We start from the raw sequence: 114324 nt of genomic DNA, 5'->3' as shown, positions 1-114324 counted from the left end.
GTGGATCCGCGGCGACGAGGCCCTCGTCCGCTACACGATGCCCGCCCTCCCCGACGACCCGGCCGGCTACGAGCTCTACCCCGGCCTGATCGACTCCTGCTTCCAGTCCATCGCCGTCTTCCTCGTCGACGACGGAGCCGTCGAGGCCCCCTCGCTCGCCATCCCGTTCGCCGCGAAGGAACTCTCCTTCCACGGCCGCCCGCTCACCGAGAACGGCGAGCTGTGGGGCCGGGTGCGCGTCCTGCGCGCCGAACCCCTGCCGAACGACCGGCTGCGCGTCGAGACCGCCGACCTCCACCTGTACGCCAGGAACACGGAGACCGGCGAGGAGCACAGCGTCTTCACCGCCGACGAGTTCCGCATCCGGCACGCCTCCCGCGCCGTCCTGGAGGCCAGCCTCCGCGGCGACGGCCTCGTCCACACCCTGGACTGGGCGCCGCTCCCCGAGACCCCGGAGGCCGGCGGCACGCTCGGCGTCCTGGTCCTCGCGGCCGCCGACGGAGCCCCCGAACTGGTCACCGCGCTGACCGGCGCCGGCCACCGGGCCCTCGTCCACACCGGCGAACTGCCCGCCCACCCCGAGGCCGACCTCGTCCTCGACGCCCGCTGGGCCGCCCCCGGCACCGGCGACGCGGCCGACGCCCTGCACGCGGCCCAGACCCTCGCCGCCGACCTGCGGACCCTCCCGCAGACCCTCCCGTACCTCCTGGCCGTCGACGGCTCCGCCGGACGGGCACCGCTCCGCGAGGCCCTCTTCGGCATGGCGACCGCCCTGGAGGCCGAGCAGGCCGACCGCCGCCTCACCCGGGTCCGGCTCGACGCCGCCCACACGGCCGGCCGCCTCGCGAAGCTGGCGGGCGCCCTGCCCACCGAGACCCGCCTCGCCCTGACCGAGGACGGCGTACGGGCCGCCCGGCTCGTCAAGGTCCCGGCCGAACCGGAAGCCGACCGCCCCGCCGGCGGCGCCCTCGTCACCGGCGGACTCGGAGCCCTCGGCCTCGCCGTCGCCACCTCGCACGCCGCCCGCGGCGGCGACCGGATCACCCTCATGGCCCGGTCCGCGCCCGGCGAGACCGAGCAGGGCGTCATCGACGGACTGCGCGCCTCGGGCGTACGCGTCACCGTCGTCCGCGGCGACGTCACCGACTCCGCCGACTGCGCGGCCGCCGTCGCGGCGGCCACCGCCGACGGACCGCTCGGCACCGTCTACCACCTCGCCGGCATCAACGCCGACGCGGCCTTCGGCTCCCTCACCGACGCCTCGTACGAGAAGGTCTTCCACGCCAAGGCACGCGGCGCGGACGTCCTCGCCGAGGCGATCACCGGCCACGACCCGCAGGCCCTGGTGCTCTTCTCCTCGGTCTCGGCCGTGCTCGGCGCCGCCGGACAGGCCAACTACGCCGCCGCCAACGGCTACCTCGACGGACTCGCCGAGAACCTCCGCGACCGGGGCATCCCCGCCGTCAGCGTCAACTGGGGCCCCTGGGTCCCCGAGGCCAAGGGCGGCATGGCGGCCGCGGCGGCCGTCGAACGCGCCGCGGGACGGCTCGGCATCCGGGCCCTGTCCGACGCGGACGCGGCCGGCCCGCTCGCCTTCGCGACCGACGCCACGCTCGCCCGGCTCGTCGTCGTCGGCCTCGACCCCGCCCGGTACGCCGAGCAGAACGCGGGCCACGCCCGCGCCGCCCTCGTCGCCGAACTCACCGGCCCCGCCCCGGCCGCCGAGCGCGCCGAGACCGGCTCCGCCGAACCCGCCGGCTGGATCACCGACCGGCTGCGCGGCACGGACGAGGAGGAGCGCGAGCACGAACTGCGCGCCGCCGTCCGCTCGCTCGTCGCACGGATGCTCGGCTCCGACGACGGACTCCCCGCCGACGGCTCCGCCGACGCCGAGGGCTTCAACGAGCTCGGCCTCGACTCCATCATGGCGATCGACCTGCGCACCGCCCTCGCCCACGCGATGGGCAGGGACCTCCCGGCCACCGTCGCCATCGACCACCCGAGCGTCCTGTCGATGAGCGAGTTCCTCCTGGCCGAGGTCGCCGGCGTGCCGGCCGCCCTCGCCGCCACCCCCGCACCGGCGACGACGCCGGTGTCCGCCCTGGTGCCCAGCACCGCCGACACCCCGCAGGCCGGGCCGTCGTCCGAGGAGCTCGACGAGCTCTCCCTCGACGATCTGCTCGCTGCCGTCCACGACGACCTCTCCCAGGAGCGGTGAGCAGGCGATGAAGGCGATACCGATACCGACACCCACCACGTACACGGCGACGCACGCGACCGCAGGAGCAGAGTGATGGCGACCGGCCCCGACACCGCAGCACTGCGGCAGGTGATCCAGGACCAGCTGAAGCTGTCCCGCCGTCTGAAGGACCGCGTGGCCGAGCTGGAGGCCCGCACCCACGCCCCCGTGGCCGTGGTCGGCACCGCGATGCGGCTGCCCGGCGGGATCGACACCCCCGAGGCGTACCGGAGCTTCCTTTACGCCCCCGACCCCGACACCCGGGCCCTCGGCCCGATCCCCGAGGACCGCACCGGCCTGCGGTCCGTCTACCACCCGGAGCGCGGCAAGGAAGGCCACTCCTACGTGGACCGCGCCGGCTTCCTCGACGACATCGCCTCCTTCGACGCGGCGTTCTTCGGAATCTCGCAGCGCGAGGCCGAGACGATGGACCCGCAGCAGCGCATGCTGCTCGAAGTGGCCTGGGAGGCCCTGGAGCGCGGCGGCATCGCCGCCCGCCGCCAGGACCGGATGCCGATCGGCGTGTTCGTCGGCGTCATGGCCTCCGAGTACGGCCGCAGGTTCGTCAGCGACGGCGACTACAGCCGCATCGACCCGTACCACAGCACCGGCAGCGGCCACTGCTTCGTCGCCGGCCGGATCAGCTACGCCCTCGGCCTCTCCGGCCCGGCGACCAGCGTCGACACCGCCTGCTCCTCCTCCCTGGTGGCCATCCACCAGGCGGTGCGGGCGCTGCGCGGCGGCGAGTGCGACTACGCGCTCGCCGGCGGCGCCAACCTGATCCTCGGCCCCGACCTCATGGTCTCCCTCTGCCAGGGCGAGGCCCTCTCGCCCGGCGGCAGGTCCCGCAGCTTCCTCGCCGACGCCGACGGCTACGGCCGTGGCGAGGGCGTCGGCATGGTCGCCCTGATGCGGCTCGACGACGCCCTCGCGAAGGGCCACCCGGTCCTCGCCGTCGTCCGGGGCAGCGCCGTCAACCACGACGGGGCCTCCTCCGGCTTCACCGTGCCGAGCGGCCCCGCCCAGCAGGAGGTGATCCGCGCGGCGCTGGCCGACGCCCGGGTCGCCCCCGGCTCGGTCGGCTACGTCGAGGCGCACGGCACCGGCACGGCCCTCGGCGACCCCATCGAGGTCGGCGCCCTGGACGCCGTCCTCGGCACCGGCGCGGGGGAGCGGCGGGCCCCCGTCGCCCTCGGCAGCGTCAAGGCGCGGATCGGGCACCTGGAGGCCGCGGCCGGCATCGCCGGCGTCCTGAAGCTCGTCCTCATGCTCGGCGACGGCACCGTCCCGGCGGGCGCCCAGCCCGGCGACGGCCGGCTCAACCCGCTCATCCCCTGGGACCGGATCGCGCTCACCGTGCCGCGGGAGGCCGGGCCGTGGGCGGGCGCCCCCGAGGAGCGCACCGCGGGCATCAGCGCCTTCGGCCTCTCCGGGACCAACGCCCACGCCGTGCTCTCCTCCTACCGGCCGGCGCCCGCCGCCCCCGCCGACGTACCGGCGGACCACCCGGAGCTGCTCACCCTGTCCGCGAAGGACCCCCGGGCGCTCGCCGAGCTGTCCGAGCGGGTGCAGGAGGCGCTGACGGGCCTCGACGCCGCCGGGGTCGCCTCCCTCTGCCACACCCTGCGCGCCGGCCGCGTCCACTTCGGCCACCGGCTGGCCGTCATCGGCAGCGACGCGGCCGCCCTGGCCGACGCCCTCGCCGACGGGCAGCCGGCGGACGGGGTGCGCTCCGCCGACCGGGTCGTCCTGGAGACCGGCGGCGACACCGCCCTCCTGGACGGCGCGCTCGCCGAACTGGCCCGCCACTTCCCCGGCCTGGCCGAGGCGCTCGGCGCGGAGGGCACGCCCGCAGCACGGCTGCGGTCCGTCCTGACGCTCCTCGGCGTCAAGACGACCCTCGCGGGCGGCGACACGGCCGCCCCGGGCGCCCGGATCACCGCCGGCGGACAGAGCCTGCCCCTCACGGGCGCCGCCCCCGAGGACGCGCCCCGCCTCCTCACCGAGGCACTGGCCGCGCTCTACCGGGGCGGCGCGCCCCTGCGGCTCGACCGGCTCGGCGCGCCCGGCGCCGTGTTCACGAACGCGCCGACCTACCCCTTCCAGCGCAAGCGGTTCTGGATCGAGGAGACGGCGCCCGAGCCCGCGCACCCCGTGGCGGTCGCGGTCACCCCGACCCGGACGGCGCCGCTCGACCGGGCCGAGATCGGCGCCTATCTGACCACCGAGCTCGCCGCCGTGCTCAAGGCGGACTGCGGCCTCGACCCCGACCTGCCGTTCTCCGACGTCGGCGGTGACTCCTTCACCGCGATGCTCCTCACCAAGAGCGTCGAGCAGCAGTACGGGGTGGACCTGCCCACCCTCGACTGCCCGGTGGAGATGCCGGTCGCCGAACTCCTCGACCACCTCAGCGACCAGGTCTGCGTCGCCATGGGGGTGGACAAGTGACCGTCGGCAGAAGCCCGTTCCTCCGGCCCCGGCCGGTCGACGAGCCGACGGTCCGGCTGATCGGCTTCCACCACGCGGGCGGTTCGGCGGCCGTCTACTACCCCTTCGTCCGCCACCTGCCGGCCGACTGGGACCTGCTCCTGCTCGACCTGCCGGGCCGCGGCCGCCGGGCGGCCGCCCCCCAGCTCGACGACATGACCGAGGTGGTGGAGACCGTCGTCGCCGACGTCCTGCCGTGGGCGGACGCCGGGGCGCCGTTCGCCCTGTTCGGCCACAGCATGGGCTCGGTGGTCGCCCTGGAGACCGCCCGGGCCCTGGAGGCCCTGGGCCGGTACCCGGTGTGGACCGGGGTGTCGGGGCGCGTCGCGCCCCTGCACCCCGGCGTCGGGGCCGTACCCCTGCACACCCTCGACGACGCCGCGCTCCTCGACGTGATGCTGGACCTCGGCGGCATGCCCGAAGGGGTCACCGAGGCGAGCGACTTCCTCGACCGGTTCCTGCGGACCGTCCGCGCCGACCTGAAGGCCGTCGACAACTACCGCCCCGCGCCGGGCCGTACGCCGCTGAAATCGCCGCTGACCGTGTTCGGCGGCACCCAGGACGCCTGGGCCCCCGCCTCCGCGATGCACCTGTGGCGCCGCGAGACGGGGGCGAGGTTCAGCCAGAAGTTCTTCCCCGGCGGCCACTTCTACTTCCTGGACTCCGGCTTCCCGGCCCTCACGGACCAGCTGATCGGTCAGGTCGAGACCTTCCTCGACCTGACCGACGACGCACAGGTCGCCTAGGGCGTGTTGCGAAAGTCCCGCCTGCCCGCCCTTCGGGCGGCCGGCGCTACTTTCGCAACACGCCCTGGACACCGGGCCCGGCGGACCACCGCCGGGCCCCGCGCCCGTCCGGCGCACCACGCAGCACAGCAGTCAGACCACACACGTTCGAGATTCAGAGGGAGCACGCGGATGCGCTGGGACAACCTGTACGTCGCCGGACTCGGGGCCTACCTTCCGGAGCAGGTGGAGACCGCCGCCGAGGCCATCGCCGCCGGCCGCTACGACGCGGAGGAGGCGGAGGCCAACGGCTTCCGCGCCGTCCGCGTGGCCCGCGCCGACGAGCCCGGCCCGGTCCAGGCCGCGCACGCCGGACGCCAGGCGGTGGAGCGGGCCGGGATACCGCACGAGCAGTACGACATGGTGCTGCACGGCTGCATGGGCCACCAGGGCCAGGACTTCTGGACCCCCGTCAACTACGTCCAGAAGGAGACCGTCGGCGGCACCGGCATCGCCGTGGAGATCCGGCAGGGCTCCAACGGCGGCCTCGCCGGCCTGGAGCTCGCCGCCTCGCACCTCGCGTGCCGCCCCGCGCCCGCCGCGGCGCTCGTCACCACCGGCGACGCCTTCCGGCTGCCGTACTTCGACCGCTGGGGCTCCGACAGCCAGCAGGCCTACGGCGACGGCGCCGGCGCCGTCGTCCTCTCCAACCAGGGCGGCTTCGCCCGCCTCCGGTCCACCGCGACCTACACGGACTCCTCCCTGGAGCCCGTCTACCGCGGCACGCAGGGCTGGACCGACGGCCCGTTCCTCGACGGCAAGCCGGTCGACCTGCACACCCGCAAGGCCGACTACCTCCTCAAGGAGGAGGGCGCCTACGACCGGGCCATCCAGCAGATGACGAAGAACGCCTCCCAGGTGCTCCAGGAGGCGCTCGACGACGCGGACATCACGCTGTCCGACGCCCGGTTCTTCGTCCACGCGAACATCGCGAAGACGATCGTCCAGTTCTCGTTCTACAACCTGCTCGGCGTGAAGCCGGAGACCACCACGTACGACTGGGGCCTGGACTACGGCCACATGGGCGCCGGCGACCAGCTCATCGGCATGAACCACGTGGCGGAGGCCAGGAACCCGCAGCCCGGCGACTTCCTCGTCACCATGGGCGTCGGCGTCGGCTTCATGTGGACCGTCGCCGTCCTGGAGTTCACCGAGACGCCCGCCTGGTGACCCGTATCACGCCCCCGGGTACTGATTCCAGAGGAACCGCAGCCCCGCGTTGACCAGGAAGATCCCCGCGAACGCCGCCGCCCAGCCCTGCCTCCCCGAGGCGGCGAGGGCGGCGGCGCCGCTTCCGAACCACAGCGCCTCCAGAAGGACCCGGCCGCCGCCGTACACCGGGTAGGTCGCCTTCGGCGAGCCGAACAGCGCCCACACCGCGATCAGGGCGGCCGGCGCGCCGATCGCGAGGAGCGTCTTCAGCCACAGCTTGTCCGTCGTGCTGAGCGCCCACATGATGGACGCGGCGTACACCGAGAGCTCCAGCAGGAACATGACCAGCATGTTGAAGGCCTTGAGGGACGAGAGCATGAGGTACTCCTAGGACGTGCGGGGCGGGGGGTTCCGCGCGGGTGGGCAGATCGGCCCGTCGGACCGGCCCGTCGGACCGGACCTCCGGATCAGACCGTCAGATCGGTACGGGAGGTGAGTCGGGTCAGCCGCGGGTCGGAGCTGAGGATCGCCCGCTGCAGCTCCTGGAGCCGCGGTGAGGGATCCACCCCCAGCTCCTCCACGAGGAAGCCGCGGAGCGTGGTGAACGCCTCCAGCGCCCGCCACTGCTGACCCGACCGGTAGAGCGCCGTCATGTACAGGGCGCAGAGGTTCTCGTGCATCGGGTGGCGGGCCGTCAGCACCGCCAGCTCGCTCAGCAGCGCATGATGCCGGCCGAGCGCCAGATCGGCCTCCACGCGGGACTCCACGACGCACAGGTGGCTCTCCTCCAGCCGGGTGACCTCCACGCCGAGCCGCAGCCCGTGGTGCACGTCGACCAGCGCCCGGCCGCGCCACACCGCGAGCGACTGGCGCAGCAGCCGGGAACCCGTCTCCCGGTCACCGAGGTCGAGCGCGCGCCGCCCGGCGGCCGCGAGCCGCTCGAAGGCGTGGACGTCGACCTCCTCCGGCGTGATGTCGAGGAGATAGCCGCCGTACCGGGTCGCGAGGACGTCCTTCGCGCGCCGCGGCCCGTCCGGCGGCAGCGCCGCCTCGATCCGCTTGCGCAGCTGGAGGATGTACGTCTGCAGCGTGGTCTGCGCGCTCCGCGGCGGCTCCAGGTCCCACAGCTCCTCCATGAGCGTGGGCACCGGGACTATCTGGCCGGCCTGCAGGGCGAGCAGCGCGAGGATCTGGCGGGGCTTCCCCGCGGTCGGCAGGAGCGCGACCCCGTTCTCCGATGCCTCGAAGGACCCCAGGACCTTGATGTCCATGCAGCTTCACCCCTCCACTCGCCAGCTCTCATGGTGGTACCGAGTCTGGCCCGCCGGCCTCGCGAGGCGACAGTGCCCAGGTCACCGGCCTTCCATGAACTCCGAACGTGCCGATCCATGAGAAATGCACGGGTCCGGACGGGGCACCGGGAGCCGCCCGGCCGGAGCGCTGGACGCGAGTGCGAGTGCCGCTCAAGCGCCGCCGTCGACGATCGGTCCGTACCCGTGGGGGGCACAGCACGGCGGCACGCGTGAGGAGACAGCAATGACCACGGTATCCAGCCCGGTGGTGCGTGAAACCCGTAAGTCCCCGCTGGAGACGCTGCGCGCGCTGCGCGGGGACGGCACCCTCGCCGACAACTACCCGTCCGTCGCCCCCCTCCTCGCCGCCATGGTCTCCGGCGGCATGGACTCCGACTTCCGACGGGCCGGCAACCTCCTCGTCCAGCTCGACCGGCAGGCCGTCCTCACGGCCCGCCCCGAGACCGAGACCGCGGTCCTCGCCCTCACCGGACACTCCACCATCGGAGGCGTACGGGCCCCGCTGACCGCCGAGTTCGCCCGCCACGGCGTCCTCGTCGAGAACCGGCTCGGCGACTTCGACGCCTACCTCCGCGACCTGCGCGACCCGACGAGCGCCCTGTACGGCCCGGACGTCGACCTCGCCCTGTGGATCCTCGACCCGCAGACCCTCGTCGACGAGATGGGCACGCCCTGGCAGGCCGACGACCTCGCACGGACCGCCGAGCGCAAGCTCGCCCAGATCGATCAGCTCGCCACCGCCTTCACCGGGAACGCCACCGCCGCACTCGTCCTCAACACCGTGCCGCTGCCCCGGAGCGTCACCCACCAGCTCATCGACCACGAGTCCCGCGCCCGCGCCGGCATCGCCTGGCGCGAGTTCAACAGCGGACTCCTGCGCCTCGCCCTCGGCAACCCGCGGATCCACGTCGTCGACCTCGACCCGCTCGTCGCCTCCGGCGTCCCGCTCGACGAGCCCCGCATGGCCGCCTACGCCAAGGCCAACCTCGGCGACGACCTCCTCGCCCGCTACGCCCGGGAGGTCGCCCACCTCTCCCGCATGCTGTGCGGCCGGACGAAGAAGGTCCTCGTCGTCGACGCGGACAACACCCTCTGGGACGGGATACTCGGCGACGACGGCCCGGACGGCATCGCCGCCGCCACCACCTTCCGCGGCGAGGCCTTCGGCAACTTCCAGCGGGCCGTCCAGCAGATCGGCTCCCAGGGCATCCTGCTCGCGATCAGCAGCAAGAACGACCACGAGCCGGTCGTCCAGGTCCTCAAGGACCACCCCGACATGGTGCTCCGCGAGTGCGACTTCGCCCGCGTCAACGCCAACTGGCAGCCCAAGGACGCCAATCTGCGGGACATCGCCGACAAGCTCAACGTCGGCATCGACAGCTTCGTCTTCGCCGACGACTCGTCCTTCGAGTGCGGCCTCGTCGCCGACAGCCTCCCGCAGGTCGCCGTCGTCCGCCTCGACGAAGAGCCCGCCCTGCACATCGAGAAGCTGCTCGCCGACGGCTGGTTCGACACCGCCCGCCTCACCGACGAGGACCGGGCCCGGGCCGCCCTCTACCGCACCGAGTCCGAGCGCGCCGAACTCCTGGAGAACGCCGGCTCGACGGAGGAGTACCTCCAGGGGCTCGGCGTCCGCGTCCGGCTCGCCGAGGCCGCCGCCGGGGACCTCGACCGCGTCGCCCAGCTCTCGCTGCGCGCCAACCAGTTCAACCTGACGACGGTCCGCCTCGGCGTCGAGGACGTCACCGCCAGGGCCGGCGACCCGGACCACCTGGTCCTCACGATCCGCTCGGGCGACCGCTTCGGCGACAACGGAGTCGTCGGAGCCGTCTTCGCCCGCCGCACCGCCGACGGCACCGAACTCCACGTCGACAACATGCTGCTCTCCTGCCGGGTCTTCGCCCGCGGCATCGAGCAGACCGCCGTCGCGGCACTCCTCGCCCACGCCCGGACCACCGGCGTCCGCACGGTCCACGCGAGCTACCGGCCGACCGCCAAGAACAGGAACGTCCGGGAGTTCTGGCCCTCCATGGGCTTCGCCACCACGTCGACGACGGACGAGGCCCTCCACTTCCGCCACGACCTCGCGGAGCTCCCCGCGGTCCCCGCCCACATCCTGCTCGACTCCTCCCTGGAAGGCACCGCGTCATGACCAAAGAGGACTTCATCCACCTGGTGCGCGACGAGCTCGACCTGCCCCTGGGCGTCGACGACCTCTCCGCGGACTTCGACCACGTCGTGAGCTGGGACTCGATGCACATGCTGCGCCTCGTCACCGCCGTCGAGCGTGAGACCGGCACCCGCGTCCCCGTCGGCCGGCTGCTCGCCGACCGCAGCCTCGCCGCCATATACGAGCGCGTCAGCGCCGCGTGACCCCCCGCACGCACCACCGCGTGACCCCCCGCACGCACCACAACGTGACCCTCCGCGCGCACCGACGCGCGGACCGCCGAGGAACCCAGAAGAAACAGGAGAGAACATGAGTATCGACGCCCGGGAAACCGCTCGGGACACCCGGCTCGCGTCACCCGAGGCGCCGGTCCGGCCGTCCCCCGTCACGCCGAAGGCCCCGGCCGCCGGCAAGCGCGGACTCGTCCTCGCCGTGGTCGCCGTCGCCCAGCTCGTCTGCGTGCTCGACTCGACCATCGCCAACGTGATGCTGCCGCAGCTCCGCGCCGACCTCGGGCTCAGCACCTCGGGTCTGCAGTGGGTGATGAACATCTACATCCTGCTGTTCGGCGGACTGATGCTCCTCGGCGGCCGGCTCACCGACGTCTTCCCCCGCCGCACCATGCTCGTGACGGGCATCGGACTGTTCACCCTCGGCTCCCTCGCCGCGGCCACCGCCGACAGCGGCGGCATGCTGCTGGCCGGCCGCGGCATCCAGGGCATCGGCGCCGCCGTGCTCTCCCCGGCCGCCCTCTCCATCCTCGTCACGACCTACCCGGAGCCCGGCGAGCGCGCCAAGGCCCTCGGCATCTGGGGCACCGTCATGGGCGTCGGCGCCAGCCTCGGCACCCTGCTCGGCGGCGCCATCACCGACATCAACTGGCGCTGGGCCTTCCTCATCAACCTCCCGATCGGCCTGCTGCTGATCGCCGCCGCCTACGCCTACGTCCCGAAGATCGCCCGCACCGGCGGCCGCCCGCCGGCCGACGTCCTCGGCGGCCTCACCGGCACCCTCGGCCTGCTCGCCCTGGTCTTCGGCATCGTCACCGCCGGCGAGGACGGCTGGACCGACCCGATCGCGGGCGGCGCCCTCGCCGCCGCGGTGGTCCTGCTCTCCGTCTTCGTACGCGTCGAGAGCAAGGCCAAGGCCCCGCTGCTGCCCCTCGGCCTGCTGCGCCGCCGCTCCGTCGCCACCGGCACCATCGCCCAGCTGATCACCGCGGGTCTGATGCTGCCGTCCTTCTTCATGCTCCCGCAGTACATGCAGCTCGGCCTCGGCTACAGCCCGATGGAGGTCGGCCTCGCCTACATCCCGACCTGCCTCGCCATGCTCGTGGTCTCCGGAGCCGTCCCGGTCCTCATCGCCAAGTTCGGCCCCCGCGTCCCGTACGTCATCGGCACGGTCCTCCTCGCCGTCATGCTGGTCCTGATGCTCGGCGCCGAGACCACCAGCAGCTACTGGGCGCTCCTGCTCCCCGTCACCGCCCTGCTCGGTGTCGGCCTGGTCCTGTGCGTGATGACCGCCCCGGTCGTCGGCACCGCCGACGCCTCGGACGCGGACGCCGGCACCACCTCGGCCGTCCTCAACGCCTCCTCCGAGATCGGCGGCGCCCTCGCCCTCGCGGTCACCGCCACCGTCGTCGGCTCCCGCCTCACCGAGCTCACCGCCCAGGGCGTCGGTACCGCCCAGGCCTTCACCGAGGCGCTCCAGCGCGGCTTCCTGGTCATGTTCCTCTGGGTCGCCGCCAACGTGGTCATCGGCCTCTTCGGATTCGCCGGCCGCCCGGCCGCCGACGCCACGCCGAAGTCCTGACCCGCGCCGCCGGGCGGCCCCCCACCCGCCCGGCGGCCCACCCTCCTCAGCGGCCCGCCCCCACCGGGCCCGAGGAGATCCCCAGCCCGCTCTCTCCGCGCAGAGAGGCAGACAGATGCTCCAGCAACGCCACCGGTCCGTCGCACGCCACACGGCCACGCACACCACCGCCCCGGCCGCCGCCCCCGCGGCCCCGGACACCACCGGGCCCGCCCCCGCCGCCTCCGCCGGCCCCGTCGCCCTCCTCGTCGGAGCGGCGGCACCCCACCGGCACCCGGGCGAGGCCGCCGCCAACTCCACCCTCCTGGAGGCCTGGTCGAGCGGGGTACGCACCTGGGTCCTCGACCGCGCCGAGCTGCTCGCCGCCCGCGGCCCCGAGGCCCGGACCCTCTCGGACGAGTCGACCGGCCTCTCCGGCGTCCACCCCGACGCCTGCGTGGCCTGGGCCCGCGGCCGGTACGCCGCCGGCCACCGCTTCGACCTCGTCCTCGGACTCCGCGAGGACGTCCAGCTCGCCGTCGCCGACCTCGCTGCCGCACTGCACCTGCCCGGCAACCACCCGGACGCCGTCCGCCGCGTCCAGGACACCGGCGCCCGGCTCGCGGCCCTCGCCGCCGGCGGGTTCCTCGTCGAGGCGGACCCCGACCGGGCCCCGGAGGGCACCGCGCTCACCGCCGTCGGCGCCTTCGTCTCCGGCCGGCCCCACGTCTTCCTCCTCGCCACGCCCACCGAGGACGGCTGGGCCCCCGCCCCCGGACTGCCGCACAGCCCCCAGGCCCTCGCCGCCGAGGCGGCCGCGGCCGTCCTCCACCTCGGACTCTGCTTCGGCGTCTTCCGCGTGGACCTGCGCGTCACCGACCGCGGCATCGCCGTCTCGGACGTCCGCCTCAGCCTCGAAGCCCCCGGCCTCCAGGCCCACCTGGCCCGGACGCTGCCCTGCGTCGAGCTCTTCAACCTCGTGTACGACGACGCCCTGGGCCGCACCGCGGCCCTCCCCTCCCCGCCCCTCGCCCCCGCCGCCCAGCCGCCCGCCCCCTCGACGGTGCCTCCGTTCGTGCTCCTCGCGGGCGAGCCCGAGGGCGCGGCGGAGGAGCCCCACATATGCCGCGGCACCGACTGAGGCCGACCGGAAGCCGGAGACCCCGAATGACCACCGAGCTCGTCCAGCTGCTCACGCCCGAGGGCCGCCGGGTCCACCACCCGGAGTACGCCGTCGACCCGAGCGCGGCGGAACTCCGCGGCCTCCACCGCGACATGGTGCTGGCCCGCCGCCTCGACGCCGAGGCCGTCACCCTGCAGCGCCAGGGCGAACTGGCCCTCTGGCCCTCGCTGCTCGGCCAGGAGGCCGCCCAGATCGGCTCCGCCCGTGCCCTGCGGCCCAAGGACCACGCCTTCCCCAGCTACCGCGAGCACGGCGTGGCCCTGGTCAGGAACCTCGACCCGGCCCACCTCCTGTCGCTCTTCCGCGGCGCGAGCAACGGCAGCTGGGACCCGGCCGAGCACAACTTCCACCTCTACACCCTCGTCATCGGCTCGCAGGCGCTGCACGCCACCGGCTACGCGATGGGCGTCGCCAAGGACGGCGCCGACACCGCCGTCATCGGCTACTTCGGCGACGGCGCCTCCAGCCAGGGCGACGTCGCGGAGGCCTTCACCTTCGGCGCGGTCTACGACGCCCCGATCGTCTTCTTCTGCCAGAACAACCAGTGGGCCATCTCCGAGCCCACCGAACGCCAGATGCGGTCCCCGCTCTACAAGCGCGCCGCCGGCTTCGGCTTCCCCGGCGTCCGGGTCGACGGCAACGACGTCCTCGCGTGCCTGGCCGTCACCCGCGCCGCCCTCGACCACGTACGGACCGGCTCCGGTCCGATGCTCGTCGAGGCGTTCACGTACCGCATGGGCGCCCACACCACCTCCGACGACCCGACCCGCTACCGCGACGAGGCCGAGGTCGAGGAGTGGAAGGCCAAGGACCCGATCCTGCGGCTCCGCCGGCTCCTGGAGCGCGAGGGCCACGCCGACGAGGCCTGGTTCGCCGCCCTCGACGAGGAGGCGGAGACGCTCGGACGGCGGGTCCGCGAGATCGTCCGGACGATGCCCGACCCCGACCCCTCGGCGATGTTCGAGAACGTGTACGCGGACGGGCACGCGCTCGTCGACGAGGAACGTGCCCGGTTCGCCGCCTACCAGGAGTCCTTCGTGGACGCCGGACGGAGCAACTAGTCATGGTCACGAAGAGTCTTCCCCTCGCCAAGGCACTCAACGAGGCCCTCCGCGCCGCCCTGGAGACCGACCCCAAGGTCCTCCTCATGGGCGAGGACATCGGCAAGCTCGGCGGCGTCTTCCGCATCACCGACGGCCTGCAGAAGGACTTCGGCGAGGGCCGCGTCATGGACTCGCCGCTCGCCGAGTCCGGCATCGTCGGCACCGCCATCGGCCTCGCGCTGCGCGGCTACCGCCCGGTCGTGGAGATCCAGTTCGACGGCTTCGTCTTCCCCGCCTACGACCAGATCGTCACGCAGCTCGCGAAGATGCACGCCCGCTCGCAGGGCAAGGTGCGCCTGCCCGTCGTCATCCGCATCCCGTACGGCGGCGGCATCGGCGCCGTCGAGCACCACTCCGAGTCCCCGGAGGCGCTGTTCGCGCACGTCGCGGGCCTGAAGATCGTGTCGCCCTCGACCCCGTCCGACGCGTACTGGATGCTGCGGCAGGCCGTCGAGTCCGACGACCCGGTCATCTTCTTCGAGCCGAAGCGCCGCTACTGGGACAAGGGCGAGGTCACTCTGCCCGACAGCGGCTCCGCCGCGGGCTCGGCCGTCCCGGGCGAGCTGCACAAGGCCCGGGTCGCCCGCGAGGGCACGGACCTCACCCTCGCCGCCTACGGCCCGATGGTGAAGACCTGCCTCCAGGCCGCCGCCGCGGCCGAGGAGGAGGGCCGGTCGGTCGAGGTCGTCGACCTCCGCACGGTCTCCCCGATCGACTTCGACACGGTCCAGGCCTCGGTCGAGAAGACCGGCCGTCTGGTCGTCGTCCACGAGGCCCCCGTCTTCTTCGGCTCGGGCGCGGAGATCGCCGCCCGCATCACCGAGCGCTCCTTCCACCACCTGGAGGCCCCCGTCCTGCGGGTCGGCGGCTACCACGCTCCGTACCCGCCGGCGCGCCTGGAGGAGGAGTACCTCCCGGGCCTCGACCGCGTACTCGACGCCGTCGACCGCTCGCTGGCGTACTAGGAAATCCGGCGTACGAGGAAATAAGGAATCATGGCGATTCGCGAATTCAGGATGCCCGACGTGGGGGAGGGGCTCACCGAGGCCGACATCCTCACCTGGTACGTCAAGCCCGGCGACCCCGTCGTCGACGGGCAGGTCGTGTGCGAGATCGAGACGGCGAAGGCGGCGGTGGAACTCCCCGTCCCCTTCGACGGGGTCGTCCGGGAGATCGGCTTCCCCGAGGGCGCGACGGTAGACGTCGGCGCCGTGATCATCTCGGTCGACACGGCGGACCAGGCCGGCGCGCCGGACCGGGCCGCGGCACCGGTCGCCACGGCCGCACTCCTCGACACCGCCGCCGAAGAACCGTCGCGGCCGGAACGCCGGCCCGTCCTCGTCGGCTACGGCGTCGTGGAGTCCTCCGCGAAGCGCCGCCCCCGCAAGACGGCCAACGGCACGGCCCCCGGAAGCCGGGGGCCCGCCGCCGGACCGCGCCCCCTGGCCAAGCCCCCCGTGCGGAAGCTGGCCAAGGACCTCGGGGTCGACCTGGCGGTCGTCCGCCCCTCCGGTGGGGGAGGCACGATCACGCGTGCCGACGTGCACGCCGCCGCCGTGGTCGACATCGGCACCCGGGAGATCGTGGAACGGCCGGTCCCGGCCCCGGTCCAGGCGTCGGCACCCGTGGCGGCCTCGGCCCCCGCGGTGTCCTCGGACGTGCGGGAGACGCGGGTTCCGATCAAGGGTGTGCGGAAGGCGACGGCGGCGGCGATGGTCGGTTCGGCCTTCACCGCTCCGCATGTCACCGAGTTCGTGACCTTCGACATCACGCGCACGATGAAGCTGGTCGAGGAGCTGAAGTCCGACAAGGACATGGCCGGGCTGCGGGTGAACCCGCTGCTCCTGATCGCCAAGGCCGTGCTGGTCGCGGTGAAGCGGAACCCGGAGATCAATGCGGCCTGGGACGAGGCGGCGCAGGAGATCGTCCTCAAGCACTACGTGAACCTGGGCATCGCCGCGGCCACGCCGCGCGGTCTGATCGTGCCGAACATCAAGGACGCGCACGCCCAGACCCTGCCCGAGCTCTCGAAGTCGCTGAGCGAGCTCGTCGCCACCGCCCGGGAGGGCAAGACGACGCCGGCGGCGATGCAGGGGGGCACCTTCACCATCACCAACGTCGGCGTCTTCGGCGTCGACACCGGTACGCCGATCCTGAACCCCGGCGAGTCCGCGATCCTCGCGGTCGGTGCGATCAAGCTCCAGCCGTGGGTCCACAAGGGCAAGGTGAAGCCGCGTCAGGTCACCACCCTCGCGCTCTCCTTCGACCACCGCCTGGTCGACGGCGAACTCGGCTCCACGTTCCTCGCCGACATCGCCGCGGTCCTGGAACAGCCGAAGCGCCTCATCACCCGGACCTGACCCCCGGCCCGCCGGGGTCCTCGCCCGAGCCGGGGCGAGGTCCCCGGCTCAGGCGAGGACCTCGATCCTCCACTGCGGGTCGCGGTCGTCGGTCCGGGCGTACACGCGCTTGGGGAGCAGCGAGCGGTCCTCGAAGAGGTCCCGGCCGAGTGCGAAGCCGTTCTGGTCGATGGCGTACACCCCGTCCCGGAGGCCGTCGAGGTCGGTGACCGTCGCGACGCCGTCCCCGGTGACCCGCTGGAGGCGCCAGACGGAGGCGGGGGAGTCGTCGGGCCGGACGGCGACCGGGGCGCGCTCGCCGCCCTCCGCGACGACGGTCTCCTCCGTGCCCTTCACGGTGAGCCGGAACCCGTCGCCCTCCGGGGTCACCGCCCATTCCGCGTACCGCTCCGGCCCGTCGAGGAGGCCCACCATCCGTCCGTCCAGGACCCCGACCGGAGCCTCCTTCGCGTACAGCCTGACGACCTTGACGATGTCCGACATCGAGCCTCCTGTGCTGAGTGCGGCAGTTGTCCCGATCCTGCCCGCACCGGGCGGGCGCGGGCCAGCGAACACGCAGGTGCGTCCGAGCGATCCCGGGCCCGCGCACGGCCGTGGTCACCGGGCCGGACGGGCCGGCGGGTGTACGGCTAGGGCATGACGATTCCCGTGAACCAGCTCACCGACCCCGCCGTGCGTGCCTTCGTCAAGGCCCTCAACGCCAACGACGAGACGGCCTTCACCGCGGCCCTGGCCCCCGGCGCGACCATGTCCGACGACGGTTCCGAGCGGAACCTGGCCGAGTGGACCGACAGGGAGGTCTTCTCCTCGCGCGGGCACATGGACGTCGAGTCCGAGTCGGACGGCGGACTCGTCCTCGTCGCCCGCTACCGCAACGACACCTGGGGCGAGATGCGGACCAAGTGGCGCTTCACCGTCGAGGACGGCAAGGTCGCACGCTTCGAGACCGGCCAGGCGTAACCCCCGAGGTGCACCGGCCGGGGGTCAGCCCCGGCCGATGTACGGCATCGTCGTCGCCATCACCGTCGCGAACTGGACGTTCGCCTCCAGCGGCAGCGCCGCCATGTGCACCACCGTCGCCGCCACGTCCACCGCGTCCATCACCGGCTCCGCCGCCAGCTGTCCGTTCGCCTGGAGGATGCCGGTCTGCATGCGGGCCGTCATCTCGGTCGCCGCGTTGCCGATGTCGAGCTGACCGCAGGCGATCCGGTACGGACGCCCGTCGAGCGACAGCGACTTGGTGAGGCCCGTCATGGCGTGCTTGGTCGCGGTGTACGCGATCGAGTGCGGGCGCGGCACGTGCGCGGAGATCGAGCCGTTGTTGATGATGCGGCCGCCCTGCGGCTCCTGCTCCTTCATGGCGCGGAAGGCCGCCTGGGCGCAGAGGAACGCGCCCGTCAGGTTGACGTCGACGACCGCGCGCCAGGTCTCCGGGTCCAGGTCCTCGACGGGGACGCCGCCGCCCGCGAACGTACCGGCGTTGTTGAAGAGCAGGTCGACCCGGCCGTACCGGTCCCGTACCGCGGCGAAGAGCGCCGCGACCGCCTCCGCCGAGGTCACGTCCGTCGGGACGGTCAGGAAGTCACCGGACGGCCACGCGGCGGCCGTCTCCTCCAGGGCGGCGGCCCGGCGGCCGGCCAGGGCCACCGACCAGCCGGCCTCCGCCAGGGCCAGCGCCACGCTCCGGCCGATGCCCGACCCCGCTCCCGTCACCACTGCGATGCTCATGGGCGCGCAGCGTACGCGAGGCGCGTGCCCCATGAACGCATCCGTCCGACACGTGGATGCCCGCTATCCCCGGGCGGCCGTCTCGGAGGGGTAGCGGACGCCGACGCGCTCGCGGACGGCGTCGAGCGTCCGCATGACCGCGAGCGAACCCTCCAGCGGCACGAGCGGCGACTCCGTCGCGCCCGCCCGCAGGCAGCGCATCACCTCGGCGGCCTCGTGCCGGAAGGAGTGCGGGTCGTCGCCCGCCAGGAACTCCTCCGGCTCCCGGCCGTCCCGGTGCAGGGTGAACCGCTCCGGGAAGAAGAAGCCGCGCGGCACCTCGATCCGGCCGAGCGTGCCCGTCACGGCCGCCGTCAGCGGGGTGTCCGCGACGAGCGAGCAGGACAGCAGCGCCGAGGCGCCCGAGTCCCAGCCCAGCAGCATCCCGGTGTTCAGGTCGACGCCCTCCGGAGAGATCAGCGCGTGCGCCTGGACCGAGTCCGGCTCGCCGAGCAGCAGCTGCGCGAACGACACCGGGTACACGCCGAGGTCGAGCAGCGCCCCGCCGCCCACCGCGGGGTCCCGCAGCCGGTGGCCGGCGGGGAAGGGGCCCGCGAGCCCGAAGTCCGCCTGGACGGTCCTGACCTCGCCGACCGCCCCGTCCCGTACGAGCTCCGCGAGCTTCCGGACGAGCGGATTGCAGTACATCCACATGGCCTCCATCAGGAAGAGGCCGCGGTCCCGGGAGAGAGTGACCAACTCCTCCGCCTCACGGGCGTTGAGCGTGAGAGCCTTCTCGCAGAGCACCGCCTTTCCCGCCTCCAGCGCGAGCCCGGCCGCCTCCCGGTGCGCGTGGTGCGGCGTCGCCACGTACACGACGTCGACGTCCTCGTCGGCGAAGAGCCCGGCCCACTGCCCGTACGCGCGCGGGATCCCGAACCGGTCCGCGAAGGCCTTCGCGGACGCCTCCGTGCGGGACGCCACGGCCACGACCTCCGCGCCGTCGAGCGTCAGGAGGTCCGTCGTGAACCGCTCGGCTATGCCACCCGTCGCCAGGATCCCCCAGCGCACCGTTCCACTCATGTTGCCCCACCCGTCCCACAGAGGTCTCGACCATGCCGATCGAGCTGAGAGCATAGGCAAGGATTCAACGAAATGGAGCAGTCGATGCCGGAGAGCGGCCAGAAGACAACACAAGGGCACATAACCGAGAGCACCCCGGTCGCCCCGGCGGGTCCCGTCACCGCCGCCCGGCGCGTGGGGCTGCTCGTCACCCTCGTCCTCGGCGGACTCACCGCCCTGCCCCCGCTCTCCATGGACATGTACCTGCCGGCACTGCCGGAGGTCACCGGCGCGCTCCACGCACCGGCCGCCACCGTCCAGCTCACGCTCACCGCCTGCCTCGCCGGCATGGCCCTCGGCCAGCTCGTCGTCGGCCCCATGAGCGACAAGTGGGGCCGCCGCCGGCCGCTCCTCGCCGGCATGGTCGTGTACGTCCTCGCCACCGCCGTCTGCGCCCTCGCCCCCACCGCCGAACTCCTCATCGGCTTCCGGCTGCTCCAGGGCCTCGCGGGCGCCGCCGGCATCGTCATCGCCCGTGCCGTCGTCCGCGACCTCTACGACGGCGTCGAGATGGCCCGCTTCTTCTCCACCCTCATGCTGATCTCCGGCGTCGCCCCGATCGTCGCGCCCCTCATCGGCGGCCAGATCCTGCGCGTCACCGACTGGCGGGGCGTCTTCCACGTCCTCGCCGTCATCGGCGTCCTGCTCACCCTCGTCGTCTGGCGCTTCCTCGACGAGACGCTGCCGCCCGAGCGGCGCCACCAGGGCGGCGTCGGCCACGCCCTGCGCACCATGCGCGGACTCCTCGCCGACCGCGTCTTCGCCGGCTACACCCTCACCGGCGGCCTCGCCTTCGCGGCCCTCTTCGCGTACATCTCGGCCTCGCCCTACGTCGTCCAGGAGATCTACGGCGCCTCGCCGCAGACCTTCAGCCTGCTCTTCGGCGTCAACTCCGTCGGCCTCGTCCTCGTCGGCCAGGTCAACGGCAAGCTCCTCGTCGGCCGCGTCAGCCTCGACAAGGTCCTCGGCTGGGGCCTCGGAACGATCCTGCTCGCCTCCCTCGCCCTGGTCCTCATGACGACCGGCGTCTTCGGCGAGGTCGGACTCGTGCCGATCGCCGCCGGACTGTTCGTCCTCATGTCCGCGATGGGCCTGGCCCTGCCGAACACCAACGCCCAGGCCCTGATGCGCACCCCGCACGCGGCCGGCTCCGCCTCCGCGCTCCTCGGCACCTCCTCCTTCCTCATCGGCGCGATCGCCTCCCCGCTCGTCGGCATCGCGGGCGAGCACACGGCCGTCCCCATGGCCGTCGTCCAGCTCGGCTGCGCCGCCCTGTCCCTCACCTGCTTCCTCGCCCTGTGCCGCCCCTGGCGCGCCGCCGCCCCCACGCCCTAGTACCGGAGTGGCACCGGGCGCGGGCCCGCCCGCGATGTGACGATCTGCCCCATGTGCCACTACTGCGGATGCCGTGAGATCCCCCTGATCAAGGAGTTCATCGCCGAGCACGCGGCGATCACCGACCTCGCCGGGGACGCGGTCCGCGCGCTCGACGCGGGAGACCGGGAGCGCGCGCGGAGCCTCGTGGAACGGATGGCCGTGCTGCTCCTCGCCCACTGGGCGGGCGAGGAGCGCGGCCTGTTCGCCGTCATGCGCGAGAACGAGGAGTACACCGCGTACGTCGACGCCCTCGCCCGCGAGCACCGGGAGCTCGCCGCCTTCCTGGCCGGCCTCGACCTCGACTCGGCCGAGCGGCGGGCCGAGTTCGTCCGCGCCGTCGACGAACTCCACGACCACATCGCCAAGGAGGAGGACGGCCTCTTCCCCGCCTCCCTGACCGAGCTCACCGGCGAGCAGTGGGACCACGCCTTCGACGCCTGGCGGGCCGTCCACTCTCCCTGACCACCACCCCGGGCCACGCCCCGGGGAGCGGCCGCCCCGACGCCTAGACTGTCTCGGTGAACGTCTCCCCTCCCTCCGCCGAGTCCCTGCGCGCCGCCCTCGCCGGGCTCCTCGACGGGCTGCCGCCCAGCCAGGCGGCCCGCGCCGTCGAGCGGCTGATCGCCAACTACCGGGGCACCACCCCGACGGACGCCCCCGTGCTCCGCGACCGCTCCGACGTCGCCGCGTACGCCGCGTACCGGATGCCGGCGACCTTCGAGGCGGTACGGGGCACCCTCGACGCCCTCCGGGAGGCCGCCCCCGACTGGGCGCCGGCCACGCACACCGACGTCGGCGGCGGCACCGGCGCGGCGAGCTGGGCCGTCGCCGAGGCATGGGGGGAGGCGCCGCCCCGGACCACCGTCCTCGACTGGGCCGAGCCCGCCCTCGCGCTCGGCCGCGAACTGGCGGCCGGCACCCTCGACGCCGAATGGCGCCGCGAGCGGATCGGCGGCGCGCTGCGGCTCGCCGACACGGACCTCGTCACCGTCTCGTACGTCCTCAAGGAGCTCACCGAGGCCGACCGCACGGCCCTCGTCACCGAGGCGGCACGGGCCGCGCGGGCCGTCGTCGTCGTGGAGCCCGGCACCCCCGACGGCTACGAGCGGATCATCGCCGCCCGCACCCTGCTCGTCGACGCCGGATTCACCGTCGCCGCGCCCTGCCCGCACAGCGGGGCCTGCCCCATCGTGCCCGGCACCGACTGGTGCCACTTCTCGGCCCGCGTGAGCCGCTCCTCGCTGCACCGCAAGGTCAAGGGCGGCTCCCTGCCGTACGAGGACGAGAAGTACAGCTACGTCGCCGCCACCCGCTTCCCGGTGACCCCCACGCCCTCCCGCATCACCCGCAGGCCGCAGATCCGCAAGGGCCTGGTCCAGCTCGAACTGTGCGGCCCCGACGGGCTGACCCGGGAGATGGTCACCAAGCGCCACGGGCCCCTGTACAAGCAGGCCCGCGACATCGAGTGGGGCGACTCCTGGCCGCCGGAGCAGGAGGCCTAGGGCGTGTTGCGAAAGTCCCGCCTGCCCGACGGGCGGCCGGCGCTACTTTCGCAACACGCCCTAGGCGCTCCCGCCCCGGCGGGCCGTCGGGGTCAGGGCCTGAGCTCCTGCGTGCAGCACTTCACGCTGCCGCCGCCCTTCAGGAGCTCGCCCAGGTCCATCCCGACCGGCACGAAGCCCCGCTGCCGCAGCGGCTCGAAGAGGCCCACCGCCGCCTGCGGCAGCAGCACGTTCCGGCCGTCGCTCACTGCGTTGAGCCCCAGCGCCGCCGCGTCCTCCTCCGTCGCGACCAGCGCGTCCGGGAACAGCCGGGCCAGCACCGCGCGGCTGCCCGGCGAGAAGGCGGCCGGGTAGTACATGACCTCGTCCCGGGTGTCGTCCAGGACGCACAGCGCCGTGTCCAGGTGGTAGTAGCGCGGGTCCACCAGCTCCAGCCCGATCACGGGCCGGCCGAAGAACTCCTGCGCCTCCCCGTGCGCCAGCGGGCTGGAGCGGAAACCGCGCCCCGCGAGGATCCACGAGGCGGTGACGGCGAAGTCGCCCTCGCCCTCGTTCACGTGCTCCGGGACCCGGACCGCGTCGTCAGGCCAACCGTTCCTGCGGAACCAGGACAGGTGCGCGGCGGCCTCGTCGGTCCGCTCGGCGTGCGCGAACCTCGCGCCGAGGACCCGGCCGCCGACGACCGTGGCGCCGTTCGCCGCGAAGACCATGTCCGGCAGCGCCGGCTCGGGCGTCAGCAGCTCCACGGTGTGGCCCAGCGAGCGGTACCGGTCGCGCAGGTCCTCCCACTGGGCGAGGGCCAGCGGCAGGTCGACCGGTTTCGTGGGGTCCATCCAGGGATTGATCGAATACGTCACCGAGAAGTGCGTGGGTGGGCACATCAGGTAACGGCGGGGCGAGGACGTGCGCGGAGTGGGGCGCAAAGAGGGCTCCTCACGAACGGGCGGACGGAAGAACCGAAGATCGGTGGACCCATGGTCCGCCCTCGGGGCGCCCCGCGCTGTGGACCGTTCGGGTGGTTCCTCGCCCCACCCCCTCCGGCGCGCCCCGCACCCCGTTTCCGCACCCCGCTTTCACACTCCGGTCACCCGGGGCGCAGGATGGTGGGACCATGGGCAGAGCCGAACGGGCGAGCAGGAGCTGTGAGGGGATAGATGGGCGACGGCATCGGCCGCTACCGCGGCACGGAGAGCAAACTCGCACAGTGGCTGCGCAGGCGCCCGAAACGCACCGCGGCCGACCAGGAGAACGACCGCGAGAAGCTGCTCCTGGCCACCGCCGCCGCCGGGCTGCCCCTGGCCCCCGCCGCGTATCCCGTCGGCTACAGCTGTTCCTGTGAGCGGATCGGCTGTCCCACCCCCGCCCGGCACCCCGTCTCCTTCGCGTGGCAGACCCAGTCGACCACCGACCGCGCCCAGATCGAGCGCTGGGCGCGGAACGAGCCCGAGGCGAACTTCGTCACCGCCACCGGAATGGTCCACGACGTCCTCGACGTCCCGCTGGCCGCCGGCCGGGCCGCCCTGGAGCGCCTGCTCGCCGAGGGCGTCGAGGTGGGACCGGTCGCCGAGTCCGCCGATGTCGACACGGTCGGCGGGCGCATGCTCTTCTTCACCGCCACCCGCGGCACCCCCGAGGACGAGGACGAGTGGTGGCCCTGTGAGCTCGACTGCCACCCGGAGACCATGGACGAGCACCCGGGGCTGCGCTGGCACTGCCGCGGCAGCTACGTCCTCGTACCGCCGGCCCGGCTCCCCGGTGACGAGGACGCCCACCCGGTCGTCGCCTGGGTCCGCGGCCCCGAGCACCCGCTGCCGGACCCGCTGAACCTCCTGGAGACCCTCACCGACGCCTGCGCGCGCCACGCGGCCGAGCGGGAGGCCGAGGGCGACGGGGAGCACACCGCCCACGAGATCGCCTGGCCGCTGACCCGCTGACCCGCTGACCCGCTGACCGCCGGGGCGGACGGGGCGGCGGACGCGTTCCTACGAGCCCACCGCGCCGACCACGCCCTGGAGCCGGCCCGCGACCGTGACGCCGTCCCGGTCCCTGCCCGCCGGCTTCACCAGGACCACCTGGTCCGACACCCACTCCTTGGTGACCGTGTTCCGCACCTCGCCGGTCAGCAGCGCCTTGATGTCCGGGCCCACCTTCGGCCGGTAGCCCGCCGCAGCCGTCTGCCGCTCGAAGTACCGGGTCGCGAAGAAGACGAACGCGCCGCCGTCCTTCGTCCGCAGCCCCAGCGGGGCGAAGTCGCCCTGGTCCGCGACGCGGTCGATGTACTGGGTCGCGAGCCCCGGCCGCTTCGCGCTCTTCTGCCGCTCCTCGCGCCACAGTGAGGTGTGCGGGCCCGCCGCGTACGGCCCCGGCTTCCCCTCCTGCAGATACGCCACGTACCCCGCGCCGAGGTCCTCGGGCGCGACGGCCAGGGCGTCGCTGTCCGCGGCGACCGGCACCGCGTACCCCTCCTCCTCGGCGAACTCGGGCACGGCCCGCGCGCCGAGGACCACCAGGTGGGCGACCTCCCACAGCTGATCGGGCCCGTTGCGCACGAAGGCGAGGACCCAGCGCTGGTCGGCGCGGCCCTCGTCGACGTCCCGGTTCGAGTCGGTGTCCGCGACGAACCAGCGCGGCCAGCCGGCCTTGCGGGGCACGACGAACCGCGCGTCGGCCAGTTCGAGCGGCTGGTGGTCCGGGTTGCCGCCGGGGCTCGTGACCGCCCGCGAGCGCAGCCCCGCCTGGTTGATGGCCCCGAGCGGACCGGTCACCCGGCCCGCGTCCAGAGCGGGGTCATGGGCCTTGTCGGCCCGGTTGTAGGCGGCGGTGAAGTCGGCGAGGGCCTGCGCGGCCTCCTCCTGCGTCACCGCCGGAAGCAGCGCCGTCTCGCCGTGGACCGTCACGCAGCCGCTCGCGGTCAGCGCCAGCACGGTCGCCGCCGCGGTGGCCGCCAGCGCCCTCACCGGTCGTGCCGCGAGACGCTCAGCCGCTCGTCCCGGTGCTCGCCTCAGCCTCAGCCTTCTCATCGGTCGCCTTCTGCTTCTCCACCCGCACGGACGGACCCGACCTTATCGGGGCCAGGAACAGGGCGAGCGTCGGGACCAGATACAGCGCCCACACCGTGACCTGAAGGACCGTCGGGTCCGGCTGGAAGTTGAAGACGCCCTTGAGGAGCGTGCCGTACCAGCTGTCCGGCGGGATCGTCGCCGACACGTCGAAGGCCTTGTCCGCGAGGCCGTCGAGGAAGCGCGCCTCCTGGAGGTCGTGCACGCCGTACGCGAGGACGCCCGCCGCCACCACGACCAGCATCCCGCCGGTCCAGGTGAAGAACTTCGCCAGGTTGATCCGCAGCGCGCCCCGGTAGAACAGCCAGCCGAGGAGGACCGCCGTGAGCAGGCCGAGGAGGACGCCGGCCAGTGGCGCGTACGAGCCGTCCGAGGAGGCACGTACCGACGCCCAGACGAAGAGCGCCGTCTCCAGGCCCTCGCGCCCGACCGCGAGGAACGCGGTCGCGACGAGCGCGCCCGTGCCCATGCGGAGGGCCGCGTCCAGCCTGCCGTGCAGCTCCGCCTTCAGGTGCCGGGCCGTGCGCCGCATCCAGAAGACCATCCAGGTCACCAGGACGACCGCGACGATCGACAGCGAACCGCCGAGCAGCTCCTGCGCCTCGAAGGTCAGCTCCTGGGAGCCGAACTCCAGGCCCGCGCCGAAGGCCAGCGCCACACCCACGGCCACGCCGATGCCGATCCAGATCGGCCGCAGCGCGTCCCGGCGCCCGGTCTTCACCAGGTACGCGACGAGGATGCAGACGACGAGGCTCGCTTCGAGGCCCTCGCGCAGGCCGATCAGATAGTTACCGAACACGTCGGTCCTCCTCCTCGATGACGCAGGTCACGAGAACAGCGCCCGGCCCCACCAGTCGTCCTTGTCCCGGACGCCCGGCGGGACCGCGAACAGCGCCGAACCCACGTGCTGGATGTATTCGTTGAGGGCGTCGGCGCGGCCGAGCGAGGTCTGCACCGGGATGAACCCGGTCCGGACGTCCTTCTGGTACGCCAGGAAGAACAGGCCCGCGTCCAGCCGGCCGAGTCCGTCCGTACCGTCGGTGAAGGAGTAGCCGCGCCGCAGGATCGTCGCCCCGCCGTTGGTGTCCGGGTGCGCGAGCCGGACGTGCGAGTCCGGCTTCATCGCCTTCAGGAACGGCTCGTCGTGCTCCTCGGCCTTGCCGACCGGCGCGCCCTCGCGCTTGTCGCGGCCGAAGATGTCCTCCTGCTCGCCGAGCGGAGTACGGTCCCAGGTCTCGACGTTCATCCGGATGCGGCGGGCGACGAGGTACGAACCGCCGTCCATCCACGCGGCCGGACCCTCGGCGTCCCTGCCGGAGACCCACACGTGCTTCGCGAGCCGCTCGGTCTCGGTGCCCGCGATGTTGCGGGTGCCGTCCTTGAAGCCGAAGAGGTTGCGCGGGGTCTGGGCGTCCGGGGTCGTCGAGGACGTCTTGCCGAAGCCCAGCTGCGACCAGCGCACCGCGACCTTGCCGAAGCCGATCCGTGCGAGGTTCCGGATCGCGTGCACGGCGACCTGCGGGTCGTCCGCGCAGGCCTGTACGCAGAGGTCGCCGCCGCTGCGCGCCGGATCCAGGTTGTCGCCCGGGAACCTGGGCAGCTCCACCAAGGCCCCGGGGCGCTTGTCCCTCAGCCCGAAGCGCCCGTCGAAGAGCGTGGGGCCGAAGCCGATCGTGAGGGTGAGGCGGGAGGGCCTGAGGCCGAGGGCCTCGCCGGTGTCGTCCGGCGGCGCCTCCGGCAGCCCGCCGTACGCGCCCTCGCCGACCTCGGCGCCGGCCGTCATCCGCTCGGCGGCGCGCGTCCAGTCCTGCAGGAGCTGGACCAGCTCCGCGCGGTCCTTCGTCTTCACGTCGAAGGCGGCGAAGTGCAGCCGGTCCTGCACGGGCGTGGCGATGCCGGCCTGGTGCGGGCCGTGGAAGGGCACGGCCCCGCCGGTGTCGGCGACGGGCGCGGTGCCCTCGCCCTCCCGGGCCAGCGCCACGGCGCCGCCCGCCGCGGCGGCACCGAGCGCGAGCCCGGCCCCGCCCCAGCCGATGACCGTACGACGGGAGGGCGCGGCCCCCACCGCCGTCCGCTCCTGGCTCTCCTCGGTCATGCTCCGCATCCCCTCTCCCTCGACCGTGCTCTCCGACCGTGCTGTGCCGACCGCTACTCGACGACGGCGGCGGCGAGCTTCGAGAGCGGCTCGGCCAGCGCGTTGACGCCGTCCGAGAGCTCCTTGCGCTCGGGCTTGCCGACCTTCTCGTAGGAGGTGAAGACGTAGCTCGTCTTGTTCGTGCGGTACTTGTCGAGCAGCGCGTTCAGCGCGGCGAACTGCTTGTCCAGCTCGGCGACCAGCTTCGGGTCGTTCTTCGTGGCGACCGGCTTGAGGAGCTCGAAGGACTTCTGCGCGCCCTCGACGTTCGCCTTGAAGTCGACGAGGTCGGTGTGGGAGTAGCGCTCCTCCTCACCCGTGACCTTGCCGGTGGCGACCTCGTCCAGGAGCTCCTTGGCGCCGTTGGCCATCGAGGTCGGGGTGATCTCGGCCTTGCCGACCCGCTTCGCCCAGTCCGCCAGGTCCTTGTCGAGGGTGTCCGCGAGCTGCTTCTCGGCGGTGCCGAGCTTCCTGTCCTTCCAGAGCGCCTTCTCCAGGCGGTGCCAGCCGGTCCAGTCCTTCGCCGGGTCCTGGCCCTCCTCCAGGCCGTCCTCGCGGACGTCGACCTTCGGGTCGATGTCACCGAAGGACTCGGCGACGGGCTCGGTGCGCTCCCAGCCGATGCGGGACTCGGCGTAGGCCTTCTTCGCGGCCTCGACGTCCCCGGCGCGGACGGCGTCGGTGAAGACCTTCGCCTTGGGGAGGGTCGCGTCGGCCTGCGCCTGGACGTACTGGCGGTAGGCGGCGACGGCGGCGTCCATCTCCGGGGAGCGCTTCGCGCTCGCCGCGCCCGCGCCCGTGAGCTTGACCTGCTGGCGGATGCCGTCGCCGACCATGCCGGGCTTGCAGGAGATCGTGTAGTCGCCGGCCTTGATCTCGGCCGTGATGGTGGCCTTGGTGCCGGGGCCGATGTTCTCGCGCTCGGTGACGATCCGGTCGTCCGGGTGGAGGACGTAGACCTCGGTGACCTTGGAGCCGCGGTTCTCGACGGCGAGCTTCACATGGCCCGCCGGGAACTCCTTCTTCGACACCTCGCAGGAGTCGTCCTTGGCGATCACGGTGACCGCGCCGTCCGCCCCCTTGCCGTCGCTCTTCTCGGCGCAGCCCGTGACGGCGGTCAGGGCGGCCGCGGTCGCGGCGGCGGTGACGACGGAGAGGCGGACGGCTCGCATGGGGACTCCAGGAAAGCGGGGACAGGTGGTGAGGCGGACCTAACTTAACCGAGGCTTACCTCAGCCATACCCGCCCGTTCCGTGATTCAGCTCTCAGCTCCGGCGAGCCGGACACGGGTCGGTCACGACCCCTCCATGGGGTCCTCATGGAGGGGTCAAGGACCGGTCAAGGAAGGTGAATCGTCCGATTCGTGACGGCGGGTCGGCATCGGTGGCCCGACCGGTTCCGGCCGCACCGGTACGACGAGGGGAACCCCGGTCCGCGGGTGCGGGAGCACCTCCACCGGCTGCCGGTAGACCCGGCTCAGCACCTCGGCGTCGAACACCTCGGAGGGCGGGCCGGCCGTCTCGATCCGGCCGCCGTGCAGCACCGCGACCCGGTCCGCGTGGGCGGCGGCGAGCCCCAGGTCGTGCAGCACCACCACGACCGCGTCCCCGGCCGCCGCGCGCTCCCGGCAGACCCGGAGCACCAGTTCCTGGTGGCGCAGGTCGAGCGCGGCGGTCGGCTCGTCGAGCAGCAGGAGCCCGGCCCGCTGGGCCAGGACCCGGGCCAGCGCGACCCGGGCCCGCTCGCCGCCCGACAGCGCGGAGAACGGCCGCCCGGCGAAGGCCCCGACCTCGGTCGCCGCCATCGCGCCGGCGACGGCCGCCTCGTCCTCGTCCTCCCGCGCGGTGCCCGCCCAAGGGGCCCGGCCCATCCGGACGACCTCGGCGACGGGGAAGGGGAAGGAGAGCGCGGCGGCCTGCGGCAGCACCGCCCGCCGCAGGGCGAGTTCACCGGCCGTCCAGTCGCCGGCGGGCCGCCCCCCGATCCGCACCTCCCCGGCGTTCGGGGCGAGATCGGCGGCGAGCGCGGCGAGCAGGGTCGACTTCCCGGCGCCGTTGGGCCCCACCAGCGCCAGGACCTCCCCGGCCCGCACCCCGATCCCGACGCCGTCGAGGACCGTCCTGCCGCCGAGCGCGACCCGCAGCCCGACCGCCTCGGCGACGAGTCCGCCGCGGGGGGCGGGGGAGGGGAGGGCCCGGCTGCGCCGGCCCGGGAGCAGCCCCCGGAGCCGTACGGACGCGACGGACGTCCTGGGTGCCATGGATGCCACGGGCGCCGTGGATGCCGTGGGTGTCATGCCCAACCACCTTGTCTGCGACGGGTCCTGCGCAGCAGCCAGAAGAAGAACGGGCTGCCGAGGAGGGCGGTGAGGACGCCCAGGGGGAGTTCGGCCGGGGCCGCGACCGTGCGGGCCGCCAGATCGCCGGCCGCGAGGACGACCGCGCCGCCCAGCGCGCTGCCCGGCACCAGGAAGCGGTGGCCGGGGCCGTTCGCCATCCGCAGCAGGTGCGGGACGAGCAGTCCGACGAAGGTGATGATCCCGGCGACCGCCACCGCCGCCGCGGTGAGCAGCGCCACCACCAGGATCAGCGCGACCCGCAGCCGCTCGACGTCCACGCCCAGGTGCCGGGCGGGCCGTTCGCCGAGCGCGAGCAGGTCGAGCCGGCGGGAGTGGAGGGGGGCGACGGCCAGGCCGAGGAGCGCGCAGGGCAGCACGGCGAGGACCTTGGGCCAGGTGGCCTGGGCGAGCGAGCCGAGCTGCCAGAAGGTGATCTGGGTGATCTGGGCGTTGTCGGCGAAGAAGAGGAAGAGACCGATCAGCGCGCCCGCGAAGGCGTTCACGGCGATGCCGGTGAGGATCAGGGTCACCACCTCGGTGCGGCCGCCGGAGCGGGACATCGCGTACACGAGCAGCACGGTCGCCAGGCCGGCGACGAAGGCGCAGACGGTCACCGTCCAGTTGCCGAGGAAGGTCAGCCCGAGCGCGATGGCGCCGACCGCGCCGACGGCCGCGCCGGCCGAGATGCCGATGACGCCCGGCTCCGCGAGGGGGTTGCCGAACACGCCCTGCATGAGGGCGCCCGCGCAGCCGAGCGAGGCGCCGACGAGGACGGCGAGGACGACCCGGGGGAACCGGATGTTCCACAGGACGCTCTCGGCCGTGCGGTCGAGGGCGTGCCCGCCGAGCCCGGTCCGGTGCCGGACGGAGGCGAGGACGTCACCGAGCGGGATCTCGTACGCGCCGATCCCGGCGGAGAGGAGGGAGAGGAGCAGCAGGGCGGCGAGGAGGGACAGGGCGAGCACGGTGGACCGGCCACGCCGACGGGCGGCCGGCTTCGTGGCCGGGGGCCGGGGTGCGTCCTGGGGCTCAGGTCCGGTCCGGGTCTCAGGTCCGGTCCGGGTGTCCGGCGTGGCCCGGGCGTCCGGTGCGGCCTCGGTCTGCGGAGCGGCCTCGGCCTCCGGTGTGGCGGGCGCCTCCGGTGTGGCGGGCGATTCCGGTGTGGTCCGGGCGTCCGGGAGCGCCGTCACTTCCGCTCCCCGTACAACTGGCCGACCAGGGACTTCAGGACCTGGTCGGTGCGCGGGCCGTAGTTGAGGAGGACGCCGTCGTCGACGCTGACGACCCGCCGGCCGGCGCCCGCCGGGGTCTGGGCGACGCCCGGGAGCTTCACCAGTCCGTCGACCCCGCCGACCGATTCGAGCCCCTTGCGCATGACGAGGATCGCATCGGGCGCGGCCTGTGCGAGGGCCTCGCTGGTGAGGGGGGTGAAGTCCTTGGTCAGGCCGGACTCCTTGCCCGCGTCGACGGCTCCGGCCGCTTCGAGCAGGGAGCTCGCGCCGGAGCCGGCCCCGCCGAGCAGGTAGACGGCGGCGGAGCCGCGGACGTAGAGGAAGGCGACCCGAGGCTTCTCCGGGAGGGCCGGCACGCCGTTCCGCGCGGCGTCGATCCGCTGCTCGGTGCGGTCCTTGAGCGCGGTCCCGGAGTCGCGTACGCCGAGGGCGGCGGCGACCGCGTCGATGCGGGTTCCGACGTCCGCGAGCTCCTTGGCGGGCTTCACCACGACGAGGGGGATGCCCGCGTCCCGGATCTGGGCGACGGCCTCGGCCGGCCCGGTGGTGGACTCGGCGAGGACGACGGTGGGGCGCAGCGAGAGCACGCTCTCGGCGGAGACGTCATGGGCGCGGGTCACCACCGGGAGTCCCGCGGCCTGTTCGAAGGTGGCGGTGATGTCGCGGGCGACGACCTTCCCGCCGAGGCCGAGGGTGAAGACGATCTCGTTGAGGGAGCCGCTGAGCGGGACGATCCGGTCGGTCGAGGCGACGGTGACCGCGCGCCCGTCCGCCGAGGGGACGGTGACGGGCAGTCGGGGCGCGGCCGGGGCGGCGAGCGGCTCGACCCGGTCGGGGGCGGCGGAGGCGGCCTGGGCGGCGGGAGCCCCTCCCGGGGTCGTACCGCCGGTTCCGCTTCCACCTCCGTCACCGCAGCCGGTCGCCGCGAGGGCGAGGGCGAGCACTGCTGTCAGCGCTCCCGCGAGGCGAGTTCTGCGCACCGGACACCGTCCTGTCGTTCGTTCCGTCTGCCGCGTACGGGCCGGAGGGGTTCCGACCGAAGCCGGATTCAGCTTAGGTTAGCCTTACCTCACTTGCTACCCCGCGACGCCCCCCGGAAGGGGTCCCATGCTGCTGTCCAGACCCGCCCGCGCGCTCGCCGCGGGCCTCTTCGCGGCCCTGCTCGCCGCCCTCGTCCCGGCCTCGCCCGCCCACGCGGAGAGCCGCACGGTGCAGGGCGGACGGCTCGACTGGGGCATCAGGTCCTCCTTCCAGAGCTATGTCACCGGCCCCATCGCGCAGGGCAGTTGGGGCCTCACCGGCGGCGCCGCCACGGTCGGCACCGGCCAGTTCCGCTTCCACTCCGCGCAGGGCTCGTACGACCCCGCGACCGGCGCCTTCGAAGCCGCCTTCTCCGGCGGCGTCCGCTTCACGGGCCACCGCAAGCCGGACGGCACGAACGAGCTCGACCTCACCGTCAGCCGCCCCCGGGTCGTCGTCCGGGGCGGCCGCGGAACCCTCTACGCCGACATGGCGAGCAGGGCCAAGGGCAGCGGACGGCTCAGCGTCCGGACCCAGGTGCCGCTGGCCACGCTGAACCTCGGCGGGATCGACATGCGCGGCGGCGGCAGCCCCGTCGCCCTCAGTGGCGTGCCCGCCACGCTCACCGCGCAGGGCGCCACGGCCTTCGCCGGCTACTACCCGGCCGGCACCCCCCTCGACCCCGTCAGCCTCACGGTCGACGTCCGGGCACCGAAGGAGGCCCCGCCGAGCACCGCCCCGACCATCGCGCCGGCCACCGAGCCGACGGCGACGCCCCCCACGGGCCCGTCGTCCACGGCGAATTCCCCCGGCGCACCCGCGAGCACCGCCACCATCAGGACCGCTGCGGTCGACTGGGGCGTCCGCCGGACCTTCCGCGAGTACGTCACCGGGGCCATCGCCCAGGGCGAGTGGACCCTCGCGGGCGGCGCCCAGGACGGCGGCGCGCTCTTCCGCTTCCCGGACGGCAAGGGCGCGTACGACCCGGGGAGGCGGACCCTCGACGCGGCCTTCGCGGGCAGCGTCCGCTTCACCGGCGCCCACCTCGACCTCACGCTCGCCCGGGTCACCGCGAAGGTGACGGACGGCAAGGGCACGCTCAGCGCCGACGTCACCAGCGGTGGGACGACCACGAAGGCCGTGCCCCTCGTCACCTTCACCGCCCCGGACCTCGTCCCGAAGGACGGCCTCGCCGCCGTCACCGAGGCCCCCGCCACCCTCACCGAGGGCGGCGCCAAGGCCTTCGGCGGGATGTACCGGGCGGGCACCGCGATGGACCCCGTGTCGCTCGCCGTCACCGTCGACGCGGCGGCGAAGCTGCCCGCGCTCCCGGACCTCGGCAGCGACGCCACGCCGTCCGCCGCGCCCGCGAAGGGCGCCGCCCCGGCGACCCCCTCCGCCGCCCCCGCCCCGGCGACCTCCACCGGTACGTACGCCGTGATCGGCGCGGGCGTGCTCCTCGCCGCCGCGCTCGCGGTCCTCGTCGCCGTACGCCGCCGCCGTACCGGCACCCCCGAGGCCTGACCCTCCCGCGTACACAGCGCTCCCACCCCCCCCGTAGAGGCCACGCCCCCCCCCGTAACGCCTCCCGCGTCGCACCACCTAGGAGACCCCGACATGGCCACCCCCTTGCGCCGATCCGTCACCCTGGCCGCCGCCGTCGCCACGGCGGCCGCCCTCGGCACGGGCGCCGTCGTCCTGGCCCTGCCCGCCTCGGCGGCGGACGCGGCGCCCCCGACGACGCTCAGCGACGGCACCCTGGACTGGGGTATCAAGCAGTCCTTCCGCAACTACCTGGCGCAGCCCTTCGCCCACGGGAGGACCACACTCGAAGGCGGCGCCCGGCAGGCCGCGAACAACGGCGTCTTCACCTTCGTCGACGGCACCGGCACCTACGACACGACGACGCACGCCACCGCCAACTCCTTCAAGGGAGGCGTCCGTTTCGAGGCTCACTCGGGCGCCCTCGACATCCGCGTCTCCGACGTCAGGCTGACGACCGAGGGCTCGGCCGCGCCGACCGGCGAGATCCTCGCGGACGTCGTCACCAAGGAGAAGGACGGCAGCGTCAGCCGCCGCGACGACATCGCCTTCGCGGCGCTCGACATGAGCCGCGTCCGGCCGTCCCAGGGCGCGGGCGGCACCATGGTGTTCAAGGACATACCGGCGAAGCTGACGAAGGACGGCGCGGCGGCGTTCGCCGGCTTCTACAAGGAGGGCGACGAACTCGACGCGGCCACCCTCACCGTGAAGGCGGGTGCCCGGCCCACGACCGCCCCGCCGACGACCACGCCGCCGACCACCCAGCCCCCGACCACCCCGCCCGTCACGCCGACGACCACGGCCCCGACGACCGCGGCGCCCACCACGACCGCCCCGACGTCCCCCGCGCCCACCACGACGGTCCCGACCACCACGGCCCCCACGACCACGGCTCCCACCACCACCGCCCCCACGGCACCGCGGCCCACCGACCCCGCCGGCGCCGTCGGCGACGGCCGGCTGACCTGGGGCGTCAAGCAGAGCTGGCAGCGGTACGTCGGCGAGATGTGCGGCGGCTCCGTCACCGCCTCCGGCGGCGCCGTGAAGCGGGGCTCCGCCTACGACTTCGGCTTCGTCAAGGCCGACCTGGACGCCGACGCCCGCAAGGTCGAGGCCGCCTTCTCCGGCAGGCTCGCCTTCGTCTGCGCCGCGCACGGCATCGACTGGAGGGTCTCCGACCTGAAGGTCAGGGCGAGCGGCGCCACCGGCACCCTCACCGCCGACGTCACCGGCGCCACCGGCACGAAGGACGACGTGCCCCTGGTCGACCTGGACCTGTCGGGGGCCGACTGGACCGTGGACGAGGGGCTCGTCACCCTCGCAGGCATCCCGACGAAGCTGACGGCGGCCGGCTCCGCCGCCTTCGCCGCCCCCGGCGGCCAGGGCGGGTACCCCGCGGGCACCGAGATGGACCCGGTGACCCTGACCCTCGCCGCCGACGAGGACGCCTCCCTGCCCGGGACCTCCGGCGGCTCGTCCACCACGGGCGGCGCGTCCACCACCGGCGGGTCCGGCACGGCCGGCGGCTCGTCCACCACGGGCGGCGGCGGGACCGTCGGCGGCGCGGGCAGCGTCGGAGGTACGGGCGCGGGCACGGTCGGCGGCTCCGGTACGGCCGGCGGATCCGGAGCCCTCGCCGCCACCGGCTCGGGCGCCCCGACCGGCCTCCTCCTCGCGGCCTCGGGCCTGCTCGCGGCGGGAGGCGCGGCCGCGGTCGTCGCCGTCCGCCGCCGCGCCACGGAGTCCTGAGCACCTGCGCGCCACCACCCGCCCCGAACGTCACGGCCGCACCCGATTCCCGGGTGCGGCCCTGGCCGTCCGGGGCGAGTGGTTGAATTCCGCCATGAACACGACCGCCACTGACATCGACGTCCTGCGGGTCTTCTGTGCCGGCGACGGCCGCGGGGGCAACGCCCTCGGCGTCGTGCGGGACCCCCGCCACCACCCCGACGAGGCCTCCCGGCAGGCGCTCGCCAAGGAGCTCGGCTTCAGCGAGACGGTGTTCGTGGACGACCCGGAGCGCGGGATCGTCGACATCTACACCCCCGGGACGCGGCTGCCCTTCGCCGGGTACCCCCTGGTCGGCGCCGCCTGGCTGCTCGACCTGGAGGTCATCTGCCCGCCGGCGGGCGAGGTGTGGGTGCGCGGGGACGGGGAGTTCACCTGGATCGAGGCGCGTGCCGAGTGGGCGCCGCCGCGGACCCTGCGCCAGTACGGCTCCGCCGCCGAGGTGGACGCCCTGGAGGTACCCGAGCCCGGCGAGTGGATCTACGCCTGGGCCTGGCAGGAGGAGGCCGCGGGCCGGATCAGGGCGCGCGGGTTCCCGGGGCGCGGGGACGGCATCGACGAGGACGAGGCGACGGGCGCGGCGGCGCTGCTCCTGACGGCGGAGCTGGGACGGGCCCTGAACATCACTCAGGGCCGGGGGTCGCAGCTGCTGACCGCCCCCGGCCCCGACGGCATCGTGGAGTTGGGCGGACGCGTCCGCCTGGAGAGGACCTTCACGCTCTGAGCGTGCGGGACCTGCGCGCGCCGAGCGCGGCGGGACCTTCACGCTCTGAGCGCGCCGGGCCCGACGCTCTGAGCGCGCGGCCCGGACGAGCGCTCACGCGCTCAGCGGGAACTCGCACCCCAGCTGGTGGAAGACCGCGCTGTTGAAGGCGAAGGCGCGCTTGCACTCGTCGATGATCCGCTGCTTCTCCAGGTCGTCGGCGTTCACGCCGTCGAGCAGCTCCCGGTAGGCCCGCTTGAACGCGGCCGGGTTGCCGATCTCCTCGAAGACGTAGAAGCGCACGCCGTCGCCCTTGCGTGCGAAGCCCCAGGTCCGCTCCGCCTTGTCGCGGATGATCTGACCGCCCGACAGGTCGCCCAGGTAGCGCGTGTAGTGGTGGGCCACGTACCCCGCGGGCCAGTCACGGGCGCACTCCGCGACCCGCTCCGCGTACGCGGCGGTGGCGGGCAGCGGGGAGACCCCGGCGCGCCAGTCGGGGCCCCGCAGATGGGCGAGGTCCTGCTCCAGGGCGGCCGTGCGGAACAGCTCGGTCTGTATGAACGGCCCGGCGACCGGGTCCTCGCGCAGCGCCTCCGCGCCCTCCTCCAGGGCGCGGTACACGAACCACAGCTGCTCCGTGTAGCGGGCGTAGGCGTCGACGGCCAGGCGTCCGCCCAGGAGGTCGCCCATGAAGGACGAGGTCTCCGCCTCCGTGTGCTGCTCGTGCGAGGCCGTACGGATGAGCGTGGAGAAGGGCGTGTCCAAGGCGTGCCTCCGGGACCGATGGGACGGGAACCAGTGCAGATACTGCCAACTTAGGCTTACCTAAGTCAACTGGTTCCCGACGTCCTGTCGGTAAAAACGTACCCGTTCGAGAGGTCAGGGCAACGTAAGAATCTCGGCCCCGTTCTCGGTCACGACGAGCGTGTGCTCGAACTGCGCGGTCCGCTTGCGGTCCTTGGTCACCACGGTCCAGCCGTCGTCCCACATGTCGTAGTCGTGGGTGCCCAGCGTCAGCATCGGCTCGATCGTGAAGGTCATGCCGGTCTTGATCTCGGTGGTGTGGTGGGGGGAGTCGTAGTGCGGCACGATCAGGCCGGAGTGGAACGACGAGTTGATGCCGTGCCCGGTGAAGTCCCGTACGACCCCGTAGCCGAAGCGCTTGGCGTACGACTCGATGACCCGCCCGATGATGTTGATCTGACGGCCCGGCCGGACGGCCTTGATGGCCCGGTTGAGGGACTCCCGGGTCCGCTCGACGAGCAGCCGCGACTCCTCGTCGACGTCCCCGCAGAGGTAGGTGGCGTTGTTGTCGCCGTGGACGCCGTTGATGTACGCCGTGACGTCCAGGTTCACGATGTCGCCGTCCCGCAGCACCGTGGAGTCCGGGATGCCGTGGCAGATGACCTCGTTGACCGAGGCGCACAGCGACTTCGGGAACCCGCGGTAGCCGAGGGTCGAGGGATAGGCGCCGTGGTCGCACATGTACTCGTGCGCGACCCGGTCGAGCTCGTCGGTGGTGACGCCCGGAGCGATGTGCTTGGCGGCCTCCTCCATCGCCTGCGCGGCGATGCGGCCGGCGATCCGCATGCGCTCGATGGTGTCGGAATCCTGCACCTCGGGCCCGTCGTACGGGGCCGGGGCGGGCTTCCCGACGTACTCGGGGCGGCGGATGGAGCCCGGGACGGAGCGGTGGGGGGAGAGCTCCCCCGGAACGAGAAGCGACTGGCCAGACATGTCAGCGAGTCTAACGACCGCGTCTGGGGCAGCATGGTGTCGGAGGAAGGAGCCGACGACGATGGCCCTGTTCAAGAAGCGCGCCACCGGCAAACCGGGCGAGTGGTACTACTGCCTGGAGCACAAGAAGGTCGAAGAAGGCCCGGAGTGTCCGGCGAAGAACCGATTCGGCCCCTACACCAGCCGTGAGGAGGCCTCCCACGCCATGGAGACCGCCCGCGAGCGGAACCTGGAGTGGGAGACGGACCCGCGCTGGCACGAGGGCAAGAGCCCGGACAAGGACCCCGAGGCGTGACCCCGGGGGCCGGCCGGGACCGGCTCAGACGGTACCGGCCGACCCCTGGGGCTCCTCCTGCCGTGCGACGGCCTCCTGCTGGGCCTTGCGGCGCAGCGAGTCCTCGTCCGTCTCGGAGTCGTACGTGAGCAGCTTCGGCAGCGCCAGGCAGAGCAGCCCCACCGAGGCGACGCAGGCCACACCGCCCGACCAGACGGCCGCCCGGGTGCCGGTCCACCCGGCCATCGCGCCCGCCCGGACCTGCCCCAGCTGCGGGCCCACGCTGTAGGACAGCACCTCGATGCCGGCGAGCCGCCCGCGCAGCTCCTCCGGGATCGTCTGGTTCCAGATCGTGGCCCGGCCGAGACCGCTCAGCATGTCGCCGGCGCCCGCGAAGGCCAGACACAGCAGCACCAGCCAGATGTTCCCGAACCAGCCGGCCGCCGCGATCGCCAGACCCCAGCCGGCCGCGCCCCCGACCACGAGCAGCCCGTGCCGCCGCACCCTCGACGTCCAGCCGCTGGTCAGCCCGAGCACGAGCGAGCCGACCGAGCCGGCCGCGTACATCAGGCCGAGCGACCAGTCGGCGTCCAGCTCGTCCGCGAGGAACGGGAAGATCGTGTTCGGGAAGGCGAAGAACATCGCCGCCAGGTCGACCGCGTACGTGCCGAGCAGCACCGGCCGCGACCAGGCGTACCGCGCGCCCTCCGCGATGCCCTTCAGCGAGGGCTTCTCCGCGTCGTGCGCGGGCGGCGCGGGGGAGAGGCGGCGGCACATCAGCACCGAGGCGGCGAAGCCGACGATCGTCACCGCGTACGCCGGGGCGTGACCCGCGAACGCGACGACGAGCCCCGCGACCGCCGGGCCCGCGATCGAGCCGATCTGCCAGCGAAGCGAGTTGAGCGCCGCGGCGGCGGTCTGGTGCTCGTGCGGCACGATCCGGGCGAGCAGCGAGTCGAGCGCGGGACGCTGGAGCCCCGCGAGGGCGGACACACCGGCCGCGACCACGTACAGCGGCCACAGCATCGGCTCCGGCAGCAGCGCGTTCAGCAGCAGGAGCAGGGCGAGCACGCCCAGCCCCGCCTCCGTCGCCACGATCACCTTCCGCCGGTCCACGGCGTCGGCGAGCGCGCCCCCGTACAGCCCGAAGACGACCAGCGGCACCAGCTCGACCGCGCCCATGGCCCCCACCGCGAGCGGGGAGTTCGTCAGCTCCTTGATCTGGAGCGGCAGGGCGATCATCGCCATCGCGCCGGCGAAGTACGTCACGAGCCCCTGGCTCCACAGGAGCCGGAAGTCACGGGACGTGCGCCAGGGCGCCAGATCGGGCAGCAGGGCGGAGAGCCGGGCGGAGGGCTTGGGCGAGGGCGCGGAGGACACGAGGGGCCATGCTCCGGCCGCAGGGCCCCCGGGGCAACCGAATAAGCCGGCCCACGGGCCGGCCGGGCGGTGCCGTCCCTGCCGCGTCTCCCTCCACCGCGGCCCGCGGACGCCCGCCCCCGTGCCTACCAGCGGGACGGCGGCGGGGCCGTCAGACGGTCGGCCAGGTCCGAGAGCCGGTCCCGGAACCGGCGGCTCCCGCGCGGGGACGGCAGGCTGTTCTCCCCGGCCGCCGCGCTCACCAGGTGCTGCACCGTGTCCAGGTCGACCTCCGCCCCCTCCGCCACCGTCAGCGTCTCGTGGGCGAGCCCCCGCACCTCCGCGTCGCCACCGTCGAGCGACAGCACCGTCGCCCCGGCCCGCCGGGCGTCGTGGACCCGCTGGAGCAGCCCCGCGTCCGGCCGCTCCGGCGTCACCATCAGCAGCGTCGCCCCGCGCCCCGCCGCCTCCAGACGCCCGAGCCCCACCGCCAGGTGCGCCGGATCGCCGGGCCGCACCCGGTGCCGGACGAGCGTGGGCGCCAGCTCCGGCAGCCCCGCCCAGGCCGACTCGTCGACGAGGTGCGCCGCCAGGTGCCAGGGCTCGTACTCCGCCGTGCCGACGAGCAGCAGCCCGCCCCGGTGCGGAACGACCGAGGACCGGAGCGCCCCCGCGAAACGGCGGGCCTCGCCCGGCCACTCCGTCCCGGCGAGCACTTCCCGCAGCAACGCGACCCGTACGGCATCCATGAGGCGGCATCCTGCCCGAGCGGCGCGCCGCACGTGGCCTGTTGTGGCCGGTTCCACCCGTACGGGACGGACCCCCGCGGCCCGACCGCTCGGTAATGTCGGGGCCATGACTTCCTCGACTGCCTCCCCCGACCCCACCGGCTCCACCGCCGCGCCCAAGGCGGCCCCCAAGGACCCGTGGGACCTCCCCGACGTCTCCGGACTCGTCGTCGGCGTCCTCGGCGGCACCGGCGAGCAGGGCCGCGGCCTCGCCCACCGGCTCGCCAAGGCCGGACAGAAGGTGATCCTCGGCTCCCGGGCCGCCGACCGCGCGCAGGCCGTCGCCGAGGAGCTCGGCCACGGCGTCGAGGGCGCCGACAACGCCGAGTGCGCCCGCCGCAGCGACATCGTGATCGTCGCCGTGCCGTGGGACGGACACGCCAAGACCCTGGAGTCCCTGCGCGAGGAGCTCACCGGCAAGCTCGTCGTCGACTGCGTCAACCCGCTCGGCTTCGACAAGAAGGGCGCCTACGCCCTGAAGCCCGAGGAGGGCTCCGCCGCCGAGCAGGCCGCCGCGCTCCTCCCGGACTCCCGGGTCGCGGCCGCCTTCCACCACCTCTCCGCCGTGCTCCTCCAGGACGCGTCCATCGAGGAGATCGACACGGACGTGATGGTCCTCGGCGAGGAGCGCGCCGACGTCGAGCTCGTCCAGGCCCTCGCCGGCCGCATCCCCGGCATGCGCGGGGTCTTCGCCGGCCGGCTGCGCAACGCCCACCAGGTCGAGTCGCTCGTCGCGAACCTGATCTCGGTCAACCGCCGCTACAAGGCCCACGCGGGACTCCGGGTCACCGACGTCTGAGTCCGGGCCGCGGCCCTCGGGAGGGAGCGGCGCCGGGCATGGGGGACACTGGACGGGCACCAGCAGCCGTACCCGGACAGGAGACGTCCCCCATGCCCCGCCTCGCCCTCTACGCCCTCGTGGTCTGCGCCCTGGCCGTCGCCGCGGCCGTCGTCTCCTTCGTCCAGGGCAGCTTCCTGGGCGTGATCTGGGTCCTCCTGGCGGGCCTCTCCTCCAACATGGCCTGGTACTACGTCCGCCGCGCGAAGCTGGAGAAGCAGGCCGAGGCCGCCCAGAGCCAGGCCTGACTGTCAGGTCATGCCGGGCCCGCCCCCGGTCCGGATCAGACCCGGCAGAACTCCGGCGTCTCCTGCCAGAACCGGAACAGCTGCGAACCGCAGTACCGGCTCTCCTCCGCCACCCCGAGGGCCCGCATCAGCGCGTCGATCGCGTCGAAGAAGGCGCCGTTGACCGCCGGCACGAACAGCAGCGCGATCACGACGAAGAAGCCGTACGGTGCGTACGGCTCGATCTGCCGCTTCACCCGGTACGAGAGCCAGGGCTCCACGATCCCGTAACCGTCGAGGCCCGGCACCGGCAGCAGGTTCAGGAGCGCGGCCGTGACCTGGAGGAACGCCAGGAACGCCAGGGCGTACCGGAAGGCCACGGGCACGCCGTCCAGCGCGTCCAGCCAGAACGGCGCCGTGCAGACCAACGCGAACAGGACGTTCGCCAGGGGGCCCGCCGCCGAGATCAGACTGTGCTTCCAGCGCCCCTTGATCCGGCCCTGCTCGATGAAGACCGCCCCGCCCGGCAGACCGATCCCGCCCATGATCACGAACAGCACCGGCAGGATGATGCTCAGCCACGCGTGTGTGTACGCGAGCGGGTTCAGGGTCAGATAGCCCTTGGCCCCGACCGTGACGTCCCCGCCGTGCAGGGCGGTGCGGGCGTGCGCGTACTCGTGGAGGCAGAGCGACACCACCCACGCCGAGGTCACGAAGAGGAACACCGCCAGACCGGGCGAGGCGGCGAAGTCCGTCCACACCGCCCAGCCGGTGACGGCCATGACGGCGAGGATCGCCAGGAAGACGGGACTGATCCGCCGTTCGTGACGCCGGGTGGTGGCCGTGCTCATCGAGGGGACTCCCGAGTGCCGGAGGGCTGGTGTGCGGGAAACGTACCGGGCCCCGGCCGGGTTCCGGGGACTGGGGGGCTCCGGCCCGGGAAGGTTCCGGGCCCGGAGGCCGGCGGCCGGGAGAGGGCCGGGCCGGGAGAGCCGGAGGCCGGGAGGGGCCGGGCCGGGAGGGCGGGAGGACGCCGGGGCCGCCCCGCGCGCCCTGGTACCCGGGCCCGGGGGCCTCTCGCGGAGAATGGGCGGGTGCGTTACTCCCTGCTCGGCCCGACCCTCGCCCGCACCGCCGACGGCACCGACCTGACCGTCGGCGGTCCGCGGGTGCGCGCACTGCTGACCGTCCTCGCCCTGCGGGCCGGGCGGACCGTGCCCGTGCCGGACCTCGTCGACGAGGTCTGGCACGGCGACGAGCCGCCCGCCGACGCCGTCGCCGCGCTCCAGGCCCTCGTCGGACGGCTGCGTCGGGCCCTCGGCCGTACCGCGGTGATCTCCGCCGACGGCGGCTACCGCCTCGACGCCCGACCCGAGGACGTCGACGCCCACCGCTTCGAACGGCTCGCCGCCGAGGGAGTGGCCGCCCTGTCCGCCGGGGACGCCGTCCGGGCCGCCGCGTTCCTCGACGAGGCCCTCGGCCTCTGGCGCGGGCCCGCCCTCGCCGACCTGCCGGACCGGGACGCGGAGGCCGCCCGCTGGGAGGCCCGCCGCCTCGACGCCCGCCGGGCCCGGCTCGGCGCCGCCCTGGCCCTGGGCGAGGCCGCCGCGGTCCTCCCCGAACTGACCGCGCTCAGCGCCGCCCACCAGCTCGACGAACCCCTTCAGGCCCTCCGCATCCGGGCCCTGCGCGACACCGGCCGCGCGGCCGAGGCGCTCGCCGCGTACGAGTCGGTCCGCCGCGCCCTCGCCAACCGCCTCGGCACGGACCCCTCCCCGGCCCTGCGCGCCCTCCACGCCGAACTGCTCGCCCCGGCTCCGCCGCCCGCGCGGACGGCGGAGCCGGGGCCGCCCGTGCGCGGGAACCTCCGGGCCCGGCTCACCAGCTTCGTCGGGCGGGACGGGGACATCGCCGCGCTCCAGGAGTCCCTGCGGACGGCCCGGCTCGTCACCCTGCTCGGGCCCGGCGGCGCCGGGAAGACCCGCCTCTCGCAGGAGGTCGCCGAGCGCGGGGCCGAGGCCTGGCCCGACGGCGTGTGGGTGGCCGAACTCGCCGCCGTCACCGACCCGGAGGCCGTCCCCGAGGCCGTACTCGCGGCCGTCGGCGCCCGGGAGACCGTGCTGCGCGGCGCGGGAGCCGAGGAGCTGCGCGGTGGCAGCGACCCGCTCGCCCGGCTCGTCGAGCACGTCGCCGGGCGGCGGATGCTGCTCCTCCTCGACAACTGCGAGCACCTCGTCGCGTCCGCCGCCGAGCTGGCCGAGACCCTCCTCGCCCGCTGCCCCGGACTGCGGGTCCTGGCGACGAGCCGGGAACCGCTGGGCGTGCCGGGGGAGGTGCTGCGTCCGCTGGGGCCGCTGCCGGCGGAGACGGCGCTGCGTCTCCTCGGGGACCGGGGCGCGGCGGCCCGCCCCGGGTTCCGGACGGACGAGGACCCGGAGGCCGCGGCCGAGATCGTCCGCCGCCTGGACGGGCTGCCGCTGGCGATCGAGCTGGCCGCGGCCCGGCTGCGGATGCTGACCCTGGGCCAGATCGCGGACCGGCTCGACGACCGCTTCCGGCTGCTCACCTCGGGCGCCCGGACCGTCCTGCCCCGCCAGCAGACCCTGCGCGCGGTCGTCGACTGGTCCTGGGACCTCCTCGACGCCGCCGAACGGGCCGTCCTGCGCCGCCTGTCGGTGTTCACCGGCGGCAGCGACCTGGAAGCGGCGGAGTCGGTCTGCGCCGACCCAGGCACCGCCCCCACCCCCCTCGACGCCCCGACCCCTCTCGACGCCTCGACCCCCGGCGCCGCCCCGACCCCAGGCACCGCCCCCACCCCCCTCGACGCCCCCGCCGTCCTCGATGTCCTCGGCTCCCTCGTCGACAAGTCGCTCGTCGTCTCGGCCCCCGGCGACACCGGCATGCGCTACCGGCTCCTGGAGACCGTCGCCGAGTACGCGGGCGAGCGCCTCGACGAGGCCGGCGAACGGGCCGTGACCGAGCGGCGCCACCTCACGTACTACCGCGAGCTCGCCCGCCGGACCGACCCCGAGCTCCGCGGCTCCGGGCAGGTCGCCGCGATCGCCCGGTTCGGGACCGAGTACGGCAACCTCCGCACCGCCCTGCGCCGGGCCGTCGCCGCCCGCGACGAGGACGAGGCGCTCGTCCTCGTCCACTCCCTGCTCTGGTACTGGCAGATGCGCGACCTGCGCACCGACGCCCTGCACTGGGCCCGGTCCGCCGCCGCGCTCGGGCCCGACCCGTTCACACCGCCCGCCGCCCCCGTCGTCCCGCTGCACGAGCCGTGCACGGCCACGCCGCCGCCGCTCTCCGCGGAGCAGCGCTGGGAGGCCCGGCGCGGGGCGCGGCTCGTGGAGCTGCTCAGCATGGACCACGAGACCAGCCGCTGGACCAGCCCCGAAGGGGTGCGGCGGCTCCGCGAGATGACCGCCGTGTACGAGCCCGGCCTGCCGCAGACCTGCCGGCTGCCCGGCTCCTTCGGCGTCTTCGCGGTCCTCCTCACCGGCGAGGCCGACCGGCTCCGGGAGGTCATGGACACGACCGTCGAGGCCTGCCGCCGCAACGGCTACGACTGGGAGCTCGCCAACCTCCTCCAGATGCGCGCCAACATGTACGCCAACCGGGCCGACTGGGCCGTCGAGGCGACCGGGGACGCCGACGAGAGCCTGGAGATCTTCGTCCGCCTCGGCGACGCCTGGGGCGCGGCGGAGGCGCTCTCCTCGCGCGCCGAGGCCCGCGAGCGGCGCCTCGAGTTCGAGGGCGCGGCCGAGGACTTCGCCGCCGCCATCGGCTACGCGGAGCGGATCGGGGCCCAGTCGCAGATGGCCCTGCTGCGCGCCCGGTACGCCGACATCCTCGTCGAGACCGGCCGGCTGGAGGAAGGGGAAGCCATTCTGCGGGAGATCGTGGACGGGAGGCACGGCTGGGGCCAGGAACCGCTGCTCGGCGCCCGGCTCTTCCTCGCGCTCGCGCTCGGCCGCAGCGGACGGATCGCCGAGGCCCGGGAGCACCTGCACGTGCTGCGGCGGGAGTTCGGCTCGGAGACCCTGTCCATCTTCGAGGGCTTCGCCCTCGGCAGCCTGGGCTGGCTGGACGCTCTGGAGGGGCGGTATCGCTCCGCGTTCGACCTCGCCGCGCAGGCGTACACCCGCTCCCTGGACCCCCTGTCGATGATGATCGCCCCGCAGATGCCGGCGTACCACGCCGTCGTCGCGGCCTGGGCGCTCGCCGGCGTCGGCGGCCCGGCGGCACGCGTCGCGGCCACGCTCCTCGGGGCCGCGGCGGGGCTCCTCCCGCCCGGCCACCTGGCGCCGCCGATGGAGCGGGAGAACACGGCCGCGGCCACCGGGCTGGCCCGGTCCGCCCTCGGGGAGGACGTGTTCGCCGCGGCGTACGCCGAAGGCGACGGCCTCTCCCTGGAAGAGACCGCCGCCCTGCTCGGCAGCGCCGCCGACGCGATCAGTGAGCGCGCCGAGTCCTGACCCCCGTGGTCCTGCCCCCGTCGTCCCGGCCCGGACCCGCCTCAGGTCTTCTTGCGGAACTTGGACACCGCGAGCGGCGCCGTGACGACCGTGATCAGCAGCGCCCAGCCGAGCGTCATCCACACCGAGTGGGCGACCGGACCGCCGTTGATCAGGTTGCGGGCGGCGTCGGCGAGGTTCGACAGCGGGTTGTAGTCGGTGAAGGTCTCCAGCCAGCCCGGCATCGAGGTCGTCGGGGCGAAGATCGAGGAGCCGAACTGGAGCGGCATCAGGACGAGCATGGCCATGCCCTGGACGGCCTGGGCCGTCTTGAGGCTGAGCCCGAGCAGGATGAAGATCCACATCAGCGAGGCTCCGAAGACCATCGACAGGCCGATGGCGGCGAAGAGGTGGAAGACGGAGGTGTGGATCTCCAGGCCGAGCAGGAAGCCCATGCCGAGCAGGATCGCGGTGGCGATCAGCATCCGGCCGACCTCGACGACGATCTTGGCGATCAGGACGGAGGACCGGGCGATCGGCATCGTCCGGAACCGGTCCATGACCCCCTTCTTGAAGTCGTCGTTGATGCCCACGCCGACGGCCATGGCGATGTTCATGCCCATCATCGCCATCAGGCCGGGCGTCACGTAGTTGACGTAGACGTCGTTGTTGCCCTTGCCCGCGATGGCGCCGCCGAAGACGTACACGAACAGCAGGATGAAGATGATCGGCATCATCACGGCGTCGAACATCGACTCCGGGTCCTGCTTGATCTGGAGGGCGTTGCGGCGGGCCAGCGCGCCGATGTGGCGGAGGTTGGCCCGGAACCCGATGCGGCCCTCGGCGGTCGGCGCGGGGCGCGCGGGCGGCGTCCTCGGGGCGTCGACGGGGGACTTGGTGACAGTGGTCGTGCTCATGCGGCGGCGACCTCCTCGCTGATCGCGTCGGACTCGGCGGTCTTCTGGCCGGTGATCGCCAGGAACACCTCGTCCAGGCTGGGCAGATGGGTCCCGATGTGCGCGATGCCGAAGCCGCGCGCGCCGAGCAGCGCCACGACGGCGGTCAGCTGCTGGTCGGTGAGGATCGGCACGTACAGCGCGCCCTCGTCGGGCACGACGCTCGAACCGGCGACGCCGTCGAGACCGGTCTCGCGGAGCGCGGCGGCCATGGCGGGCAGCTGGTCCGGGTCGACCGGGCGGATCTTCAGGGTCCGGCCGCCGACCTTCGCCTTGAGCTCGTCGACCCCGCCCTTGGCGATGACCCTGCCCTTGTCGATGACGGTCAGCTCGCTCGCGAGCTGCTCGGCCTCCTCCATGTACTGCGTGGTGAGGAGGACGGTGACGCCCTCGGAGACCATCCGCTGCACCTCGTCCCACACCTCGTTGCGGGTGCGCGGGTCGAGTCCGGTCGTCGGCTCGTCCAGGTAGAGGACGGCGGGCTGCCCGATCATCGAGGCGGCGAGGTCGAGCCGACGGCGCATACCGCCCGAGTAGTTCATCGCGGGGCGCCTGGCCGCGTCGGTGAGCGAGAAGCGCTCCAGCATCTCGTCGGACCGACGGCGGGCGTCGGCGCGGGAGAGGTCGAGCAGCCGCCCGATCATGTAGAGGTTCTCCCAGCCGGAGAGCTTCTCGTCGACCGAGGCGTACTGGCCGGTGAGGCCTATGGTGCGGCGCAGCTGGCGGGGGTGCTTCACCACGTCGTACCCGGCGACGGTGGCGGTCCCGGCGTCCGGGACGAGGAGGGTGGACAGGCAGCGGACGAGGGTGGTCTTCCCGGCGCCGTTCGGTCCGAGGACCCCGAGGACGGTGCCCTCCCGGACGTCCAGGTCGACCCCGTCGAGGGCCTTCGTCGCGCCGAAGTGCTTCACGAGGCCCCGGACCTCGACGGCGTTGGTGTGTGATCGCGTCATGGCAGCCACTAGACCAGCCGCCACCGACAATCCCCCGACAGACGACCGACAGCCCGCCGATGGGGGATGTCGGCGGGCTGTCGGTGTCGTGCCGCGGTGGTCAGTGCGTCCTGTTCACCGGGGTCAGTGGAAGGTGTGCTCCTCGGCGGGGAACGCCCCGCCGGAGACGTCCTCGGCGAAGGCGCGCGCGGCGTCGCCGAGCGTCTCGCGGAGGTTGGCGTACTGCTTGGTGAAGCGCGGGACCTTGCCGCCGGTCAGGCCGGCCATGTCGGTCCAGACGAGGACCTGCGCGTCGGTGCCGGCGCCCGCGCCGATGCCGATGGTCGGGATGTGCAGCGAGCGGGTGACCTCGGCGGCCAGCTCGGCCGGTACGAGTTCGAGGACGACCGCGAAGGCGCCCGCGTCCTGCGCCGCCTTGGCGTCCCTGAGCAGCCGGTGGGCGTCCTCGTCGGTACGGCCCTGCACCCGGTAGCCCATGGTGTTGACGGACTGCGGCGTGAGGCCGAGGTGGGACATGACGGGGATGCCGGCCTGGACGAGGAGCTCGGTCTGGGGCAGGGAGCGCTCGCCGCCCTCCAGCTTGACCGCGTGGACCCCGGCGTCCTTGATCAGCCGGGTGGCGTTGCGCAGGGCCTGGACGGGCCCTTCCTGGTACGAGCCGAAGGGGAGGTCGCCGACGACGAGGGCACGCTGCGTGCCCCGGACGACGGCGGCGGAGAGGAACGTCATCTCGTCCATCGTGACCGGCACGGTGGTCTCGTAGCCGAGGTGACAGTTGCCCATCGAGTCGCCGACGAGGATCACGGGGATGCCGGCCTCGTCGAAGACGGAGGCGGTCATCGCGTCGTAGGCGGTGAGCATGGGCCACTTCTCGCCGCGGGTCTTGGCGGCGGCGATGTCGTGGACGGTGAGGCGGCGCGTGCCCTTGCCGCCGTACAGCGCCTTGCTGCTGTCGGCGGGCGGTTTCTGGGCAGCCTGAAGCGTCATGGGAAACGGCTCCTTCGTCATCTCGAGGCGCCCTGACGGCGTCCCCGGACCACATCCATGGTGGCACTTCGCCGGGCGGGCGGGGAAGTGGGCCGGAGTGGCGCTGTTCACACCCGCGCAACAGGGGGACACGTAAAGCCTCGGTCAGTTTTTTCGATACGAGACGGTCTCGTATCGAAATGGGTCTACGCTGGTCGGCATGTCGCAGCCGTCCCCTGCCTCCGCCCCGGCCCCCGCGCCGCCCCGGGTCCCCGAGGCCGTCCACCGCCGCCGCTGGGCCGTCCTCGGCGTCCTCATGCTCAGCCTGCTGATCGTCGTCCTCGACAACTCGATCCTGAACGTCGCGGTCAGGACCATCGCCGCCCCCGCGCCCACCGGCATCGGCGCCACCCAGAGCGAGCTGGAGTGGTCGATCAACTCCTACACACTCGTCTTCGCCGGCCTCCTCTTCACCTCCGGCCTGCTCGGCGACCGCCTCGGCCGCAAGAAGGTGCTGCTCTTCGGCATCACCGTCTTCGGCATCGGCTCCGCCCTCGCCGCCTTCTCCGGCTCCCCGGGCGAGCTCATCGCCTACCGCGCCGTCATGGGCCTCGGCGCCGCCTTCGTCATGCCCGCGACCCTCGCCGTCCTCATGAACGTCTTCGAGCGCGACGAGCAGCCCAAGGCCATCGGCATCTGGGCCGGCAGCGTCGGCCTCGCCATCGCGATCGGCCCCATCACCGGTGGCGTCCTGCTCGAACACTTCTGGTGGGGATCGATCTTCCTCGTCAACGTGCCCGTGGTGCTCCTCGCCCTCGCCCTCATGATCTGGCTGGTCCCCGACTCCCGGGACCCGAAGCCGGGCCGGATCGACGTACCCGGCGTGCTGCTCTCCGTCCTCGGACTCGTCCTCCTCGTGTACGGGATCATCCGCGGCGGCGAGCTGGCGAGCTTCACCGACCTCACCGTCCTCGCCCCGGCCCTCGGCGGCCTCGCCGTCCTCGTCGGCTTCGTCCTCCACGAGCGGCGCAGCGACCACCCGGCCATCGACATGGCGTACTTCCGGAAGCCCGCCTTCGCCGCGGCCGTCGCCGCCATCGCGCTGGTCTTCTTCGCGCTCATGGGCGTGACCTTCTTCTCCGCCTTCTACCTGCAGAGCGTCCGCGGCTACAGCGCCCTGCAGTCCGGGCTGCTCATCCTGCCGCTCGCCGTCGCCCAGATGGTGTTCGCGCCCCGGGCGCGGCTCGTCGTGGACCGCTTCGGCGCGAAGGCCGTGTGCACCGCCGGCATGCTGCTCGTCGCCGCGGGCCTCGCCGCCTTCGCCCTCTTCGACACCTCGACGCCGGTCTGGGCGATGGAGGTCGTCTTCTTCCTCCAGGGCGCCGGAATGGCGCACATCATGCCGCCGGTCACGGTCGCGGTCATGCAGGCGCTGCCCCGCGAGAAGGCGGGCTCCGGCTCGGCGATCAACAACACCTTCCGGCAGGTCGGCGGCGCGATGGGCGTGGCCGTCCTCGGCTCCGTGCTCTCCTCCACGTACCGCGGGGAGATCGAGGGGCACCTCGGCGGCGTCCCGGCGGCCCTGCGCGACACGGCGGGCGAGTCCATCGAGGCGACGCTCGCGGTCGCCGAGAAGCTCGGCCCGGCCGGCCGGGACCTCGTGGCCCCCGCGTACGACGCCTTCCTCGACGCCATGCACGTCACGGCCGTCGCCTCCGCGGTGATCGCCCTGGTCGGCGCGGCCGTCGTCGCCGCCTTCCTCCCGGGCCGCACGCCGCACCCGACGGAACCGGCCCCGGGCACGGCCCCGGCGGGTGGGGGTGCGGGCGCCGCGGAGGGTGGTCCCGCCCCCGACGGTGCCGCCGGGCGGGCCTCCGTCCCCGCGCCCGGCGCCGAGGCGGGAGAATCGGCCCGTCGATAGGCCGACGGGCCGACAGGCCGCAACAGCCGCCGGCCGTCGACAGCCCGACGGCCGGCCACCGGAGGAGAGGCGGAGCGCACGTGTCGCTGCAGGACGGCGGAGTCCCGGAACCCCACGACGGCGGGACCCGGTCCGCACCCGCCGGTGAGTCCGCGCCGGCACGCCGCGGCCGACCGCGGAGCGAGGCCGCCGAGCAGGCGATCTTCGACGCGGCCATCGAGCTCCTGGAGGGCGGCACCCCGCTCGCCGAGCTGTCCATCGAGAGGCTCGCCCGCACCGCCGGCGTCGGCAAGGCCACCATCTACCGGCGCTGGCCCGGCAAGGAGGAGCTCTTCGTCGACCTCCTCCGCTCCGTGGAGCTCCCGGACCCGGTGCTGCCCGGCACCTCGGTCCGGGACGACTTCGTCACGCTCCTGGAGTCGATCCGGCAGCGCGGCCTCGCCAAGCGGACCTCCGCCCTCCTCCACAACGTGTTCTCGCAGATGCAGCTCTATCCGAAGCTGTGGGAGGCGTACCACCACACCGTGATCGAACCGCGCCGCCGCCTCGGCCTGGACGCGGTGCGGCGCGGGATGGAGCGCGGGGAGATCCGCGACGACCTCGACGTCGAGCTCGTCGGCGACCTCTTCACGGGCCCCCTGCTCATCCGCACCGTCATCCGCCCCGGCGGCACCCTGGAGGAGGGCCTCGCCGAGCGGATCGTCGACTCCGTCCTCGAAGGACTGCGCCCCCGCACCTGATCCCGGCCGGCCCGGCCCGCCCCGCGCCCACCCCGACCCGCACGCACCGGACCCACCTCCCATCTGCACCTGATCCGCACGAATGTGCGCGTTCTGTCACAGGCTCGCCGCCCGCGCCACCTGCAGGAACCCGCCACGCGTCCCCACTCGTCCCTGGGGGAGTACGACGGACCCGGGATCGCCTAGTGTCGGCACCGGGTCACGCAAGACGGCAAGGCAGAGTGAAGGACAGTGCGATGGCGCGGGTGGACATGACGGATACCGAGCACGGCGGCGGCGGGAACGGGCGCCCCGGTTCCGGATCCCGGTTCCGGACCGCCCTCGACGGCCTGCGGCGCGACCGCGGCATCTGGCGCCGGGGCATCCTCATCGCCGGCACGGCGGTGGCGCTGACCCTCCTGATGGTGTTCCACGCCGAGATCCCCAACACCATCGGCAACCTCGGCAGCCTGACCGAGACCTTCCTGCCGTGGCTGGGCCTCTTCGTCCCCCTGCTGCTCGTGCTCGCCCTGCTCCGCCGCTCCGCCACCGCCCTGATCGCCCTGCTCCTCCCGGCGGTCGTCTGGCTCAACCTCTTCGGCGGCCTCGTCGCCGACAAGTCCGCCCCCGGCGGCGACCTCACCGTCGCCACGCACAACGTGAACGCCGACAACCCGGACCCCGAGGGCACCGCCCGCGATCTCGCCGCCTCGGGCGCCGACGTGCTGGCCCTGGAGGAGCTCAAGGGCGACATGGTCCCGACCTACGAGCGCGGCCTCGCGGAGGCGTACCCGCACCATTCGGTCCAGGGCACGGTCGGCCTCTGGAGCAAGATGCCCCTGCGCGCCGCGCAGCCCGTGGACATCGGGATGGGCTGGACCCGCGCCATGCGCGCCGACGTCGTGACCCCCAAGGGCGAGGTCGCGGTGTACGTCGCCCACCTGCCGTCCGTCCGGGTCAAGCTGAACGCCGGCTTCACCGCCAACCAGCGCGACAACAGCGCCAACGCGCTCGGCGAGGCCATCTCCCGTGACCGGCACCGGCGGATCGTCCTCCTCGGCGACCTCAACGGCACCATGAACGACCGCTCGCTCAACGCCGTCACCTCGCAGCTGCGCTCCACCCAGGGAGCGGCGGGCGACGGCTTCGGCTTCAGCTGGCCGGCCTCGTTCCCGATGGCCCGGATCGACCAGATCATGGTGAAGGGCGTCGAGCCCGTCTCGTCCTGGGCGCTGCCGCAGACGGAGAGCGACCACCTCCCGATCGCGGCCCGCGTGAAGCTCTGACCCGCGAAACCTTCCCTTCATCCCGCGGAAGCCATGGGGAAGAGTCCACCTGGCCGTCGCGGCCGGCTGGGGCCGGACCTCCCCGGCCCTCGTGGGCGCGGGCCTCACGGCCGTCGGCCTCGCGATCGCCGCGGTCGCGGGCCTGCTCGACCGCGCCGGTACGGCGAAGGGGGCCCTCCCGCGTCGTGGCGGGAAGCCCCCTGGAGCCCACCGAGGCGGACCGGGCGGTCCCGGAGGTCAGGGGGACGGCGTCTCCCGCCAGCGGTTCGTGATCGGCAGCCGCCGGTCCTTGCCGAAGCCCTTCGCCGAGATCTTGGTGCCCGGCGGGTACTGGCGCCGCTTGTACTCCGCCGCGTCCACCATCCGCAGCGTCCGCGCGACGACCTCCTCGGCGAAGCCCGCCGCCACGATCTCGTCCTTGCCGCGGTCCGCGTCCACGTACAGCGAGAGGATCCCGTCGAGGACGGCGTAGTCCGGCAGCGAGTCCGTGTCGACCTGGCCCGGGCTCAGCTCGGCGCTGGGCGGCTTGCTGATCGAGTTCTCCGGGATCGGCGGGGTCATGCCCCGGTCCTCGGCGGCCTTGTTGCGCCAGCGCGCGAGCCGGAAGACGGTCGACTTGTAGACGTCCTTGATGGGCCCGAACGCGCCGACGGAGTCGCCGTACAGCGTCGAGTAGCCCACCGCCAGCTCGGACTTGTTGCCCGGGGCGAGGACGATGTGCCCCTCCTGGTTGGAGAGGGCCATCAGCATCGTGCCGCGCAGCCGGGACTGCAGGTTCTCCTCGGCGAGGCCGGTGAGCCCCAGCGAGGCCATGTAGGCGTCGAACATCGGCTCGATCGACACCGTGCGGAAGTTGAGGCCGGTGCGGCGGGCCAGTTCGGCGGCGTCGCCGCGCGAGTGGTCGGAGGAGTACTTCGAGGGCATCGACACCCCGTACACGTTCCCCGCGCCGACCGCGTCGCAGGCGATCGACGCGACGAGCGCCGAGTCGATGCCGCCCGAGAGACCGATCAGGACCGAGCGGAAACCGTTCTTCGCGACATAGGCGCGCAGCCCCACGACCAGGGCCGAGTAGATCTCCTCGTCGTCCTCCAGCCGGTGCGCGTACCCGCCCGCGAGCTCCGCCTCGTACGCGGGCAGCGGTTTCTCGGAGAGCACCACCCGGTCGATCCGCAGCCCGTCCGCGACGCTGCCCTCGGGGGCGTCGGCCTCGGCCGCCGGCAGCTCCAGGTCGACGATCACACTGCCCTCGACGAACTGAGGGGCACGCGCGATGACCTCGCCCGCCGCGTCCACGACGATCGAGTCGCCGTCGAAGACCAGCTCGTCCTGACCGCCCGTCGACGCCAGATAGGCGGTGACACAGCCGGCCTCGGCGGCCCGCCTGCGGACCAGTTCGAGCCGGGTGTCGTCCTTGTCCAGCTCGTACGGCGAGGCGTTGACCGACAGCAGCAGCCCGGCCCGCGCGGCGCGCGCCGCCGGGACCCGGCCGCCGTCCTGCCAGAGGTCCTCGCAGATCGCCAGGGCCACGTCGACGCCGTGGACCCGGACGACCGGCAGCGTGTCGCCCTGGACGAAGTAGCGGTACTCGTCGAAGACGCCGTAGTTGGGCAGGTGGTGCTTGGCGAAGCGCAGCGCCACCGCACCGCCGTACAGCACGGCCGCGGCGTTCTCCGGCGACCCGGCGGGCCGGCCGAGCCTCGGCTCGGCCCGCTCCGAGCGGTCGAGGTAGCCGACGACGACCGGCAGCCCGCCGAAGCCCTCGTCCGCGAGCCGCCGGGCGAGGACGCGCAGGGCGTCCCGGGAGGCCTCGACGAAGGAGGGCCGCAGGGCCAGGTCCTCGACGGGGTAGCCGGTCAGGGCCATCTCGGGGAACGCGACGAGATGCGCGCCCTGTCCGGCGGCGTGCCGGGTCCAGTGCACGATCGCCTCGGAGTTCCCGGCGATGTCTCCGACGGTCGAGTCGATCTGATTCAGGGCGAGGCGTAGTTGAGGCACCCGGCCAGTGTAATCGTCACACCGACGCGATGTCCCGGAAAACGCCCCGCCGCATTCCCGGGACCGCAGGCCGAGCCGGGTCCACCGCGACCGCGGGGAACCTTCCCGCGCACCCTGACGTTCGAACGATCATGCCCGGAAACGTGACGAAAGCGGCAGCGGTCCTCCTGGGCCTCGGCGCGCTCGCGTACACCTCCTGGGTCCTCGAAGTCCTCGTCCGGACCGGTCTCGACCCGGTCCGGACATACGTCTCCGAACTCGCCGCCGCCGACCAGCCCCTCGGCGGCCTCTTCCGCGCCACCGACCTGGCCGCCGGCCTCCTCGTCCTCGCGGGCGCCCTCACGGGACTCGCCGCGACCGGGAGACAGGGGCGCTGGGCGCTCGGCGGCTGGATCGCGCTCGCCGTCTTCGGCGCCGCCACCGCAGTCGACTCGCGGCTTCCGCTCAGCTGCGCCCCCACCGCCGACCCGGAGTGCGCGGCGCGGGAGGACGCCGGTCTGGTGCCCGCCACCCATACGGCCCATGCCGTGAGTTCGAGTCTCGCCGTGACCGGAGCCGTCGCCGCGATGATCGCCCTGACCGTGGCCGCCCGCCGGTACGGCCACTGGCGCCCCCTCGCGCGGACGGGCCCCGCCCTCGTCGTCCTGGAGCTCGCCGCCACGGCCTGGACGCTCGCGGCCGTCGCCGCGTTCGAGGCCGGCCGGGGCACCTGGGCGCTCGGCGCGGGCCAGCGGCTCCAGGTCCTCCTGGTGGCCGTCTGGCTCGCCGTGCTCGCCGCCTCCCTCGTCCGGAGGCGGCCGCGATGACCTTCGTACGGATCGGGGGAGTCGCCCACCACGTGACCGTCGACGGCACGGGCCCCGTCTGCGTGCTGAGCGCCGGCCTCGGCCTCGGCTGGTTCGACTGGGACCCGGTCGTCCCGCTGCTCGCCCCGCACCGCACGGTCGTCCGCTTCGACCGCCCGGGCCACGGCCTCTCCGCCCCCGCGACCGCTCCGCCGACGGCGGCGGGCGAGGCGGACAGGATCGCGGCGCTGCTGGACGCGCTGGCCGGGGCACAGGAGGGCGGCGACGATCGGAACCACCCCGCCCCTCGCGGCGGCCGGCCCCACGAGGGCCCCCACCGGCCCTACCGGGCCCCGGTCACCGTCGTCGGCCACTCCATCGCCGGATTCCACGCGGAGGCCTTCGCGCGCCTCCACCCGGCCCGTACCGCCGGGCTCGTCCTCGTCGACTCCTCGGTCGAGGAGCACCCCCGGCCCACCCGTACGGACCTCGTCGCACGGGCCCTCGGCGAGGTGCTCTGCGCCGCCGGGCTCCCGGCCGCGCTCGGCCCCGCCGTCCGCCGGGCGGCCGTACGGAGCGACCCGGCCCCCGCCGACCTGGTCCGCCGCGTCTACCGCACCTCGCGCGTCCTGCGCGGCACGCTCCTGGAGAACGCGCACTACGGCGCCGTCGCCGCCGAGCTCCTCGCCCTCCGGGACCGCTTCCCCCTGCCGCCCGGCCTGCCCGTCACGGTCCTCGCCGCCCCCGGGGGCTCCGCCCGCTGGGAGCGCCGCCAGCGCGCGCTGGCCCGACGGCTCGACGCCGCCTACGAGGGGGTCGAGCGGTCGGGCCACCTGGTCATGCTGGACCGCCCGGACGCGGTGGCCCGGGCGGTACTGAGCGCGAGAGGGACCTGAGAACCGGCCCCGGCACCCGTCGGGACGGGTCAGGAAGCGGCGTACACGCTCGCGCAGAACGCCTTGATCTGCTCGTCCGACAGATGCTGGGCCAGATCGGCCTCGCTGATCATGCCGACGAGCTTCTTGCCCTCGATGACGGGGAGACGACGGATCTGGTGGCTCTGCATCTCCTCCAGGACCGCGCCCACGTCGGCGCCCGCCTCGACCCAGCGAGGCGTGCCCTTCGCCATCTCGCCGCAGGTGACCTTCGCCGGATCGTGGCCCATGGCCACACAGCCGACGACGATGTCGCGGTCCGTGAGGATGCCGCAGAGCCGCTCGTTCTCGTCGGCGATGGGCAGCGCGCCCACGTTGAGGTTGCGCATCATCTGGGCGGCACGGTCGAGCGTCTCGTGTGCGGGGATCCACTGGGCCCCCGGGTGCATGATGTCCTTCGCCGTGGTCATGAGCTGCGTACCTTTCGTCGAACGTCGTCGTACGAACGTCCCCGAGCCCACTCATTCTCGGCGCACGGCACGGCCCCCGCGACCGCAGCTGGTCACGGGGGCCGGAGAGCCTCGCGGGATCAGGCCCCGCGCTTCCTCAGCATGTCGGCCATCAGCAGGATCTCGGACTGCTGGGCCTCGACCATGCCCTGCGCGAGATCGCGCTCGACACCGGGGGCGCACCTGCTGACGCAGCCCTCGGCCATGTGCACCCCGCCCTTGTGGTGCGCGGTCATGAGCTCCAGGTACAGGACCTCGGCCTCCCGGCCGCTCGCCCTGCGCAGGGCGTCCAGCTGCGCGTTGGTCGCCATGCCGGGCATCAGCGCGCCGTCCGAGGGCCCGCTGTCGCCCGAGCCGCCCATGCCCATCCAGGCCATCGGCTCGACGCCGGACTGGAGCTTGGGCAGCCCCCACAGGTCCAGCCAGCCGAGCATCATGCCCCGCTGGTTGGCCTGGGTGTTGGCGATGTCGTACGCGAGACGGCGGACCGACTCGTCCTTCGTCCGGTCCCGGACGATGAACGACATCTCGACGGCCTGCTGGTGGTGGACGGCCATGTCCCGGGCGAAGCCGGCGTCCGCGGAGTCGGTGGCGGGGGTGCGCGGCGCCTCGTCGCGCTCGGCCGAGGCGACCGTGACGGCGCCCCCGGCGAAGAGCAGCGCGAGCGCGACGGCGGTGACCGCCGCCCACCGCGTCCGGGTGCCCCGACGCCGTACGTCGGCCGCGAACTCCGCCTCCTCGCGGGCGGAGGCGTCCTCGACCGGGCCGGTCACTGACCGACCCCGCCGGTGCAGGCGGCGCCCGGCTCGGGGGTCTGCGGGCCCTGGACGTACTTCGTGAAGAAGGCGTCGATGCGCGGGTCGGCGGCGTTGTCCACGGTCACCTGCTTGCCCCAGGCGGACAGCATGATCGCCCCGGTCTGGTCGTCCACGGGGCTCATCAGCGTGTACTTGGTCTTGCCGACCTTCTCGGCCAGCTTCTCCACGTCGGCCTTGTCGGCCTTCTTGTTGTACGTCACCCAGACGGCGCCGTGCTCCAGCGAGTGCACGGCGTTCACGTCGTTGATCGCCTTGTCGTAGACGACGCCGTCGCAGTTCATCCAGACCGGGTGGTGGTCACCGCCGACCGGCGGCTTCATGTCGTACTTCACGGCCGTCTCGACGTGGTTGCGGCCGAGCTTCGCGGCGTCCCAGGTCTGCTCGGACTTGATCGGGGCCTTGGCGGCGGCCTCCTTGGCGTCCTGCTCGTCGGACTTCTTCATCAGCACGAAGGTGCCGAAGCCGACGAGGCCCAGGACGACGACCCCGGAGACGCCGACGGTGATCAGACGGTTGCGGCGCTCGCGGGCCTGCTCGGCGCGGCGCATCTCCTCTATTCGGGCGCGGCGGTCGGCGTTGGCGGAGCGGTTGGCGGCCATGGTGATGTCGTCCTTCTTCAGGGATGGGGGGTGGAGTTCGGTGCGGGACACACGGGTACGGGCGGAGGGCCCGCCACCCCTATGTCCGGAGAACTTGAAGGACGTGCAGGTCCGGCGCGCGCGGCCGGACACCGGAGCGGCGGGCCGGGCCCTCACCCGAGGGCGGGTCGAGGCGCGGGAGCCGGCCCTCCGCGTGGAGCGGGGGGTCGAGCGGAGGAGCGCTGAGCACCGCGGGGGAGAGGGAGGGGACGAGGGAGCAGCCGTCGCGGTCGTACGGGCAGATGTACTCGGCCACGACCGTCGACACCCGCGGGCCCTCGGCCTCCGGCGCCGCCGGGTGATGGGGATCGGTCCCGGGGCCGGGCCCCAGACAGACGAAGAGCGCGGCGAGGAGCGTCGCCACGGCACTCGCCAGTGCCATGGGACGCGCGTGTCGGAACAGGCGTACGAGCCGCGTGGCCCCCATGGGCGGAGATCGTAGTGGGCGCGGACCGTCCGTGGGCCGAACGGGGTACCACCGGCTGCCGCCGAACGCCCGAACATCCCCGGCGCCCTCCCCGCCCCGTTACCTGCGTCACACCCGAGCAGGCACTATGGGTGTGCAACGTGCGCGAAACCATGTGGTGGGATGCTCAGGTGCCCCCCGATGCATCGGAGGCGGTGGGAGCAGGCGGCCTGACCAGCAAGGATGGGTGTGGAAATGGACAAGCAGCAGGAATTCGTGCTCCGTACGCTCGAGGAGCGCGACATCCGCTTCGTACGCCTGTGGTTCACCGATGTGCTGGGCTTCCTGAAGTCGGTGGCCGTGGCTCCGGCCGAGCTGGAGCAGGCCTTCGACGAGGGCATCGGCTTCGACGGCTCGGCGATCGAGGGCTTCGCCCGCGTATACGAGTCGGACATGATCGCCAAGCCGGACCCGGGCACGTTCCAGATCCTGCCCTGGCGCGCCGAGGCGCCCGGCACGGCCCGCATGTTCTGCGACATCCTCATGCCCGACGGCTCGCCGTCCTTCGCCGACCCGCGCTACGTCCTCAAGCGGGCCCTCGCGAAGACCTCCGACCTCGGCTTCACCTTCTACACCCACCCCGAGATCGAGTTCTTCCTCCTGAAGGACAAGCCGCTCGACGGCACGCGGCCCACGCCCGCCGACAACTCGGGCTACTTCGACCACACCCCGCAGAACGTCGGCATGGACTTCCGCCGCCAGGCGATCACGATGCTCGAATCGATGGGCATCTCGGTGGAGTTCTCCCACCACGAGGGCGCGCCGGGCCAGCAGGAGATCGACCTCCGCTACGCGGACGCGCTCTCGACGGCGGACAACATCATGACCTTCCGCCTGGTCATGAAGCAGGTCGCCCTCGAACAGGGCGTCCAGGCCACCTTCATGCCGAAGCCGTTCTCCGAGTACCCCGGTTCGGGCATGCACACCCACCTGTCCCTCTTCGAGGGCGACCGGAACGCCTTCTACGAGTCGGGCGCCGAGTACCAGCTCTCCAAGGTGGGCCGCTCCTTCATCGCGGGCCTCCTGAAGCACGCGGGCGAGATCTCCGCGGTCACCAACCAGTGGGTCAACTCGTACAAGCGCATCTGGGGCGGTTCCTCCCGCACGGCCGGCTCGGGCGGCGAGGCCCCCTCGTACATCTGCTGGGGCCACAACAACCGCTCGGCCCTCATCCGCGTCCCCATGTACAAGCCGGGCAAGACGGGTTCGTCCCGCGTCGAGGTCCGCTCCATCGACTCGGGCGCCAACCCGTACCTGACGTACGCGGTCCTCCTCGCCGCCGGCCTCAAGGGCATCGAAGAGGGCTACGAACTCCCGGCCGGCGCCGACGACGACGTCTGGGCCCTCTCCGACGCGGAACGCCGAGCGATGGGCATCGAACCCCTCCCGCAGAACCTCGGCGAGGCGATCGCCCTGATGGAGAAGAGCGAACTGGTCGCGGAGACCCTCGGCGAGCACGTCTTCGACTTCTTCCTCCGCAACAAGAAGCAGGAGTGGGAGGAGTACCGCAGCGAGGTCACCGCCTTCGAACTCCGCAAGAACCTCCCGGTGCTGTAAGCGCAGGTCAGGTCGACCGACGACGCGGGGCCGCCGGTCACGAACCGTCGGCCCCGCGTCGTTTCATGTCGTGGTGGTACGGACCCGCTGCGTGAAGGCTCCCCGGAGTCCCCGGTACGCGAGGCCGAGGAGGAAGGAGTGGAGCAGCGCGGCGAAAGCCAGCACCGCGACGAAGTACGCGGTCGCCAGGGCCGATTCGCCGCTCACCAGGTCGGGGAAGAGGAGAAGCATGTTGGTGGGCATGGTGAGCAGGAGGAGCCAGATGGCCGCGAAGCTGGGGTCCGCGCTCCACGGGGCCAGCACCACGGGGATCGCCGCCACGGCCACCAGGCCGAGGTAGACCAGCGAGGCGGGGTTCGCGAACGTGAGCCGGACAAGGGTGCGCGGGCGGCTGTCTCGCATGATCGGTTCCTCCTGGATGGATCTGTTCCGCCGTGTCGGCGGTGGTTCCATCGTGCGGCTGGGTCGCATCCCGTCGCCTGAGTAGCGCTACTCAAACCGTCCTGGGGGCCTGCGCGTTGAGTTCAGCGTGGCTGCTCACGGCTGCTGGTCCCGGAATGAAATGCGTTGCCGCGGGGGTGGGCACGGATCAGACTGCGTCGGTGAAGATCAGTTCAGTCGCCACCGAGCGGCTCGTGTTGTATCCGATGACCGTGGACGCCGCCGAGCGTGTCGTCGCCCAGGAGCCCGGGGCCGGGGACGTGTGGGCAGAGGGGTACCCCCGGGACGGGGATGTCCGGGCGCTCACCGGGTTCCTCCGGGGGGTCGCCGAGAGGGGCGACCCGGGGGTGTTCCGGCACTACGAGATACGGCTCGACGGGGTCGTCGTCGGGGGCATCGGCTTCCACGGGCCGCCGGACGAGCTGGGCGTCGCGACCGTCGGGTACGGGCTCGCGCCCGGGGCGCGCGGCAAGGGGTACGCCTCCGAGGCCCTGCGCGCGCTCATCGAGGTGGCCCGGCGGGGCGGGGCCTCCGGGGTCAAGGGGGACGCCGACATCACCAACCCCGACTCCCACCGCGTCATGGAGGCCGCCGGGATGCCCTGCATCGCCGAGGACGACACGCTGCGCCACTTCTACCTGGGGTTCTAGGGCGTGTTGCGAAAGTAGCGCCAGACGCCGTCGGGCAGGCGGGACTTTCGCAACACGCCCTAGAGGCCTCGGCGCCCGGCGGCCTCGGCGATGCAGGGCACAGGCCCTGCCGTCACGGCGCCCGGCGGTCACAGTGCCGCCGGGCCCCGGCCGCGCCGAACCGGCTCAGCGTTCCGACAGTTCCGACGGGGCCTCCTGCGCGACCCAGCCGTTGCCGTCCGGGTCCTCGAAGGTCATGAACGAGTTCCAGGTCCCGCCCTTGCCGTCCTCCCAGCCGGTCGCGCCGACGTGCATCACGGGGGAGACCTCGACGCCCCGGCCGACCAGTTCCTCCCGCGCCGCCTCGATGTCCGTGACACAGAGCTGGAGGCCGTGCAGCGTGCCGGGGGACATCACCTTCGCGCCCGGCATCGTCGGCATGCCGCTCAGCAGGGCGATCGAGCAGCGCGAGCCCGGCGGCGTCGCCTGGATGATCCGTGTGCCGGGCGCCACCTCGTCGTCCAGGTCGATCTTGAAGCCGCACCTGTCGCCGTAGAACTCCTTCGCCCGGTCCATGTCGGTCACGGGGACGGGGACGACCTCCAGTGTCCAGTTCACGACTGCTCCTCCGCACTCCTCAGAAACGCCAGCGGGTCTGGCCGAACGGCTCGCCCTTGGCGAAGCCGAAGACCGTACGAGGCACGACCGCGAACACCAGGGCCGTACCACCGTCGCCCACGAACGCCCCGTCCCGCACGTCGAACCGCCAGTCCGCGCCGTACTTCTCCACGTACGCCTCCGCGAGCGCCCGCAGCCGCTCCTCGTCCTTCACCCGCGCCGCCGCGCCCTCGACCACCAGGTCGACGCCCTCGTCGAGGACACCGGAGCCGGTGGTGAGGACCACCGACGGGTTCTCCGCGAGGTTGCGGGCCTTCCGCTCGTCCGGACCCGTGCAGAAGTGCAGGGCCCCCGCCGACCAGACGGCGATCAGCGGAGTGACGTGCGGGCGCCCGTCCGGGCGGACCGTCGTCAGCCAGAAGACCTCGGCCGCCGCGAGCCGCGCGGCCGCCTCGGACCAGGGCAGCGGGGTCGCCTTCGGGTCGCTGTAGCGGGTGTCGAGCGTGGTCTCCGGGCTCGGTTCCGTGTGCGGGTGCATGGTCGGCCGTCCTCTCTGTGTGGCCCCACGGCAGGGTCCACACAGGAGGGACCGGTCCGGCCCCCGGAACTCATCGGTCGGCCGGCGTCCAGTGCAGCCTGCCGTCCAGACCGATCGCCGCGACCCCGTCCGTCCCCGCGTCCGGCGCCCCCGAGAACAGGAACCGCTCCAGCCGCCAGATCGGCCGCGTCGCGCCGCGGGCCAGCGGCGCCGTCGCCAGGACGCCCGTACGCGAGCGGACCGCGAGCATGCCGTCGCCGCCCACCGAGGCACTGCCCTTCGACCCGCCCACCGAACCGCCGGTGGACCCGCCCATCGCCCCGCTGACCGGGCCGAAGCCCGCCACGCCGCCCGCCAGCTCCCGCATCGGAGACATCAGCCCCACGCCCGTGAAGTCGGCGCTCCGCAGGTCGTTGGAGGCCGGCTTGCGGAACCAGAGCCGTACGCCCTCGCCGCCCGGCGCCGGGCTCGCGCTGAGCGCCAGCGTCGTCGGCGGCAGACCCGTACGCACCGGACCCGTCAGCGGACCGCCGGGGCGCTGGGCCGCCCACGCCAGGACGGTGTTCGGGGTGCTCGCGAAGACGTAGCCGCGGCCCGTCGCGTCGGTCGCCGCCACCGGGTCGCCGTGCACGTCGGCGCCGCCGAGCGTCCGCCACGGACCCCACACGCCGTCCGTGCCCCGCTCGCGCGCCGCGAGCATGTGACCGCTGTCGCGCAGGACCAGGGTCGTCCGGCCGTCGAGGCCCACGGTCACGGCGGGCGCGCTGATGTCGGAGGTGCCCTGGGCGTCGTCCCGCTCGGGCGTGCCGAGCGAGCGCCACGGTCCGAAGCCGCCGCCCGCCGCGTCCTGCTCGGCCGTCACCACCTCGCGCCGGTAGTCCGCCGGGCCGGCGCCCACCGTCGTCCGGGTCCCGAAGACGGCCAGCCGGCCGTCCGGCAGCAGGGCGGAGGTGACCCCGCTGTCCAGGCCGCCGCCGGGCAGCAGCACCGGTCCCCGCCACGCCGCCGCGTCCGTCGCCTTGCGCCAGGTCGCGAGGCGCCCGTCGAGGACGGAGAAGGCGTGCAGCCCGCCGTCCCGGTCGCGCTGCACCCAGGAGGTGGAGGTGCCCCGGGCGTACCGGATCGTCTGCGCCCAGCCCCGGCCGGCGGGCCGCGCGGCGACCTTCAGGTCGCCGCAGCCCGAGATCGTCCCGCAGTCGTTGACGCCGTCCATCCACGCGTACGTCTTCAGCGTCTTCAGCTTCGCGTCCGCGGTCTCGGGGTCGAGGGTGTGCGGCAGGACGCTGGTCGGGTAGCCGAGGTAGTTCTGCACACCGACGTGCGGGTGCCCGGGTATCTCCGCGTACCGGGCGAGCGCGGCCTGCACGAACCGCGCCCCGAACAGGTGGTCCTGGTGGTCCTGGTAGCGGTCGCTGCCGGCGACCTTGCCCGAGGTCGGGTCCTGCATCCGTACGAAGGTGGGCCGGAAACGCTCCAGGATCCCGGTCACCGTCGCGACGACCTGCTCCTTGGTGTACGTGAAGTCCGCCGCGACCGGGGTGCCGGAGGAGCGCTGGGAGCCGAGCGCGGAGATCCGGCCGTGCCACAGGCCGTTGAGGCTCTGGGGGCGGTCGCCGTTGGTCGCCCCGGCCTCGCGCAGCTGCAGCCACACCAGCTTCACGTGCGGCTTCGCCCGCAGGACGTCCAGCTCGGCGGTCGCGCCGCCGGCGGTGGGTATCGCGATCCGGTCCCAGGGGCTGATCCGGCTGCCGGTCGCCATCTCGGCGTACGCGGCGCGGATGCCGTTCTGCCGGGCCTCGGCGTACCCCGCCTTGTCGGGCTGCGCCCCGGCGGCGTCGCGCGGACGCGCGTTCACGCCGTCGGACTCGCCCGAGGTCAGGTAGACGGAGGTCAGCGGGTTGCCGGAGTGGATGGACTGGGACGTGTCCGGGTTCATGAAGAACAGGTCGTCGTCGGGGTGCGCCACGAACTGCACCACGGACGCGCCGTCGACGGCCTTCGGCGCCTCGACGCCGCGGACCTTCACCGGCGCCTCGGCCGGTGCCCGCGAGGGCACCGGAGCCGGAACCGACGGGGCCGCCGAGGAGTCCGGCGCCGTCGTCACCGACAGCAGGCTCGCGAACGTGCCGCCGACCAGGACGGTCGTCACGGCCGTCGTGACGACCCTGCGGCGGGAACTCCCGCGACGGGAGAGGGCGGCGGGGCGGCGGGGGAGACGGACGGGCATCGGTGGCGGCGCACTTTCACAGGAGGGCGGACGGGACGGCCGGAGGGGTGGACGGCGGGGCGGGCATGCGTGCGGGTGCGCACGGACAACAAGACGGACTTTCAAGGAATACGGTTCATCGGGCCCGAAAAGCGACCGATGTGCGAGATGTCACGTGTGATCCGCTTCGATCCGAAGGCCTGGACGCCCGGGCCCCCCGATCCGGATAGGCTCGAACTCCCGGACCCGACCGTGGGAGAACCGGGTTGGACCTTCTTGGAGGGAGCGGTCGGATGACGGTGCCGGGGCGCAGGAGCAGTACATTCTCCCGTCTGCTGCGACACGGATTCACCGACCCCTCGGGAGCCGAGCGCCTCCTCGACGTCCCCGAGCTGTCCGCCCTGCGCGGCGACGCCGTCCTCCTGGACGCCCTCGGCGCCACGGCCGACCCCGACCTCGCCCTCCGCGGCCTGGTCCGGCTCGTCGAGGCCCAGCCCGAGACCGAGCGGCAGACCCTCACCGCCACCCTGCTCTCCGCCAAGCCCTTCCGGGACCGGCTCCTCGGGGTGCTCGGCGCCTCCGAGGCGCTCGCCGACCACCTGGCCCGCCACCCCCGCGACTGGGAGTCCCTCGTCACGTACGAGGCGGCCGACCTGCACCCGGGCGTCGCCGAGTTCGAGCGGGGCCTCGCCGAGGCCACCGACGCCGTCTCGCTGCGGGTCGCCTACCGCCGCTGCCTGCTCGCCATAGCGGCCCGGGACGTGTGCGGCACCACCGACGTCGCCCAGGCGGCCGCCGAGCTCGCCGACCTGGCGACGGCGACCCTGCGCGCCGCGCTCGCCATCGCCCGCACCGCCGAGCCCGCCGACGCCGCCCAGTGCCGGCTCGCCGTGATCGCGATGGGCAAGTGCGGCGGCCACGAGCTCAACTACGTCTCCGACGTGGACGTGATCTTCGTGGGGGAGCCCGTCGAGGGCGCCGACGAGGGCAAGGCCCTCCAGGCCGCCACCCGGCTCGCCTCGCACCTCATGCGGATCTGCTCCGAGACCACCGTCGAGGGCACCATCTGGCCGGTCGACGCCAACCTCCGCCCCGAGGGCCGCAACGGCCCCCTCGTCCGCACCCTCTCCTCCCACCTCGCCTACTACCAGCGCTGGGCGAAGACCTGGGAGTTCCAGGCCCTCCTGAAGGCCCGGGCGGTCGCCGGCGACCCGGACCTCGGCGCCCAGTACATCGACGCCGTCTCCCCGCTCGTCTGGCAGGCCGCCGAGCGCGAGAACTTCGTCCCCGACGTGCAGAAGATGCGCCGCCGGGTCGTCGACAACATCCCCGCCGCCCAGGTCGAGCGCGAGCTCAAGCTCGGCCCCGGCGGCCTCCGCGACGTCGAGTTCGCCGTCCAGCTCCTCCAGCTCGTCCACGGCCGCAGCGACGCCACGCTGCACAGCGGCAAGACCCTGGACGCGCTCGCCGCGCTCGCCTCCGGCGGCTACATCGGGCGGGCGGACGCGGCCCAGCTCGACGAGGCGTACCGCTTCCTGCGGGCCATGGAGCACCGCATCCAGCTGTACCGGCTGCGCCGTACCCACCTCGTCCCCGAGGACGAGGCCGACCTGCGCCGCCTCGGCCGCTCCCTCGGCCTGCGCACCGACCCCGTCGTCGACCTCAACAAGGAGTGGAAGCGGCACGCGTCCGTCGTCCGCCGCCTCCACGAGAAGCTCTTCTACCGGCCGCTCCTCGACGCGGTCGCCCAGCTCGCCCCCGGCGAGATCCGGCTCAGCCCGAAGGCCGCCGGACAGCGCCTCGAAGCCCTCGGCTACCAGGACCCGGCCGCCGCCCTGCGCCACCTGGAGGCGCTCGCCTCCGGCGTGAGCCGCAAGGCCGCGATCCAGCGGACGCTGCTCCCCGTGCTGCTCGGCTGGTTCGCCGACTCCGCCGACCCGGACGCCGGCCTCCTCGGCTTCCGCAAGGTCTCGGACGCCCTCGGCAAGACCCCCTGGTACCTCCGGCTCCTGCGCGACGAGGGCGCCGCCGCCGAGAACCTCGCCCGGGTGCTCTCCGCCGGCCGCCTCGCCCCCGACCTGCTGCTGCGCGCCCCCGAGGCGGTCGCGATCCTCGGCGACCCGGAGGGCCTGAAGCCGCGCGGCCGGGACCACCTGGAGCAGGAGGTCCTGGCGGCGGTGGGCCGCGCGGACGACGCCGAGCAGGCCGTCGCGGCGGCCCGAGGGGTCCGCCGCAGGGAGCTGTTCCGTACCGCGGCGGCCGATCTCATCGGCTCGTACGGCACCGAGGACAACCCCCGCGAGCCCGACCCCGGCGCCCTCGTCGACCGGGTGGGCGAGGCCGTCACCGACCTCAACGCGGCGACGATCGCCGGCGCCCTGCGGGCCGCCGTCCGAGCCGAGTGGGGCGACGAGCTGCCGACCCGCTTCGCGGTCATCGGCATGGGCCGCTTCGGCGGCCACGAGCTGGGCTACGGCTCCGACGCCGACGTGCTGTTCGTGCACGAGCCGCGCGAGGGCGTCGACGAGCAGGAGGCGGCCAAGGCCGCGAACCGGGTGGTCGCCGAGATGCGGAGGCTGCTCCAGCTCCCTACGGCCGACCCGCCTCTGCTCATCGACGCGGACCTGCGGCCCGAGGGCAAGAGCGGCCCGCTGGTCCGCACCCTGAAGTCGTACGAGGCGTACTACCGCCGCTGGTCGCTCGTCTGGGAGAGCCAGGCGCTGCTGCGGGCCGAGCCCATGGCCGGCGACCAGGACCTGGCCGAGCGGTTCGTCGAGCTCGTCGACCCGCTGCGCTACCCCGCCGAGGGCCTCGGCGAGGAGGCGGTCCGCGAGATCCGCCGCCTCAAGGCCCGGATGGAGTCGGAGCGGCTGCCCCGCGGCGCCGACCCGACGCTCCACGCCAAGCTGGGGCGCGGCGGACTGAGCGACGTCGAGTGGACGGTCCAGCTGATCCAGATGCGGCACGGCTGGGTGGAGCCGGGGCTGCGGACGCCCCGGACCCGCGAGGCCCTCCGGGCGGCGCACGCGGCGGGCTTGATCCCCACGGAGGAGGCGCAGACCCTCGACGAGGCCTGGGTCCTCGCCACCCGCGTCCGCAACGCGGTGATGCTGGTCCGCGGCCGCCCCGGCGACACCTTCCCCTCGGACCCGCGCGAGCTCGCCGCGGTCGGCCGGTACCTGGGTTACGAGTCCGGCCACGTCGGCGAGATGGTCGACGACTACCGCCGCATCACGCGCCGCGCCCGGGCCGTCGTCGAGGAGCTCTTCTACGGGGCGTAGGGGCTGCCGCAGGAGACACGGAAGAGCCCTCCCGCGCGTGCGGGAGGGCTCGGTGGACGAACGGCCCGTGAGGGCTAGCCGCGGGTACCGACCGGACGCTCCGCGTCCGCGTCCTCGCCCGCCCCGCGCCCCCCGGGCTCCGCGTCCTGCGCCGCGGGGCGCGGACCGCCCCGGGCCACGGTCACGGCGGGTTCCACCAGCTTGGGCAGGCGGTGCGGCCGGGAGCCGTACCAGAAGTACGAGACCAGGAAGCCGAAGGCCAGGCAGATCACGCCGCCGACCGCGTCCAGCCAGAAGTGGTTGGCGGTCGCGACGATCACGACGAGCGTCACCGTCGGGTAGAGCAGGCCCAGGATCTTCGCCCAGGGCGCCTTGGCCAGGAGGAAGATCGTCACACCGCACCAGAGCGACCAGCCGATGTGCATCGACGGCATGGCCGCGTACTGGTTCGACACGTGCTTCAGGTTGCCCGAGGCCATCGAGCCCCAGGTCTCGTGGACGAGGACCGTGTCGATGAAGCCCTGGCCGGTCATGAGCCGCGGCGGCGCGAGCGGGTACAGGTAGTAACCGACCAGTGCCACACCGGTGGTGGCGAACAGGACCGTGCGGAACGCCGCGTAACGGCCCGGCTGCCATCGGTACAGCCACACGAGCACACCGATGGTCACGACGAAGTGCAGCGTCGCGTAGTAGTAGTTCATCGAGACGATCAGCCACGTCACCGAGTTCACGGCGTGGTTGACGGCGTGCTCGAAGGCGAGGCCGAGGGACTCCTCGGCGCGCAGGATCCAGTCGGCGTTCTGCAGGGCCTGGGCCTTCTGCTCCGGCACCGCGTTGCGGATCAGCGAGTAGACCCAGTAACTCACCGCGATGAGCGCGATCTCGAACCAGATCGTGGGGCGCCGCGGCACGCGGGCACGCAGGCGCGCGAACCTGCCGTCGGCCACGATGGGTGGCGACGGGGTCGTCCGGTCGTCCAAACTCTTCACGGTCGTTTCACCCATAGGCAGAGAGTTTGCCAGATCCCGCCCCCTCGACCGATCATCCCCCGGTCGGGTTCCGGTCGCACCCGGTCCCCCTCAGGAATGACCCCCGGCCGCGGGCCGCCTCCGTCAGGAGGGGGACGGGGCCGAGGCGGTCGATCCGCGAACGACCAGCTCAGGCATGAAGACGAACTCGGAGTGCGGTGCCGGGGTGCCCCCGACCTCTTCGAGCAGCGCGCGGACCGCGGCCTGTCCCATCGCCTGCACGGGCTGGCGGATGGTGGTCAGCGGCGGGTCCGTGAACGCTATGAGCGGGGAGTCGTCGAAACCTACGACGGAGACGTCACGCGGCACGTCCAGCCCCTGCTGCCGGGCCGCCCGGATCGCGCCGAGCGCCATCATGTCGCTCGCGCACACGACCGCGGTGCAGCCCCGGGAGATCAGCGCGCCGGCCGCCGCCTGCCCGCCCTCCAGGGTGTACAGGGAGTGCTGGATCAGCTCCTCGGACTCCTCCGGGGCGAGGCCGAGCCGCTCCTCCATGCCCTTCTGGAAGCCCTCGATCTTGCGCAGCACCGGCACGAACCGCTTGGGACCCACGGCGAGCCCGATCCGGGTGTGGCCGAGCGCGGCCAGGTGCGTCACCGCGAGCCGCATCGCCGCCCGGTCGTCGGGCGACACGAAGGGCGCCTGGACCTTGGGGGAGAAGCCGTTGAGGAGGACGTACGGGACGCCCTTGCCGCGCAGCTGGTCGTAGCGCGTCATGTCGGCGGTGGTGTCGGCGTGCAGTCCGGAGACGAAGATGATGCCGGAGACACCGCGCTCCACCAGCATGTCGGTGAGCTCGTCCTCGGTGGACCCGCCGGGGGTCTGGGTGGCGAGGACCGGCGTGTACCCCTGCCGGGTCAGGGCCTGCCCGATGACCTGCGCGAGCGCGGGGAAGATCGGGTTGTCCAGCTCGGGGGTGATGAGGCCGACGAGCCCGGCACTGCGCTGACGCAGTCGTACGGGCCGCTCGTAGCCGAGCACGTCCAGTGCGGCAAGCACGGACTCGCGGGTGGCGGTGGCCACACCGGGCTTGCCGTTGAGCACGCGGCTGACTGTGGCTTCACTGACCCCCGCCTGGGTTGCGATGTCGGCAAGCCGCGCGGTCATGAGGATGGACTGTACCGGTCACAGCGCGTATTGCCCACCGAACGCCCGTAGGAGCGGATTCGGCAAGCTTCCATGAGATTCCGCTCGTTTTCGCAAGGTCTTGCAGGGCTTGCGAGAGGAACCGGGTGGGGCCAGTGGGTACTCCTGAGGTCGTTCTGTCCGGAAGTGGCCTGCTCCGGCCCCTGTCAACCAGCCCTTCGGACACCTTAGGGACACGCGGATGTAACGATCCCCGGGTCTTGCAGAAATTTCACGCAAGCTCTTTCGGCTCGTTTTCATCCCTGTTACGTTCCTGCCAACCCGGAGCGCCGCGAGGGAGCGGTCGCAATGAGGAAGGTTCCAGCCCCTCGTCTCCCCGGGATCACTGAAGGAGTTCACATGCGGCGTGGCATAGCGGCCACCGCGCTGGTCGCGGCCCTGGGCGTGACCCTGGCGGCGTGCGGTAGTGACAGCGGTTCGAACGGCGGCGGCGGCGCGAAGGGCTCCGGCGAGCTCTCGGGCACCGTGACCTGGTGGGACACGTCCACGGTCGGCTCCGAGGACAAGGTCTTCAAGAAGGTCGCCGAGGACTTCAAGAAGAAGCACCCCAAGGTCACCGTCAAGTATGTGAACGTGCCCTTCGGTGAGGCGCAGAACAAGTTCAAGAACGCCGCCCAGTCCGGCTCCGGCGCGCCCGACGTCATCCGCTCCGAGGTCGCCTGGACCCCCGAGTTCGCGGACCTGGGCTACCTGGCCCCGCTGGACGGCACCACGGCCCTCAAGGACTCCGAGGACTTCCTCAAGCAGGCCGCCGCCTCGACCCAGTACAAGGGCAAGACCTACGGCGTCCCGCAGGTCATCGACTCCATGGGCATCTTCTACAACAAGAAGATCTTCAAGGAGGCCGGCGTCGAGGTCCCCAAGACCATCGACGAGCTGAAGACCGTCTCCGCCAAGATCAAGCAGAAGACCGGCAAGCCCGGCCTCTACCTGCGCGGCGACGACGCCTACTGGTTCCTCTCCTTCCTCTACGGCGAGGGCGGCGACCTCGTCGACGCCGAGAAGAAGACCGTCACCGTCGACAACACCGCCGGCGTGAAGGGCTTCAAGGTCGTCAAGGACCTCGTCGACTCCGGCGCCGCCAAGACCGACGCCACCGACGGCTGGAACAACATGCAGACGGCCTTCAAGGACGGCAAGGTCGCCATGATGATCAACGGCCCGTGGGCCGTCGCCGACACCTACGCCGGCAAGGAGTTCAAGGACAAGGCGAACCTGGGCATCGCCCCGGTCCCGGCCGGCTCCGCCGGTCAGGGCGCCCCGCAGGGCGGCCACAACCTCGCCGTCTACGCCGGCTCCAAGAACCTGGACGCCTCCTACGCCTTCGCCGAGTACATGACCTCGGCCGAGACGCAGGCCACGGTCGCCAAGGAGCTCAGCCTCCTCCCGACCCGCCAGTCCGTCTACATCAAGTCGGACGTCGCGACCAACGAGATGATCACGTTCTTCAAGCCGGTCGTCGACAAGGCCGTCGAGCGCCCCTGGATCCCGGAGACCGGCAGCCTCTTCGCGCCGCTCGTCACCGAGTACACCAAGGTCCTCACCGGCCAGACCTCCCCGGACGCGGGCGCCAAGGCGACGGGTGACGCCTACCGCAAGCTCCTGAAGGACTGGAAGTAGCAGGAAAACGCAGGAAAGACGCAGGAAGAGGAAGGAAGGCAGGCCGGCTGATGGCTGTGGACACCCCCAGCCAGTCGGTGGCGAAGGCCGCGGGCGACAGTGTCGCCCGCGGCCGGAGCCGCGGGACTGGTAAGCCGCGGGGCGCGGCGAAGCGCTCACTCTCCACCCACTGGTACGCCTGGGCGATGGTCGCCCCGGTGATCGTGGTGATCGCCGTGATCATCGGCTACCCGCTGATCCGCGGCATCTACCTGTCGCTGACGGACGCCAACGAGCGGAACGTCGCGCGGTCGATCGGTGTCAACGAGATCCCGGCCACCTACGAGTTCGTCGGCCTGGACAACTACACCGAGGCGCTGACGGGCAGCCAGTTCCTCGCCACCCTCGGCTGGACGCTGGTGTGGACGGTGTCCTGCGTCGCGCTGACCTTCGCCCTCGGTCTCGCCCTCGCCAACATCCTCAACCGCAAGATCGCCGGCCGCTCCGCCTACCGCCTGATGCTGATCCTGCCGTGGGCGGTGCCCGGCTTCGTCTCCGTCTTCGCCTGGCGCTTCCTCTACAACCAGGACAACGGCCTGCTCAACAAGCTCCTCGCGGGCGGCGGCATCGACGCGGTCCCGTGGCTGAACGACCCGACGTGGGCCAAGTTCTCGGTCATCCTCGTCAACGTCTGGCTCGGCGTCCCGTTCATGATGGTCGCCCTCCTCGGCGGGCTCCAGTCCATCCCGAGCGAGATGTACGAGGCCGCCGAGATGGACGGCGCCAACGCCTGGCAGCGCTTCCGGCACATCACGATGCCCGGGCTCCGCTCGGTGTCGACGACGGTGATCCTGCTCTCCACCATCTGGACCTTCAACATGTTCCCGGTGATCTTCCTGCTCACCCGGGGCGGTCCCGGCGAGGCCACCCAGATCCTCGTCACCCAGGCGTACAAGTTCTCCTTCGAGGTCAGCCCGCGGGACTTCGCCCAGTCGTCCACCTGGGGCGTCCTGATCCTGGTGCTCCTGATGCTCTTCGCCGCGGTCTACCGGCGAGTCCTCCGCAAGCAGGGAGAAGTCTGGTGACGACCACGACCACGACCCCCACCGCCCGTGGCACGCACCGCGCCACGCCCCAGGCACCGGTCAACGCCCCGATCCGCGGCCGCCGCTCGCCGCTGGCCTCGGTCGCCCTGCACCTCACGCTGATCACGGCCTCCGTGATCGCGGTCTTCCCGGTGCTGTGGGTGCTCCTGACCTCCCTGAAGCCCGCCGAGTTCGCGATCACGACGGACTTCGTCAAGGAGACGACGCTCGAGAACTACACGAACCTCCTGAAGGACACCCCGTTCCTCACCTGGTTCGGCAACTCGCTGCTCGTCGCCGCCCTCACCACCGTCGTCGGCGTCTTCATCTCCGCCACCACGGGCTACGCCGTCAGCCGCTTCCGCTTCCCCGGCAAGCGCGGACTGATGTGGACCCTGCTCATCACGCAGATGTTCCCGGTCGCCGTCCTCATCGTGCCGATCTACAACATCATGTCGTCGATGGGCCTGCTCAACCAGCCGGTCGGCCTGGTCATCACGTACCTGACCATCGCCGTCCCGTTCTGCGCCTGGATGATGAAGGGCTTCTTCGACACCATCCCGCGCGAGATCGACGAGTCCGGCTACGTCGACGGACTCACCCCGTTCGGCACCTTCTGGCGGCTCATCCTGCCGCTCGCCAAGCCGGGCATCGCGGTGACCGCGTTCTACTCCTTCATCACCGCCTGGGGCGAGGTCGCCTACGCCTCCGCCTTCATGGTCGGCGACGAGAACCTCACGCTCGCCGGCGGACTCCAGAAGTTCGTCAACCAGTACGGCGCCCAGTGGGGCCCGATGGCCGCGGCCTCCGTGCTCATCGCCGTCCCCGCCGCCCTGGTGTTCCTCTTCGCCCAGCGGCACCTCGTGACCGGCATGTCCGCCGGCGCCGTCAAGGGCTGACGGCCCTGAGCACCCCGCCCGAACGCACCTCCTTACCTCCCAGGGAAGACATGACCCAGCATCTCGCCACCCCGGCCGACGCCCCCACCACCGGCACGCACACGGGCTGGTGGAGAGAAGCGGTGATCTACCAGGTCTACCCGCGCAGCTTCGCCGACGGCAACGGCGACGGCATGGGCGACCTGGAGGGTGTCCGCAGCCGGCTGCCGTACCTCAAGGACCTCGGCGTCGACGCCGTCTGGCTCTCCCCGTTCTACGCCTCGCCGCAGGCCGACGCGGGCTACGACGTCGCCGACTACCGCGCCATCGACCCGATGTTCGGCTCCCTCCTCGACGCCGACGCCCTGATCCGCGAGGCCCACGACCTGGGCCTGAGGATCATCGTCGACCTCGTCCCCAACCACTCCTCCGACCAGCACGAGTGGTTCCAGCGGGCGCTGCGCGAGGGCCCGGGGTCGCCGCTCCGCGAGCGCTACCACTTCCGTCCCGGCAAGGGCGAGAACGGGGAACTGCCGCCGAACGACTGGGAGTCCATCTTCGGCGGCCCGGCCTGGACCCGCACCGAGGACGCGGACGGCACCCCGGGGGAGTGGTACCTCCACCTCTTCGCCCCGGAGCAGCCCGACTTCAACTGGGAGCACCCGGCCGTACGCGACGAGTTCCGCTCCATCCTGCGCTTCTGGCTCGACATGGGCGTCGACGGCTTCCGCGTCGACGTCGCCCACGGCCTCGTCAAGGCCGCCGGGCTGCCCGACATCGGCGCCCACGACCAGCTGAAGCTGCTCGGCAACGACGTCATGCCCTTCTTCGACCAGGACGGCGTCCACGAGATCTACCGCAGCTGGCGGCAGATCCTCGCCGAGTACGACGGAGAGCGCGTCCTCGTCGCCGAGGCCTGGACCCCGACCGTCGACCGCACCGCGAACTACGTGCGCCCCGACGAGATGCACCAGGCCTTCAACTTCCAGTACCTGGGCACCCACTGGGACGCGGCGGAGCTCCGTACGGTCATCGACGCCTCGCTCGACGCGATGCGCCCGGTCGGCGCCCCCACCACCTGGGTGCTGTCCAACCACGACGTCACCCGGCACGCCACCCGCTTCGCCAACCCGGCGGGCCTCGGCACCCAGCTCCGCGAGGCCGGCGACCGCGAGCTCGGCCTGCGCCGGGCCCGCGCCGCGACCCTGCTGATGCTGGCGCTGCCCGGCTCGGCCTACGTCTACCAGGGCGAGGAGCTCGGCCTGCCCGACGTCACCGACCTGCCCGACGAGGTCCGCCAGGACCCGTCCTTCTGGCGGGCCAGTGGCCAGGACGGCTTCCGCGACGGCTGCCGCGTGCCGATCCCGTGGACCGCCGAGGGCTCCTCGTACGGCTTCGGCGACGGCGGCTCCTGGCTGCCGCAGCCCACGACCTGGGGCGTGCTGAGCGTCGAGGCGCAGACCGGCGACCCCGGCTCCACCCTGGAGCTCTACCGCAGCGCGCTCGCCGTGCGCCGCGAGCGTCCCGAACTCGGTGCGGGCGAGACCGTCGAGTGGCTGGAGGCACCCGAGGGTGTGCTCTCCTTCCGCCGCGACGGCTTCGTCTGCACCGCCAACACCACCGGCCGGGCCATCTCCGTCCCGCTGCCCGGCCGGTTCCTCCTTGCCAACGAGGAGATCCGAGTCGTCGCCGTCGACGACGAGGACACGGTGGAGATTCCCGCCGACACCACCGTCTGGTGGGCGGTGTGACGATCCCCCTGCCGCGGGGCGCCGGAAACGGCGGCCCGCGGCTCGCGGACATCGCGGCCCAGTCCGGCGTCAGCGAGGCCACCGTCAGCCGCGTCCTCAACGGCAAGGCGGGGGTGGCCGGCGCGACCCGGCACAAGGTGCTCGCCGCGCTCGACGTCCTCGGCTACGAGCGTCCCGTACGGCTCAAACGCCGCAGCGCGGGCCTCGTCGGGCTCGTCGTGCCCGAGCTCACCAACCCGATCTTCCCGGCGTTCGCGCAGGTCGTCGAGCAGGTCCTGGCCGGCCACGGCTACACCCCGGTGCTGTGCACGCAGATGCCCGGCGGCGCCACCGAGGACGAGCTCGTCGACCAGCTCGTGGAGCGCGGGGTCTCCGGCATCGTCTTCCTCTCCGGGCTGCACGCGGACGCCTCCGCCGACCCGGCGCGGTACGCCCGGCTGAGCGACCGGGGCGTGCCGTACGTCCTCATCAACGGCTACAACGAGCACATCGACGCCAACTTCGTCTCCCCGGACGACCGGGCCGCCGCCCGCATGGCCGTGCGGCACCTGGTCGAGCTGGGCCACGAGCGGATCGGGCTCGCCATCGGCCCCACCCGGTACGTGCCCTCGCGCCGCAAGGCCGAGGGCTTCACCGCCGAGCTGTACGAGCTCCTCGGGATCGAGCGGGCCGAGGCCGAACGCTTCATCAGGCCCACGCTGTTCGGCGTCGAGGGAGGGCACGCGGCGGCCGACATCCTGCTCCGCGAGGGCTGCACCGGCATCGTCTGCGGCTCCGACCTCATGGCGCTCGGCGTGATCCGCGCGGTCCGGGCCAAGGGTCTCGACGTGCCCGGGGACGTCTCCGTCGTCGGCTTCGACGACTCGCCGCTCATCGCCTTCACGAGCCCGCCGCTCTCCACCGTGCGCCAGCCGGTGCAGGCGATGGCGACGGCGGCGGTCGGCGCGCTCCTGGAGGAGATCGAGGGAAACCCGGTGCAGCGCACCGAGTTCGTCTTCCAGCCGGAGCTGGTGGTCCGCGGCTCCACCGCGCAGCCGCCCGGCAGGGTGTCGCAAGTCCTTTCGTAACAACTTGCGTTGTGGGGTCAGCAGGGGCGTCCGGAGGGTTGACCGGGCGTCAAGGCACTCGTACGGTCACGGCTGAAAACAGTTGCTGACATTTTCAGCAACTTCTTGCGACATCGACGTCGTACAGGAGGAAGCATGGCCAGAAGGACCGTGGCAGCTGCACTCGCCCTCGTGGCGGGAGCCGCTGCGGCCGTCGCGGTGAACGCCCCTGCGCAGGCCACCCCGCCCGGTGAGAAGGACGTCACCGCGGTGATGTTCGAATGGAACTTCGCCTCCGTGGCACGGGAGTGCACCGAGCGCCTCGGCCCCGCCGGATACGGATACGTCCAGGTCTCCCCGCCCCAGGAACACCTCCAGGGCGGCCAGTGGTGGACCTCGTACCAGCCGGTCAGCTACAAGATCGCCGGGCGGCTCGGTGACCGCGCCGCCTTCAAGAACATGATCGACACCTGCCACGCGGCCGGGGTCAAGGTCGTGGCCGACTCCGTCATCAACCACATGGCGAACGGATCCGGCACGGGAACGGGCGGGACCTCGTTCTCGAAGTACGACTACCCGGGCCTCTACTCGGGCGCCGACATGGACGACTGCCGCGCCACCATCTCCAACTACCAGGACCGCGCCAACGTCCAGAACTGCGAGCTGGTGCAGCTGCCGGACCTCGACACGGGCGAGGACTACGTCCGCGGGAAGATAGCCGGCTACCTCAACGACCTGGCGTCGCTGGGCGTCGACGGCTTCCGGATCGACGCCGCCAAGCACATGCCGGCCGCCGACCTGGCCAACATCAAGTCCCGGCTGACGAACCCGAACGTCTTCTGGAAACTGGAGGCCATCCACGGCGCCGGCGAGGCCGTCTCCCCCAGCGAGTACCTCGGCAGCGGAGACGTCCAGGAGTTCCGCTACGCCCGCGACCTCAAGCGGGTCCTCCAGAACGAGAAGCTCGCCTACCTGAAGAACTTCGGCGAGGCATGGGGCCACATGCCCTCCGGCCAGTCCGGCGTCTTCGTCGACAACCACGACACCGAGCGCGGCGGCGACACCCTGTCCTACAAGGACGGCGCGAACTACACCCTCGCCTCCGTCTTCATGCTCGCCTGGCCCTACGGCTCCCCGGACGTCCACTCCGGCTACGAGTGGACCGACAAGGACGCGGGCCCGCCCAACAACGGCCAGGTCAACGCCTGCTACACCGACGGCTGGAAGTGCCAGCACGCCTGGCGCGAGATCTCCTCCATGGTGGCCTTCCGCAACACCGCCCGCGGGCAGGCCGTCACGAACTGGTGGGACAACGGCAACAACGCGATCGCGTTCGGCCGCGGCTCCAAGGCCTACGTGGCCGTCAACCACGAGTCCTCCGCGCTGAGCCGCACCTTCCAGACCTCCCTCCCGGCCGGCTCCTACTGCGACGTACAGTCCGGCACCCCCGTGACGGTGAACGCGTCCGGCCAGTTCACGGCCACCCTCGCGGCCAACACCGCGGTGGCCCTGCACGTGAACGCCACCAGCTGCGGCTCCACCCCCACCACGCCGCCGACGACCCCGCCCGCCACCTCGGGCGCGTCCTTCAACGTGAACGCCACCACGGTCACCGGCCAGAACATCTACGTCACCGGCAACCGCGCCGAGCTCGGCAACTGGGCCCCCGCCTCCGCCCTCAAGCTCGACCCGGCCGCGTACCCCGTCTGGAAGCTGACCGTCGGCCTGCCCGCCGGCACGTCCTTCGAGTACAAGTACATCCGCAAGGACGCCGCCGGAAACGTCACCTGGGAGTCCGGCGCCAACCGCACCGCGACCGTCCCCGCCTCGGGCCAGCTCGTCCTGAACGACACGTTCCGCAACTGAGCCTCCCCCCACGCCAGGGCCGCCCCCCTCACCGGGGCGGCCCTCCCACCCGTACCCGTACCCCGTCCCTCCTCCAGGGAGCACCTCCGTGACACCGAAGAGAACGGCGGTCGCGCTCGCCGCCGCCCTGTGCGCGGCCCTCGTGCCCGCCGTCCCCGCGGCCGCCGCGCCCCGGCCCCCCGCCCCGCCCTCCGACCGGACGCTCGCGGCCCAGCCCGCGCGCCAGGACCTCACCCGCGAGCAGTTCTACTTCGTCCTGCCGGACCGGTTCGCCAACGGCGACACCTCCAACGACCGCGGCGGCCTCACCGGCAGCCGCACCAAGACCGGCTTCGACCCGGCCGACAAGGGCTTCTACCAGGGCGGCGACCTCAAGGGCCTGACCCAGCGGCTCGACTACATCAAGGGCCTCGGGACCACCGCCATCTGGATGGCCCCGATCTTCAAGAACCGGCCCGTGCAGGGCGAGGGGAAGGACGCCTCCGCCGGCTACCACGGCTACTGGATCACCGACTTCACCCAGGTCGACCCGCACTTCGGGACCAACGAGGACCTGGAGAGGCTGATCGCCGCCGCCCACGCCAAGGGCATGAAGGTCTTCTTCGACGTCATCACCAACCACACCGCCGACACCGTCGACTACGCCGAGAAGAAGTACGGCTACCGCCCCAAGGGCGCCTACCCGTACCTCGACAAGGACGGCCGCCCCTTCGACGACCGGGCCGCGATCGGCGAGGTCGACGCCGGCTCCTTCCCGTACACGCCCGTCGAGAAGGCGAACACCAAGGTCCCGTCCTGGCTCAACGACCCCACCATGTACCACAACCGGGGCGACTCCACCTGGGCCGGCGAGTCCGCCGAGTACGGCGACTTCGTCGGACTCGACGACCTGTGGACCGAGCGCCCCGAGGTCGTCGAGGGCATGAGGAAGATCTACGAGAAGTGGGTCCGCGACTTCAAGATCGACGGCTTCCGCATCGACACCGTCAAGCACGTCGACCTCGACTTCTGGACCCAGTGGGCCACCGCCCTCGACGCGTACGCCCGGAAGCAGGGCCGCGAGGACTTCTTCATGTTCGGCGAGGTCTACTCCGCCGACACCACCGTCACCTCCCCGTACGTCACCCGGGGCCGGCTCGACGCCACCCTCGACTTCCCCTTCCAGGACGCGGCCCGCGCCTTCGCCTCCCAGGGCGCCGGCGCCGACCGCCTCGCGAAGGTCTTCGCCGAGGACTACCGGTACACCACCGACAAGGCCAACGCCTACGAGCAGGTCACCTTCCTCGGCAACCACGACATGGGCCGGATCGGCACCTTCCTCAAGCAGGACAACCCGAACGCCTCCGACGCCGAACTCCTCCGCCGGGCCAGGCTCGCCAACGAGCTGATGTTCCTGTCCCGCGGCAACCCGGTGATCTACTCCGGCGACGAGCAGGGCTTCACCGGCGCCGGCGGCGACAAGGACGCCCGCCAGCCCCTCTTCGCCGCCCAGGCCGCCGACTACCTCGACGACGACCAGCTCGGCACCGACCGCACCCACGCCGTCGACGCGTACGACACCAAGCACCCCGTCTACACGTCCGTCGCCGAACTCTCCCGCCTGACCAAGGCCCACCCGGCCCTCCGCGACGGCGTCCAGCAGGAGCGGCTCGCCGAGGGCTCCGTCTACGCCTTCTCCCGCACGGACGCCAAGGCGCGCACCGAGTACCTCGTCGCCACCAACAGCGCCACCACCGAGAAGACCGTCACCGTCCCCGTCGACTCGGCCGCCTTCCGCACCCTGTACGGGGGTCAGGGCGCCGTCGCTGCGAAGGACGGCAAGGTCACCGTCACCGTCCCGGCGCTCTCCTCGCTCGTCCTCAAGGCCGACGCGCCCCTCCCCGCCCCGGCCGTGAAGCCCACCGTCTCGCTGAAGGCCCCGGCCGCCGGCGCCACCGGTACCGTCGAGCTCACCGCCGACGTCACCGGCGGCGGCCTCAACCGCGTCGTCTTCGCCGCACAGGTCGGCAACGGACGCTGGCAGACCCTCGGCACCGCCGACCACGCGCCCTACAAGGTCACCCAGCACGTGACCGCGCCCGCCGGCACCCCCCTGCGCTACAAGGCCGTCGCCGTCGACTCCGCCGGCCGTACCGCGAGCGCCACCGCCGGCACCACCGCCGGACAGGTCCCCGCGCCCGAGAAGCCGGTCGCCGTCGAGCGCACGTACGCCGTCGTCCACTACAAGCGGGAGGACGGGAACTACGAGGGCTGGAAGCTGAAGGCCGCCGGCCAGGAGGCCGCGTTCACCGGCCGCGACGCCCATGGCGCCTTCGCCTGGGTCAAGGTCCCCGACGGCGCGTCCGCCCTCGCGTACACCGTGGAGAAGGACGGCGCCGCCGACGGCCCGCAGCGAAGCATCACCCTCGGCCGCACCGGCGAGGTCTGGATCACACAGGGCCAGGACGGCCAGTCCGACACGAACCCCGCCCCCGCCCCGCAGGACAAGACCAAGGCCGTCATCCACTACCAGCGGCCCGACGGCAACTACGACGGCTGGGGCCTCCACACCTGGACCGGCGCCGCCCAGCCCACCGACTGGTCCCGGCCCCTCATGCCGGTCCGCGTCGACGCGTACGGCGCCGTCTACGAGGTGCCGCTCACCGAGGGCGCGACCTCCCTCTCGTACATCCTCCACAAGGGCGACGAGAAGGACCTGCCCACCGACCAGTCCCTCGACCTCGCCACCTACGGCCACGAGATCTGGGCCCTCTCCGGGCAGCAGAAGTACCTCCTCCCGACCGTCGGCGGCGCCCCGAACCTCGACCTCACCAAGGCCGAGGCCCAGTGGATCGACCGGAACACCGTGGTCTGGAAGGTGAAGACCACCGACGCCACCAGCCAGCAGCTGGTGTACGCGAAGGACGGCGGGATCACCGTCACCGACGGGGCCCTCAGCAGCGAGGGACAGTGGCTCCGGCTCACCCCGGGCGCCCTCACCGACGCCCAGAAGGCGAAGTACCCGCACCTCAAGGACTACCCGGCCTTCACCCTCGACGCACGCGACGCCGACCGCGTCCGTGACTCCCTGCGCGGCCAGCTCCTCGCCACCCAGCGCGCCGCCAACGGCGCCCTGCTCGCCGCCACCGGCGTCCAGACCGCGGGCGTCCTCGACGACCTGTACGCGAAGAAGGCCACCGGCGCCGCCCTCGGCCCGGTCTTCCGCCAGGGCCGCCCCACCCTCTCCCTCTGGGCCCCCACGGCCCGGTCCGTCGCCCTCGAACTCGACGGCCGGACCGTGCCCATGCGGCGCGACGACGCCTCCGGCGTCTGGTCCGTCACCGGCCCGAAGTCCTGGACCGGCAAGCCGTACCGCTACGTCGTGAAGGTCTGGGCCCCCACGGTCCAGAAGGTCGTGGAGAACAAGGTCACCGACCCCTACTCCACCGCCCTCACCACCGACTCCGCGCGCAGCCTCGCCGTCGACCTCACCGACCCGAAGCTCGCCCCGGCCGGCTGGCGCGGCCTGAAGAAGCCGGCCGCCGTACCGCTGCGGGACGCCCAGATCCAGGAGCTCCACGTCCGCGACTTCTCGATCGCGGACCCCACGGCGAAGGCCGACCACAAGGGCACCTACCTGGCCTTCACCGACCCGGACAGCAAGGGCACCCGGCACCTCAAGGCGCTCGCCGCCTCCGGCACCTCCTACGTCCACCTCCTCCCCGCCTTCGACATCGGCACCATCCCCGAGAAGAAGTCCGGCCAGACCGCACCCTCCTGCGACCTCAAGGTCTACGCCCCCGACTCCGAGGAGCAGCAGGCCTGCGTCGCCGCCGCCGCGGCCAGGGACGCCTACAACTGGGGCTACGACCCGCTGCACTACACCGTCCCCGAGGGCTCCTACGCCACCGACCCCGAAGGCACCCGCCGCACGGTCGAGTTCCGGCAGATGGTCCAGGCCCTCAACGGCAACGGCCTGCGTACCGTCATGGACGTCGTCTACAACCACACCGTCGCCGCCGGACAGTCCGACAAGTCCGTCCTCGACAAGATCGTGCCCGGCTACTACCAGCGCCTCCAGGCCGACGGCTCCGTCGCCACCTCCACCTGCTGCGCCAACACCGCGCCCGAGAACGCCATGATGGGCAAGCTCGTCGTCGACTCGGTCGTCACCTGGGCCAAGGACTACAAGGTCGACGGCTTCCGCTTCGACCTCATGGGCCACCACCCCAAGGCCAACATCCTCGCCGTGCGCAAGGCCCTCGACGAGCTCACCGTCGCGCGCGACGGCGTCGACGGCAAGGCGATCGTCCTCTACGGCGAGGGCTGGAACTTCGGCGAGATCGCCGACGACTCCCGCTTCGTCCAGGCCACCCAGAAGAACATGGCCGGTACGGGCGTCGCGACCTTCTCCGACCGCGCCCGCGACGCCGTGCGCGGCGGCGGCCCCTTCGACGAGGACCCGGGCGTCCAGGGCTTCGCCTCCGGACTCTTCACCGACCCGAACACCTCGACCGCGAACGGCACCCCGGAGCAGCAGAAGGCCCGGCTGCTCCACTACCAGGACCTGATCAAGGTCGGCCTGAGCGGCAACCTCGCCTCGTACACCTTCACCGACACCTCCGGGCGCACGGTCAAGGGCTCCGAGGTCGACTACAACGGCGCCCCCGCCGGCTACGCGGCCGTCCCGGGCGACGCCCTCGCCTACGCCGACGCCCACGACAACGAGACCCTGTACGACGCGCTGGCCTTCAAGCTCCCGGCGGGCACCTCCCCGGCCGACCGCGCCCGCATGCAGGTCCTCGCCATGGCGACCGCGACCCTCTCGCAGGGCCCCGCGCTCTCCCAGGCCGGCTCGGACCTGCTGCGCTCCAAGTCCCTGGACCGCAACTCCTACGACAGCGGCGACTGGTTCAACGCGATCCACTGGGACTGCCGCGACGGCAACGGCTTCGGCCGCGGCCTGCCCCCGGCCGCCGACAACAAGGCCAAGTGGGGATACGGCAAGCCGCTCCTGGTGAACCCGGCCCTCACCGTCGGCTGCGAGCAGATCGACGGCGCCTCCGCCGCCTACCGCGACCTGCAGAAGATCCGCACCACCGAGCCGGTGTTCTCACTGGCCACCGCGGGCCAGGTGCAGGACGCCCTGACCTTCCCGCTCTCCGGCCGCGACGAGACCCCCGGCGTCATCACCATGCGCCTCGGTGACCTGGTCGTCGTCCTCAACGCGACCCCGCGGAGCACCACGCAGAAGGTCGCCGACCTGGCGGGCCAGGGCTACGCCCTCCACCCGGTCCAGGCGAACGGCTCGGACGCCGTCGTGAAGTCCGCCGCCTACGAGGCCGGCTCGGGCACCTTCACGGTCCCGGCCCGGACCGTGGCGGTCTTCAGGACCGCGAGCTGACCGGAAGTCCCCGGGCCCTGGCGTGACACCCCTGTCACGCCAGGGCCTTCTCCGTACGCGTCACGCGTGCGCCGCGCGTCACCCGTCACGCCAGGGCGGGCTCCGCGTCACGCCACCGGCTTCTCCATCAGCGTCACCGTGTACCGGCGGCCGTCGGGCCCGACCTTCTCCAGGTGCGGGAGGACGGCCGTGTACCCGGCACCCTCGTAGTACGTCCCCAGGCGCGGGTTGCGCGTCTCGCAGTCCAGCCGGGCCAGCGTCCGGCCCGAGGCGGCGATCCGCTCCTCCGCGTGCGCGAGCAGCACCCGCCCCGCGCCGGCGGGCGCCGCCTCCCGGTCGGTCATCAGCCGGTGCACGTACCCCGCCACCGGCGGCTGCGCCCCCCAGACCTCCCGGTCCTCCCACCACAGCTCGTACGCGCCGACGACCCGCTCCCCGGCGGACGCCAGCCACACCTCGCCCCCTGCGATGCGTGCCCGGAAGTGCTCGGCGCCCTTCCCGCCCGGCTTCCACTGGTCGATCCCGTTCCGCACCATCCAGGCGGCCGCCCGGTCGAACAGCCCCACCAAAAGGTCCAGATCGTCGTCCGCCTGCCGGAAGGTCACTTGTGTCGTCATGACGATCACCGTAAGGGTGTGGCCGGACAACCGACATCCGCATCCCCCAGGCCGGAAGTGACCTCATGCCGCAGATCACCGTGGACTACTCCGCACCCCTCGACCGGCGCGGCTTCGCGCTCGCCCTGCACCCGATCGTCGTCGAGACCGTCGACGCGCAGCTGGACGCCTGCAAGACCCGCTTCCGCGAGGTCGAGGAACTCGTCGTCGGCGACGGCGCCACCGACGACGTGATCGTCCACGTCGAGATCGCCCTGCTCCTCGGCCGCACGGACGCCGCCAAGGCGAAGCTCTCGCAGGCCGTCCTCGACCTGCTGCCGAGGTACCTCAAGGCGACCGAGAACGTCCGGCTCTCCGTCGAGGTCCGCGACCTCGAATCGTCCTACCGCAAGCGCTGATCGGGCACGGCGGGCGCCGCCCCGACCGAGGGCACCAGCGCGACGAGCCGGGCCACCAGGTCCCCGAAGGGGCCGTCGGCCGGCTCGTCGGCGAGGAGACCGACCAGGATCTCCGCCATCTCCTCGTCGTACGCCGCCGACACCGCCGCCAGCGCCGCGAAGTCGTGCACGAGCTGCAACTCCAGCTCCGCGCGCGGGACCCGGCGGCCGTCCAGCCAGAGCAGGGCCGTCGACTCGGCGAGCGACACCCAGGAGCGGACGACCAGTTCGAGCCGGGCCGAGGGCTTCCCGACCTTCAGATGGGCCAGGATCTGCTCGTACGCGGCCTGGCGCACCTCGTCGATCATCGCGTTCGTCGTGGAGGAACCCACCGCGGGACCGCCCCGCATGAGCGCGGCGAAGCCCGGCCCGTGCTCGTCCACGAAGTCGAAGAACCGGCCCATCACCCGCAGCAGGCGTGCCCCCAGCGGGCCGTGCGGCGGCTCGACGAACCGCGCCGCCAGCTCGTCGGCCGCCCGCCGCAGCGCCGCCTCGTAGAGGCTCTGCTTGCCGGGGAAGTAGTGGTAGACCAGCGGTCGCGAGATCCCCGCGGCCGCGGCGATCTCGTCGATGGACACGTCGTCGGGAGAGCGGTGGCTGAACAGTTCGAGGGCCACCCCGATCAGCTGCTGCTTGCGCTCCTCGACGCCCATCCTGCGGCGTACCCCGGTCGTCATACGAACAGCCTATCGGGGTCCGTTACGCTCCTGCTCCATGAGCGCTTCCGACCAGGACACCAAGGCAGTCGAGGCCCCCGTGGCCGCTGAGGCTCCTGAGACCGACGAGACCGCCGACGAGGCCGCGGCGAAGCCCGCCGAGAAGCCTGCGGAGAAGCCCGCCGAGAAGCCCGTGGCGAAGGCTTCCGACGCGGCGGACGAGGCCGAGGAGCCCGGAGAGGCCGACGACACCGACGGGTCGGTCGAGACCGACGAGGCCGACGACGGCGACGCGGCGGACGAGACGGACGACGGCGACGTGGCGGACGAGGCCGACGAGGCCGCTTCGGTGGGCGGCCTCACCCCCAAGCAGGCGCGAAGGCTCCGCGTCGCCGTCGCCTCCGTCCTGCTCGTCGCCCTCGCCGTCGTCCTGGCGATCCGCCTCGCGAGCCGTACGTCCGTCCTGGTCGTCGGGGTGTACGGCCTCGCGATGATCCTCTGCGGCATCGTCATCGAGCTCTCCCGCAACGGCCGTACGCGGCTGGCCACCTGGCTCCTGGTGAGCGGGCTGCTCGCCGCCCTGGCCTTCGACTGGCTGATCCTGCCCTGAGCCCGTCCTGAGGCCTACAGGTCCAGGACGAGCCGCTTCCCCGTGCAGCGCGAGACGCAGATCAGCATCGAGCCGTCCCGCTCCGCGTCGGTGAGCAGCTCGTCCCGGTGGTCGACCTCCCCCTCCAGGACCGACTGCCGGCACGTACCGCAGAAGCCCTGCCGGCAGGAGTACATGAGGCCGGGCACCTCCTCGCGGACCGCTTCGAGCACCGTACGGTCGGCCGCCACCGTCACCGTACGGCCGGAGCGGCGCAGTTCGACCTCGAAGGCGGTGCCGCCGACCGGCGCGCTCGCCGAGAAGCGCTCCAGGCGCGGCGCCCGGCCCTCGGGCATCGCCGCGCCCACCGCGTCCATCAGGCCGTCGGGGCCGCAGCAGTAGACCGCCGTCTCGGCGGGCACGTGCGCGAGGAAGTCCAGCTCGGGGAAGCCCGATTCGTCTTCGGCGACGACCGTGACGCTCCCCCGGCCTTCGGCCGGGGGGACCCCCATCCCGCTTCGCTCGCCGCCGAGCCGCTCGGCCTCGTCGAGGTACGGCATCGTGGCCCGGCTCCGGCCGCAGTACACGAGCCGCCAGTCCGCCCCGGCCGCCTCGGCGGCGCGCACCATCGGCAGGATCGGGGTGATGCCGATGCCGCCGGCGACGAAGACGTAGGCGGGGGCGGCGACCAGCGGGAAGCGGTTGCGGGGGCCGCGGATCTCGATCTCCGTGCCCACGTGGAGCTGCTCGTGCACCTCGCGCGAACCGCCCCGGCCGTCCTCGATCAGCCGCGTCGCGACGGTGTACGCACCGGTGTCGGCCGGGTCGCCGAGGAGCGAGTACTGCCGCACGAGCCCGGACGGCAGGACGAGGTCGACATGGGCGCCCGGCTGCCACGTGGGCAACCCCTCGCCCTCCAGACGCAGTTCGACGACACCTTCGGCGGGCGCGGAGCGCCCGGTCACGAGCGCCCGGCGGGGAACCGTGCTGCCCCGGCCGTACCCGGACACGGGCACGTCGAGGGCGGGCAGCGGCCACAGCGGGGCCGTGGACATCCGGCTGCGGACGGCGTGGCGGACGAGCAGCGCGGCCCCGGCGGCGAGGGCCACGGTGGCGAACCGGGGCATCAGCGGCCTCCGTTGGCGCCGGGGGAGGAGGCGAGGTAGGCCAGCGCCTGCGCGGTGTCGCCCTCCTGGGAGGGGTGGTAGGCGCGGCTCATGTAGCGGGGTATCGAGCGCAGCATGGCCGGGGTGGAGGGCAGCACGCCCTGCCGGCCCTTGCGGTAGAACTGGCCGAAGGAGGCCTTGCCGTCGAGCAGGCTCGGGTCGTTCTCCATGAAGAAGCGGACGCCCCGCTGCCAGAGGAAGAGCAGTGCGCCCAGGCCGAGCGCCCAGGTGCGGGCGCGGCGCCGGTAGCCGCCGTCGAGGTGCATGAAGAGCTCGAAGGCCACCGAGCGGTGCTCGACCTCCTCCGCGCCGTGCCAGCGCAGCAGGTCCAGCATGGTGGGGTCGGCGCCGACCCGGTCGAGCTCGTCGGCGTTGAGGATCCAGTTGCCGAGGAAGGCCGTGTAGTGCTCGATGGCGGCGATCATCGCGACCCGCTCCATCAGCCACCAGCGGCGCGGCCGGCCCGGCGGCAGGGTGCGGTCGCCGAGGAGCTTCTCGAAGAACCAGTCGACCTGCGCCGTGTACGGGGTGGGGTCGAGGCCCAGCTTCCTGAGGTGGGGGAGGACGTCGTCGTGGGCCTGGGAGTGGACGGCCTCCTGGCCGATGAAGCCGATGACGTCCTCGCGCAGCCGGTCGTCGGTGATGTACGGCAGGGCCTGCTGGTAGACGTGCACGAACCACCGCTCGCCCGCCGGGAGCAGCAGGTGCAGCACGTTGATCGTGTGCGTGGTGAAGGGGTCGCCGGGGACCCAGTGGAGCGGGGTCTCCTCCCAGTCGAAGGTGACCTTGCGGGCCTTGAGCTCGACGTGTTCCGACGCCACCGGGGCAGGCTGCGTATTAGACATGCCGTCAATGTACTGAGGGGTAAGCGATGGCAACAGGCCTGTGCGCCGCCTTTTTGGCGGTACGGAGGAGCACGCGGCCACCGCCGGTCGCGGCCGGGTACGCCGTCGGACGTACCCGGCTCCCGCTCACCGCAGCGCGGCCACCGGCCTGCCGTCCCGCAGGGTGCCGTCCAGGTCCGCCCGCGCTCCGGCCTGCGCCCGTACCGCGAGGACCGGACCGTCCGCGCGGCCCTTCACCCCGCCCGAGGCCTCCAGGGAGGCGACGTCCGGGCTGCCGGCCGCCAGGACGTACCAGCCGCCGCTCGGCGCCCGCCACAGCACGCCCGCGAGGACCCGGGGGTCCCGCACCCCGCAGGCGGGCGAGGACTCGGACCGGGCCGCGAGCGCCGCCGGCACCTTCGGCGACGGTACGAGGAACTGGGCGAGGACCCGGCCGCCGGTGCCCCGCCAGGTCTCCGCGCGCGTGCACACCCAGGTGCCGTGTCCGGCGCCCTCGGGCAGCGCCTGCCGCGCGAACCGCCAGGCGTTCACCGACCGCACCCCGTGCGTCCGGACGGCCGGCAGGTGGCAGGCCGTCCGCGCCCACGCCTCCCGGGCCTCCTTCCCCGTGACGTCCGCCGGCGCGTCCGGCGGCCCCCACAGGAGCCGGGCGGGCGTCAGCTCGCCCAGGTCGGAGAGGAGCCGCGGGCCCGAACCGTCCCGCACCTGGAGGGCGTTCCACCGCTCGCACTCCCGCGCCTGCGCGGGGCTCGGCACGGGCTCGGTCACCCCGTGCGCGTCCCGGGCCAGCGGCCAGGGCTCCTTCCCGGGCGCGAGCAGGTCCCTTACGGCCGTCTCCCGGACCCAGGGGGCCGTCAGATAGCGGACGTTGCCCGAGGCGCGGGAGACGACGAGGGCGGCCGCACCGACGGAGTCGGCCGCGTCCGTCCGCGCGAAGTCGAGCGCCGCACCGCCTGGGCCCGCCGTGGGCTCCGCGTACCGCACGGCCCGCAGCCCGTCGTGGAACAGCACCACGCGGACCCCGTCCACGACCCCCGCGAACAGCAGCTGCGGCGGCCCCATCGGCGGCCCCACGGGCGTCCCCGGAGTCGCCGAGGAGTGCACGGTGAGCCCCGGCCGCGCCCACACGGCGAGCGCCCGCCGCAGCAGCGCGCGGTCCCCGGTGAGACCGCCGCGCGCGGGCCAGACCGAAAAGTCCTGACGGGCCGCCCACGGCCAGGCGGTGGGCGGCACACGCTTGACGGCACCGGGATCGAGCGCGGCCTCGGCGGCGGGGTTGCGGGCGTACGAGGGCGCGGCAGCACCGTTTCTGCCCCAGCCGTCCCCGGGCAGTCCGAGCAGCGTCCCGCACACGACGAGCGCGGCGACGGCGACGAGCGCGGCCCGCCCGTGCTGCCGCCGCCGCAGCAGGTCGGTCGGCCGGGCCTGCAGCGAACAGGGATCGAACTCGGCCGATTCCAGCAACGCGGCCCCGCTGACCCGCCCACCGGCCCGCCGGGCGTCACCCCTCCCGGGTCCCCCGCCGCTCCCGCGACCTCCGGGCCTCCCACCGTCCGGCTCGCCGCCGGGGGCCTCGCCCGCGCCGTTCCAGGCGTCCGCGAGCCGTCCGGGCGCACCCGCCCGGCCCGCCCCGCCGGGGTTCCCCGTCCTGCCGGGTCCGCCCTGCTCGCCGACCCGTGCGGCGCGGTCGTCCACGTCGGGGGCACCGGGGGCATCGGCGGTACCCGGCGCGGGCGCCCCGGCCGCGAGCGGGCCGTCCTCCGGGGGCCCGCCGTCCTCCACGACCGCCGGGTCCTCCGCCGCGTCGACCGCGTCCGCCTCCGCGAGGGCCGCCGCCGGGTCGGTGACACCGGCGGCGGCCAGCACCCGCAGGACCTCCGGGTCGCCCTGGCGCTCCAGGCCACGCAGCACGTACGCCGCGCGGCCGGGGCCCGAGAGGGCGGACAGACGCTGGTCCAGGGCCAGTTCGTCCGCGCCGCCCACCCGGGGGAAGACCCGCAGCCCCCACACCTGCGGCAGCAGCGGCGGGAGCTGGGCCCGGCGCGGCAGCGCGCGCCGCCGCAGCGGCAGCCCGGCGACCAGGGCCTGCCGCAGCACCTCGCCCCGCACGTACGCGTAGCCGGGGTCCACCGCGTCCTCGGGGCGCCGGGGCCCCGGGACCTCCGGGCCGGGCACCCGGCGGCGCGGCAGCGAGCGCTGCACGAGCGCGTGCGCGGTCAGCACCCGGCGGTTGCGGCCGAGCGTCGGCGGCAGCACGAGATAGGCGATGCGCACGAGGCGCGGATAGCGCTCGACGAGCGCGGCCTCGGCCTGCTCGACGTCGACGGGGCCCACGGGCGAGGGGTCGAGATCCTGGGTGCTCACGTTCAGCAGAACGAGCGATTCTTCCGATGGTCACCCCGCGCCCCGGAGCCCGCCCCAGGGCCCGTCCCGGGGCGCGGGCCGGGCCACGCCCCGGGGCCTCCTCCCACGGCCTCAGGCCGCGACGAGCGTCAACCGCTCGCGGATCAGCGCCGTCACCTCGTCCGGAACGCCGAGCCCCTCCCGTACGTACTTCTCCATCGAACCGTGCCGGACCGCCACCTCGTCCAGCCCCGCGTCCAGGTACTCCGGCAGCACCCCGATCAGGTCGAGTGCCAGCTGAGGGTCCCCGCCCTGGGCGGTGAACCCCTCGATCATCGGCGCGAAGGCCTGCCGTGCCGCCGGATTGACCGCCAGGTACTCGGCCAGCACCGTCTCCTCGTCCGCCCCGAGCAGCGACAGGAGGACCGTCGCCGCCCACCCCGTCCGGTCCTTGCCCGCCGAGCAGTGGAAGAGCAGGGGCCCGGCGCCCGGCGTGCCCAGCTCGGTCAGCAGGGCGCGGTACGCGAGGCGGGCGGCGTCGCCGGACACGAACGTCCGGTAGGTGCGGGCGAAAGCGGCCCGCACCCGGCCCCCGCCGAGGTGCTCCTCGGCGAGGGCCGGGTCGGAGAGGAGCACCTTCAGCCGGGCGGCCGGCGGCAGCCCGCTGACGGCCAGCCGGTCGGCGAGGACGTCCGCGACGAGCAGCCGCGCCCCGGCCGGCAGACGGTCCGGCCGTTCCCCGCGCTCGGTCTCCGTCCGCAGGTCGACGACCGTGCGGATGCCGAGCGCCGCCACGACCGGCTCCGCCGGATCGAGCCGGTCGAGGTGCGCGGAGCGGAGGACGAGCCCCGGCCGGACGGTGCGCCCCTGCCCGAGGGGCAGGCCCCCGAGGTCGCGGAGGTTGGCGACGGAGACGGCGGGGATGGCGGGCATGGCGTCGACTCCTCCGGTTCGTCCGCGTTCCTGTCGACGGTAATGGATCTGCCGAAATGTGGCAGTTCGTCACCCGGGCCGGTCAGGCGTACGTCCCCGGATCCCGACGGCCGTACGCCACCGGACCCCGCCGGCTGCACGTCCCCGGATCCCGCCGGCCGTACGTCACCAAGGCCCCGTCAGTCGTACGTCACCAGGACCCCGTCGGCCGCACGTCACCAGGCCCGGTCAGACGTACTTCGCGAGGAACTCCGCCTCCCGCTCGGGGGAGAGCCCGACCTCCGGCCGGTCGGGGCGCCTCGGCGCGACCCCGCCGAGCGACTCCAGCCACGCCCAGGTGTCCGCGACCGTCTCCTCGACCGGGCGGCAGCGCAGGCCCGCCGAGACCGCCCGGGAGACGTCGGCCGTGTACATCGCGTCGTACATCTCGCCCGGCGGCACCCACACGGGCAGCTCCGACCAGGGTTCGAGGCCGGCCTCGACGATCGCCTCCGGCTCGGCCCACCGCAGCTCGGCGTCCGAGCCGGTCGCCCGCACGCAGGCGTCGAGCAGTTCGCCCATGGTCGCGTGCCCGGGCGGCGAGACGAGGTTGTACGGCCCCGACAGCCCCGCCGCCACCGCGTCGAGCGTCCACTCGGCGAGGTCGCGGGCGTCGACGTACTGGACGGGCAGCGTCCGCGGCCCGGGGGCCAGGACCGTCCCGCCGCGCGCGACCCGGCCCAGCCACCAGGGGAGCCGGCCGACGTTCTCGTACGGGCCGATGATCAGGCCGGCGCGGACGTGCAGCGTCCGCTCCGCCCCGAAGGCGGCCGTCGCGGCCAGCTCGCCGCCCCGCTTGGCCTCGGCGTACGGCACGTCCCCGGCGTCCGGCGAACCCTCCACCAGCGGACCGTCCTCCCCGAGCCCGGCGGCGGGCGGCCAGGAGTAGACGGAGCGGCTCGACACGTACGCGTACCGCCCGGCCCGGTCCGCGAGCAGCCGCGCCGCGTCCCGGACCGCCGAGGGCGCGGCCGACCAGGTGTCCACGACGGCGTCCCAGGAGCCGGTGGCGAGGGCGGCCAGTCCCTCCGGACCGGTCGTGCGGTCGCCGAGCAGGGAGCGGACTCCGGACGGCGGCTCGTGACGGCCCCGGTGGAAGACGGTCACCTCCCAGCCCCGGCCGAGCGCGGCCTCGACGACCGCGCGACCCACGAACTCCGTACCACCGAGAATCAGCAACTTCATGATCGAAGAGTGCCCCCGGGGCGCCGGACGAGGCCAGGGATTCCGCTCCCGGAGGATTCCGCCGGGGGAGGAAAACCACGGCGCGTGGCGGGGTGTTGCGGAAGGCGGGAGGGGGGTCTGTTCGGCCGGATGGCGGGATGACACCATGGCGGGCGATGACGGATGTCCGGTCGCCGCTGCGCGCCCTGCGAGCCGCACTTTTCGCGGTGGTGTGCGTGACCTTGGCCGCCGTGGGGCATTCGTCCATGTCTGCGCACCGGCTCCCGGCGCTCGGCCTGCTCGGCGCCTTCGCCGCGACGGCGGTCACCGCCTGGGCGGCGGCCGGACGCCGGCGGGGCACGCCGACGATCGCGGGCGCCATGCTCGTCCTCCAGGGCGCGCTGCACCTCCTCTTCTCGCTGACGGGCGCGCACCCGGCGGCACACGCCGCCGGCGACACCACGATGCCGGTGCACCGGCACCCCATGGGCAGCACGACGGCCGGACACGCCACGACGCCCCCGACCGCCGTGGAACCGATGGACGCCATGGACGCGATGGCCTCCATGGGAGCCACCGGCTCCGGCACGGGCATGCTCGCCGTCCACCTCCTCGCCGCACTCCTCTGCGGCCTCTGGCTGGCCCACGGCGAAGCCGCGTTCTTCACACTCGCCGAGGCCGCCCTGGCGTACGCGTTCACCCCGCTGCGCCTGCTGTCCGCCCGCGTCCGCGTCCCCGACGCCCCCCGCGGCCCGGTCCGCAGGCCGCGCGGCAACGCCCACCGGCCCCACACCGTCGTCCTCGCGCACACCGTCTCCCGGCGCGGCCCGCCCCGGCTTTCCGTACCCCGCGCCACGGCCCTCGGAGCACACGTCTGACACCGGGGGTCTCCTCCCGTTGTCCACGTCGAATCCAAGGACGGACAGTCATGACCATCGACGATCCCGCGCGCCCGGAAACCACCGAGGCACCACCGTCGGAAGCCGCCGGCCCGGACACCCCCGGCACCTCCGACGCCGGGGCGAACTCCCCCCGCAAGGCCGGCACGTGGAGCGCCCTGCGCCCCCTCGTCCTGCGCCTCCACTTCTACGCGGGCGTCCTCGTCGCCCCGTTCCTCCTCGTGGCCGCCGTCAGCGGTCTGCTCTACGCGCTCTCCTTCCAGGCCGAGAAGGTGATCTACGCGCACGAGTTGGAGGTCCCCGTCGGCGACACCGCCCTGCCGCTCTCGCAGCAGGTGAACATCGCCCGCAAGGTGAACCCGAACGGCACCGTCACCGCCGTCTGGCCCGGCGCCGAACCGGAGGCCACCACCCGGGTCCTGATGGCCGACCCGGACGTCCCCGAGGGCACCTCGCTCGCCGTCTTCGTCGACCCGTACACCGGCGAGGTACGGGGACAGCTGCCCAGTTTCGGCAGCTCCGGCGCCCTCCCGCTGCGGACCTGGATCGACGGGCTCCACGCCGATCTGCACCTCGGTGAACTCGGCCGCAACTACAGCGAGCTGGCCGCCAGCTGGCTGTGGGTGATAGCCCTCGGCGGTCTGCTGCTCTGGCTCGGCCGCCGCAGGAAGAACCGCCGCGCGCTGTTCGTCCCCGAGGGCGGCCCGAAGTCCCGCCGCCGCACGCTCTCCTGGCACGGCTCGGTCGGCCTCTGGGCCGTGACCGGACTCGTCCTGCTCTCCGCGACGGGCCTGACCTGGTCGCGGTACGCGGGCGAGAACATCGGTGTCGTCCAGGACGGCCTCGGCGGCGCGACCCCCACCCTGACCGCGACCCTCGAAGGCGCGGCAGGCGCCGGCGCGGGCGGCGGGCACGAGGGCCACGGCGCCGGCCACCAGCAGGGCACCACCACCCCGCAGGGCCCGGACATCGGCATCGACAAGGCGGTCGAGGCGGCCCGCGCGGCCGGCATCGACAGCCCGCGCGTCTCGGTCGTCCTGCCCGCCGAGGGCAAGGGGTACGTGGTCAAGGAGACCGACACGCAGTTCCCGCTCCAGCTGGACTCGGTGGCGGTGAACCCGGCGGACGGTGCGGTCCTCGACCGCCTCGCCTTCGCCGACTACCCGCTGCTCGCCAAGCTGACCCGCATCGGCATCGACGCGCACACCGGCGTGTTCCTCGGCCTGTTCAACCAGCTGGCGCTCGCGGCCCTCGCGCTCGCCCTGATCCTGCTGATCCTCTGGGGCTACCGCATGTGGTGGCAGCGCCGCCCGGGCCGCCCGGTGGCGCGCGGGGCCTGGCGCAAGGCCCCGGTGACGATGCTGCTGCCGCTCGCCGCGGTCACGGCACTCGTCGGCTGGTTCGTCCCGCTGCTCGGCCTCAGCCTGCTGCTGTTCCTGGCCGTGGACCTCACCCTCGCCCTGGTGGCGAAGGTGAGGGCGAGGTCCGCCCGGACCAGCTGACCCGCTTCGGGGTCAGGGCGTGTACTTGTAGCCGACCCGCCGCACGGTCTGGATCGTGTGGCGGTGCTCGGCGCCCAGCTTCCGGCGCAGCCGGGCCACGTGCACGTCGACCGTACGACCGTCGCCGACGTGCCCGTACCCCCACACCGTCGTGACCAACTGGTCGCGGGTGTGGACCCGGTGGGGGTGCGCCACGAGATGGGCGAGGAGCTCGAACTCCAGATACGTCAGGTCGAGCTCCTCCCCGTCGACGGCGGCGATCCGCCGGACCCCGTCGATGGCCACCGGACCCTGCTCCTCCGGAGAGGCGGCCGGGGCGGGGACGGGGGCGGCCACGGGAAGCTGCGGCTGCTGTTCGGCCGGTACGAGGACGAGGTACCCGACCATCGGCGGCCGCCCCGGCAGCGTCGGCAGCGCGTGCTGCGGCGCGGGCAGCAGGGTGGCGCCGGGCGGCAGGAGGTCCGCCACCTGGGACAGCTGGGAGAGCGAGGCGTGCGAGGAGAGCGGGGCGAGACCGGCGACCTCGTTCGGATCGACGGCTCGGAGCCGGTGCCGGCCGGGACGGACGGCGGTGGCGGGGAGGGGAGCGGTCTGGATGGGGGCCATGGGAGGCAGCTCTTTCGCGCGGAGGAACGAACGGACAGGTGTCGTGCGTCATTCGTCGTGCGCGTCGGCCGAAGGCCGGGGATCGGACCGTACCGATCGGGGCTTTAGAGGGCCGACGCGTTCCTCGCGCGGCAACAGACCCGGTCGAAGTCGTCGTGCTGCCGGGACGGCCAGAACGGCTCCAGGTCGTCACGACCCGTCGCGGTCTCGTTCTTCGTTGTGGCCATATCCCTAGTCTACTACTCGGGAATCAATTCGGTCCCCGGGTTTGCGGCTCGGTTCGTCGATGGCTTCGACGGCGCCCGGCTGCGTCCAGCCCTCTACGCGGTGAGCGTGAGAACAGGGGTCCGTGACTCGGCCCCGCGAACCCACGTCCACCAGCCGCGGGCGGCGATGTTGTGGGACGAATTCAGGTCCGCGTGCTCAACGAAGCCGCAGGCCTGGCATGCGAACACGGCCTGGGAAGGCCGGTTGTGTCGGTCGACGTGATGACACCTGGAGCATTCCTGGCTGGTGTAGGCGGGGTCGACGTATACCACCGGCACTCCGGCCCGCTGAGCCTTGTAGGCGATGAACGTGCCGAGTTGCCGGAAGGACCAGGAGTGCAGCGTGACGCGTTGGGGCTTCCTGAGCCGTACCCGCTCGCGAATGCCGCCCAAGTCCTCCAGGGCGATCCCGCGACCGGTGCGTTGAGCCTCCGCCACGATGCGCTTACTGATCTTATGGTTGATGTCCCGGGCCCGGCGGGCCTCCCGGCCCGCATGCCGCTTCGCTCGCCGCTTAGCGGACTTCGTGCCTTTCACCTGTAACTTCGCCCGCAGCCGCCGGTCCGCCTCCCGGCGCCGATTGAGGCGACGGCCGCTGTGCCGAGTCCCGGTTGAGGTCGTGGCGATGTTCACGATCCCCAGATCCACCCCCACGAACCCGTCGGGTGCGGTATTCAGGGCAGCCTCGGGGATCTCGCACGTCGCGACCAGGTACCACGCCCCGCCCTTGCGCAATAGATCGGACTCGCCCTTGCGGTACGCAGTCAGCATCGCCAGTTGCTCGGCCTGACCGGTGAAGGCGAGGCCCTTCATTCGCCCGGACGTCGTCCAGATCGAAACGGTGCGCTCATCCAACTGCCAGGACAGGCACCGGTCGTCGAACGGCTGCGCCGCATCCGGCCGGAACACGACCGGCTTACCGGCCGCCCCGCAGTACCGCTTCGAATCACGTCTGCCGAGGTTCCCGGCCTTCAGATTCGCCCGCAGCGCGGCGTACGCGTCGGCGACCTTTCGCAGCACATGCAGCGCGGGCTGTGCCGACAGCCCCCGCGCCTTCAGCTTCGTATACGCCAGGGCTTGCAGCGCGGCCCGCGAGGTGCGTCCGCTCTCGAAAGCCAGGTCGGAGCCAGCTCGCCGCCTCGTTGCAGGCGCGCAGGGTCGCTTCGAGCGCCACCGCCTCCTCGGGCGTCGGTAGCAGTTTCACCCGCACCACCAGCTTCACGGAGCTGACGCTATCGGTCGCGATTCCGGACGGGTGAAGGATCCTTCCGCCTCAGCGGATCGTGTGACGAGCGGAGCGAATGTTCGGAAATCGTTCCTGCGCGGCCTTCTCGATGACGAAAGAGGCGCTCACCGTGCGAAACGGTGGGCGCCCCTTCCGGAGTGCATACGGATCGATCAGTTCGATCAGTGGATCAGACCTGGCCGGCCTTCTCCAGGGCCTCGCAGCAGGTGTCCACCAGCAGGCGGGTCACCACGTACGGGTCCACGTTCGCGTTCGGGCGACGGTCCTCGATGTAGCCCTTCTGGTCCTGCTCGACCTGCCACGGGATGCGGACCGAGGCGCCGCGGTCCGAGACGCCGTAGGAGTACTTGTCCCACGGAGCGGTCTCGTGCAGACCCGTCAGGCGGTCGTCGATGCCGGCGCCGTAGTTCTTGACGTGGTCGAGCGGCTTCGAGCCCTCGCCGAGGGACTCGGCGGCGGTGATGATCGCGTCGTAGCGCTCGCGCATCGCCTTGGTGGAGAAGTTGGTGTGCGCGCCCGCGCCGTTCCAGTCGCCCTTCACCGGCTTCGGGTCCAGCGTCGCGGAGACCTTGAAGTCCTCGGCCGTGCGGTAGAGCAGCCAGCGGGCGACCCACAGCTGGTCCGAGACCTCCAGCGGCGCCAGCGGGCCGACCTGGAACTCCCACTGGCCCGGCATGACCTCGGCGTTGATGCCGGAGATGCCCAGACCGGCGGAGAGGCAGTTCTCCAGGTGCGCCTCGACGATGTCACGGCCGAAGATCTCGTCGGCGCCGACACCGCAGTAGTAGCCGCCCTGCGGGGCCGGGAAGCCGCCGACCGGGAAGCCGAGCGGACGCTCGCCGTCGAAGAAGGTGTACTCCTGCTCGATGCCGAAGATCGGCTCCTGCGCGGCGTACCGGCCGGCGACCTCGGCGAGCGCGGCACGCGTGTTGGACTCGTGCGGCGTCATGTCCGTGTTGAGGACCTCGCACAGCACCAGGATGTCGTCGCCGCCGCGGATCGGGTCCGGGCAGACGAAGACCGGCTTGAGGACGCGGTCCGAGGCGTGGCCCTTGGCCTGGTTCGTGCTGGAACCGTCGAAGCCCCAGATCGGCAGCTCGTCGAGCGCGGCGCCACCGTTCACGATGATCTTCGTCTTGGAGCGAAGCTTCGCGGTCGGCTCGGTGCCGTCGATCCAGATGTACTCAGCCTTGAAGGTCACGGGTCTCATCCTTTGGGCGTGCTGCTGCGGGTGCGCGGCGGCTCGCGGCGCTGCGAGAGCTGCGGTGTGTTGTTCGGTGTCCGGTCGCAGCTTCGCAACACGGGATTTCCCGGTGGTTGCCCGTTTGTGAACCCCGTGTTACTCGGCCTTCCTCTTTGCCCGTGTGCGCCGTGCGACGACCTGCGCGTCGAGGAGCCCGCCGAGCCCCGCCGCCTCGATCCGCCGCACGACCTCCGGGTACGAGGTGCCCAGTGCCCTCGCCGTCCGCTCCATGTGCCAGTCGCTGTCCGCGAGCCGCCGCAGCAGGTACCCCTTCCGGATCTGCCTCTCGGAGAGCCGGAAGGTCTTCAGATAGGCGGCCCGCCCCTTGTGATCGGTGATCAGCTCGCCGATGTGCTGCTCCCGCCCGTCCCGCAGGAACGGCGGAAGGAACCGGAACAGGTCGAAATCGCCCATCCGGTACACCCGCTCGAAGGCGTACGAGGATTCCAGCAGATCCCGCGCCATCAGCCCGTTGTGCGCCTCCGCCCAGGCCCGCTCCTCCCGGCGCGCCGCCGCCGCAGGTCCGCGAGGGTACGGATGCCGCCGGAGCCGTCTCGGATCCGCGCCGCGAACTCCGGCACCGGCGCCCCGTAGTACGCGTACTGGTGGACCAGCTCGCCGTACAGGTCCTCCACGAGCGTCGGGTGCAGCAGGCGGTAGTCCTCCGGGTGCGGGACGACGAAGGCCGCGGCCAGGGCGTCGGCCACGTACAGGAGCAGCCCGCACTGGCCCGGGTGGAGCTCGAAGATCCGCAGCGCCTCCCCGAGCCCGGGCACCGACCGGCTCGCGTACGCCGCCTCCGCGCGCGGCGACAGACCCTGCGCGAGGGCCTTCCTCGACCAGTCGTCCCAGACCACGGACGGGCCGCCGAAGTGCAGCGAGAGATAGCCGTCGAGGGCGAGGTGGAGGGGCAGGAAGCGCAGCCGCCGCTCGCCCTGCCGCCGCTTGGCCAGCCGGTGCACGCGGCGCACGGGCACGCACGGAGGCGCGCCCTCGCCGCCGAGCACGGTCCCGTAGGCGGCGGACTCGACGCCCTGCTCCGCGCCCGCGCCCGCCCCCGTCCAGTCGGCGACGAAGCCGTGCGGGACGTACGACGTGTACGTCGTCCGGTCGCCGAGGTCCACGGTGGCGAGCCCCGAGCCCGCGTACAGCTCCCGGCGCAGCCGCAGCCCGGCCACCGGCTCGTCCCGCACCAGCGGCACCAGCCGCACCCCGCCCCACACCTGCGCCGGCCGGACGTGGAGCCCCGTCAGATCGATCCGTGTCACTCCCCGGCCTCCTTCAGGAACAGCTCCACCCGGCGGTCCAGATACGCCCCCAGCTCGGCGAAGCCCGTCCGCCCCTCCGCGAACTGCGCGATCTCCACCAGGGCCGCCAGGTCCTCCGCGTCCCGGATCCCGGCCGTCGGCACGCTCGGCGCCAGCCGCCGCACGTCGAAGCCCACGGCGTCGTATACGGGGTTGAGGTGCACGACGCTCGTCCGGCGCCCGGCGTCGAGCCGCGTGCGCCACACCCGCAGGACCTCCCCGGCGAGCCCCGGCGGCGCGTTGTCCCAGCCGTCCGAGACGATCACGACCCGGTCGGGGCCGGTCTCCAGGGCGTCCAGGATCCGCAGGCCCAGCGGCGTCGGCCCGTACGGCCGGACGAGCAGCGGGTCGGAGCCGCCCGAGGTCCACAGCGGGGTGTACGCCCCCGGCGCCGCGAGCGCCTCCAGGAGGAAGTGGCAGCCCAGCGCGACGGCCAGCGGACGGCGCCGCTTCACCGCCGAACCGGACGAGGAGAAGCTGTCGTCGAGCACCGCGGCGACCCGCCCCCAGCTCCCGGCGTGCGGCCCCGCCGCGCGCCGGGCGGCGGCGCGCAGCGCGTACGTCAGCTCGGCCCGCCGCTCCACCCGCTCCCCGAACGGAAGCGAGAGGACGTACAGCGCGAGCCGGGTGAGCGGCATGACGGTCAGATCGGCGGCCCGCTCCGTCCTGAGCTGTTCGAGTCGCGTCATCCGGGGCGCGATCCGCTCCAGGAACACCGCGCGCGGCACCTTGTGCCGGGCGGCGAAACCCTCGGCGACCGTGAACGGCAGCTCGTACAACGCACCCTGCTCGTGGTGCGCGCGGCGGTACGCGTCGAGGGTGGCGTTCCCGTACCGGACGCGGCGGCCCGGCGCGAAGAGGAAGTCGCCGGTCTCGGGGTCCGCGGTCCGGCCGTGCACGTGCCGGAGGGCGGCCTTCAGACCGGGCCGGTACTTCACCGCGTCCAGCGCCGGATCGGGCCGGGCGGCGAGCCACGCGCGCACGATCGCGCGCGTGCGGCGGTTGTTGACCCCGGCGGCGCGCAGCGCGCGGAACAGCCGGTAGACCCGCTGCGGCGGCAGCAGCGCGAGCCGCGCGGCGATGAGCCGGCCCTCGGCCCGCTTCTCCTCGGGCCCGCCCGCCTCGTGGGGGGTGCGCAGCAGCCCCTCGACGATGAGTGCGGCGTTGTGGTGGTTGATGTCGAGGGCGAGCGCGGCCGCGTACACCGGGCGGTAGTTGACCCGTACGTACTCGTGGACGAAACGCAGCGAGAAGTGCTGTGCGGCGGCGGTCGAGCGGAACTCCCGCTGGCCGGTGGCGGTCACGGCGGCGTTGACGAAGAGGAGCACGTCCTCGGCGGCGACGAGCTCGGACAAGGCTCTCCCCTTCTGACGGGCGCCGGCCGGGGAATGGGGGCGCGAACAGCGAAGACATTGCTTCAGAGACAAGTTCCGGAAGTCGCACCGAAGTCCCGCGGCCGGCGCTTCGACGCTAACACCGGACGGGGGGAGGCCCGCCACCGGTTTCCACGGTCCCGGCCCGTGCTTTGCCGGTCCCCGGCCCGTGTTTCGGCGGTCCCCGGCCCGTGTTTCGGCGGTCCCCGGCACCGTGTTTCGGCGGTCCCCGACCCCGTGCCTCCACGGCCCCCGGCACCGTGCCTCCACGGTCCCGGCCCGGCGGCCTCGTTGTCGGTGGCACCCGGCAGACTGGGGGCATGGCGAAGCACCTGGGCGCGAAGCCCCGCATCGGACTCCTCGGCACCGGCCCCTGGGCCGGCCGCACGCACGCGCCCGCGCTCGCCGGGCACCCCGGCGTCGAGTTCAGCGGCGTGTGGGGCAGACGCACGGAGGCGGCGGAGGAGCTCGCCGCCGCGTCCGGCACCCGCGCGTACGAGGACGTGGACGCCCTCTTCGCGGCCAGCGACGCCGTGGCCTTCGCGCTCCCGCCGGACGTCCAGGCCCCCTTGGCGGTCCGGGCGGCGCGGGCCGGCTGCCACCTCCTGCTCGACAAGCCGGTCGCCACGAAGGTCGCGGGGGCCCGGGAGGTCGCCGAGGCCGCCGAAGAGGCCGGCGTCGCCTCGGTGGTGTTCTGCACGCTCCGCTTCGCCGAGGCCACGGCCCGCTGGATCGAGGAACTGCGGGCCACGGGCGGCTGGTTCCTCGGCGAGGCGCACTGGCTGGGCTCGCTCTACGGGCCGGGCTCCACCAGCGTGTACGCGGAATCCCCGTGGCGGCGGGAGAAGGGCGGCCTGTGGGACGTCGGCCCGCACGTCCTCTCGGTCTACCTGCCCGTCCTCGGCGACGTCACCGCGATCACGGCGGCGGCGGGCCCGGCGGACACCCGCCACCTCGTCCTGCGCCACGGCTCGGGCGCGAGCAGCACGGCCACGCTGACGCTGAGCGCCCCACCGGAGGCGGCGGAGGTGACGCTCTCCCTGTACGGCACCGCGGGCCGGGCCGAACTGCCCCGCTGGGGAGGCGGGGCGGAGGCCTTCGGCGCGGCCGTGGACGCCCTGCTGACGGCCGCCCGCACCGGCGAGCCGCACGCCTGCGACGCCCGCTTCGGGCTGCGGCTGACCGAGATCCTGACGGAGGCGGAGCGGCTCGCCGCTCAGACCACGGCGCCCAGCGCCTGACACAGCGCGTCCAGCGCCGCCGGGTACAGCCGGTCCGGCGGGGTCGCGTAGCCGACGACGAGGCCGTCGGGAAGAGCCGGGCCCAGCGCCTCCGGATGCCGGTAGCCGGCGAGGCCCTCCACGGCGACCCCGTGCCGGGCCGCGGCGGCGACCGCCGACCGCTCCGTGCCCGGGGGCAGTTCCACGAGCGCGTGCAGCCCGGCGGCGAGACCCGTCACCCGCACGCCCGGCACGCGCTCCGCGAGCACCGACACCAGCCGGTCGCGCCGCACGCGGTGGTGCTGGCGCATCCGCCGGACGTGCCGGTCGTACGCGCCGGAGCCGACGAACTCCGCGAGCGTGAGCTGGTCCGTCGCCGAGGTGTGCGGCTCGCGCACGCCCTTCGCCTCCAGGACCCCGTCCACGAGGGCCTCCGGCAGGCACATCCAGCCGATCCGCAGCGCGGGGGAGAGGCTCTTGCTCACGGAGCCGAGGAGGACGGTCCGGTCGGGGTCGAGGCTCTGCACGGCACCCACCGGCCGCCGGTCATAGCGGAACTCGCCGTCGTAGTCGTCCTCCACGACGAGCCCGCCGGAGCGCCGCGCCCACTCCAGGACGCCGGCCCGGCGCTCGGGGTGGAGCGGCCCGCCGGTGGGGAACTGATGGGCGGGGGTGAGCAGGACGGTGCCCGCCTCCGGGGGGATCTCCGCGATCCGCGCCCCGTCCTCGTCGACGGCCAGCGGCAGCGTGTGGATGCCCGCCTCGCCCAGCAGCCCCTGGTGGTAGGGGAGTCCGTAGGCCTCGACGGCCCAGGGGCGGGGCGGTGCCTTGCGGGCGGCCGTCTGACGGGCGGGCTTCTCGCGGGCGTGCGTCGCCAGGGGCACCCGCGCGAGGAGCCGCAGCGCGTGCGCGGTGCCGGAGCAGACCACGATCCGGTCCGGGGCGGTCCGTACGCCCCTGACCCGGGCGAGGTAGGAGGCGAGCGCCCGGCGCAGTTCGACCCGGCCGCGCGGGTCGCCGATGCCGAAGGCCTCGTGGGGCGCGGCGGTCAGCGCCTTACGGGCGGCCGCCAGCCAGGCCGCGCGCGGGAAGGCACCGGGGTCCGGCTTGCCCTGGACGAGGTCGTACGGGAGGGCCGCCGGCGCGGCCGGCCTGGCCGGTCCCGGGGCCGGGGCGAGGACGCGCTCGGCCACCCGGGTCCCGGAGCCCTGGCGGGCGGTCAGCCAGCCCTCGGCGACCAGCTCGGCGTAGGCGTCGGCGACGGTGTTCCGGGCGATCCCGAGGTCGGCCGCGAGCGACCGGTAGGGCGGCAGCAGGGTCCCGGGCGCCAGCCGCCCGCCGCGGACGGCCTCGCGCAGGGCCTCGGCGAGCACGGCCCGCCGGCTGCCGCCCGTCCCGAGCTCCAGGTGCAGATCGACCCCGGGCCCGCCGGGCCCCCCGTCCACCGTCCCGCTCACCGCACTGTCCTCCCGGCTCCCCTTCACTCGGACGACTCAGCGGGACAGGGCGTCCCGCACGGCCTCCTCCGACCGGGCCACGACGGCCGTGCCGTCCTCCGCCGTGATGATCGGCCGCTGGATCAGCTTGGGGTGTCCGGCGAGCGCCTCGATCCACCGGTCCCGGTTCGCCTCGTCGCGGGGCCACTCCTTCACCCCGAGCTCCTTGGCGACGGCCTCCTGGGTCCGCGTGATGTCCCACGGTTCGAGCCCGAGCCGGTCGAGGACCTGCCGGATCTCCTCCGGCGAGGGCACGTCCTCCAGGTAGCGCCGGACGGTGTAGTCGGCGCCCTCCGCGTCGAGGAGGGTGAGGGCGCTGCGGCACTTGGAACAGGCGGGATTGATCCAGATCTCCATGCCGCACACGGTACCCCCCAGAGCGCCCTCCACCACCCCCCAAACCCTGCCTGGCCAGGGGCGATTGTCAGTGGGGGCCCCTAAAATAGGGGGTGAAGGTGAGGGTCCCGGGGAGGGCCCGCACCCCACCGCTCGCCAGGAGGTAGCCCATGGCTCTGGCCGTGATCCGGACGCCGTCCCTCGAACCCTGGAAGCCGCTCCAGAGGAAGCCGCTCCCCGCGGGCCGCCCGCGCGAGTGGTACGTGACGCACAACCGCCGTCTGAAGGCCATGCGTCTCGCGATCGCCCTCCTCGACGCCGGCGTCTACGTCCCGTCGAAGGCCACGAACGCGACGATACGCACGACCGCCGCCGAGATCGGCATCCACCCGCCGTCCGACACCACCTGCCGCATGGTCCGCGCCCTGATCCGCTACGGCCGCTGACACCGCCGGGGGCGCCGCCCCGCCCGGCCGGGCAGGGCGGCGCCGTCGGATCCCCTCCGCTACCAGGCCGCCGGCAGCCGCTCGGGGAGCCGCTTCATGAAGTTGGTGCGCCACACCAGCTGTTCGACCGGCACCGCGAGCCGCAGTTCCGGCAGCCGGTCGAGGAGCGTCTCCAGGGCGATCTCGGCGTGCCGCTTGCCGAGCGCCGTGGCCGGGCAGTAGTGCCGCCCGCCGCCGAAGGAGAGGTGGTCGGCGGCGTTCTCCCGGTCCGGCCGGAAGACCAGCGGGTCGGGGAAGCGCTCCGGATCGTGGTTCGCGGCCTCCACCAGCACCAGGACCAGTTCACCGGCCCGCACGTCGACCTCGCCGAGCCGCGTGTCCTCCAGCACCAGCCGCGGCAGCCCGTCGCCGATCGACAGGTTCACCCGCAGCAGTTCGTCCATCGCCCCGGCGACCGAGCCCGGGCCGCCGGCGGTCAGCGCCTCCCGCACGTCCGGCCGGGTCAGCACCGACACGAGCGCCATCGCCAGGAACCCGGCGGTGGAGATCACCCCGGCCCCGAACAGCGTGACGCCCACCGTGGCCAGCATCTCGTCCGTCAGATGCGCGTACTCGGGGTCCTCGCGCAGCGCCGCGAGCTCCGCCATGAGTCCGCCCGTCGCCGGGTCGTCGAGGCGCTCGGTCATGTAGGCGATGTCCCGGTCCCAGTGGAGCCGGGCCGCCTCGATCTCGTGCGGCGCGTTCATGAAGGCCACGTCCAGACTGCGCAGCAGCCGCGGCCCGTCCTCCTCAGGGATGCCCAGCATCCGGCAGTGCAGCCCCGACGAGTACGGGTCGGCGTAGGCGCTCCGCAGGTCTCCGGGCGCCCCCTCGGCGACCATCGCGTCCACCAGGGCCCCGGCCCGCGCCCGCAGCCACTCCTCCAGCCCGGGCGCCTTCGGGTTGATCGCCTTCATGACGGCCTTGCGCAGCCCGGCGCCGGTGATGTTGCCCATGTTGTTCACCACGTGCGGCGGGATCGTCAGCGCGTACTGGCGCGGCACTCCCGGCGCCGAGGTGTCCTTCAGGCTGAACCGCGGGTCCTCCAGGACGTGCTTGCACAGCTCGTACGAGGAGACCAGCCAGGCCTCGGCCCCGGCGATCGTGCGGACCTTCCGGACCGGCTCGGCGCGCAGCGCCTCGATCTCGGCGGGCAGCCGGGTCCCGTCCCAGTCGAAGGGGAAGGCCGGCAGGGTCTCGACGGCGACGCTCATCGCGCGGCTCCTCGGTCGGTGGTTCCGATGGGGTCGGTGGTGCTGGTGAGGCCAGTGGTGCTGGTGGTGCTGGTGGTTCCGCCGAGGTCGGGGGCGGGGGCGTCGGCCGGCGTGAGGATGCCGTGGCCCTGGTTGCGCGAGGCCCTGAGCCCGGACCCGCGCCCGTACAGCAGATCGGCCAGCGGCAGTGCCTGGTGGTAGCAGTTGAGCGAGGACGGCACCCCGAGGATCGCGGGCGTGTCCAGGAAGAGCGGCACCTCGGCGCAGATGTAGGCCCGGCACACCTCCCGCTGCCGCTCGTCGGTGCGCTGTCCCGGCGCCAGCTTCCCGGCGAGGAAGATCCCGGTCAGGGCGTCGCAGGTCTCCCGTACCATCGGGTCCGCCGCCACGGCGTCGAGCACCGTGCGGTGCAGCTCGCGGTAGGCCGGGACGTCCGTGAACTCGGACATCCCGCGGGCCCGTACCCGCACCCCGGTGGGATCGGCCTCGGCCGCGGCCGCTCCGACCTTCGCCCGCACCCCCCGCAGGTTCTTCACGGCCTTCCGCCGTGCCTCGTCGGCCCCGTACCCCAGCGACTCGTACATGTCGGCGACATGCAGATCGGTGTAGACGAGATCGACCTGATCGAAGTGGTCCAAGCCCCAGCGCGTCAGCTCGCGCAGTCGCTGGGCGGTGAAATAACTGTTTCCCGGAGAGACGCCGATGACCACGTGCGCGCCTTCGTCGGCGATGACGCGGCAGTGATCGGTGTACGGCTGGAGTCGGAGCGTCTCGGCAGGGGCGAAAGCCGCCTGAGTCACGTAGGGAGTCCTCATCGCGCCAGCTAGTCCCAGCGGAGCCCCGTGCTCCGGGTGTGGCGGCAGCGACGACGACACGCTATCGGCCGGTCGCGGAGCGTGAACAGGCTACTCATAGGTACATGACATAGTTCGTCAGCTGTTCGCCTTTTCGTGATCTTGGCCGGAATCCTGGCCGGAAAGCGGCGAGGCCCGCCGCCCCCTCGAAAGGGGACGACGGGCCTCGTGACACCTCGCTCGCGCGGTCTCGCGCGGTGCGGCCTAGAGGTCGAAGTAGAGCTCGAACTCGTGCGGGTGCGGGCGCAGCTGGATCGGCGCGATCTCGTGGGTGCGCTTGTAGTCGATCCAGGTCTCGATCAGGTCGGAGGTGAAGACGCCACCGGCCTGGAGGTACTCGTTGTCGTCCTCGAGGGCGCGGAGCACGGCCTCCAGGTTGGTCGGGACCTGCTGGACGTTCGCGTGCTCCTCGGGAGCGAGCTCGTACAGGTCCTTGTCGATCGGCTCCGCCGGCTCGATCTTGTTCTTGATGCCGTCGAGGCCCGCGAGGAGCAGCGCCGAGAAGGCGAGGTACGGGTTCGAGGACGGGTCCGGCGCGCGGAACTCGACGCGCTTGGCCTTCGGGTTCGAGCCCGTGATCGGGATGCGCATGGCGGCGGAGCGGTTGCGCTGCGAGTACACCATGTTGACCGGGGCCTCGAAGCCCGGGACCAGGCGGTGGTACGAGTTCACCGTCGGGTTGGTGAAGGCGAGCAGCGACGGGGCGTGCTTGAGGATGCCGCCGATGTAGTAGCGGGCGGTGTCCGAGAGGCCCGCGTAGCCCGTCTCGTCGTAGAACAGCGGGTCGCCGTTGGCCCACAGCGACTGGTGGACGTGCATGCCCGAGCCGTTGTCGCCGAAGATCGGCTTCGGCATGAAGGTCGCGGTCTTGCCGTTCCGCCAGGCGACGTTCTTGATGATGTACTTGAACAGCATCAGGTCGTCGGCCGAGGCGAGCAGCGTGTTGAACTTGTAGTTGATCTCGGCCTGGCCGGCGGTGCCGACCTCGTGGTGCTGACGCTCGACCTGGAGGCCGACGTTCTCCAGCTCCAGGGACATCTCGGAGCGCAGGTCGGCGAAGTGGTCGACCGGCGGGGCCGGGAAGTAGCCGCCCTTGTAGCGGACCTTGTAGCCGCGGTTGTTCTCCTCCGCACCGGTGTTCCAGGCGCCGGCCTCGGAGTCGATGTGGTAGAAGCCCTGGTTCGCCGAGGTCTCGAAGCGCACCGAGTCGAAGACGTAGAACTCCGCCTCGGGGCCGAAGTAGGCGGTGTCGGCGATGCCGGTGGAGGCGAGGTACGCCTCGGCCTTCTTCGCGATGTTCCGCGGGTCGCGGCTGTAGGCCTCGCCCGTGATCGGGTCGTGGATGAAGAAGTTGATGTTCAGGGTCTTGTCACGGCGGAAGGGGTCCACGCGGGCCGTCGACAGGTCGGCGCGGAGCGCCATGTCGGACTCGTGGATCGCCTGGAAGCCGCGGATCGACGAGCCGTCGAAGGCGAGCTCATCCGCCGGGTCGAAGGCCGTCGCCGGGATCGTGAAGTGCTGCATCACGCCCGGAAGGTCGCAGAACCGGACGTCGACCATCTTGACGTCGTTGTCCTTGATGAACTTCTTGACCTCGTCGGCGTTCTGGAACCCGTGCTTCTCGGACATCCAACTCCTCCTACTCCCGGCCCGGGGAGGGGCGGGGTTGCAGCTCGGTCGTGCGGCCAGTGCGGTGGCACACGCTGGACCCGACCATAGGCAGACGGGATTTCTCAAGCATGACCCATTTGTTTCGTCGAAGTTAACCGGAGCGGGTGTGCGGCGCGCTCCGGCGTGACTACGCCGACCCGGACGGAAGTGATCGAAAACGGGCGCAGTACCGTGGTCGGGTGGACAACAGGCAAGCACTCGGATCGTGGCTCTCCGGCCCCCGTGCCGCGGCGGAGCAAGCAGGCGTGGACTTCGGTTACCGGGGTCAGCAGCTGGGACTGCCCGAGGAGGGGCCCGGCTCGATCGCCCGTCCGGGCCGCCGGCTCGGCGCCCTCGCCGTCGACTGGGGCCTGTGCCTGTTGATCGCATACGGCTTGATCACCGACAGCTACAGCCAGGCGACCAGCAACTGGGCGCTCGGCCTCCTGCTCGTCCTGAGCGTGCTGACCGTCGGCACCATCGGCTCGACGCCCGGCAAGCGCCTCTTCGGCCTGGTGGTCGTCTCGGCGCGCGGCGGCAGGCTGAGCCTCTGGCGCGCGGCCGTCCGCTCCGTGCTCGTCTGCCTCGCCGTCCCGGCCCTCATCTGGGACCGCGACGGACGCGGCCTCCACGACCGCCTCTCCGGCGCCGTCCAGGTCCGCATCTGACCCGGCCGACCCGTCCGCCCCGGCCGACCGCCGACAGGACCCGGCCGACCGCCGACAGCGAGAAGGGCCCCGGACCGTGTGGTCCGGGGCCCTTCTCTTGGTGTTCGGTCGGGCGCGTCAGCGCGTCGTTCCGCTCAGCGCATCTTCCCGCCGCGCGGCATCTTCATGCCCTTGGGCATCGGGCCCTTCGGCAGCGGCATGTTGCTCATCAGGTCGCCCATCGCGCGCAGCCGGTCGTTGGCCGCGGTGACCTGCGGGCCGGTGAGCACGCGGGGCAGCTTGAGCATGGTCGTACGCAGCTTCTTCAGCGGCACCTGACCCTCGTCGTTGCCGACGATGAGGTCGTGCACCGGCACGTCCACGACGACGCGGCTCATCCGCTTCTTCTCGGCCGCCAGCAGGGTCTTCACCCGGTTCGGGTTGCCCTCCGCCACCAGCACGATGCCCGCCCGGCCGACCGCGCGGTGCACGACGTCCTGGCTGCGGTTCATCGCGACCGCGGGGGTCGTGGTCCAGCCGCGCCCGACGTTCTGCAGCACCGCCGCGGCCGCGCCCGGCTGGCCCTCCATCTGCCCGAAGGCAGCGCGCTCGGCACGCCGTCCGAAGACGATGGCCGCCGCCAGGAGCGCCAGGACGAAGCCCAGGATGCCCAGGTAGATGGGATGACCGATGAGGAAGCCGATCGCGAGGAGGACACCGAGTACGACGATGCCCACGCCTGCGACGACAAGTCCGACCTTCGGGTCGGCCTTCCGGGTCATCTTGTACGTGAGGGCGATCTGCTTGAGCCGCCCCTGGTTCGCAGCGTCAGCGCTGCCCGTGTTTGCCTTCCTCGCCATGTCCTGAAGTTTACGTGGCCCGCGAGGCGTGGCCCGACGCGGCCTCCATCACATGCTGGGCCTCGACCCGGTCCCTGGCGTGGCGGCGGTCCTCCAGGACGGAGGTCCAGGCGTTGCGCCTGGCGGTGCGCTGCCCGGCGCCGAGGAGCAGGGCCTCCACGGCCCTCAGGGCGTCGGTGACGGACGGGATCGCGGTGACGCGGACGTGCGTCGATGCGGCCGGCATGTCGGGGTCCTCCCTCGATTGCGGATGAGACGAGGCGGGGGGTGTGAGCGGGGTGGTGGTGGCGGTGAGTGAATCCAGGCTCACAGAACGGTGTTACCAGGGCGTGACCCGGTGGTCAAACACTGATGAAACGTTGATGCGGCCGTTTGCCGCGCCGGGGAACGCGGACGCGGCCCGTACGTCCCCGCTGAGCTGCGGGGGCGTACGGGCCGCGTCCGATCCGGCCATTACTGACCGGTAACTGCTTGTGCTCGGATTCACACGGGCCTCCCGTGCGGGAGGCCCCGGGCGGAGCCGTGGCGGGTCAGACCGCCTGCGTGGCGTTGTCGACCGCGCCGCGCTTCTCGATCGCCTGCTGGAAGAGGCGGCCCGCGCGGTACGAGGACCGGACCAGCGGACCCGACATCACACCGGAGAAGCCGATCTGGTCGGCCTCGTCCTTCAGCTCCACGAACTCCTGCGGCTTCACCCAGCGCTCGACGGGGTGGTGCCGGACCGAGGGGCGCAGGTACTGCGTGATCGTGATGAGCTCGCAGCCGGCGTCGTGCAGCTGCCGGAGCGCCTCGCTGACCTCCTCGCGGGTCTCGCCCATGCCGAGGATCAGGTTCGACTTCGTGACCAGACCGTAGTCGCGGGCCTGGGTGATGACGTCGAGCGAGCGCTCGTAGCGGAAGCCCGGACGGATCCGCTTGAAGATCCGCGGGACGGTCTCGACGTTGTGCGCGAAGACCTCGGGGCGCGAGTCGAAGACCTCCTTCAGGAGCTCCGGAACCGCGTTGAAGTCGGGGGCCAGCAGCTCGACCTTCGTGCGGCCGTCGGCGCGCTCCGCCGTCTGCTGGTGGATCTGGCGCACGGTCTCCGCGTACAGCCAGGCGCCGCCGTCCTCCAGGTCGTCGCGCGCGACGCCCGTGATCGTGGCGTAGTTCAGGTCCATCGTGACGACGGACTCGCCCACGCGGCGCGGCTCGTCCCGGTCCAGCGCCTCGGGCTTGCCCGTGTCGATCTGGCAGAAGTCGCAGCGCCGGGTGCACTGGTCGCCGCCGATGAGGAAGGTCGCCTCGCGGTCCTCCCAGCACTCGAAGATGTTGGGACAGCCCGCCTCCTGGCAGACCGTGTGGAGGCCCTCGCTCTTCACGAGGCCCTGCATCTTCGTGTACTCGGGACCCATCTTCGCGCGGGTCTTGATCCACTCGGGCTTGCGCTCGATGGGGGTCTGGGCGTTCCGGACCTCCAGGCGCAGCATCTTGCGTCCGTCGGGTGCGACTGCGGACACATCGGCTCCTGTAGCTTCGATTCTTCGGCGCACACCAGGGTACGCCCGTTGCTTCCCATGCCTTACCTCTGGCCAACCCATGGCCAGAGCCCCGCATTCCTCAGGCCGTGCCCCCGGTGCGGAGGCCGTGCCCGAGCGGAGGCCGTGCCTCAGACGGAGGCCGGCTCCGCCGGACGGTCGATCTCGCGCGGCTTCAGCTCCGCCTGCTCCAGGACCTCCCGCAGATGGCGCTCCACCACCGGCAGCACCTCCTCGATGGTGACGTCCCGGCCCAGCTCGTTCGCGAGCGAGGCGACGCCCGCGTCACGGATGCCGCAGGGGATGATCCGGTCGAACCAGGTGTTGTCCGGGTTCACGTTGAACGAGAAGCCGTGCATGGTGACGCCCTTGGCGACCCGGATGCCGATGGCGGCGAGCTTGCGGTCCTCGCGGCGCTGGCCGGCGTTGGACGGCGCGTACTCGGGGCCGTTCAGGCGGGGGTCGAACTCCTCGTCGGTGAGCCGGGGGTCGAAGTCGAGGCTCAGCCCGCCGAGCGCGGGCCGCTGCTCGACCGGGTCGCCCAGGACCCACACCCCGCTGCGCCCCTCGATCCGGGTCGTCTCCACGCCGAACTCCGCGGCCGTCCGGATCAGCGCCTCCTCCAGCCGGCGGACGTGTGCGACGACGTCCACCGGGCGGGGCAGCTTCATGATCGGGTAGCCGACGAGCTGGCCGGGGCCGTGCCAGGTGATCTTGCCGCCGCGGTCCACGTCGACGACCGGCGTCCCGTCCAGCGGGCGCTCGCTCTCCGCGGTGCGCCGGCCGGCCGTGTAGACCGGCGGGTGCTCCAGGAGCAGACAGGTGTCGGGGGTCTCGTCGGCGAACCGCGCGGCGTGCACCTCGCGCTGCTTGTCCCAGGCCACCTGGTACTCGACGGCTTCCGCGCCGAAGCCAAGGTGGACGAATCGCAGCTCACTCACGGCCATGCCTCCTCCTGGGTGCCGGGAGCCGGGGACCGGGGATCATCCCGGGCCGGCTCGGCACCATGCGTCATTCGCGCCCATGCCACTGTACGGCGACACCACGCACACCTGTACGGGGGTGCCGGGGACGGCCGGCGCGGGCGGTGCCGGGGACGCTCCCTACGGGCGGTGCGGGGGTGCCCCCTCCGTCACCAGGACGGCGACAGCTACGTCAGCGATGCCGTCAATCCTCACACGATCGGATGAATGTGGGGCGAAGGTGGCGGTACGGGCCGCGGAGGCCGCTAAATTCACGCCGTTCCATGAGGGTCCGAACGGGCTGCACCTGGGCCCGGAAGGCAGGAGACCGCACAGCTGATGACGGAACGACCACCGCAGCGCATCCCGAACCGCCAGCTCGCCGCGCTCATCGCCGAAGCCGGGTTCTCCCATGCGGGCCTCGCCAGACGGGTGGACCAGCTCGGTCTGGAGCACGGCCTCGACCTGCGGTACGACAAGACCTCCGTGACCCGCTGGCTCCGCGGCCAGCAGCCGCGCGGCACCACCCCCGCCCTCATTGCCGAGGTCTTCACCCGGCGCCTCGGCCGCCGGCTCTCCGCGCAGGACCTCGGCCTCGACGCCTGCGCGCCGGTCTACGCGGGCCTGGAGTTCGCGGCGACCCCCGAGGAGGCCGTCGACATCGTCAGCGGGCTCTGGCGCAAGGACTCCGGCAGTCACGCCGAACTCCGCAAGATCGCCTTCACCCCGGCGGGGCTCGTCGTGCCCAGCCGCGACTGGCTCATCGGCCGCGCCGACGACCGGGTCGCCCGCGGCGAGCCCACCCCCGGCCCGCCCGCCACCCGCACACACGCCGGGACGCCGGGCGACCCCCACGCACGGCACGACACGCGCGCCCCGCACGACCCGCGGGCCGCGTACCCCTCCCACGAACCGCGCTCGCCCCACGAGCCCCGGGTGCCGAACGACCCCCGGGTGGCCCAGCACGACCCGCGCGTCCCCGCGCAGGGCCGCTTCTCCGTGCCCCGGCAGCGCGGCACCGACCGCGGTCCCGGCCAGCGGGTCTCCAGCGGCGACATCGCCGCCCTCCGCTCCGTCGGCGAGCTCTTCCGCACCCTCGACCACGCCTACGGAGGCGGCCACGCGCGCCAGGCCCTCGTCCGCTACCTGGAGCACGAGGCCGAGCCGATGCTGCGCGGCACCTACGGCGAGTCCGTCGGCCGCCGCCTCTTCGCCGCCGCCGCCGACCTCACCCGGCTCGCTGGCTGGACCTCGTACGACATCGCCGCCCACGGCCTGGCCCAGCGCTACTTCGTCCAGGCGCTGCGCCTCGCCCAGGCCGCCGGCGACCGGGCCTACGGCTCGTACGTGCTCCTCACCATGAGCTGCCAGGCCGTCTACCTCGGCCACGGGCGGGAGGCCGTGCAGCTCGCCCGGGTCGCCCAGCAGGGCGTCGGGCCCGCCGCGCCGCCCGCCGTCCAGGCGATGCTGCACGCGATCGAGGCCCGCGGGCACGCGGTCCTCGGCGAGGCCCGCGTCTGCGGCGCCTCCCTGGTCCGGGCCGAGCGTGCCCTCGAAGCGGCCCGGCCCGGCGACGAGGTGCCCTACTGGGCCAGGATGTTCGACGAGGCCCAGCTCGCCGACGAGCTCGGGCACTGCCACCGCGACCTCCAGCAGTACCGGCTTGCCGCCCAGCACGCCGAGCGCGCCCTCCAGCTGCGCGCACCCGGCTTCGCCCGCAGCCGGCTCTTCTGCCGGGTCGTCCTCGCCACCTCCCGCCTCGCCCTCGGCGAACTCGACCAGGCGTGCGCCCTGGGCGCGGAGGCCGCCCAGCAGGCCTCCGAGATGCGCTCGGCGCGCGCCGTCGAGTACGTCCGCGACTTCGAACGCCGCCTGGAGCCCTACCGCGACGCCGCCGCCGCCCGCACCTACCGAGACCGCGTCGCCGCGATCGGCTGAGGCGGGGCCGGGGGCCGGGCCGGAGCCCCGGGCTTGAGCCCCCGACCCGGCCTGAGCCCCGAGGCCCGGCTCGGAGCCCTGGGAGGGAGCCGAACCCGGGCCCCGGGCCCGAGGCCCTGGACCTGGGCCACGAGCCCGAGCCCTGGGACGGAGCCCGAGTCCCGGGAGGGAGCCGAACCCGA

At 73.1% G+C, this 114324-nt stretch carries 97 protein-coding genes and 3 pseudogenes (1 of these 100 only partly in view); 46 read left to right on the top strand and 54 right to left on the bottom strand.

Annotation, left to right across the window (positions count from 1 at the left end):
* The 4 genes from ACF08F_RS05465 to ACF08F_RS05450 all read left to right on the top strand — a co-directional run.
* Window positions 1-2218, top strand: the 3' end of a protein-coding gene (locus ACF08F_RS05465; RefSeq protein WP_392297164.1) for an SDR family NAD(P)-dependent oxidoreductase. It extends 6830 nt beyond the left edge of the window; only the last 2218 of its 9048 coding nucleotides appear in the window; its start codon lies off the left edge, out of view; it ends in the stop codon at window positions 2216-2218.
* A 75-nt stretch (window positions 2219-2293) separates the two neighbouring features.
* Window positions 2294-4687 (top strand): beta-ketoacyl synthase N-terminal-like domain-containing protein, encoded by a 2394-nt coding sequence (locus ACF08F_RS05460; RefSeq protein ID WP_392297163.1) that lies wholly within the window; start codon window positions 2294-2296, stop codon window positions 4685-4687.
* Window positions 4684-5472, top strand: a complete 789-nt coding sequence (locus tag ACF08F_RS05455) for a thioesterase II family protein (RefSeq protein WP_392297162.1) — start codon at window positions 4684-4686, stop codon at window positions 5470-5472. The genes ACF08F_RS05460 and ACF08F_RS05455 overlap by 4 nt, the downstream gene beginning before the upstream one ends.
* 171 nt (window positions 5473-5643) lie before the next feature.
* A complete protein-coding gene (locus ACF08F_RS05450; RefSeq protein ID WP_392297161.1) occupies window positions 5644-6681 on the top strand; it encodes a ketoacyl-ACP synthase III family protein in 1038 nt (345 codons plus the stop codon).
* 6 nt (window positions 6682-6687) lie between these two features.
* Here ACF08F_RS05450 and ACF08F_RS05445 read toward each other — a convergent pair whose 3' ends face one another.
* Both ACF08F_RS05445 and ACF08F_RS05440 read right to left on the bottom strand, forming a co-directional pair.
* On the bottom strand, window positions 6688-7041 hold the full coding sequence (locus tag ACF08F_RS05445; protein ID WP_189504647.1) for a YrdB family protein: 354 nt from the start codon (window positions 7039-7041) through the stop codon (window positions 6688-6690).
* Window positions 7042-7130: 89 nt separating this feature from the next.
* A complete protein-coding gene (locus ACF08F_RS05440) occupies window positions 7131-7934 on the bottom strand; it encodes a BTAD domain-containing putative transcriptional regulator (protein WP_392297160.1) in 804 nt (267 codons plus the stop codon).
* A gap of 265 nt (window positions 7935-8199) precedes the next feature.
* Here ACF08F_RS05440 and ACF08F_RS05435 point away from each other — a divergent pair, with 265 nt between their 5' ends.
* From ACF08F_RS05435 to ACF08F_RS05405, 7 genes are all read left to right on the top strand, one after another.
* Complete coding sequence (locus ACF08F_RS05435; protein ID WP_392297159.1) at window positions 8200-10128, top strand: HAD-IIIC family phosphatase; 1929 nt, start codon at window positions 8200-8202, stop codon at window positions 10126-10128.
* Window positions 10125-10349, top strand: coding sequence for a phosphopantetheine-binding protein (locus ACF08F_RS05430; RefSeq protein WP_358468435.1), 225 nt, complete (start codon window positions 10125-10127; stop codon window positions 10347-10349). Before ACF08F_RS05435 ends, ACF08F_RS05430 begins: the two co-directional genes overlap by 4 nt.
* A gap of 106 nt (window positions 10350-10455) precedes the next feature.
* Window positions 10456-11958: an MFS transporter gene (locus tag ACF08F_RS05425; RefSeq protein WP_392297158.1), complete on the top strand. Its 1503-nt coding sequence runs from the start codon at window positions 10456-10458 to the stop codon at window positions 11956-11958.
* Between the two features lie 115 nt (window positions 11959-12073).
* Window positions 12074-13078, top strand: coding sequence for a hypothetical protein (locus ACF08F_RS05420; protein ID WP_392297157.1), 1005 nt, complete (start codon window positions 12074-12076; stop codon window positions 13076-13078).
* Window positions 13060-14181 carry a pyruvate dehydrogenase (acetyl-transferring) E1 component subunit alpha gene (gene pdhA / locus ACF08F_RS05415; protein ID WP_392297156.1) on the top strand — a complete coding sequence of 374 codons (1122 nt, stop codon included), beginning with the start codon at window positions 13060-13062 and terminating at the stop codon, window positions 14179-14181. The genes ACF08F_RS05420 and pdhA overlap by 19 nt, the downstream gene beginning before the upstream one ends.
* Window positions 14182-14183: 2 nt before the next feature.
* A complete protein-coding gene (locus tag ACF08F_RS05410; protein ID WP_392297155.1) occupies window positions 14184-15188 on the top strand; it encodes an alpha-ketoacid dehydrogenase subunit beta in 1005 nt (334 codons plus the stop codon).
* Between the two features lie 30 nt (window positions 15189-15218).
* Window positions 15219-16583 carry a dihydrolipoamide acetyltransferase family protein gene (locus tag ACF08F_RS05405; RefSeq protein ID WP_392297154.1) on the top strand — a complete coding sequence of 455 codons (1365 nt, stop codon included), beginning with the start codon at window positions 15219-15221 and terminating at the stop codon, window positions 16581-16583.
* Window positions 16584-16631: 48 nt separating this feature from the next.
* On the opposite strand, the gene ACF08F_RS05400 is transcribed toward ACF08F_RS05405, so the two are convergent.
* Window positions 16632-17066 (bottom strand): hypothetical protein, encoded by a 435-nt coding sequence (locus ACF08F_RS05400; RefSeq protein WP_392297153.1) that lies wholly within the window; start codon window positions 17064-17066, stop codon window positions 16632-16634.
* 153 nt (window positions 17067-17219) lie between these two features.
* Between ACF08F_RS05400 and ACF08F_RS05395 the strand changes: the two genes are divergently transcribed.
* Window positions 17220-17543, top strand: coding sequence for a nuclear transport factor 2 family protein (locus ACF08F_RS05395; protein WP_392297152.1), 324 nt, complete (start codon window positions 17220-17222; stop codon window positions 17541-17543).
* Between the two features lie 24 nt (window positions 17544-17567).
* On the opposite strand, the gene ACF08F_RS05390 is transcribed toward ACF08F_RS05395, so the two are convergent.
* Window positions 17568-18344: an SDR family oxidoreductase gene (locus tag ACF08F_RS05390; RefSeq protein ID WP_392297151.1), complete on the bottom strand. Its 777-nt coding sequence runs from the start codon at window positions 18342-18344 to the stop codon at window positions 17568-17570.
* 30 nt (window positions 18345-18374) lie between these two features.
* Complete coding sequence (locus ACF08F_RS05385) at window positions 18375-19373, bottom strand: Gfo/Idh/MocA family protein (RefSeq protein WP_392297150.1); 999 nt, start codon at window positions 19371-19373, stop codon at window positions 18375-18377.
* A 72-nt stretch (window positions 19374-19445) separates the two neighbouring features.
* On the opposite strand from ACF08F_RS05385, the gene ACF08F_RS05380 reads away from it, so the two are divergent.
* Genes ACF08F_RS05380 through ACF08F_RS05370 form a run of 3 tightly spaced genes read left to right on the top strand, consistent with a single transcriptional unit; the run spans window position 19446 to window position 22291 of the window.
* On the top strand, window positions 19446-20747 hold the full coding sequence (locus ACF08F_RS05380; protein WP_392297149.1) for a multidrug effflux MFS transporter: 1302 nt from the start codon (window positions 19446-19448) through the stop codon (window positions 20745-20747).
* 51 nt (window positions 20748-20798) lie between these two features.
* Entirely contained in the window at window positions 20799-21251 is a 453-nt protein-coding gene (locus ACF08F_RS05375; RefSeq protein WP_392297148.1) for a hemerythrin domain-containing protein, read from the top strand.
* 56 nt (window positions 21252-21307) lie between these two features.
* Complete coding sequence (locus ACF08F_RS05370; protein WP_392297147.1) at window positions 21308-22291, top strand: small ribosomal subunit Rsm22 family protein; 984 nt, start codon at window positions 21308-21310, stop codon at window positions 22289-22291.
* Between the two features lie 92 nt (window positions 22292-22383).
* Here ACF08F_RS05370 and ddaH read toward each other — a convergent pair whose 3' ends face one another.
* On the bottom strand, window positions 22384-23214 hold the full coding sequence (gene ddaH, locus ACF08F_RS05365) for a dimethylargininase (RefSeq protein ID WP_392297146.1): 831 nt from the start codon (window positions 23212-23214) through the stop codon (window positions 22384-22386).
* A gap of 231 nt (window positions 23215-23445) precedes the next feature.
* On the opposite strand from ddaH, the gene ACF08F_RS05360 reads away from it, so the two are divergent.
* Window positions 23446-24225 (top strand): bifunctional DNA primase/polymerase, encoded by a 780-nt coding sequence (locus ACF08F_RS05360; protein ID WP_392297145.1) that lies wholly within the window; start codon window positions 23446-23448, stop codon window positions 24223-24225.
* 48 nt (window positions 24226-24273) lie between these two features.
* Here ACF08F_RS05360 and ACF08F_RS05355 read toward each other — a convergent pair whose 3' ends face one another.
* From ACF08F_RS05355 to ACF08F_RS05325, 7 genes are all read right to left on the bottom strand, one after another.
* Complete coding sequence (locus ACF08F_RS05355; protein ID WP_392297144.1) at window positions 24274-25311, bottom strand: hypothetical protein; 1038 nt, start codon at window positions 25309-25311, stop codon at window positions 24274-24276.
* Window positions 25268-26149, bottom strand: a complete 882-nt coding sequence (gene efeU / locus ACF08F_RS05350) for an iron uptake transporter permease EfeU (RefSeq protein ID WP_392297143.1) — start codon at window positions 26147-26149, stop codon at window positions 25268-25270. Before efeU ends, ACF08F_RS05355 begins: the two co-directional genes overlap by 44 nt.
* A gap of 27 nt (window positions 26150-26176) precedes the next feature.
* On the bottom strand, window positions 26177-27445 hold the full coding sequence (gene efeB, locus ACF08F_RS05345) for an iron uptake transporter deferrochelatase/peroxidase subunit (RefSeq protein ID WP_392297142.1): 1269 nt from the start codon (window positions 27443-27445) through the stop codon (window positions 26177-26179).
* A gap of 53 nt (window positions 27446-27498) precedes the next feature.
* Window positions 27499-28656 (bottom strand): iron uptake system protein EfeO, encoded by a 1158-nt coding sequence (gene efeO / locus ACF08F_RS05340; RefSeq protein ID WP_392297141.1) that lies wholly within the window; start codon window positions 28654-28656, stop codon window positions 27499-27501.
* A 155-nt stretch (window positions 28657-28811) separates the two neighbouring features.
* Window positions 28812-29744 carry a heme ABC transporter ATP-binding protein gene (locus ACF08F_RS05335; protein WP_392297326.1) on the bottom strand — a complete coding sequence of 311 codons (933 nt, stop codon included), beginning with the start codon at window positions 29742-29744 and terminating at the stop codon, window positions 28812-28814.
* A gap of 32 nt (window positions 29745-29776) precedes the next feature.
* A complete protein-coding gene (locus ACF08F_RS05330) occupies window positions 29777-30787 on the bottom strand; it encodes a FecCD family ABC transporter permease (protein WP_392297325.1) in 1011 nt (336 codons plus the stop codon).
* A gap of 221 nt (window positions 30788-31008) precedes the next feature.
* Window positions 31009-32034: a hemin ABC transporter substrate-binding protein gene (locus ACF08F_RS05325; protein ID WP_392297140.1), complete on the bottom strand. Its 1026-nt coding sequence runs from the start codon at window positions 32032-32034 to the stop codon at window positions 31009-31011.
* Between the two features lie 127 nt (window positions 32035-32161).
* Between ACF08F_RS05325 and ACF08F_RS05320 the strand changes: the two genes are divergently transcribed.
* From ACF08F_RS05320 to ACF08F_RS05310, 3 genes are all read left to right on the top strand, one after another.
* Window positions 32162-33598: an HtaA domain-containing protein gene (locus tag ACF08F_RS05320; RefSeq protein ID WP_392297139.1), complete on the top strand. Its 1437-nt coding sequence runs from the start codon at window positions 32162-32164 to the stop codon at window positions 33596-33598.
* A gap of 93 nt (window positions 33599-33691) precedes the next feature.
* Window positions 33692-35365 carry an HtaA domain-containing protein gene (locus ACF08F_RS05315; protein WP_392297138.1) on the top strand — a complete coding sequence of 558 codons (1674 nt, stop codon included), beginning with the start codon at window positions 33692-33694 and terminating at the stop codon, window positions 35363-35365.
* Between the two features lie 94 nt (window positions 35366-35459).
* On the top strand, window positions 35460-36128 hold the full coding sequence (locus tag ACF08F_RS05310; RefSeq protein ID WP_392297137.1) for a PhzF family phenazine biosynthesis protein: 669 nt from the start codon (window positions 35460-35462) through the stop codon (window positions 36126-36128).
* A 93-nt stretch (window positions 36129-36221) separates the two neighbouring features.
* Here ACF08F_RS05310 and ACF08F_RS05305 read toward each other — a convergent pair whose 3' ends face one another.
* Window positions 36222-36872, bottom strand: a complete 651-nt coding sequence (locus ACF08F_RS05305) for a heme oxygenase (biliverdin-producing) (protein WP_392297136.1) — start codon at window positions 36870-36872, stop codon at window positions 36222-36224.
* Between the two features lie 114 nt (window positions 36873-36986).
* A complete protein-coding gene (map, locus tag ACF08F_RS05300) occupies window positions 36987-37844 on the bottom strand; it encodes a type I methionyl aminopeptidase (RefSeq protein WP_392297135.1) in 858 nt (285 codons plus the stop codon).
* 61 nt (window positions 37845-37905) lie between these two features.
* Between map and ACF08F_RS05295 the strand changes: the two genes are divergently transcribed.
* Window positions 37906-38139 (top strand): hypothetical protein, encoded by a 234-nt coding sequence (locus tag ACF08F_RS05295; RefSeq protein WP_392297134.1) that lies wholly within the window; start codon window positions 37906-37908, stop codon window positions 38137-38139.
* Between the two features lie 24 nt (window positions 38140-38163).
* Here ACF08F_RS05295 and ACF08F_RS05290 read toward each other — a convergent pair whose 3' ends face one another.
* The gene (locus ACF08F_RS05290; protein WP_392297133.1) at window positions 38164-39498 is read right to left on the bottom strand and encodes an MFS transporter; all 1335 of its coding nucleotides are present in this window, start codon (window positions 39496-39498) and stop codon (window positions 38164-38166) included.
* 125 nt (window positions 39499-39623) lie between these two features.
* Window positions 39624-40226: a hypothetical protein gene (locus ACF08F_RS05285; RefSeq protein WP_392297132.1), complete on the bottom strand. Its 603-nt coding sequence runs from the start codon at window positions 40224-40226 to the stop codon at window positions 39624-39626.
* 106 nt (window positions 40227-40332) lie between these two features.
* On the opposite strand from ACF08F_RS05285, the gene npdG reads away from it, so the two are divergent.
* The gene (gene npdG, locus ACF08F_RS05280; protein WP_392297131.1) at window positions 40333-41064 is read left to right on the top strand and encodes an NADPH-dependent F420 reductase; all 732 of its coding nucleotides are present in this window, start codon (window positions 40333-40335) and stop codon (window positions 41062-41064) included.
* Window positions 41065-41102: 38 nt separating this feature from the next.
* Window positions 41103-41351 carry a hypothetical protein gene (locus ACF08F_RS05275; RefSeq protein WP_392297130.1) on the top strand — a complete coding sequence of 83 codons (249 nt, stop codon included), beginning with the start codon at window positions 41103-41105 and terminating at the stop codon, window positions 41349-41351.
* A 35-nt stretch (window positions 41352-41386) separates the two neighbouring features.
* Here ACF08F_RS05275 and ACF08F_RS05270 read toward each other — a convergent pair whose 3' ends face one another.
* Window positions 41387-42181, bottom strand: a complete 795-nt coding sequence (locus tag ACF08F_RS05270) for a site-2 protease family protein (RefSeq protein WP_392297129.1) — start codon at window positions 42179-42181, stop codon at window positions 41387-41389.
* 243 nt (window positions 42182-42424) lie between these two features.
* Between ACF08F_RS05270 and ACF08F_RS05265 the strand changes: the two genes are divergently transcribed.
* Window positions 42425-45811 (top strand): BTAD domain-containing putative transcriptional regulator, encoded by a 3387-nt coding sequence (locus ACF08F_RS05265; protein ID WP_392297128.1) that lies wholly within the window; start codon window positions 42425-42427, stop codon window positions 45809-45811.
* Window positions 45812-45852: 41 nt separating this feature from the next.
* Here ACF08F_RS05265 and ACF08F_RS05260 read toward each other — a convergent pair whose 3' ends face one another.
* The 3 genes from ACF08F_RS05260 to panB form a co-directional block, all read right to left on the bottom strand.
* Complete coding sequence (locus ACF08F_RS05260; protein ID WP_392297127.1) at window positions 45853-46707, bottom strand: ABC transporter permease; 855 nt, start codon at window positions 46705-46707, stop codon at window positions 45853-45855.
* Window positions 46704-47699: an ATP-binding cassette domain-containing protein gene (locus tag ACF08F_RS05255; RefSeq protein WP_392297126.1), complete on the bottom strand. Its 996-nt coding sequence runs from the start codon at window positions 47697-47699 to the stop codon at window positions 46704-46706. Before ACF08F_RS05255 ends, ACF08F_RS05260 begins: the two co-directional genes overlap by 4 nt.
* Before the next feature lie 123 nt (window positions 47700-47822).
* Entirely contained in the window at window positions 47823-48686 is an 864-nt protein-coding gene (gene panB, locus ACF08F_RS05250) for a 3-methyl-2-oxobutanoate hydroxymethyltransferase (protein WP_392297125.1), read from the bottom strand.
* Between the two features lie 199 nt (window positions 48687-48885).
* On the opposite strand from panB, the gene ACF08F_RS05245 reads away from it, so the two are divergent.
* The 3 genes and pseudogenes from ACF08F_RS05245 to ACF08F_RS05235 all read left to right on the top strand — a co-directional run bounded on the left by ACF08F_RS05245 (window position 48886) and on the right by ACF08F_RS05235 (window position 52591).
* Window positions 48886-50586, top strand: a complete 1701-nt coding sequence (locus tag ACF08F_RS05245) for an MFS transporter (RefSeq protein ID WP_392297124.1) — start codon at window positions 48886-48888, stop codon at window positions 50584-50586.
* Window positions 50587-50666: 80 nt separating this feature from the next.
* A complete protein-coding gene (locus tag ACF08F_RS05240) occupies window positions 50667-51326 on the top strand; it encodes a TetR/AcrR family transcriptional regulator (protein ID WP_392297123.1) in 660 nt (219 codons plus the stop codon).
* Between the two features lie 301 nt (window positions 51327-51627).
* Window positions 51628-52591, top strand: a pseudogene (locus ACF08F_RS05235) (endonuclease/exonuclease/phosphatase family protein).
* A gap of 237 nt (window positions 52592-52828) precedes the next feature.
* Here the strand turns inward: ACF08F_RS05235 and ACF08F_RS05230 are convergent.
* On the bottom strand, window positions 52829-54589 hold the full coding sequence (locus ACF08F_RS05230; RefSeq protein ID WP_392297122.1) for an NAD+ synthase: 1761 nt from the start codon (window positions 54587-54589) through the stop codon (window positions 52829-52831).
* Between the two features lie 131 nt (window positions 54590-54720).
* On the opposite strand from ACF08F_RS05230, the gene ACF08F_RS05225 reads away from it, so the two are divergent.
* Together ACF08F_RS05225 and ACF08F_RS05220 are read left to right on the top strand one after the other, a co-directional pair.
* On the top strand, window positions 54721-55395 hold the full coding sequence (locus ACF08F_RS05225; protein ID WP_392297121.1) for a DUF998 domain-containing protein: 675 nt from the start codon (window positions 54721-54723) through the stop codon (window positions 55393-55395).
* The gene (locus tag ACF08F_RS05220) at window positions 55392-56270 is read left to right on the top strand and encodes an alpha/beta fold hydrolase (RefSeq protein WP_392297120.1); all 879 of its coding nucleotides are present in this window, start codon (window positions 55392-55394) and stop codon (window positions 56268-56270) included. The genes ACF08F_RS05225 and ACF08F_RS05220 overlap by 4 nt, the downstream gene beginning before the upstream one ends.
* A gap of 29 nt (window positions 56271-56299) precedes the next feature.
* Here ACF08F_RS05220 and ACF08F_RS05215 read toward each other — a convergent pair whose 3' ends face one another.
* From ACF08F_RS05215 to ACF08F_RS05200, 4 genes are all read right to left on the bottom strand, one after another.
* The gene (locus ACF08F_RS05215) at window positions 56300-56719 is read right to left on the bottom strand and encodes a CBS domain-containing protein (protein WP_392297119.1); all 420 of its coding nucleotides are present in this window, start codon (window positions 56717-56719) and stop codon (window positions 56300-56302) included.
* 119 nt (window positions 56720-56838) lie between these two features.
* A complete protein-coding gene (locus ACF08F_RS05210) occupies window positions 56839-57417 on the bottom strand; it encodes a DUF305 domain-containing protein (RefSeq protein ID WP_392297324.1) in 579 nt (192 codons plus the stop codon).
* Window positions 57418-57527: 110 nt separating this feature from the next.
* Window positions 57528-58175 (bottom strand): DUF3105 domain-containing protein, encoded by a 648-nt coding sequence (locus ACF08F_RS05205; RefSeq protein WP_392297118.1) that lies wholly within the window; start codon window positions 58173-58175, stop codon window positions 57528-57530.
* A gap of 79 nt (window positions 58176-58254) precedes the next feature.
* The gene (locus ACF08F_RS05200; RefSeq protein WP_392297117.1) at window positions 58255-58596 is read right to left on the bottom strand and encodes a hypothetical protein; all 342 of its coding nucleotides are present in this window, start codon (window positions 58594-58596) and stop codon (window positions 58255-58257) included.
* Between the two features lie 279 nt (window positions 58597-58875).
* On the opposite strand from ACF08F_RS05200, the gene ACF08F_RS05195 reads away from it, so the two are divergent.
* Window positions 58876-60237 carry a glutamine synthetase family protein gene (locus ACF08F_RS05195; protein WP_392297116.1) on the top strand — a complete coding sequence of 454 codons (1362 nt, stop codon included), beginning with the start codon at window positions 58876-58878 and terminating at the stop codon, window positions 60235-60237.
* Window positions 60238-60300: 63 nt separating this feature from the next.
* Here ACF08F_RS05195 and ACF08F_RS05190 read toward each other — a convergent pair whose 3' ends face one another.
* Entirely contained in the window at window positions 60301-60639 is a 339-nt protein-coding gene (locus ACF08F_RS05190; protein ID WP_392297115.1) for an SCO4225 family membrane protein, read from the bottom strand.
* A 200-nt stretch (window positions 60640-60839) separates the two neighbouring features.
* Here ACF08F_RS05190 and ACF08F_RS05185 point away from each other — a divergent pair, with 200 nt between their 5' ends.
* A complete protein-coding gene (locus tag ACF08F_RS05185) occupies window positions 60840-61328 on the top strand; it encodes a GNAT family N-acetyltransferase (protein WP_392297114.1) in 489 nt (162 codons plus the stop codon).
* 165 nt (window positions 61329-61493) lie between these two features.
* On the opposite strand, the gene ACF08F_RS05180 is transcribed toward ACF08F_RS05185, so the two are convergent.
* The 3 genes from ACF08F_RS05180 to ACF08F_RS05170 all read right to left on the bottom strand — a co-directional run bounded on the left by ACF08F_RS05180 (window position 61494) and on the right by ACF08F_RS05170 (window position 64690).
* Window positions 61494-61925: a VOC family protein gene (locus ACF08F_RS05180; RefSeq protein ID WP_392297113.1), complete on the bottom strand. Its 432-nt coding sequence runs from the start codon at window positions 61923-61925 to the stop codon at window positions 61494-61496.
* A gap of 19 nt (window positions 61926-61944) precedes the next feature.
* Window positions 61945-62463 carry a pyridoxamine 5'-phosphate oxidase family protein gene (locus ACF08F_RS05175; RefSeq protein WP_392297112.1) on the bottom strand — a complete coding sequence of 173 codons (519 nt, stop codon included), beginning with the start codon at window positions 62461-62463 and terminating at the stop codon, window positions 61945-61947.
* A 70-nt stretch (window positions 62464-62533) separates the two neighbouring features.
* Window positions 62534-64690: a PIG-L family deacetylase gene (locus ACF08F_RS05170; RefSeq protein ID WP_392297111.1), complete on the bottom strand. Its 2157-nt coding sequence runs from the start codon at window positions 64688-64690 to the stop codon at window positions 62534-62536.
* Window positions 64691-64962: 272 nt separating this feature from the next.
* Here ACF08F_RS05170 and ACF08F_RS05165 point away from each other — a divergent pair, with 272 nt between their 5' ends.
* Window positions 64963-67950, top strand: a complete 2988-nt coding sequence (locus ACF08F_RS05165) for a bifunctional [glutamine synthetase] adenylyltransferase/[glutamine synthetase]-adenylyl-L-tyrosine phosphorylase (protein WP_392297110.1) — start codon at window positions 64963-64965, stop codon at window positions 67948-67950.
* 74 nt (window positions 67951-68024) lie between these two features.
* Here ACF08F_RS05165 and ACF08F_RS05160 read toward each other — a convergent pair whose 3' ends face one another.
* Both ACF08F_RS05160 and ACF08F_RS05155 read right to left on the bottom strand, forming a co-directional pair.
* Complete coding sequence (locus tag ACF08F_RS05160) at window positions 68025-68954, bottom strand: phosphatase PAP2 family protein (RefSeq protein ID WP_392297109.1); 930 nt, start codon at window positions 68952-68954, stop codon at window positions 68025-68027.
* Between the two features lie 108 nt (window positions 68955-69062).
* Complete coding sequence (locus ACF08F_RS05155; protein ID WP_392297108.1) at window positions 69063-70085, bottom strand: LacI family DNA-binding transcriptional regulator; 1023 nt, start codon at window positions 70083-70085, stop codon at window positions 69063-69065.
* 378 nt (window positions 70086-70463) lie between these two features.
* Here ACF08F_RS05155 and ACF08F_RS05150 point away from each other — a divergent pair, with 378 nt between their 5' ends.
* The 7 genes from ACF08F_RS05150 (at window position 70464) to pulA (ending at window position 83732) form a co-directional block, all read left to right on the top strand.
* Window positions 70464-71744, top strand: a complete 1281-nt coding sequence (locus ACF08F_RS05150) for an extracellular solute-binding protein (protein ID WP_392297107.1) — start codon at window positions 70464-70466, stop codon at window positions 71742-71744.
* 50 nt (window positions 71745-71794) lie between these two features.
* The gene (locus tag ACF08F_RS05145; protein WP_392297106.1) at window positions 71795-72808 is read left to right on the top strand and encodes a carbohydrate ABC transporter permease; all 1014 of its coding nucleotides are present in this window, start codon (window positions 71795-71797) and stop codon (window positions 72806-72808) included.
* Window positions 72805-73707 carry a sugar ABC transporter permease gene (locus ACF08F_RS05140; RefSeq protein ID WP_392297105.1) on the top strand — a complete coding sequence of 301 codons (903 nt, stop codon included), beginning with the start codon at window positions 72805-72807 and terminating at the stop codon, window positions 73705-73707. Before ACF08F_RS05145 ends, ACF08F_RS05140 begins: the two co-directional genes overlap by 4 nt.
* A 50-nt stretch (window positions 73708-73757) precedes the next feature.
* A complete protein-coding gene (locus ACF08F_RS05135; RefSeq protein WP_392297104.1) occupies window positions 73758-75437 on the top strand; it encodes a glycoside hydrolase family 13 protein in 1680 nt (559 codons plus the stop codon).
* Entirely contained in the window at window positions 75425-76504 is a 1080-nt protein-coding gene (locus ACF08F_RS05130) for a LacI family DNA-binding transcriptional regulator (RefSeq protein ID WP_392297103.1), read from the top strand. The genes ACF08F_RS05135 and ACF08F_RS05130 overlap by 13 nt, the downstream gene beginning before the upstream one ends.
* A gap of 135 nt (window positions 76505-76639) precedes the next feature.
* A complete protein-coding gene (locus tag ACF08F_RS05125) occupies window positions 76640-78349 on the top strand; it encodes a carbohydrate-binding module family 20 domain-containing protein (RefSeq protein WP_392297102.1) in 1710 nt (569 codons plus the stop codon).
* Between the two features lie 88 nt (window positions 78350-78437).
* Complete coding sequence (pulA, locus tag ACF08F_RS05120; RefSeq protein WP_392297101.1) at window positions 78438-83732, top strand: pullulanase-type alpha-1,6-glucosidase; 5295 nt, start codon at window positions 78438-78440, stop codon at window positions 83730-83732.
* Between the two features lie 107 nt (window positions 83733-83839).
* On the opposite strand, the gene ACF08F_RS05115 is transcribed toward pulA, so the two are convergent.
* Window positions 83840-84349, bottom strand: coding sequence for a GNAT family N-acetyltransferase (locus ACF08F_RS05115; protein ID WP_392297100.1), 510 nt, complete (start codon window positions 84347-84349; stop codon window positions 83840-83842).
* 65 nt (window positions 84350-84414) lie between these two features.
* Here ACF08F_RS05115 and ACF08F_RS05110 point away from each other — a divergent pair, with 65 nt between their 5' ends.
* On the top strand, window positions 84415-84747 hold the full coding sequence (locus ACF08F_RS05110; RefSeq protein ID WP_392297099.1) for a 5-carboxymethyl-2-hydroxymuconate Delta-isomerase: 333 nt from the start codon (window positions 84415-84417) through the stop codon (window positions 84745-84747).
* On the opposite strand, the gene ACF08F_RS05105 is transcribed toward ACF08F_RS05110, so the two are convergent.
* Complete coding sequence (locus tag ACF08F_RS05105) at window positions 84732-85463, bottom strand: TetR/AcrR family transcriptional regulator (protein ID WP_392297098.1); 732 nt, start codon at window positions 85461-85463, stop codon at window positions 84732-84734. The two genes, ACF08F_RS05110 and ACF08F_RS05105, sit on opposite strands and share 16 nt — an antisense overlap.
* Window positions 85464-85500: 37 nt before the next feature.
* Here ACF08F_RS05105 and ACF08F_RS05100 point away from each other — a divergent pair, with 37 nt between their 5' ends.
* Window positions 85501-86052 (top strand): hypothetical protein, encoded by a 552-nt coding sequence (locus ACF08F_RS05100; protein ID WP_392297097.1) that lies wholly within the window; start codon window positions 85501-85503, stop codon window positions 86050-86052.
* Window positions 86053-86066: 14 nt separating this feature from the next.
* Here ACF08F_RS05100 and ACF08F_RS05095 read toward each other — a convergent pair whose 3' ends face one another.
* The 5 genes from ACF08F_RS05095 to ACF08F_RS05075 form a co-directional block, all read right to left on the bottom strand.
* Complete coding sequence (locus ACF08F_RS05095) at window positions 86067-87158, bottom strand: PDR/VanB family oxidoreductase (protein WP_392297096.1); 1092 nt, start codon at window positions 87156-87158, stop codon at window positions 86067-86069.
* Window positions 87158-88042, bottom strand: a complete 885-nt coding sequence (locus ACF08F_RS05090; protein ID WP_392297095.1) for a metal-dependent hydrolase — start codon at window positions 88040-88042, stop codon at window positions 87158-87160. Before ACF08F_RS05090 ends, ACF08F_RS05095 begins: the two co-directional genes overlap by 1 nt.
* Before the next feature lie 126 nt (window positions 88043-88168).
* Entirely contained in the window at window positions 88169-90406 is a 2238-nt protein-coding gene (locus ACF08F_RS05085) for a hypothetical protein (RefSeq protein WP_392297094.1), read from the bottom strand.
* A 111-nt stretch (window positions 90407-90517) separates the two neighbouring features.
* Complete coding sequence (locus tag ACF08F_RS05080) at window positions 90518-91318, bottom strand: tyrosine-protein phosphatase (protein WP_392297093.1); 801 nt, start codon at window positions 91316-91318, stop codon at window positions 90518-90520.
* Window positions 91319-91546: 228 nt separating this feature from the next.
* Window positions 91547-92542 carry an NAD-dependent epimerase/dehydratase family protein gene (locus tag ACF08F_RS05075; RefSeq protein ID WP_392297092.1) on the bottom strand — a complete coding sequence of 332 codons (996 nt, stop codon included), beginning with the start codon at window positions 92540-92542 and terminating at the stop codon, window positions 91547-91549.
* A 245-nt stretch (window positions 92543-92787) separates the two neighbouring features.
* Here ACF08F_RS05075 and ACF08F_RS05070 point away from each other — a divergent pair, with 245 nt between their 5' ends.
* Window positions 92788-93399 carry a hypothetical protein gene (locus ACF08F_RS05070; protein ID WP_392297091.1) on the top strand — a complete coding sequence of 204 codons (612 nt, stop codon included), beginning with the start codon at window positions 92788-92790 and terminating at the stop codon, window positions 93397-93399.
* Window positions 93400-93449: 50 nt separating this feature from the next.
* Window positions 93450-94922, top strand: coding sequence for a PepSY-associated TM helix domain-containing protein (locus ACF08F_RS05065; protein ID WP_392297090.1), 1473 nt, complete (start codon window positions 93450-93452; stop codon window positions 94920-94922).
* A 12-nt stretch (window positions 94923-94934) separates the two neighbouring features.
* Here ACF08F_RS05065 and ACF08F_RS05060 read toward each other — a convergent pair whose 3' ends face one another.
* The 6 genes and pseudogenes from ACF08F_RS05060 to ACF08F_RS05035 form a co-directional block, all read right to left on the bottom strand.
* A complete protein-coding gene (locus tag ACF08F_RS05060) occupies window positions 94935-95528 on the bottom strand; it encodes a winged helix-turn-helix domain-containing protein (protein WP_392297089.1) in 594 nt (197 codons plus the stop codon).
* A gap of 104 nt (window positions 95529-95632) precedes the next feature.
* Window positions 95633-95755, bottom strand: coding sequence for a hypothetical protein (locus ACF08F_RS05055; RefSeq protein ID WP_099054277.1), 123 nt, complete (start codon window positions 95753-95755; stop codon window positions 95633-95635).
* Between the two features lie 93 nt (window positions 95756-95848).
* A pseudogene (locus ACF08F_RS05050) lies at window positions 95849-97016 on the bottom strand (RNA-guided endonuclease InsQ/TnpB family protein).
* 193 nt (window positions 97017-97209) lie between these two features.
* Entirely contained in the window at window positions 97210-98241 is a 1032-nt protein-coding gene (gene glnII / locus ACF08F_RS05045; RefSeq protein WP_392297088.1) for a glutamine synthetase, read from the bottom strand.
* A gap of 138 nt (window positions 98242-98379) precedes the next feature.
* Window positions 98380-99551: pseudogene (locus ACF08F_RS05040) on the bottom strand (hypothetical protein).
* The gene (locus ACF08F_RS05035) at window positions 99548-100945 is read right to left on the bottom strand and encodes a hypothetical protein (RefSeq protein ID WP_392297087.1); all 1398 of its coding nucleotides are present in this window, start codon (window positions 100943-100945) and stop codon (window positions 99548-99550) included. The pseudogene ACF08F_RS05040 and the gene ACF08F_RS05035 overlap by 4 nt, the downstream one beginning before the upstream one ends.
* Before the next feature lie 338 nt (window positions 100946-101283).
* Between ACF08F_RS05035 and ACF08F_RS05030 the strand changes: the two genes are divergently transcribed.
* Window positions 101284-102204, top strand: a complete 921-nt coding sequence (locus ACF08F_RS05030; RefSeq protein ID WP_392297086.1) for a Gfo/Idh/MocA family protein — start codon at window positions 101284-101286, stop codon at window positions 102202-102204.
* On the opposite strand, the gene ACF08F_RS05025 is transcribed toward ACF08F_RS05030, so the two are convergent.
* A complete protein-coding gene (locus ACF08F_RS05025; protein ID WP_392297085.1) occupies window positions 102180-103640 on the bottom strand; it encodes a PLP-dependent aminotransferase family protein in 1461 nt (486 codons plus the stop codon). The genes ACF08F_RS05030 and ACF08F_RS05025 overlap by 25 nt on opposite strands.
* Before the next feature lie 36 nt (window positions 103641-103676).
* On the bottom strand, window positions 103677-104036 hold the full coding sequence (locus ACF08F_RS05020) for an arsenate reductase family protein (RefSeq protein ID WP_392297084.1): 360 nt from the start codon (window positions 104034-104036) through the stop codon (window positions 103677-103679).
* A 149-nt stretch (window positions 104037-104185) separates the two neighbouring features.
* Between ACF08F_RS05020 and ACF08F_RS05015 the strand changes: the two genes are divergently transcribed.
* Window positions 104186-104461 (top strand): hypothetical protein, encoded by a 276-nt coding sequence (locus tag ACF08F_RS05015; protein ID WP_392297083.1) that lies wholly within the window; start codon window positions 104186-104188, stop codon window positions 104459-104461.
* Between the two features lie 59 nt (window positions 104462-104520).
* Here the strand turns inward: ACF08F_RS05015 and ACF08F_RS05010 are convergent, their stop codons facing one another.
* The 3 genes from ACF08F_RS05010 to glnA form a co-directional block, all read right to left on the bottom strand.
* Window positions 104521-105714, bottom strand: coding sequence for a cytochrome P450 (locus ACF08F_RS05010; RefSeq protein WP_392297082.1), 1194 nt, complete (start codon window positions 105712-105714; stop codon window positions 104521-104523).
* Window positions 105711-106514 (bottom strand): tRNA-dependent cyclodipeptide synthase, encoded by an 804-nt coding sequence (locus ACF08F_RS05005; RefSeq protein WP_392297081.1) that lies wholly within the window; start codon window positions 106512-106514, stop codon window positions 105711-105713. Before ACF08F_RS05005 ends, ACF08F_RS05010 begins: the two co-directional genes overlap by 4 nt.
* Before the next feature lie 258 nt (window positions 106515-106772).
* Window positions 106773-108197: a type I glutamate--ammonia ligase gene (gene glnA, locus ACF08F_RS05000; RefSeq protein ID WP_392297080.1), complete on the bottom strand. Its 1425-nt coding sequence runs from the start codon at window positions 108195-108197 to the stop codon at window positions 106773-106775.
* A 221-nt stretch (window positions 108198-108418) separates the two neighbouring features.
* Here glnA and ACF08F_RS04995 point away from each other — a divergent pair, with 221 nt between their 5' ends.
* A complete protein-coding gene (locus ACF08F_RS04995) occupies window positions 108419-108886 on the top strand; it encodes an RDD family protein (protein ID WP_392297079.1) in 468 nt (155 codons plus the stop codon).
* A 134-nt stretch (window positions 108887-109020) separates the two neighbouring features.
* Here the strand turns inward: ACF08F_RS04995 and ACF08F_RS04990 are convergent, their stop codons facing one another.
* The 4 genes from ACF08F_RS04990 to lipB form a co-directional block, all read right to left on the bottom strand.
* Window positions 109021-109725, bottom strand: a complete 705-nt coding sequence (locus tag ACF08F_RS04990) for a DUF4191 domain-containing protein (RefSeq protein WP_392297078.1) — start codon at window positions 109723-109725, stop codon at window positions 109021-109023.
* Between the two features lie 10 nt (window positions 109726-109735).
* Window positions 109736-109951, bottom strand: a complete 216-nt coding sequence (locus ACF08F_RS04985; protein ID WP_392297077.1) for a hypothetical protein — start codon at window positions 109949-109951, stop codon at window positions 109736-109738.
* 304 nt (window positions 109952-110255) lie between these two features.
* On the bottom strand, window positions 110256-111224 hold the full coding sequence (gene lipA / locus ACF08F_RS04980; protein ID WP_150270992.1) for a lipoyl synthase: 969 nt from the start codon (window positions 111222-111224) through the stop codon (window positions 110256-110258).
* Window positions 111225-111373: 149 nt separating this feature from the next.
* On the bottom strand, window positions 111374-112183 hold the full coding sequence (gene lipB, locus ACF08F_RS04975) for a lipoyl(octanoyl) transferase LipB (RefSeq protein ID WP_392297076.1): 810 nt from the start codon (window positions 112181-112183) through the stop codon (window positions 111374-111376).
* Between the two features lie 360 nt (window positions 112184-112543).
* Here lipB and ACF08F_RS04970 point away from each other — a divergent pair, with 360 nt between their 5' ends.
* The gene (locus ACF08F_RS04970; RefSeq protein WP_392297075.1) at window positions 112544-114142 is read left to right on the top strand and encodes a regulator; all 1599 of its coding nucleotides are present in this window, start codon (window positions 112544-112546) and stop codon (window positions 114140-114142) included.
* The last annotated feature ends 182 nt before the right edge of the window (window positions 114143-114324 follow it).

Origin of the sequence: Streptomyces sp. NPDC015130, from assembly GCF_043080005.1 — a bacterium.
Lineage (GTDB): Bacteria > Actinomycetota > Actinomycetes > Streptomycetales > Streptomycetaceae > Streptomyces.
The sequence above is the reverse complement of the archived record's forward strand: the minus strand, read 5'-3'. Positions and strand labels throughout refer to the sequence as shown.

Bases quoted from the DNA above. Each gene is read 5' to 3' on its own strand.
- ACF08F_RS04970 (WP_392297075.1), top strand. From the start codon at position 112,544: ATGACGGAACGACCACCGCAGCGCATCCCGAACCGCCAGCTCGCCGCG.
- ACF08F_RS05150 (WP_392297107.1), top strand. From the start codon at position 70,464: ATGCGGCGTGGCATAGCGGCCACCGCGCTGGTCGCGGCCCTGGGCGTG.
- ACF08F_RS05215 (WP_392297119.1), bottom strand. From the start codon at position 56,719: ATGACCACGGCGAAGGACATCATGCACCCGGGGGCCCAGTGGATCCCC.
- ACF08F_RS05405 (WP_392297154.1), top strand. From the start codon at position 15,219: ATGGCGATTCGCGAATTCAGGATGCCCGACGTGGGGGAGGGGCTCACC.
- ACF08F_RS05385 (WP_392297150.1), bottom strand. From the start codon at position 19,373: ATGAGTGGAACGGTGCGCTGGGGGATCCTGGCGACGGGTGGCATAGCC.
- efeO (WP_392297141.1), bottom strand. From the start codon at position 28,656: ATGCGAGCCGTCCGCCTCTCCGTCGTCACCGCCGCCGCGACCGCGGCC.
- ACF08F_RS05190 (WP_392297115.1), bottom strand. From the start codon at position 60,639: ATGCGAGACAGCCGCCCGCGCACCCTTGTCCGGCTCACGTTCGCGAAC.
- ACF08F_RS05170 (WP_392297111.1), bottom strand. From the start codon at position 64,690: ATGCCCGTCCGTCTCCCCCGCCGCCCCGCCGCCCTCTCCCGTCGCGGG.
- ACF08F_RS05105 (WP_392297098.1), bottom strand. From the start codon at position 85,463: ATGACGACCGGGGTACGCCGCAGGATGGGCGTCGAGGAGCGCAAGCAG.
- ACF08F_RS05065 (WP_392297090.1), top strand. From the start codon at position 93,450: ATGACCATCGACGATCCCGCGCGCCCGGAAACCACCGAGGCACCACCG.
- ACF08F_RS05420 (WP_392297157.1), top strand. From the start codon at position 12,074: ATGCTCCAGCAACGCCACCGGTCCGTCGCACGCCACACGGCCACGCAC.
- ACF08F_RS05155 (WP_392297108.1), bottom strand. From the start codon at position 70,085: ATGACCGCGCGGCTTGCCGACATCGCAACCCAGGCGGGGGTCAGTGAA.
- ACF08F_RS05225 (WP_392297121.1), top strand. From the start codon at position 54,721: ATGCCCGGAAACGTGACGAAAGCGGCAGCGGTCCTCCTGGGCCTCGGC.
- ACF08F_RS05115 (WP_392297100.1), bottom strand. From the start codon at position 84,349: ATGACGACACAAGTGACCTTCCGGCAGGCGGACGACGATCTGGACCTT.
- pdhA (WP_392297156.1), top strand. From the start codon at position 13,060: ATGCCGCGGCACCGACTGAGGCCGACCGGAAGCCGGAGACCCCGAATG.
- ACF08F_RS05100 (WP_392297097.1), top strand. From the start codon at position 85,501: ATGAGCGCTTCCGACCAGGACACCAAGGCAGTCGAGGCCCCCGTGGCC.
- ACF08F_RS05410 (WP_392297155.1), top strand. From the start codon at position 14,184: ATGGTCACGAAGAGTCTTCCCCTCGCCAAGGCACTCAACGAGGCCCTC.
- ACF08F_RS05440 (WP_392297160.1), bottom strand. From the start codon at position 7,934: ATGGACATCAAGGTCCTGGGGTCCTTCGAGGCATCGGAGAACGGGGTC.
- ACF08F_RS04985 (WP_392297077.1), bottom strand. From the start codon at position 109,951: ATGCCGGCCGCATCGACGCACGTCCGCGTCACCGCGATCCCGTCCGTC.
- ACF08F_RS05450 (WP_392297161.1), top strand. From the start codon at position 5,644: ATGCGCTGGGACAACCTGTACGTCGCCGGACTCGGGGCCTACCTTCCG.
- ACF08F_RS05010 (WP_392297082.1), bottom strand. From the start codon at position 105,714: ATGAGCGTCGCCGTCGAGACCCTGCCGGCCTTCCCCTTCGACTGGGAC.
- ACF08F_RS05395 (WP_392297152.1), top strand. From the start codon at position 17,220: ATGACGATTCCCGTGAACCAGCTCACCGACCCCGCCGTGCGTGCCTTC.
- ACF08F_RS05175 (WP_392297112.1), bottom strand. From the start codon at position 62,463: ATGCACCCGCACACGGAACCGAGCCCGGAGACCACGCTCGACACCCGC.
- ACF08F_RS05095 (WP_392297096.1), bottom strand. From the start codon at position 87,158: ATGCCCCGGTTCGCCACCGTGGCCCTCGCCGCCGGGGCCGCGCTGCTC.
- ACF08F_RS05070 (WP_392297091.1), top strand. From the start codon at position 92,788: ATGTCTGCGCACCGGCTCCCGGCGCTCGGCCTGCTCGGCGCCTTCGCC.
- ACF08F_RS05060 (WP_392297089.1), bottom strand. From the start codon at position 95,528: ATGGCCCCCATCCAGACCGCTCCCCTCCCCGCCACCGCCGTCCGTCCC.
- ACF08F_RS05015 (WP_392297083.1), top strand. From the start codon at position 104,186: ATGGCTCTGGCCGTGATCCGGACGCCGTCCCTCGAACCCTGGAAGCCG.
- npdG (WP_392297131.1), top strand. From the start codon at position 40,333: ATGACTTCCTCGACTGCCTCCCCCGACCCCACCGGCTCCACCGCCGCG.
- ACF08F_RS05430 (WP_358468435.1), top strand. From the start codon at position 10,125: ATGACCAAAGAGGACTTCATCCACCTGGTGCGCGACGAGCTCGACCTG.
- ACF08F_RS05375 (WP_392297148.1), top strand. From the start codon at position 20,799: ATGTGCCACTACTGCGGATGCCGTGAGATCCCCCTGATCAAGGAGTTC.
- ACF08F_RS05030 (WP_392297086.1), top strand. From the start codon at position 101,284: ATGGCGAAGCACCTGGGCGCGAAGCCCCGCATCGGACTCCTCGGCACC.
- ACF08F_RS05435 (WP_392297159.1), top strand. From the start codon at position 8,200: ATGACCACGGTATCCAGCCCGGTGGTGCGTGAAACCCGTAAGTCCCCG.
- ACF08F_RS05125 (WP_392297102.1), top strand. From the start codon at position 76,640: ATGGCCAGAAGGACCGTGGCAGCTGCACTCGCCCTCGTGGCGGGAGCC.
- ACF08F_RS05390 (WP_392297151.1), bottom strand. From the start codon at position 18,344: ATGGGGCACGCGCCTCGCGTACGCTGCGCGCCCATGAGCATCGCAGTG.
- ACF08F_RS05080 (WP_392297093.1), bottom strand. From the start codon at position 91,318: ATGCCCGCCATCCCCGCCGTCTCCGTCGCCAACCTCCGCGACCTCGGG.
- map (WP_392297135.1), bottom strand. From the start codon at position 37,844: ATGTCTGGCCAGTCGCTTCTCGTTCCGGGGGAGCTCTCCCCCCACCGC.
- ACF08F_RS05270 (WP_392297129.1), bottom strand. From the start codon at position 42,181: ATGAGCACGGCCACCACCCGGCGTCACGAACGGCGGATCAGTCCCGTC.
- ACF08F_RS05200 (WP_392297117.1), bottom strand. From the start codon at position 58,596: ATGGCACTGGCGAGTGCCGTGGCGACGCTCCTCGCCGCGCTCTTCGTC.
- ACF08F_RS05425 (WP_392297158.1), top strand. From the start codon at position 10,456: ATGAGTATCGACGCCCGGGAAACCGCTCGGGACACCCGGCTCGCGTCA.
- ACF08F_RS05400 (WP_392297153.1), bottom strand. From the start codon at position 17,066: ATGTCGGACATCGTCAAGGTCGTCAGGCTGTACGCGAAGGAGGCTCCG.
- ACF08F_RS05245 (WP_392297124.1), top strand. From the start codon at position 48,886: ATGTCGCAGCCGTCCCCTGCCTCCGCCCCGGCCCCCGCGCCGCCCCGG.
- ACF08F_RS05255 (WP_392297126.1), bottom strand. From the start codon at position 47,699: ATGACGCGATCACACACCAACGCCGTCGAGGTCCGGGGCCTCGTGAAG.
- ACF08F_RS05460 (WP_392297163.1), top strand. From the start codon at position 2,294: ATGGCGACCGGCCCCGACACCGCAGCACTGCGGCAGGTGATCCAGGAC.
- ACF08F_RS05295 (WP_392297134.1), top strand. From the start codon at position 37,906: ATGGCCCTGTTCAAGAAGCGCGCCACCGGCAAACCGGGCGAGTGGTAC.
- ACF08F_RS05380 (WP_392297149.1), top strand. From the start codon at position 19,446: ATGGAGCAGTCGATGCCGGAGAGCGGCCAGAAGACAACACAAGGGCAC.
- ACF08F_RS05135 (WP_392297104.1), top strand. From the start codon at position 73,758: ATGACCCAGCATCTCGCCACCCCGGCCGACGCCCCCACCACCGGCACG.
- ACF08F_RS05195 (WP_392297116.1), top strand. From the start codon at position 58,876: ATGGACAAGCAGCAGGAATTCGTGCTCCGTACGCTCGAGGAGCGCGAC.
- ACF08F_RS05260 (WP_392297127.1), bottom strand. From the start codon at position 46,707: ATGAGCACGACCACTGTCACCAAGTCCCCCGTCGACGCCCCGAGGACG.
- ACF08F_RS05360 (WP_392297145.1), top strand. From the start codon at position 23,446: ATGGGCGACGGCATCGGCCGCTACCGCGGCACGGAGAGCAAACTCGCA.
- ACF08F_RS05075 (WP_392297092.1), bottom strand. From the start codon at position 92,542: ATGAAGTTGCTGATTCTCGGTGGTACGGAGTTCGTGGGTCGCGCGGTC.
- ACF08F_RS05220 (WP_392297120.1), top strand. From the start codon at position 55,392: ATGACCTTCGTACGGATCGGGGGAGTCGCCCACCACGTGACCGTCGAC.
- ACF08F_RS05165 (WP_392297110.1), top strand. From the start codon at position 64,963: ATGACGGTGCCGGGGCGCAGGAGCAGTACATTCTCCCGTCTGCTGCGA.
- ACF08F_RS05310 (WP_392297137.1), top strand. From the start codon at position 35,460: ATGAACACGACCGCCACTGACATCGACGTCCTGCGGGTCTTCTGTGCC.
- ACF08F_RS05315 (WP_392297138.1), top strand. From the start codon at position 33,692: ATGGCCACCCCCTTGCGCCGATCCGTCACCCTGGCCGCCGCCGTCGCC.
- ACF08F_RS05055 (WP_099054277.1), bottom strand. From the start codon at position 95,755: ATGGCCACAACGAAGAACGAGACCGCGACGGGTCGTGACGACCTGGAG.
- ACF08F_RS05335 (WP_392297326.1), bottom strand. From the start codon at position 29,744: ATGGCACCCAGGACGTCCGTCGCGTCCGTACGGCTCCGGGGGCTGCTC.
- ACF08F_RS05285 (WP_392297132.1), bottom strand. From the start codon at position 40,226: ATGGATGCCGTACGGGTCGCGTTGCTGCGGGAAGTGCTCGCCGGGACG.
- efeB (WP_392297142.1), bottom strand. From the start codon at position 27,445: ATGACCGAGGAGAGCCAGGAGCGGACGGCGGTGGGGGCCGCGCCCTCC.
- ACF08F_RS05445 (WP_189504647.1), bottom strand. From the start codon at position 7,041: ATGCTCTCGTCCCTCAAGGCCTTCAACATGCTGGTCATGTTCCTGCTG.
- ACF08F_RS05205 (WP_392297118.1), bottom strand. From the start codon at position 58,175: ATGGCCGCCAACCGCTCCGCCAACGCCGACCGCCGCGCCCGAATAGAG.
- glnA (WP_392297080.1), bottom strand. From the start codon at position 108,197: ATGTCCGAGAAGCACGGGTTCCAGAACGCCGACGAGGTCAAGAAGTTC.
- ACF08F_RS05145 (WP_392297106.1), top strand. From the start codon at position 71,795: ATGGCTGTGGACACCCCCAGCCAGTCGGTGGCGAAGGCCGCGGGCGAC.
- ACF08F_RS05110 (WP_392297099.1), top strand. From the start codon at position 84,415: ATGCCGCAGATCACCGTGGACTACTCCGCACCCCTCGACCGGCGCGGC.
- ACF08F_RS05160 (WP_392297109.1), bottom strand. From the start codon at position 68,954: ATGGGTGAAACGACCGTGAAGAGTTTGGACGACCGGACGACCCCGTCG.
- ACF08F_RS05090 (WP_392297095.1), bottom strand. From the start codon at position 88,042: ATGTCTAATACGCAGCCTGCCCCGGTGGCGTCGGAACACGTCGAGCTC.
- ACF08F_RS05020 (WP_392297084.1), bottom strand. From the start codon at position 104,036: ATGGAGATCTGGATCAATCCCGCCTGTTCCAAGTGCCGCAGCGCCCTC.
- ACF08F_RS04990 (WP_392297078.1), bottom strand. From the start codon at position 109,725: ATGGCGAGGAAGGCAAACACGGGCAGCGCTGACGCTGCGAACCAGGGG.
- ACF08F_RS05355 (WP_392297144.1), bottom strand. From the start codon at position 25,311: ATGAGAAGGCTGAGGCTGAGGCGAGCACCGGGACGAGCGGCTGAGCGT.
- ACF08F_RS05320 (WP_392297139.1), top strand. From the start codon at position 32,162: ATGCTGCTGTCCAGACCCGCCCGCGCGCTCGCCGCGGGCCTCTTCGCG.
- ACF08F_RS05275 (WP_392297130.1), top strand. From the start codon at position 41,103: ATGGGGGACACTGGACGGGCACCAGCAGCCGTACCCGGACAGGAGACG.
- panB (WP_392297125.1), bottom strand. From the start codon at position 48,686: ATGACGCTTCAGGCTGCCCAGAAACCGCCCGCCGACAGCAGCAAGGCG.